We start from the raw sequence: 91,646 nt of genomic DNA, 5'->3' as shown, positions 1-91,646 counted from the left end.
GATGATGCGCCGCTTCAAACGCTCCTCCAGCGGCAGCGCCGCCAGCTCCTCGGCCTTGCCCGCCTTCAGCGACTTCGCGGTGGCGCCCTCGAACAGCTGCATCAGCTTCTGCAGCGGGTCATAGCCCTCGCCACGGCGGTCGTAGATCAGGTCGAGGGCCGTGGCGACCTCCTCCTCGCTGAACCGGGCGATCGGCAGGATCTTCGAGGCGTGCACGATCGCCGAGTCCAGCCCCGCCTTCACGCACTCGTCCAGGAACACGGAGTTCAGCAGGATGCGGGCGGCCGGGTTGAGGCCGAACGAGATGTTCGACAGACCAAGGGTGGTCTGCACGTCGGGGTGACGGCGCTTCAGCTCACGGATCGCCTCGATGGTGGCGATGCCGTCCTTGCGGGACTCCTCCTGACCGGTGCAGATGGTGAAGGTCAGGGTGTCGATGAGGATGTCCGACTCGTGGATGCCCCAGTTGCCCGTCAGGTCCTCGATCAGCCGTTCGGCGATCTCGACCTTCTTCTCCGGGGTGCGGGCCTGGCCCTCCTCGTCGATGGTGAGCGCGATCAGTGCGGCACCGTGCTCCCTGGCGAGCTTGGTGACCTTAGCGAAGCGGGACTCGGGGCCGTCACCGTCCTCGTAGTTGACGGAGTTGATGACCGCACGGCCGCCGAGCTTCTCCAGGCCCGCCTCGATGACGTCCACCTCGGTGGAGTCCAGCACGATCGGCAGGGTGGAGGCGGTGGCGAACCGGCCGGCGAGTTCCTGCATGTCGGCGACGCCGTCCCGGCCCACGTAGTCCACGCACAGGTCCAGCATGTGCGCCCCCTCACGGATCTGCTCCCGGGCCATCTCCACACAGTCGTCCCAGCGGCCCTCCAGCATGGCCTCACGGAACTTCTTGCTGCCGTTGGCGTTCGTCCGCTCCCCGATCGCCAGATACGACGTGTCCTGACGGAACGGCACCGACTGGTACAGGGAGGCGGCACCGGGCTCGGGCCGGGGATCGCGCGGTGCCGGCGTGAGTTCGCGCACCCGCTCCACGACCTGGCGCAGGTGCTCGGGGGTGGTGCCGCAGCAGCCGCCGACGAGGGAGAGGCCGTACTCGTTGACGAAGGTCTCCTGGGCGTCGGCGAGTTCGGGCGCCGTCAGCGGGTAGTGCGCGCCGTCCTTGCCGAGCACCGGGAGGCCGGCGTTGGGCATGCAGGACAGCGGGATGCGGGAGTGGCGGGCCAGATAGCGAAGGTGCTCGCTCATCTCGGCCGGGCCGGTGGCGCAGTTCAGGCCGATCATGTCGATGCCGAGCGGCTCCAGGGCCGTCAGGGCGGCGCCGATCTCGGAGCCGAGCAGCATCGTGCCGGTCGTCTCCACGGTCACCGACACGATCAGCGGCAGGTTCAGGCCGGAGTTCTCCAGGGCGCGGCGGGCGCCGAGCACGGCCGCCTTGGTCTGGAGCAGGTCCTGGGTGGTCTCCACCAGCAGCGCGTCGGCGCCGCCCGCGATCATGCCCTCGGCGTTCTGCTGGTAGGCGTCGCGCAGGGTCGTGTACGGGGCGTGGCCCAGCGTCGGCAGCTTGGTGCCGGGACCCATGGAGCCCAGTACCCAGCGCTGCTGCCCGGTCGACGCCGTGAACTCGTCGGCGACCTCGCGGGCGATGCGGGCGCCCGCCTCGGACAGTTCGTACACGCGCTCGGAGATGTCGTACTCGCCGAGGGCGGAGAAGTTCGCCCCGAAGGTGTTCGTCTCCACGCAGTCCACGCCCACCGCGAAGTACTCCGCGTGCACCGAGCGCACGATGTCGGGGCGGGTGAGGTTCAGGATCTCGTTGCAGCCCTCGAGGTTCTCGAAGTCCTCGAGCGTCGGTTCCTGGGCCTGGAGCATCGTGCCCATCGCGCCGTCGGCGACCACCACGCGGGTGGCCAGGGCATGACGGAGTGCGTCGGATCGGGTCCGGCTGTCGGAAGCGGCGGACGTAGGGGACGGGTTCGGCAACGAGGCCATGAAGGTGCTCCCTGGAGTGCGACGGCTGTCGGCTTTGCGCCTCCTCGCGGAAGACGCACCCGGCCAGGGTAGCCCGGAGCGGGTGCGCCCGGTCAGGGCGTCCACGGGACGGACGAACGTGGCGGCCCGCCGGGGCACGGGGGGCCCAGGCCGGCGGCGACCCCTGGGGCCCACACCCGCGTGGCTTGAACTGCTGCTCCTGGCCAGTGACGGGTCCGCACCGGCGTGAGGTGCCACCCCTGGCCCAGACCCTCGCGACCGAGCCCAACGCCTCCGCCAGAGGCGCGCTCAGGCCGGCGCTGCATGGACGCACGCCCGTCGCGACATGCCGAGCACACCCCCGCGACACGGATCCACCCTCGCGACACGCATCCACACCCGCCGCGACACGCAGGCCACGCCTTCGCCGCACGAACCCGCGCTCATTGCGACATGCGAGCCCAACCAGTGCCATATGCGCACACGACCGCCGCGACATGCGGTTTACTCCGACGGCGCGCGTGAACGTGCCGGGCCCGTCGGGGGGCGATCTGGCGAAAAGGTGGTGACCGCCATTAGCGGCGGATCGCGGGCGACAGGTAGTGTTCGACATTGCCGAACGGTGTCAGTGGAGCCGCGCACCGATGGCGCAGGGGACGGAGGCAGGACGGCGATGGCACGGAACATCCAGTCGCTCGAACGGGCGGCCGCGATGCTGCGGTTGCTCGCGGGCGGCGAGCGACGACTCGGCCTCTCGGACATCGCCTCGTCGCTGGGCCTCGCCAAGGGCACGGCCCACGGCATACTGCGCACCCTCCAGCAGGAGGGCTTCGTCGAGCAGGACGACGCCTCCGGGCGCTACCAGCTGGGCGCGGAACTGCTCCGCCTGGGCACGACATACCTCGACGTGCACGAGCTGCGGGCGCGTGCCCTGGTGTGGACCGACGACCTGGCCCGCTCCAGCGGGGAGAGCGTCTACCTCGGGGTGCTGCACCAGCAGGGCGTGCTGATCGTGCACCACGTCTTCCGGCCCGACGACAGCCGGCAGGTCCTGGAGATCGGGGCCATGCAGCCGCTGCACTCCACGGCACTGGGCAAGGTGCTCTCGGCGTACGACCCGGTGGCGCACAGCGAGGTCGTGGAGGGCCACCGGAAGGCTTTCACGGACCGGACGATCAGTGAACTGGGCGAGTTCGAGGCCGTCCTGGACATCACGCGCGCCCGTGGGTACGCGGCCGACATCGAGGAGACCTGGGAGGGCGTGGCGTCCATCGCCGCGCCCATCCACGACCGGCGCCGCATGCCGGTGGGCGCGGTCGGCATCACCGGCGCCGTGGAGCGGGTGTGCCGGGACGGCGAGGTGCGGCCGGAGCTGATCGCGGCGGTGCGGGATTGCGCCCGCGCGGTGTCCCGGGATCTGGGCGCGGCGCGGTTCTGACCGCGCGGGGCGTGCGTACGACACGGGCCGGGACGTCATGCGGACGTCCCGGCCCGTGTCGGTTCTGTCCGCGGTCGGCTGCGGGTTCACTGTGGCCGGTCGCGCCCACGCGGCGGAGCCGCGTATCAAACACAGCCCCCCTGAAAAGCACGGGCGCACCCGGCACCCCACCGCACCGCCCGCGCCGCGACCAGCGGAAGATCGTCAATCGCCGATGCCCCGTTCCGCGATCGATAACGATCGCGTTTTCGATAACGGACCCCTTGACGTGCAGGTGGAGCCGGAGCAAGACTCCCGTCCATCGGTCGGCATTGTCGAACACTAACCGGCAATACGCGCTAGAGTGTGGCAACGCCAAGGGCCGGCATCGCCCTCACCCGAGGGCGCGAACCACCGGAGGGACCCGGGGTTCGCCTTCCCCTGGACGAAGGACAAAGGAGTCGCGGGTGTCCAGCTCCGACATCTTCATCGGCGAGACCATCGGTACCGCCATACTCATCCTGCTCGGCGCGGGCGTCTGCGCCGCCGTCACGCTCAAGGCCTCCAAGGCCCGCAACGCCGGTTGGCTCGCCATCACCTTCGGGTGGGGTTTCGCCGTTCTGACGGCGGTCTACACCTCGGCGCCGCTGTCGGGTGCCCATCTGAACCCCGCCGTGACCCTCGCCATCGCGATCAAGGACGGCGACTGGAGCAACGTCCCGACCTATTGGGCGGGCCAGATGCTGGGCGCCATGATCGGTGCCGCGCTGGTCTGGGTCGCGTACTACGGACAGTTCCACGCGCACCTCACCGACAAGGAGATCGTGGGCGGTCCGGGCGCGCAGGCCACCAAGGCCAAGGCCGTGGAGGCGCGGGAGGCCGGCGCGGGTCCGGTGCTCGGCATCTTCTCCACCGGCCCCGAGATCCGGAACGTGGTGCAGAACCTGGCCACCGAGATCATCGGCACCGTGGTGCTCGTCCTCGCGGTGCTCACCCAGGGCCTGAACGACAGCGGCAAGGGCCTCGGCACGCTGGGCGCCCTGATCACCGCCCTCGTGGTCGTGTCCATCGGCCTCTCGCTCGGCGGCCCGACCGGATACGCGATCAACCCGGCCCGTGACCTCGGCCCCCGGATCACGCACGCCCTGCTGCCGCTGCCCAACAAGGGCGGCTCGGACTGGAGCTACGCCTGGATCCCCGTGGTCGGCCCGCTGATCGGCGGCGCGATCGCCGCAGGCATCTACAACGTCGCCTTCGCGTAACGGCACCACGCCCGCCGGATCGCTGACAGCATTCCGCGCGCAAGCCTTCCGCGTACAAGCGTTCCGCACCAAAGCGTTCCGCACATGAGCATCGCGCCGTACCGACCGCCGCTTGTCCACAGAATTCTCAGGAGCACACCGTGACCGACGCCCACGCCGGCCCGTTCATCGCCGCCATCGACCAGGGCACGACCTCGTCCCGTTGCATCGTCTTCGACCGTGACGGCCGCATCGTCTCCGTCGACCAGAAGGAGCACGAGCAGATCTTCCCCAAGCCGGGCTGGGTCGAGCACAACGCCACCGAGATCTGGACCAACGTCCAGGAGGTCGTCGCCGGGGCCATCGAGAAGGCCGGCATCACCCGTGACGACATCAAGGCCATCGGCATCACCAACCAGCGGGAGACCACTCTCCTGTGGGACAAGAACACCGGTGAGCCCGTCCACAACGCCATCGTCTGGCAGGACACCCGCACCGACGCGCTCTGCAAGGACCTCGGCCGCAACGTCGGCCAGGACCGCTTCCGCCGCGAGACCGGACTTCCCCTCGCGTCGTACTTCGCCGGCCCCAAGGCCCGCTGGCTGCTGGACAACGTCGAGGGCCTGCGCGAGCGCGCCGAGGCCGGGGACATCCTGTTCGGCACGATGGACAGCTGGGTCATCTGGAACCTGACGGGCGGTGTCAACGGCGGCCGTCACGTCACCGACGTCACCAACGCCTCCCGCACCCTGCTGATGAACCTCCACACCATGGAGTGGGACGACAAGATCTGCGCCTCCATCGGCGTGCCGCAGCAGATGCTGCCCGAGATCCGCTCCTCCGCGGAGGTGTACGGCGAGATCACCGGCGGCAAGCTCGGCGACCTGCTCGGTGGCATCCCGGTCGCCTCCGCGCTCGGCGACCAGCAGGCGGCCCTGTTCGGCCAGACCTGTTTCGCCGAGGGCGAGGCCAAGTCCACGTACGGCACCGGCACCTTCATGCTGATGAACACCGGTGAGAAGATCATCAACTCGTACAGCGGGCTGCTGACCACCGTGGGCTACCGGATCGGCGACGAGAAGCCGGTCTACGCCCTGGAGGGCTCGATCGCCGTCACCGGTTCGCTGGTGCAGTGGATGCGCGACCAGATGGGCCTGATCTCCACCGCCGCCGAGATCGAGACGCTGGCGCTCTCGGTCGAGGACAACGGCGGCGCGTACTTCGTACCGGCCTTCTCCGGCCTGTTCGCCCCGTACTGGCGCTCCGACGCCCGCGGTGTGATCGCCGGCCTGACCCGGTACGTCACCAAGGCGCACCTCGCGCGCGCCGTCCTGGAGGCCACCGCCTGGCAGACCCGTGAGATCACCGACGCCATGACGAAGGACTCCGGCGTCGAGCTCTCGGCGCTCAAGGTCGACGGCGGCATGACCTCCAACAACCTGCTGATGCAGACGCTCTCGGACTTCCTGGACGCCCCTGTGGTGCGCCCGATGGTCGCCGAGACCACCTGCCTCGGCGCGGCCTACGCCGCCGGTCTCGCCGTCGGCTTCTGGACGAGCACCGACGACCTGCGCCGCAACTGGCGCCGGGCCGCCGAGTGGACCCCCCGCATGGACGCGGAAATCCGCGACCGTGAGTACAAGAGCTGGCTCAAGGCCGTCGAGCGGACCATGGGCTGGCTCGAGGACGAGGAGTAAGAAACCGCATGACCAGTCAGTCCACCCTGCAGACCCTGCCCGCCCTGGGCACGCGCCCGGCCTCCGGCTCGAACCCGACCCGCGCCGAGGCCCGGGAGCAGCTCGCCAGGGCGTCGTACGACCTCCTCGTCATCGGCGGCGGCATCCTGGGCATCTCCACCGCCTGGCACGCCGCGCAGTCGGGGCTCAGGGTGGCGCTGGTCGACGCCGGTGACTTCGCCGGCGCCACCTCGTCCGCCTCCTCCAAGCTGCTCCACGGCGGTCTGCGCTACCTGCAGACCGGCGCGGTGAAGCTGGTGGCGGAGAACCACTTCGAGCGCCGTGCGGTCTCCCGTCAGGTGGCCCCCCATCTGGCGAACCCGCTCACGTTCTACCTCCCCGTGTACAAGGGCGGGCCGCACGGCGCGGCGAAGCTCGGGGCGGGCGTGTTCGCCTACTCCGCGCTGTCGGCGTTCGGTGACGGTGTCGGGCACCTGCTGTCGCCGGCGAAGGCCGCGCAGGACGTGCCCGAGCTGCGCACCGAGAACCTCAGGGCCGTGGCCGTGTACGGCGACGACCAGATGAACGACTCCCGGATGGCGCTGATGACGGTCCGCGCGGCCGTCGAGGCGGGCGCCGTCGTCCTCAACCATGCCGAGGTCACGGGACTGCGCTTCACCCGGGGCCGGGTCACGGGCGCGGAGCTCAGGGACCGTCTGTCGGGCGACGAGTTCGGCGTCAACGCCCGGCTGGTGCTGAACGCGACCGGTCCGTGGGTCGACCACCTGCGCCGGATGGAGAACCCGGACGCGGCGCCCTCCATCCGCCTGTCCAAGGGCGCGCACCTGGTCCTGAAGCGCACCTCCCCGTGGAAGGCCGCGCTGGCGACCCCCATCGACAAGTACCGCATCACCTTCGCCCTCCCCTGGGAGGACATGCTGCTGCTCGGCACCACGGACGAGGAGTACACGGGTGACCCGGCCGATGTCGCGGTCACCGAGAAGGACATCGCGCAGATACTCGACGAGGCCGCGTTCTCGGTCCGCGACCAGCAGCTCTCGCGTGATCTGATGACGTACGCCTTCGCCGGTCTGCGGGTGCTGCCGGGCGGTCCCGGTGACACGTCGAAGGCCAAGCGGGAGACAGTCGTGACGGAGGGCCGGGGCGGGATGCTCTCGGTCGCGGGCGGCAAGTGGACCACCTTCCGGCACATCGGCCGTACGGTCATGAAGAAGCTTCAGGCTCTGCCGGGGCGGCCGCTGGGCGAGGACTTCGAGCCCATCGCCTCGCTCCCGAAGAGGCTGCCGCTGCCGGGTGTCGCCAATCCGCGCGCGGTCGCCCACCGGCTCCTGGTCGACCGTCCGGCACCCGGCCCGCGCATGGCGCCCGACACGGCCCGGCACCTGGCCACGCACTACGGTTCGCTGGCCTTCGACATCGCCCGCCTCGCCAACGACGACCCCACGCTGGCCGAGCGGGTGCACCCGGACGCGCCGGAGATCTGGGCGCAGGTCGTCTACGCCCGGGACAACGAATGGGCCGAGACCGCGGACGACGTGCTGCGCCGCCGTACGACGCTGACGATCCGGGGCCTCGACTCGGACGACGTCCGCAGCAAGGTGCAGGACCTGCTGGACAAGAAGTAGGCGCGTGCGGTGTCGTGAGGGGCGGTTCCCGGTCGGGGCCGCCCCTCTTCGCGGGTAACGCCTCGTACGTACTGGTCCGTCGGTGCCGGCAAGTGGTCGCGCCTCACTGCGTGTTGGCGCCGGGCAGCAGTGCGCACCGAGAGGAATATCCCGTTCAGCCTGCTCAACGCGCATAATGTGCTGAGACATCGGATGTCTGAGCGACAGGGAGGCACGCCATGGCGGTCACCGACGAGGCGATCGAGAAGATCAAGGGAATGATCGTCTCCGGCGCGCTGCGCCCCGGCGACCGCCTGCCCAAGGAGAGCGAGCTCGCGTCAGAGCTCGGGCTGTCCCGCAACTCGCTGCGCGAGGCGGTGCGGGCCCTGTCGCTGATCCGCATCCTGGACGTACGGCAGGGCGACGGCACGTACGTCACGAGCCTGGACCCGCAGCTGCTGCTGGAGGCGCTGAGCTTCGTCGTCGACTTCCACCGCGACGACACGGTCCTGGAGTTCCTCGCGGTGCGGCGCATCCTGGAGCCGGCGGCCACGGCGATGGCGGCCTCCCGCATCAGTGAGCAGCAGCTGGACGCGCTGAGCGCCCAGTTGGACAAGCTGGGCGAGGCGCCGTCCGTGGAGGAGCTCGTGGCCTGCGACCTGGACTTCCACCGGGGCATCGTGCAGAGCTCCGGCAACTCGGTGCTCTGCTCCCTGCTGGACGGGCTCTCCGGTCCCACGACGCGGGCCCGTATCTGGCGCGGTCTCACCCAGGAGGACGCGGTCAGCCGCACCCTGCACGAGCACCGCATGATCCTCGCCGCGCTCCGTGACCGCGACGGGGAGGCGGCCCGCTCGTGGGCCACGGTCCACATCGCGTCGGTGGAGCAGTGGCTGCGCTCGACTCTGTGAACCGCCCCGTGAACCCCGGTCGACACTCGGCTGCCCGGCGGGTGTTTCCGGGTGGCGAACGGGGCAGTGATCCGTTCACTCCCCCGTGCAAGGGGGCTGCGGAGGCCCCCGCAGCACGCCGTAAGGTTGGGACGTAAGCGAGGGGCACGTCGGAAGGAGGCGCTGGGTGATCGAGCTCGAGGGGGTTCCCGAGCTGATCGACCCGGTCATGGTGGCCGCGTTCGAGGGCTGGAACGATGCCGGCGACGCCGCCTCCACCGCGGTCGCGCATCTGGACAAGGAGTGGAAGGGCGAGGTGTTCGCGGCGCTGGACGCCGAGGACTACTACGACTTCCAGGTCAACCGCCCCACGGTGTGGATGGACGCCGGCGTACGCAAGATCACTTGGCCGACGACCAGGCTGTCGGTGGTCCGGGTCGGCGGCCAGAAGCCCCGTGACCTGGTGCTGGTCCGCGGTATCGAACCGTCCATGCGGTGGCGCTCGTTCTGCAACGAACTGCTGGGCTTCGCCCATGAGCTGGGCGTGGAACTGGTGGTCATCCTGGGCGCCCTGCTCGGCGACACCCCGCACACGCGTCCGGTACCGGTCAGCGGGGTCACGTCGGACGCGGACCTGGCCCGGCGGATGGACCTGGAGGAGACCAAGTACGAGGGCCCCACGGGCATCGTCGGCATCCTCCAGGAGGCGTGCACGCACGCGGGCGTCCCCGCCGTGTCGCTGTGGGCGGCGGTCCCGCACTACGTGTCGCAGCCGCCGAACCCGAAGGCCACGCTGGCGCTCCTGAACCGTCTGGAGGACCTCATCGACGTGCGCATCCCGCTGGGCGAGCTGCCCGAGGACGCGCGCGCGTGGCAGGTGGGCGTGGATCAGCTGGCCGCCGAGGACAGCGAGGTCGCCGAGTACGTGCAGACGCTGGAGGAGGCCCGGGACACCGCCGAGCTGCCCGAGGCGTCCGGTGAGGCCATCGCCCGCGAGTTCGAACGCTATCTGCGCAGACGGGACGTCGGCGGGCCGGGACCGGCCGCGGGCGGACACGCCACTGCGGACGGCAGCGACAGCGGCTCGTACCTGCGGGACAACCCCGGCGGCCGGACCCGTCCCCCGAAGCCGCAGCGGCCGGGGCCAGACGACGACGAGTCGACGGACGACTGAGACACCTGAGACTGACGACTGAGACACCTGAGACTACTGAGTCACCCGAGTCACTGAGACGGCTGAGACACCTGAGACACCTGAGACACGGAACAGGGGCGGTGCGCACGGCGCACCGCCCCTGTTGTCTTCCGCGGGTGTTCTGCCCGGTGTTCGTGAGCTGCTGCGGATCAGGGCTTCACGGCGACGACGGCGTACGTCGTGTCCGGCGTCGGCGTGGTGGTGAACCGGGCGTTGGGCAGGTAGAGCGCCCCCTTGTAGGCGGCCACGGTGGTCGGCACGTCGAAGTCGGGGTCCGTGACGCGCTTGACGAAGACGCCGCTGGTGCCGTCCGCGGTCAGCGTGAACACGTCGATCGCGTTCTGGCGGTTCTGCACGACGTACAGGGTCCGCCCGATCAGCAGCAGCCCGTCGCCGTTGGTGAGCGGGGCCGCGTCGCCGAGGTCGACGCGCCGGGTCACGCCGGTCCTCGGGTCGACGCGGTGCAGGCCGCCGACCCCGGACTGCACGACGAGGAGCGCCTTGCCGTCGGGGGTGCGAGTGATGCCGTTGGCGTTGACGACCTCGCCGGGAACCTGGCTCCAGTCGCCGCTCAGGGCGATCGTCACGACCTGGTCCGGGCGCGGCAGCGCACCGCCCCGGCCGAGCGGCAGGGCGTACAGCGCGGGCTGGAAGGAGTCCGTGAACCAGGCCGTACGCGAAGTCAGGAACACGTCGTTGGCGAACGTCGGGGTCGCCGTGGTGAGCGTGTACGAGGCGAGGATCGCGCCCGTGCGCACGTCGACCACGCGGGCGCCCTGACCGCGCCCGGCGACGAACAGCCGCCCCCGGCCGTCGAGTTTGAGTCCGACCGACGGCGTACCGGGCCCGGTCGAGATGATGCGGCCCTCTCCGGTGCGCAGGTCGGCGCGGTATATCGATCCGTCGCCCAGCGAGCCGAGGTAGGCGTACGGCCCGTCGCCGGTCGTGATGCCCTCGGGACGGAAGCCGTTCGGCAGCGGGATCACGGAGGGGGTGGTCCGTGAGGGGTGCGGGGCCGCCTCGGCCGGCGATCCGAGGAGTACGGCTCCGGCGGTGGCCGCTCCGGCCGTGAGCAGTCCTCTCCGGCCGAGGTGGGGTGCGGGGGAAGAGTGCGGGGGTGCCACGGCGGTGTCCTTCCGCGTGGGGACCGGCAGTTGGCCGGTCGGGCGGTCAACTTCCTCTGTCACCCCATCACATGCCGTGTGCCCCCGCAGCAACTATCGGTCGTCCGACAGCCTCTCGACAGGTTCCGGGCGGCCCCGGCCGCCGTGCGGCAGAAAGGGGCGCCTCCCGACGCGGGGAAGCGCCCCTTGCCCTGCGGGGCCGTTACGTCACAGAGGCCCCGGGTTCACACGTGTCACAGCGTCACAGGGCCACGCCCAGCAACGCGTCGACCGCGCGCGAGACGATTCCGGGCGCGCCCTCGTCCGTACCGCCCCGCTCCTTCTGCAGGGCGGCCCAGCGGTCGACTGCGGCGAGCGCGGCCGGAGCGTCCAGGTCGTGTCCGAGGGCCTCGCGGATCTCCTCGACCAGCGCCTCGGCGGGCGGGCCGTCGGGCCGGGACACGGCGGCACGCCAGCGGTCGAGCCGCGCGACGGCGTCCTGGAGGACCTGGTCGGTCCACTCCCAGTCGGCTCGGTAGTGGTGGGCGTGCAGGGCGAGCCGTATGGCCGCGGGATCGACCCCGTCACGCCGCAGCTTGGAGACGAAGACGAGGTTGCCCTTCGACTTCGACATCTTCTCGCCGTCGAGGGCGACCATCCCGGCGTGGACGTACGCCTTGGCCATGGGGAACTCGCCGGTCAGCGCCTGGGCGTGCGAGGCGCCCATCTCGTGGTGCGGGAAGGCGAGATCCGATCCCCCGCCCTGGATGTCGAAGCCCATGCCGAGGTGGTCGAGGGCGATGGCGACGCACTCGATGTGCCAGCCGGGCCGGCCACGGCCGAGCGAGCCTCCGTCCCAGCTGGGCTCGCCGTCGCGGGCGGCCATCCACAGCATCGGGTCGAGCGGGTTCTTCTTGCCCGGCCGGTCCGGGTCGCCGCCGCGCTCGGCGGACAGCAGGCGCATCGCGGCGGCGTCCAGGTTGGACACCTTGCCGAAGTGCGGGTCGGACTCGACGGAGAAGTAGACGTCCCCTTCGAGCTCGTACGCGGCGCCGGCGTCGCGCAGCCGCTCGACGAGCGGGACGATCCCGGGTATGGCCTCGACGGCCCCGATGTAGTGCTGCGGGGGCAGCATGCGCAGGGCGGTCATGTCCTCGCGGAAGAGGGCGGTCTCCTGCTCGGCGAGGGACGCCCAGTCGACGCCGTCGCGCTGCGCTCGCTCCAGCAGCGGATCGTCGACGTCCGTGACGTTCTGCACGTACTGGACCTGCCGCTTGGTGTCGAGCCACACGCGCTGCACGAGGTCGAACGCGTTGTAGGTCGCCGCGTGACCCATGTGGGTCGCGTCGTAGGGAGTGATCCCGCAGACGTAGATACGGGCGACGGGGCCGGGGTCCAGGGTGACGGGACCACCGGTCGCGGTGTCGTGGATCCGGAGGTCGCGGCCCTTGCCAGGCAGGGCGGGGACATCGGAAGCGGGCCAGGCATGCATGTCATGAGCCTAACCGGACGGAAGTTCCGCATACGAACCGGACGGGGGTGGATGGCGGGGAAGGCGGTCTTGTGCGTTGGGTGCCGCCGTGCATGGTTGCTGTCTCGGGAGGTTCCTCGCCCCCGCCGCCCCTACCCGTCCCATCCCTGGGGGCTGCGCCCCGGACCCCCGCCATCGGCCTCCGTCCTCGTCCTCGAACGCCGGGCGGGCTGAAATATCAGCCCCTCCGGCGGCGAGAGACCGGGGACGGTGGACGTGGTCATACCGGTGGCCATGGAATGGCCGGCCAGTCCCCGGACGGCTCGGGATGCTTGCCGGTGGTGAGAAGCGCACCGACCCGGGCGCGGGTGGCGTCGAGCTCCGCGTCCGTGATCAGCCCGCCCAGCCGGCCGGCCAGCTCTCCCCCGTCCGCTAGTCCGTCCCGCAGCCGGCGGAGAACGTCGAGCGCCTCCGGTGTGAGCGGCTCCCCCGCCCACCCCCACAACAGCGTGCGCAGCTTGTTCTCGGTGTTGAAGGTGACGCCGTGGTCGATGCCGTACAGGCGGCCCTCGCCGGCAGGCAGCAGGTGGCCGCCCTTGCGGTCGGCGTTGTTGATGACCGCGTCGAGGACGGCGAGCCGCCGCAGCCGTTCGTCGTCGGCGTGCACCAGGAGGGCCGTCTTCCCGTCCCCCACCTCGGCGAAGCCGATCGCCTTCCAGCCCTCCCCGGGCTCCTCGCCGTCGACCAGGGCCAGGAGCTCGGCGCCCGGCTGTCCCTCGATCCACAGCTGGCACATGCCCTCGCCGTACGGCCCTTCGCGCAGCACGGTGGGCGGCACGAGGCCCCAGCCGGTCGCCTCGGAGACCTCGTACGCCGCGACCTCGCGCTGGGCGAGCGTCCCGTCGGGGAAGTCCCACAGGGGCCTCTCGCCGGCGACGGGCTTGTAGATGCAGGCGGCTTCCCGCCCCTCGTACGTCACCGTGCAGTACAGCGCCGCGTTGGACGCCTCACGGATGCGGCCGCGCACGGTCAGCTCGCCCTCGGCGAGCAGCTCGGCGGACGTCACTCTCCGCGACGGTATCCGTTCTGGCGCGGACATACGTGTCCCTCCGGGTCGAGCGGCAGGCTGCACAGCGGGCACGGCGGGCGTCCCGCGTTGACGACGTCGAGGGCGCGCTTGGCGAAGGCACGGGCCTGCGCGCCGGTGAGGCGGACACGGAGCATCGGCGGACCGTTCTCCTCGTCCTGGAGCAGCCTTTCCTCGGCCTCGGCCAGGTCCTCCTCGGAGTCGGCGTCCAGCTCCACGAGGGCCTGCGCCTCGACGATCATGCGCTGCTCGTCACCGTCCCAGGCCAGCGCCATGGTGCCGACCCGGAACTCCTCCTCGATCGGCGTCTCCAGGGGAGCCGTGTCGGAGATCTCGCTGGGGGCCACGGCCGGGACGGAGGCGCTGCCCCCACTGCGCCGCACCACCTCGTCGAGCAACTCGTCCATGCGCTCGGCGAGCGCCGCGACCTGGGTCTTCTCCAGGGCGACGCTGGTGACGCGCTGCCCTGACGAGGCCTGCAGGAAGAAGGTACGACGCCCGGGCAGCCCGACCGTACCGGCCACGAAGCGGTCCGGGGGGTCGTAGAGGAACACCTGACGGGACACGTCCTGTCTCCATTGGAATCGACGGTGGGACCGGCCGCGGCGGCTGGACGCTGACACGTGCTGTACCGCTGCGACCGCTTCACCCTACTGCGGTTGACGATCACGGTGCGCCCGCATCGCCCCCGACCGGAGCGTCAGGGCCCTGCGGCTCCTCCCGGGGGGCAAGGGACGCGAAATCCCCCGTGTCGCCGAGGCGAACGAGAAACGGCCGCAGGCGGGTGTAGCGGATCGCGGTGATGGAACACGGTTCCACGGAGATCCGCTGGAAGAGGTCGAGATGGAGTCCGAGCGCGTCCGCCACGAGGGACTTGATGATGTCGCCGTGCGAGCACATGACGTAGACGGCGTCGGCACCGTGATCGCGCTCCACGCGCGCGTTCCACTCGCGTACGGCCGCCACGGCCCGGTCCTGCATCGCCCGCATCGACTCGCCGCCGGGGAACGCGGCCGCCGACGGATGCGCCTGGACGACCTCCATGAGCGGCTCGTCCCCCAGCTCGGCGAGTTTGCGCCCGGACCAGTCGCCGTAGTGGGCCTCGCCGATCCGCTCGTCGGTGTGCGGGCTGAGTTCCGGGCGGGCGTCGAGGAGCGGCCGGATGGTCTCCTGGCAGCGCTGCAGCGGGCTGGTGACCACCTCGGAGATCGGCAGCCCGGCGAGGCGGCCGGGCAGCGCGGCGGCCTGCGCGGCTCCGCGTTCGTCCAGGGCGACGCCGGGCGTCCACCCGGCGAGCACCCCCGAGGTGTTGGCGGTGGACCGTCCGTGCCGGACAAGGATCAGCGTGGGCATGCCGCCCAGCCTAAACGGGTCGCCCGCGTACCCCTGGGGTGTTGTGGGCACCCGTGGTGCGCTCCCGGGCCGACGACGGAAGGACGTGCTCTGTGATCGTGGACTGTGCTGTCTACCGCGACGGGCGCCGTACCCAGGGCCCTGAGGACCTGTCCGACGCCCTCGCGGCCGCGCGGGCCGCGGACGGCTTCGTGTGGATCGGGCTGCACGAGCCGTCAGAGAACGAGTTCGACCTGGTGACCCAGGAGTTCGGGCTGCACCCGCTGGCGGTGGAGGACGCCCTGAAGGCGCATCAGCGGCCCAAGCTGGAGGTGTACGAGGACTCGCTGTTCCTGGTCCTGAAGCCGGTCGTGTACGAGCCGGCCGGGGACACCGTCTCCACCGGCGAGGTCATGGTCTTCCTCGGGGACGGGTTCGTGGTGACCGTACGGCACGGCGAGGGCTCTCCCCTCGGAGTCGTACGCCGCCGGCTGGAGGACGAGCCCGACATGCTCGGCAAGGGGCCCACGTCCGTGCTGTACGCGCTCATGGACGCCACGGTCGACCACTACCTGGATGTCGCGACCGAGTTGCAGACCGATCTGGAGGAGCTGGAGGCGGAGGTCTTCTCGCCGGACATCGGCAGCTCGCGGCACACCGCGTCCCGGATCTACGGGTTCAAGCGGCAGGTCCTGGAGTTCCGCCGGGCCACGGTCCCCCTCGCCCTCCCGCTGTCACGGCTCGCCGGCACGGGCCTGTCGAGCACGGCCGTGCCCTTCGTGGACGACCGGGCGCAGCCCTTCTTCCGTGACGTGAGCGACCATCTCACGCGCGTGAACGAGTCGGTGGAGGGTCTGGACCGGCTGGTCTCGGACGTCCTGTCGGCCCATCTCGCCCAGACGGGCGTCCGGCAGAACGACGACATGCGGAAGATCTCGTCGTGGGCGGCGATGGCCGCCGTTCCGACGATGCTCGCGGGGATCTACGGCATGAACTTCGAGCACATGCCGGAGCTGCGCTGGGCGTGGTTCTATCCGGCGCTGATCGCGGTGATGGCCGTGCTGGAGGTGCTGCTGTACGGGCTGTTCAAGCGGCGGGGCTGGTTGTAGCCGCCGGCCGTGAGGCCGGGGTGGTTGCTGCTGGGTACGCGCGCGTGGCCGTTTTTCGTGGTCCACGCGCGCGTGCCGGCCGGTTCGTTATGCGAACTCGGGTTCCGCGCCGGCCGGTCCGCCGAGGGCGTCGCGGCGTTCGGGCATCCTCAGGGAGACCATGCGGCGCCAGCCGCCGAGCCTCTCGTACAGGTAGACGGCGTGGATGCCGACGGCGAGGACGGCGGCCTTGGGCCTGGACCAGCCGAGGATGCGGCCCATGCCGGCCATCACGGCGAGGCTGACATCACGGTAGATACGGATCTCCGCGAGGGCGCACTCGCGCAGGGTCCGCTGGATCAGGCGGCCGTGGCCCGCCGCGGCGAAGCGCAGCAGTTCCTCGTGGCAGTAGGCGAGGTGGTTGTCCTCGTCGTTGGAGATCATCCTGACGGCGCGCCCGATGTCGGGGTGGTCGGCGAAGTGCTTGCGCAGGAGTTCCATCTCCTCGGAGGCGCGCTGTTCGGTGACCCTGCTGTGGGCGAGGTAGGTGACGATGTCCTGGACGGTGAGGGGCTGGTCGCTCCTCAGCTTCTCGTGGGGCAGACCGATGCCGTTGCGCTCCAGGATCATGGTGTAGTCGGTGGCGGGCGGGACCTCCACGGGTTCGAGGCCGCGCTTCTTCATGAGGGCGTTGAAGATGCGCCCGTGCTTGTCCTCGTCGGCGCCGTGGCGGGTGATCTTGGGTGCGAGGGCGCGCTCGCTCTGCGGGACGAGCGCGGCGATGCGGGCGTTCTCCCAGCCTCCCTGCGACTCCCCACTGGCGGCGATGGAGCAGAACAGCCGGAACGACTCGTCGTTGTCGAGGATCTCCTGGAACAGACTCTTGGCCGAAAGCATCTGAGGCACCTCTCTGCAGGGTTCCGCAAAGAACGAGTCAAATGCGGCAACAGGGGTGCGGCAACACCTGTGTCGGACTAATCCGCCGAACGGTGGACGAGAGGGGCCCGAGAGACACGCACAGTCGTTCGACCCGATGGTGGGTGACCGGCGCGCGATCATGGTGTTCGCCGGGCGGCGGCGCGTGGCCGAGCGGACCGTGGGCGCGTGGCCGAGCGGACCGTGGGCGCGTAACCAAGGGGTGCGGTGAGGCGTTGTGCCCGGCGACGGCCGTGGCGGGGAAGACCCCCGAGCCCCCACCACGGCCGCGGAAGAGCTCCCGTCCGTCACGCGAGCCCGGCGCGCTCCAGTGCCTCGGAGCCGGCCCGGAGCGAAGCGACCCTCTCCTCCAGCGTGAAGCCCGCGGGTGCCAGCGTGAGGGTGGTGACCCCGGCCTCCGCGTAGGCCTTCATGCGGTCGGCGATGCGGTCGACGGAGCCGAGGAGCGTGGTCTGGTCGATCAGCTCGTGCGGGATCGCCGCCGCGGCGCCCTGCTTGTCGCCGGACAGGTACTTGTCCTGGATCTCGGCGGCCTCCTTCTCGTAGCCCATGCGCTGGGCGAGCTGGTTGTAGAAGTTCTGCTTGCGGCTGCCCATGCCGCCGACGTACAGCGCGGTGTAGGGGCGGAAGGTGTCGGCGAGGGTGGCCACGTCCTTGTCGTCGCCGACGGCGAGGGGGAGTGTCGGGCAGATGTCGAATCCTTCGAGGGTCCTGCCGGCCTTCTCTCGCCCGGCCCTCAGGTACTTGATCGCGGTGTCCTCGAGGTGGGCGGCGGAGGGGAAGATGAGGAGCGCCCCGTCGGCGATCTCACCGGTCTGCTCGAGGTTCTTCGGGCCGATGGCGGCGATGTAGAGCGGGATGTGCTCGCGCTGGGGGTGCACGGTGAGCTTGATCGGCTTGCCGGGGCCGCCGGGCAGCGGGAGGGTCCAGTGCTCGCCCTCGTAGGAGAGCCGCTCGCGGGTCATCGCCTTGCGGATGATCTCGACGTACTCGCGGGTGCGGGCGAGGGGCTTGTCGAACTTGACCCCGTACCAGCCCTCGGAGACCTGGGGGCCCGAGACGCCGAGGCCGAGGCGGAAGCGGCCGCCGGAGAGCGAGTCGAGGGTGGCGGCCGTCATCGCGGTCATCGCGGGCTGGCGGGCCGGGATCTGGAAGATGGCCGAGCCGACGTCGATGCGGGTGGTCTGGGCGGCGACCCAGGTGAGTACGGTGGCCGCGTCCGAGCCGTAGGCCTCGGCGGCCCAGCACACGGCGTAGCCGAGCCTGTCGGCCTCCTGGGCCACGGCGAGATTGTCCGCGTCCATTCCGGCGCCCCAGTAGCCGAGGTTGATCCCGAGCTGCATGGCCTTCCCCTTACCGATCAGTAACGTGCGTTGTGGCGTCGACATTAGCGCGGGGGTGGGTTTTCTTCGCCCCCGCCGCCCCTACCCGTCCCATCCAGGGGCTCCGCCCCTTCGCCCCCGGCCAAGGGGCGGAGCCCCCTGGGGACGGGTTCGTCGGGGGGTGCGGCCCCCGGCCCGTCCTTTCGGGGCTCCGCCCCGAACGCCCGTTTCGGGGCCGGCCCCGAACCCCCGTCCTCGGGGGTGCGCCCCGGCCCCCGTCCTTTCGGGGCTCCGCCCCGAACCCCCGTTTCGGGGCCGGCCCCCGGACCCCCGTCCTCGGGGGTCCGCCCCGGACGCCCGTCCTTTCGGGGGTCCGCCCCGGACGCCGTTCGGGGGCCGGGCCCCCGGGCCCCCGATCCTCAAACTCCCCCGGCTACCGCTGGGAGGTGCCCCCAAGGGGCTGGATTTCCAGCCCGTCCGGCGTTTGAGGACGAGGCCGAAGGCCGACAGCGGGGGTCTGGGGGCGCAGCCCCCAGGGATGGGACGGGTAGGGGCGGCGGGGGCGAGGAAACCCCCGGCGGCGGGCCTGCGGGAATCGGTTGTCCACAGGCTTCCCACGCCGCCAGTTCCGGACAGTAGTGTCGCGTTCATGGAGCAGAGGCATCTCGGCCGTACCGGCCTGCGTGTGTCCCGGATCGGGCTCGGCACCCTGACCTGGGGACGTGACACGGACGAGCACGACGCCGCGGACATGCTGAAGGTGTTCTGGGAGGCGGGCGGCACCCTCGTCGACACGGCGGACGTGTACGGGGACGGCGAGTCCGAGTACCTGCTCGGACAGCTCATGGAAGGGCTCGTGCCACGCCGCGACCTGGTCATCTCGACCAAGGCGGGCAGCGTGCCGGACCCCGACCGACGCTTCGACGGCTCACGCGGCCATCTGCTCTCGGCGCTCGACGCCTCCCTGGCCCGCCTCGGCACGGACTACGTGGACCTGTGGCACGTCCACGCCTACGACACCGGCACCCCGCTGGAGGAGACGCTCCAGGCGCTCGATCTCGCGGTCAGCAGCGGGCGGGCGCGGTACGCGGGAGTGTCCAACTTCTGCGGCTGGCAGCTCGCCAAGGCCGCCACATGGCAGCTCGCGGCCCCGGGCACGCGCACCCGTCTGGCCAGTACGCAGATGGAGTACTCGCTGCTCCAGCGCGGCGTGGAGCGTGAGGTGCTCCCCGCGGCCCTGGACCTGGGCGTCGGCCTGCTGCCGTCCTCACCGCTCGGCCGCGGCGTCCTCACGGGCAAGTACCGCACCTCCACGCCCGCCGACTCGCGGGGTGCCTCGGAGCACCTGGCCCCCTTCGTCGCGCCGTACCTCGACGAGACGGCGAGCAGCATCGTGGACGCGGTGCAGACAGCCGCGGACGGTCTCGCCACGAGCCCGCTCCAGGTGGCCCTCGCCTGGGTCCGCGACCGCCCCGGTGTGGCCGCCCCGATCGTCGGCGCGCGCAACGCGCAGCAGCTCACGGCGGCGTTGTCAGTGGAGACCCTTACTCTTCCTGACGAGATCTGCCGGGCTCTCGACGACGTGTCGGCGCCCCTGCACCGCTATCCCGATCACGACTGGAGCACGCTGTGAGCACGGAGCCCGAGACCACGGAGACGCCCGAGCCGGGGCACCCGGGCGACGGGGACGCACCCGGGGGCGGCCCGGCTGCCGCCGCGAGCGGCACGGACGCGCCCGAGGCGGGCGCCGGGGCCGGAGAGGACACCGCGGCGCCCGATCGGTCCGAGGCCGAAGCCGAGTTGGCGGCTCAGCGGGTGGAGCGGGAGCGGATCGAGCGGCGCAAGGCCGAGAAGACGGCTCCGGTCGAGAGCGGGGCCAAACTCAGCGGCAAGGCGGCCGACCTCCTCGCGGCCGTGCGGGCCGTGGAGAGCGGCCAGAAACCCTCCCCGGTGTTCAGTGCGCCGGAGCCCGCACCGCGCGAGCCCGCCGCCGAGCCGGTGCGGCGCCCCCAGCCCGCACCACCCACGCCGCCCACGCCGCCCACGCCAGCCGCGGCCCCCGCGGGACCCGTGGCTCCCGCCCGCGAGACGGTCGAGGCCGTGCGCGCCGTGCTGACCGCGGGCGGTGCCCCGGAGAGCCTCGCACCGCACGCCGCCGCCGTGCTCGGCGAGGGCGCGGAGGGTGAACTGCGCGCGGACCCCTGGCAGTTGCTGCGGGTTCCCGGCGTGCGGCCCGAGCAGGCGGACGGCTTCGCACGGGCCCTGCTCGGCGCGGAGTGCGGCCCCGACGACGAGCGGCGGGCCCGTGCGGTCACCGTGTGGCTGCTGGAACAGGCGGCGCTCGCCGGGCACACGGCCCTGGATATGCCGACACTGACCGCCGCGCTCGCCCAGCGCTCGGTGCCGGACCCGGAGGCGGCGGTGCGGAGCACCATCGCGGAGGGCGAGGCCCTGGGCTTCCAGGACGCCCTCGACGACGCTCCCCCGGCCCGGCAGGCCGAGAGCGAGGACGAGGACGCGGAGGAACGCCCGGTCCGCGTGCTGCTCGGCCTGGAACGGTACGCCCTCGCGGAGGAGAGCCTCGCCGACGGACTGGCCCGGGTGATCAACTCGGTGCCCAAGGAGGACGGTTCGGCCGCCGACTGGGAGCGGGCCGCCTCGGCGGCCACGCGCTCCGCGGCGGAGCTGATCGGCGCGGTCGCCGGGCACGGTCTGGTCCTGCACACCGGCGGCGAGGCGTCCCGCGCGGAGCCCGCGGCCCTGGTCGCCGCCGGGCGCGCGCTCGGCCTGCGCGCGTACGCGGCCGCTCACACCCCGGACGGACGGCGCAGGTTCGCGGCGCTGCTCGCCGACGCGGCCGAGGAGGCCGCCCCTGAGGACGCCTTCTCGGCCGTGGTCACCCTGGCCGGCCTCCTGTCCGGTGCCGAAGGTCCGGGGCGGGACGTGGACGGGGCACTCGCTCTCGATCTCCTCGTGGTGCTCGACGCCCCGCAGCTCGACGTCGAGGCCGCGGCGGTGGTCGCCGAGTCGCTGCCGGACGGGGCGCGGCTGGTGCTCAGCGGCGATCCGGGGGTGCTGTGGTCCGCCGGACCGGGACGGGTCTTCGCGGATCTGCTCGCCTCCCGGGTGTGCCCCCAGGTCGCCTCGCGCACGCCCGACCCCGGCCCTCTCGGCGAGCTGGTCTCCGGGATCGGGATCGGCGAGCTGAACCAGGTGGACGCGCCCGGCAAGGAGGTCGTGATCGTGCCGGTGCGGGACGCCGGCGAGGCGGTGCACCGGACCGTGCAGCTCGTCGCGGACTCGGTGCCGCGGGCGATCGGGGTCCCGGCCGAGCAGACCCAGGTGATCACGCCGGGTCACGGCGGCGCGGCCGGTACCCGCGCGCTCAACGCGGCGCTGAAGGAGCGGCTGAACCCCGGCCCGGGCCGCTTCGGCGGTTTCGACCCCGGTGACCGCGTCGCCTACTCCCCCGCGCCGGGCCGTACGGTGCCGGGCCACGTCGTGAAGGCCGACGCCGACGGGCTGCACCTGGAGTGCGCGGGCGTCCCCGTCGTCGTACCGAAGGAGCGGGTGGAGCAGTCCGTGCGGCACGGGTGGGCGATGACCGCGCACCAGGCGGTGGGGCAGCGGTGGCCGGCCACGGTGGTCGTGCTGCCCGGTGACGCCGCCCAGGCGCTGACCCGGCCCTGGGTCTACACGGCCTTCGGCCGGGCCGAGCGCCACCTGTCCGTGGTGCACGGCGCGGAGCAGGCGCTCCCCCGGGCCGTTGCCGAGGTTCCCGCCAAGCCCCGTACGACCCGGCTGCCCGCCCTGCTCACGGCACAGGTCCCGGCGGCCGGTTGAGCGCCCACGAGGGCCCTCACCGCAGTGGGGCGGCGGTCACCCGATGCCGGGTGACCGTCGGCCCGTCGTGCTCATCGCCGTGGCCGGCAGGGCTCAGCGGTCGGCGTCCAGCGGCTCCAGGTCCTCGTCGTCGTCCAGGTCGGGTTCAGGGACGAGGTCGTCGTCCAGGTCGTCGTCGGCGTCCTCTTCGAAGCTGGTGCTGGCGTCGAAGCGGCAGATGACCCGGTCCTCGTCGGGCTGTTCGAAGGGGGCCTCCAGCCATTCGCCGGGCTCGGGCTGCGTGTCCAGAGCCGTCACCCAGAGCGTGGAGTCGCCCTCCTCCAGCCCGAACTCCTTGTGCCGCGAGGCGATCTCGTCGGCCTCGAACTCGCCGAAGATGATGTCCAGGGCATGGGCCGTGTCGAGGGAGTCGTCGGAATCGCCGACTCCGTTCCGGTCCTCCTCCACGGCTTCCACGCGCTGCGCCTGTGCCACCAGCCGCTGGGGTTCCACCACGGTGTAATCCCTGCGGATCAGTACGCTGATGGCGTCCGGCTCCGGCCCGGTGTAGGGCGGCACCGTGCCGGGGATCTCGAAGGGCGTGACCTCGTCGTAGCGGTCGTAGAGGAGTTCGTCGTACTCCTCGGCGGCCGCGGCCAGCTCGTTGAACGCCTCGTAGACGGCCGGGTCGTCCTCACCCGTCCTCCGCTCGACCGCGGCCAGGTGGCGGTCGAGCGCGGTCTTGACCGCCTCGGCGGCGGCGCGTACCTCGGCAGCGGTGGGCTGCGCAGCATCAGACATAGTGCAGACGCTATCCGTACAGGGCCTCTGCCCGCACAATAGATGCGATGCCGGAATACGAATTTGTCGACGTGTACGTACCGCGCGGGGTGTCCCGCAAGGACGCCACACGTCTGCTGACGGACCATGCCGAGTACGGTCACTGGGAGCTGGATCGCCTCAGCCTGCTGCGCGACGGCAGCCGCAGGGTGCGGTTGCGACGGCGGATCATCCGCCAGGTGCGCGCGACGTGGTGAGGACGGACGACTGAGCCGGAGCGGGCCCCGCCTCGGCGGGGCCCGCTCCGTTGGGGGCACACCGCAGGGGAAACGAGGCGTCCTCCTGCGGTGCGTGCGCTATGAGGTCGCCCGCGCCTTGCGGTAGAGCAGGGCACCGCCGATGATCGCGCCCGCGCCCATGGGCAGCGCGAGGCCGAGCGGCAGTTCACTGCCGGTCTGGGCGAGTTGGTCGACGCCCTGGGGCTGGGTGATGGTCTGCGTGCCCGGCTTGTTCTCGTGGCCGCCGCCCAGGTTCTCACCGCCCGGGGTCCCACCACCCGGGGTCCCACCACCCGGGGTCCCACCACCCGGGTTGCCGGGATTACCCGGGGTGTTGGGCTCGCCCGGCTTGCCAGGCTGCTCGGGGTTGCCCGGGTGTCCGGGGTTGCCCGGGTTCCCCGGCTTGCCGGGCGGGTTCCCGTGGCCGCCGCCCGGAGGCGTGTGGTGACCTCCGCCGCCCGAGCCGTTGCCGCAGTCGTTGCCCGTCGACGTGTTGCCGATGCCGATGACGTTCACGTTGTTGCCGCAGACGTTGACGGGCACGTGCACCGGTGCCTGGACGTTGTTGCCGGAGGCCACGCCGGGCGACCCGGTGGCGTCCCCGTCGGCGTGCGCCCCGCTGCCGGACCCGCTCTGCGAGCCGCCGCCGTGGCCGCCGCCGTTGTGCGAGCCGCTGCCGCCACCCTGGTTGGCGCACTTGTTGCCCACCGCCGGGTTGAGCGCCCCCACGACGTTCACCGTGTTGCCGCAGACGTTGACCGGGACGTGCACCGGCGCCTGTACCGAGTTGCCCGACAGCACGCCGGGCGAGTTGGTGGCGGAGCCCTGGGCTCCGGAGTGGGCGCTCGCGTAGCCGCCGGTCGCGGCGATGACGCCCGTCGCGGCGGCCACGGTCATCAGGCCCTTGCGGGTGACCTGTCGCATTGCTGAATTCCCTGCCTTCGACCTTGTCTTGTACCTTGCGGGAAGACCCGTCGGCCCCGGAGTGCATGGCTCGCACTCCGGGGCCGACGGACTCAACCCTCATGGGGTGAGGCGCCTCACGGGGTGAGGCCCAACGTCACTTGTTGATGCAGGTGTTGCCGAAGGCGGGGTTCAGCAGCCCGATCACCGAGATCGTGTTGCCGCACACGTTCACCGGGACGTGAACGGGCGCCTGGACGACGTTGCCCGACAGCACACCCGGGGAACCGATGGCGGCACCCTGGGCACCCGAGTCGGCAACCGCCATGCCCGCACCCGCGAGAACCAGACCGCCCGTGGCAGCGGCAGCAGCGACGACCTTCTTGATCATTATTCCTCCTTGTTGGCAAAGCGACTCCAAGTAGCGAGTCACATCACCTGTAACGAGGAGGATGTAATCGAGCTACGAGCTTATGGTCGCATTCACCCGTCCCGGTCGATCTCCGCACACGTTGGCGAATATCGGGTCAGGACGCGTCGATGAAACGGTCGAGCACGCGCACCCCGAACTTCAGTCCGTCCACGGGCACCCGCTCGTCGACGCCGTGGAACATGCCGGCGAAGTCCAGCTCCGGCGGCAGCTTCAGCGGAGCGAAGCCGAAGCAGCGGATGCCGAGGTCGTCGAAGGACTTGGCGTCGGTGCCACCGGAGAGCATGTAGGGCACCGCACGGGCGATGGGGTCCTCGGCGCCCAGCGCGCTCTGCATGGCGTCGACGAGCTTGCCGTCGAAGTCGGTCTCCAGGGCCTTGTCCGCGTGCACGTCCTCCCGCTTCACCCGCGGGCCGAGGATCCGGTCGAGGTCGGCGAGGAACTCCTCCTCGTGGCCGGGCAGGAAACGACCGTCGACGTGCGCGGTCGCCTGCCCCGGGATGACGTTGACCTTGTACCCGGCGCCGAGCATGGTGGGCGCGGCGGAGTTCCTGAGCGTGGCACCGACCATCTTGGCGATGCCGCCGAGCTTGGCGAGGGTCTCGTCCATGTTCTCGGGGTCGAGTTCGGTGCCGAGCGCGTCCGAGAGTTCGTCGAGGAACGACCGCACGGTCTTGGTGACCCGCACCGGCCAGGTGTGGCGGCCCAGCCGGCCGACGGCCTCGCACAGTTCGGTGATGGCGTTGTCGGTGTTGGTCATCGAGCCGTGTCCCGCCGTGCCGTCCACGGTGAGCCGCATCCAGTGCATGCCCTTCTGGGCCGTCTCCACCAGGTACAGGCGCAGCTTCTCGTTCACGGTGAAGGAGAAGCCGCCGACCTCGCCGATCGCCTCGGTCACGCCCTCGAAGAGGTCGGGGTGCTGCTGGACGAGGTGCTTGGCGCCGTACGTACCGCCCGCCTCCTCGTCGGCGAGGAACGCCAGCACGATGTCCCGCGGGGGCTTGCGCCCGCCGCGCAGCCGGTCGCGGACGACCGCCAGCGTCATGGCGTCCATGTCCTTCATGTCGACGGCGCCGCGCCCCCACACGCACCCGTCGGCGATCTCGCCGGAGAAGGGGTGGTGGGTCCAGTCGTCGGCGTTGGCCGGTACGACGTCGGTGTGGCCGTGGATGAGGAGCGCGGGCCGGGACGGGTCCTCGCCCTCGATGCGGGCGACCGTGGAGGCCCGGCCCGGGTGCGACTCGAAGATCTGCGGGTCGAGTCCCACCTCGGCGAGCTTCTCGGCCACGTACTCGGCGGCCTTGCGCTCACCCGGGCCCGAGTGGTCGCCGTAGTTGCTGGTGTCGATCTGGATCAGCTCTCGGCAGAGGTCCACGACCTCGTCCTCGCCGGTGACGTGCCTGGTCGTGTCCGTCTCGCTCACGCTGCTTCCTCCCGCTGTCACTGCCGGTCCACCTGCCGGTGTATCTGCCGGTGTATCTGCCTCATCCTCTCTCCGCGCCCCCGCCCGCCCCAAGACCGGGCCGCGCCCGACACACGCCGTTCACGCGGGGACGGCGTGTGATCAGGGGCCCTCCAAAGCCTGGTAATGTTTCTTCTGTCGCCGCGGGGAAACCCCGCACGACAGACACCTTGTCCGGGTGGCGGAATGGCAGACGCGCTAGCTTGAGGTGCTAGTGCCCTTTATCGGGCGTGGGGGTTCAAGTCCCCCCTCGGACACCACACAGGATGCGGGTCGGGAGTTCTCCCGGCCCGCATCGTGTTGCTCCCGGTGTACATCGCCCTCCCGCTCCGTCGCCGGCGGCGCCCGGCAAGACGGGTCGGCCGAACGCGCCACGCCAAGCGCCTCGATGGGCGGCCTATGCTTGCCACCATGAGCCGTTGGGAGGAGTTGACCGGAGGGACCTCCGGACAGGACTACGCCGCACGGTTCGCGGCGCTGGCCGGCAGCGGGAAGGACGTGCACGGCGAGGCGCGGTTCTGTGCGCGGCTCGTGCCTGCCGGCGCGCGGGTACTGGACGCCGGGTGCGGGACCGGGCGGGTCATGATCCGGCTCGCGGAGCTCGGGTACGACTGCGTCGGGGTGGATCTTGACGCGTCGATGCTCGCGGTGGCGCGGGAGCAGGCGCCGGGACTGCCGTGGTTCCAGGGTGATCTGGCCGCGTTCGACCCGGCCCGGTTCGGCATCGCCGCGGACTTCGATCTCGTGGTCGCGGCAGGCAACATCTTCCCGCTGCTCGCCGCCGGCACCGAGGCAGCGGTGGTCGAGCGCCTGGCCGCGGCCCTGCGCCCGGGCGGTCTGCTGGTCGCCGGCTTCGGCCTGGACGAGGCCCACCTGCCGGTGCCACCCGGCATCACCCTGCCGGAGTACGACGACTGCTGTGCCCTGGCCGGCCTCACCCTCGTCGACCGCTTCGCCACCTGGGACGCCGACCCTTACGACGGCGGGGGCTATGCCGTCAGCGTCCACCGCCGGTGAGGTCATGTGCCGGGCGCGAGCAAGCGTCCGATCAACTCGGGGTACGGGAGGCGGATCTCGTACAGGCGGTGTTGCAGCAGAATGGCACCCATGTCCCGACGCACCCCGCAGTCCCGGCGCAGGCACTCCCCGGCCACCGCGCACGATCCCTCCTGCCCTTGCGGTCTTGCGGAGACGTACGAGAAGTGCTGTGGCCGATTCCATGCGGGCGGGGTGGCGGCGCCCACCGCCGAGGCGCTGATGCGGTCCCGCTACAGCGCGTTCGTGAAGCGGGACGAGCGGTACCTGCTGCACACGTGGCATCCGCGAACACGGCCGGCGCGGGTGGACTTCGAGCCGGGGCTCAGCTGGACCGGCCTGGAGGTGCTGGGGACGACCGACGGCTCGGCGTTCCACTCGACGGGGACCGTGACCTTCCGCGCCTCCTACCGGGGCGGCGCGCTGCACGAGCGCAGCCGGTTCGAGCGGGTCGACGGGGCGTGGGTGTACGTGGACGGGGAGTTCATCCAGTAACGGAGAGTTCGTTCAGTAACGGAGAGTTCGTCCAGTAATAAGGGCTTCACCCGGTAACGGTCAGGGCCCCGCCGGCCGGCCGCCCGGTGCCAGGATGTCCAGTTCCTGGAGGGCGCCGATCGTGATCTCGCGGGTGAGTCGCTCGGCACGGTCCGCGTCGCCCTCGCGGACGGCCTCGGCGAGCCGCACGTGCAGGGTGACGGCCTCGGGGTCGGGATCCTCGAACATGACCTCGTGGTGGGTGCGCCCCGCGAGGACCTCCGCGACCACGTCGCCGAGGCGGGCGAACATCTCGTTGCCGGAGGCGTTGAGGATCACACGGTGGAAGGCCATGTCGTGGACGAGGTACTCCTCCAGCTTGTGGCCGCGCGAGTTGGCCACCATCCCGATGGCGCACTCGGTGAGTTCGGCGCACTGCTCGGCCGTGGCGTTCCGCGCGGCGAGCCCCGCGGCGACCGGTTCGATCGCTGAGCGCAGCACGGTGAGTGAGCGAAGCTGGCGCGGGCGGTCGGCGCCGGCCAGCCGCCAGCGGATGACCTGGGGGTCGTAGACGTTCCACTCGGCGGGCGGGCGGACCGTCACACCGACCCGGCGGCGGGACTCGACGAGATGCATCGACTCCAGGACGCGGACCGCCTCGCGCATCACCGAGCGCGACACCTCGAAGCGCTGGGCCAGCTCGTCGGTGCGCAGCACACTGCCGGGCGGGTACTCGCCCGCGGTGATCGCCGGGCCGAGGGTCTCCAGTACTCGGCCGTGCAGCCCCCGGCCCGGTGTGGTCATGGGGATCAGGGTACGAGGAGATCCGCCGCGACAAAAAGTCAGACTTATCTGTGACGGGCTCTTGAATTCGTCGTACCTAATGGGTTTCAGTGTGGTCGGCGCCAGGTGGCGTCGGACGACGTCGCGCGACCGCCGTAGGGCCTTCGCTCGCCGTCGGATGTCGATGAGGACAGTGAGGTAGAGATGCGTTCCCCCCACGTCGTCGTGGTCATGGGTGTGGCAGGAACCGGCAAGACCACGATCGGTCCCCTGCTCGCGGCCCGGCTCGGCGTCCCCTATGCCGAGGGCGACGACTTCCATCCCGAGGCCAACATCGCCAAGATGTCGGCCGGGGTCCCGCTGGACGACGGGGACCGGTGGCCGTGGCTGGACGCCATCGGCGCGTGGGCCGACGGACGCGCGGGGCTCGGCGGGGTGGTCAGCTGCTCGGCGCTGAAGCGGAGTTACCGGGACCGGCTGCGGGCGGCGGCACCCGGGCTGGTCTTCGTGCACCTCACCGGCGACCGTGAGCTCGTCGAAGAACGGATGACGCGTCGTCAGGGGCACTTCATGCCCACGGCGTTGCTGGACTCGCAGTTCGCCACGCTCCAGCCGCTCGGTCCGGACGAGGCGGGTGTCGCGGTCGACGTCTCGGGCACTCCCGAGGAGATCACCGAGCGGGCCGCGTCCGCGCTCGGGGAACTCGACGGTCCGTCCGCTTAAGCCCAACCGTCCTGCCGGGCGGGCCACTTGTTCTCCGGAGCACGCTGCCCGTCGTCCCGGGCGCGCCCGCCCGCCCGTCCCGAGCAGTCCCACCTGTCCTTTCCTCCGCGGGGGACCACCCGGTCCCCGAACAGTGGACCCACGCGCCCACCCCTCCCCCAACTCCCCCTCCACACAAGGGATTCACCGTGACCAGACTCAGCGTCGAGATGCTGGCGGCGGACGCCCCCGAACCGATCACCTCGGCGGGCCACGCGCAACTGGGCATAGCCGTGCTGGCGGGCATCGCCGTCATCGTCGTGCTCATCACCAAGTTCAAGCTGCACGCCTTCCTGTCCCTGACCATCGGCTCACTGGCGCTCGGCGCCTTCGCCGGGGCACCGCTGGACAAGGTCATCACCAGCTTCAGTGCCGGCCTCGGCTCCACGGTCGCGGGCGTGGGCGTCCTCATCGCCCTCGGCGCGATCCTCGGCAAGCTGCTCGCCGACTCGGGCGGCGCCGATCAGGTCGTCGACACGATCCTGGAGAAGGCCGGTGGCCGCTCGATGCCCTGGGCGATGGTGCTGATCGCCTCGGTGATCGGTCTGCCGCTGTTCTTCGAGGTCGGCATCGTGCTGCTGATCCCCGTCGTCCTGATGGTCGCCAAGCGCGGCAACTACTCCCTGATGCGGATCGGCATCCCGGCGCTCGCGGGCCTGTCCGTGATGCACGGTCTGGTACCGCCGCACCCCGGCCCGCTGGTGGCCATCGACGCGGTCAAGGCCGACCTCGGCGTGACCCTCGCCCTCGGTGTGCTGGTGGCGATACCCACGGTGGTCATAGCCGGCCCGCTGTTCTCGCGGTACGCGGCCCGCTGGGTGGACGTGCCGGTCCCCGAGCGGATGCTGCCGCCCCGCGCCTCCGAAGACCTCAAGCGCCGTCCGGGCTTCGGCGCGACGCTCGTCACCGTGCTGCTGCCGGTCGTGCTGATGCTGGCCAAGGCCCTCGTGGACATCGTCGTCGACGACCCGGAGAACGGCGTCCAGCGCGTCTTCGACGTCATCGGCTCCCCGCTGATCGCGATGCTCGCGGCCGTCCTCGTGGGCATCTTCACGCTGGGCCGCCCGGCCGGGTTCACCAAGGGCCGCCTGACGGAGGTCGTCGAGAAGTCACTGGCCCCGATCGCGGGCATCCTCCTCATCGTCGGCGCGGGCGGCGGCTTCAAGCAGACCCTGATCGACTGCGGTGTCGGCCGGATGATCCTGGAGATCTCCGAGGACTGGTCGATCCCCGCCCTCCTGCTGGCCTGGCTGATCGCGGTCGCGATCCGGCTGGCGACCGGCTCGGCGACCGTGGCCACGGTCTCGGCGGCCGGCCTCGTCGCCCCGCTCGCAGCCGACATGTCGACGACCCACGCCGCCCTGCTGGTCCTCGCCATCGGCGCCGGCTCGCTGTTCTTCAGTCACGTCAACGACGCCGGTTTCTGGCTGGTCAAGGAGTACTTCGGCCTGAGCGTCGGCCAGACCGTCAAGACGTGGTCCGTCATGGAGACGATCATCTCGGTGGTCGCGGGAGCCGTGGTGCTGCTGTTGTCCCTCGTGCTCTAGACACACGGCGACACACACGGCGATACACGGCGATGACGCCGCCGAGGCCGTCATGGAGGTTGGCCGAAACCCCAACTCATGACTCCTGAAACACTGTTGTCGCCTCTTCTCCCTGGTTGGCAGACTCGCCCCGCCGACGGCAAGACCCACGTCGGCGACGGGCACACCAACTGCCGAGGGGGAACATCCATGAAACTCAGCACGCCCAGACGCGTCCTGGCCAGGGCCACGGCGATCCTCGCCCTGGCCCTGGCCATGGCCACGGGGTCGACCGGCCTCCTGCCGGACGCCGAGGCGCACGCCCTGCCTGTCAGCGAGGGCTCCTTCAGCTTCAGCGGCGACGAGGGCGACTGGGTCAGCGGCGGCCGGTCCTACGCCTACTCGACCGCGTCCGACGACCGCATGAACATCTCCGCCGCCAACGACGGCAACGTGATCTCCTTCTCGGTCGACGGGGTGAACGGTGACTGGTGGTCCCTGGACCTCGCGGCTCCGTCCGGGAAGACCCTCGCGCCGGGGACGTACACCGGAGCCACCCGCCATCCGTTCAACGAGCCGACCGAGCCGGGTCTGTCGCTCAGCGGCAACGGGCGCGGCTGCAACACGCTCACCGGCGAGTTCACCATCTCCGCGGTGGAGTTCGGCCCCCAGGGATACGTGAAGAAGCTCGACGCCTCCTTCGTGCAGCACTGTGAGGGCGGCAGCACCGCCGCACGCGGTGAGGTCCACATCACCAACCCCGCCCCGCCGGCCGAGCTCGGCCTCGACCTCGACGTGGCGCTGGAGGGGACCGCGAGCGCACTGAACGGAAAGGCCACCTTCCACGGGACGGTGACCTGCAACAAGCCGGTGCGCGTCGAGGTGTGGGGCGACGTCACGCAGGTGAAGAACCAGAACCTCATCCGGGGCTCCTTCACCACGTCGGTGTCCTGCGTCCCGGGCGCGCCCGCGGCGTGGACGGGAACAGCGGTGCCCACCGGATCCGTCCCCTTCCAGCGCGGTCTCGTCGAGGTCGAGGGCCACGCCTCCGCGACAGACCCCGACTACGCCCAGCCGGTGACCGTCAACGAGACGGTGCCGGTGCGCCTGCGCCGGGCCTGAACCGCACAGGTACACGTGGCACGTCGTGCGGCCCTGCCCGGGGCGACCGGGCAGGGCCTCACGGCCGCCACAGCGGGTGCTCCCGCTCCGCCCACTCCCGGCTCACCGCCCCCGTCCTCAGACCCTTCCGCGCCTCCGGGTCCCCGAGGGCCATGCCGATGTGGCCGGCCAGGACGACGCCGATCGTCAGCGCCAGCCAGTCGTGGACGAAGGTCGCGCTGGTGCGCCACACCAGCGGGGTCAGGTGGGTGAACCACATCATCAGGCCCGTGCCGAGCATCACGAGGGTGGCGCCGGCGATCCAGGCCGCGTACAGCTTCTGGCCCGCGTTGAACTTGGCCGCGGGCCTGCGGCCGGGAACGCGGCGGACGGCCTTGCGGAGCCAGACGCGGTCGTGCGGGCCCCAGCGGTTGAGGTGGGTCAGGTCCGACCGGAAGGCACGGGAGGCGAGCCCCGCCAGCACGGGGAGCGGCAGCAGCAGACCCGACCACTCGTGCACCGTGACCACGAGGGCGCGGCGCCCCACGAGTTCGGCGAGCTGCGGGACGTACAGGCAGGCCGCGGTCACCACGCACACGCCCATCAGGGCGGCCGTGCCCCAGTGCACCCAGCGCTCGGCGCGGCTGAAGCGGCGTACCCGGGCGGAGGGGGCCGACTCGACCGCCGGGGTGTCAACTCGTGGGTTCATCGTCCCGCCCGTTCGACCTGCCGACCCACGCGTCGATGTCGTAGCCCCGCTCCTCCCAGTACCCCGGCTTCACCTTCCGGGTGACCGTGATGCCGGAGAGCCACTTGGCCGACTTGTAGAAGTACATGGGGGCGACGTAGAGGCGGACCGGGCCGCCGTGGTGGTGGCTCAGGTCCTTGTCCTGCATGCGCAGGGCGACCAGGACGTCCGCGCGGCGGGCCTGGTCGAGTGTCAGGCTCTCGGTGTACGCGCCGTCGAAGCAGGTGAAGCGGACCGCCCCGGCCGTCGGGCGCACGCCCGCCATGTCCAGCAGCCGGGACAGGCGTACGCCTTCGAAGGGGGTGTCGGGCACCCGCCAGCCCGTGACGCACTGGACGTCGCGCACCATCCGCGTCTGGGGCAGGGCTCTGAGGTCGTCGAGGGTGTACGACGCCGGGCGGTCGACCAGGCCGTCGACGGTGAGGCGGTAGTCCGACGCGTTCTTGCGCGGGACCGACGACGTCACCGAGTAGTAGCGGAAGCCGCCACCGTTGGGGAGCAGACCGGTCAGGCCCGTGGGGTCCTTGTCGGCGGCCTCACCCAGGAAGGACTCCAGGCCCCGCTGGAGCACGGGCGCGGCGACCAGTCCGAGCGCGCCGAGCCCGAGCGTGCCCAGGACGATCCGGCGGCCCACGGGTGCGCCCCGCTCCTGGGGCTGTTCCTCTGGGGGCTGTTCAGTGGTCACGTACTGATTCGAACACCCGCCACCCCGATGAGGCCAGCGGCGGCGGGTGTCCGTATGGATCCGTCAGGGTTCCGTAATCACCAGGACCCGCCGGGTTCTCAGCCCACCGCCTTCGCCGCCGCCCGCCCCGCGGTGCGCCCCGAGAACAGGCACCCGCCGAGGAACGTGCCCTCCAGCGACCGGTAGCCGTGGACGCCGCCCCCGCCGAAGCCGGCGGCCTCGCCCGCCGCGTACACGCCCTCCAGCGGGTCGCCGCCCTCGGTCAGCACGCGGGACGACAGGTCGGTCTCCAGGCCGCCGAGGGTCTTGCGGGTGAGGATGTTGAGGCGGACGGCGATGAGCGGGCCCGCCTTGGGGTCGAGGATGCGGTGCGGGGTGGCGGTGCGGATCAGCCGGTCGCCGAGGTAGTTGCGGGCGCCCCGGATCGACATGACCTGGAGGTCCTTGGTGAAGGGGTTCACGATCTCGCGGTCACGGGCCACGATCTCGCGGCGCAGCGCGGCCTCGTCGATGAGCGGCTCCTTGGTGAGGGCGTTCATACCGCGGACGAGAGAGCCGAGGTCCTTCTCGACGACGAAGTCGGCGCCGTTGTCCATGAAGGCCTTGACGGGGCCGGGTACGTCCGCGCGGGCCCGCCCGATGACGTCCTTGACGGACTTGCCGGTCAGGTCGGGGTTCTGCTCCGAGCCGGAGAGCGCGAACTCCTTGCCGATGATCTTCTGGTCGAGCACGAACCACGTGTAGTCGTACCCGGTCCTCATGATGTGCTCGAGCGTGCCGAGGGTGTCGAAGCCGGGGAAGAGCGGGACCGGGAGCCGCTTGCCGCGTGCGTCCAGCCACAGCGAGGAGGGGCCGGGCAGGATGCGGATGCCGTGGTTCTCCCAGATGGGGTTCCAGTTCTGGATGCCCTCGGTGTAGTGCCACATGCGGTCGCGGTTGATGAGGCGGGCACCCGCTTCCTCGGCGATGGCGAGCATCTTGCCGTCGACGTGCGCGGGCACCCCGGAGACCATCCGCTCGGGCGCCTTGCCGAGGCGCTCGGGCCAGTTGGCGCGGACGAGGTCGTGGTTGCCGCCGATGCCGCCCGAAGTGACGATCACCGCCTGGGCCTTGAACTCGAAGGCGCCCGTGACCGTGCGGCTGCTGGCCTGGCCGCGCTGGATGCCGGAGGGCTCCAGGATCTCGCCGCTGACGGTGTCGACGGCGCCCGCGCTGCGGGACAGCCCGGTGACGCGGTGCCGGAACTTCAGCTGGACCAGGCCGCGGGCCGCCCCGGCCCGCACCCGCCGCTCGAACGGCTCGACGAGTCCGGGCCCTGTCCCCCAGGTGATGTGGAAGCGGGGTACGGAGTTGCCGTGCCCGGTGGCGTCGTAGCCGCCGCGCTCGGCCCAGCCGACCACCGGGAAGAAGCGCACGCCCTGCCGGTACAGCCAGGCGCGCTTCTCGCCGGAGGCGAAGTCGACGTACGCCTCGGCCCACTTGCGCGGCCAGTTGTCCTCGGGACGGTCGAAGGCGGCCGTCCCCATCCAGTCCTGGAGGGCGAGGGCGTGGCTGTCCTTGATGCGCAGCCGGCGCTGCTCGGGCGAGTTCACGAAGAAGAGCCCGCCGAAGGACCAGAAGGCCTGCCCGCCCATCGACTGCTCGGGCTCCTGGTCGAGGAGGATCACCGTGCGGCCGGCGTCGACGAGCTCCGCGGTCGCCGCGAGGCCGGCGAGGCCCGCCCCGATCACGATCACATCTGCGTCGTACGACATGGGGCCGTCCTCTCGAGAACAACGTCAAAGTGAGCCGGTGCAAGGTCAGGGGCAGCGCCGGGCCGTTTGTTACCGGCCGGTCGGCAGCTTGGCACCAGATCCTTCGGCAGAAGCGGTGACCGAGTCAACTGCCGGGATGTGTCCGCTCCCACGGACATCACCCCGGGGCGAGCCGGGATCGTCGGCGGCACCGTGCTGCTCGGGCGAGCCGTACGTCCCCGGAAGGCGGTCTACTGGTCCCCGTACCGGCCTGCTTGGATGGGCCCATGAGCGCCGCCGACGAGATCCTCGACATCGTGGACGAGAACGACCGCGTCATCGGGCAGTTGCCCCGAGGTGAGGCGCTGGCGCGCGGCCTGCGCAACCGCTGCTCCTTCATCCTCGTGCGCGACTTGGAGGACCGGATCTTCGTCCACCGCCGCACCCCGACGAAGCTGGTCTTCCCCTCCCTGTACGACATGTGGGTCGGCGGGGTCGTGGGCGCGGGCGAGTCCTACGACGACGCGGCGCTGCGCGAGGCCGAGGAGGAACTCGGCGTCACGGGCCTCCCCCAGCCCCAGTACCTCTTCAAGTTCCTGTACGACCAGGGCTCCGGCCCGTCCTGGTGGTCCGCCGTGTACGAGGTCCGCTGCGACCTCCCGGTGAATCCGCAGGTGGAGGAAGTCGCCTGGCACGGCTTCCTGCCGGAGGACGAACTGGAGCGGCGGCTGACGGAATGGGAGTGGGTCCCGGACGGCCTGGCCGCGTACGAGCGCTTCAAGGCGTACCGGTCCATGGGCTGACCGGCTCTCTCCTCCCGCTCCCGGGGGCGGGGGCGGCGCCCGATAGGGTCGCGAACGTGAGCGAATTCGTGCGGAACATCCGGTTGTGGTTCGCACCCCAGGAGATCCGGGAGGAGGGCGGCACTCCCGACTACCGGTTCTCGCTGGCGAACGAGCGGACGTTCCTGGCCTGGCTGCGCACCGCGCTCGCGCTGATCGGCGGGGGGTTCGCGGTGGACCAGTTCCTGCCGGACCTGCGGTGGGGGTGGCGGGTGGGGCTCGCGCTCGCGCTGCTCGGGGCCGGTGTGCTGTGCTCACTGCGGGCCGTGAACCACTGGATGCGGTGCGAGCGGGCGATGCGGCGCGGCGAGGACCTGCCCGTGTCACGGTTCCCGGCGCTGCTCAGCGTCGTGGTGGCCGTGGTCGCGGTCGCCATGGTCGCCGTGGTGCTGCTGGGGTGGGAGGGATGAGCGAGGAGCGGGATCCGGGGCTCCAGCCGGAGCGTACGCGGCTGGCGTGGCGGCGTACGACGCTGTCGAGCACCGTTGCGGCCGTGCTCGCCGCGAAGGCGGTGCTGCATGACGGTCCGTCCGTGGTGGGGGTGCTGGTGTGCGCGCTGTGCGTGGCCCTCTGGCTGGGTTTCCTGGGGCTCGCCCACCTCCGCATCCGCGCCCTCGCCGCGCCCCGTCCCCCGGTGATCGCCACGTCTCACGCCACGGCGGCGACCTTCTGCACGGTGGCCCTCGCGGTGTGTGCGGCGGCGCTGGTGGTGTGACGCGGCCGGGAGGGTTGGCCCGGCTTGGTTTCGCCCCCGCCGCCCCTACCCGTCCCATCACTGGGGGCTGCGCCCCCAGACCCGCTGTCGGCCTTCGGCCTCGTCCTCAAACGCCGGACGGGCTGAAAGATTCAGCCCCTTGGGGGCACCTCCCAGCGGTAGCTGGGGGAGTTTGAGGAGCGGGGGTCCGGGGCGGAGCCCCGACAACGGGGCCTGGGGCGTAGCCCCGGCGGGGTCGAAGGGGCGGAGCCCCTGGGGATGGGACGGGTAGGGGCGGCGGGGGCGAAACCGACTGGGCACCCCGGACACCGGCGGCTCGGCACCGGCTGGCAGGCTCTGTGCACCAGTTGGCATCGATCCCAGGGGGTCCCCATGACCGCAGGCGAGCCGTACACGGTCGAGCTGGCCGAGGACGTGTACGCGTACGTCCAACCGGACGGCGGATGGTGCCTGAACAACTCCGGCTTCGTGAGCGACGGCACGACCACCCTCCTCGTGGACACCGCGGCCACCGAGCGCCGCACCCTCGCGCTGTCCGCCGCACTCGAGACCACGGGTGTCCCGGCCCCGCGGCTCCTGGTCAACACGCACCACCACGGGGACCACACCTACGGCAACGGCCACTTCATGCCCACGGCCACGCTCGTCTCGCACGCCGCCTGCCGCCGTGAGGCCCTGGCCAGTGGACAGCACCTGCACCTGCTCTGGCCGCAGACCGACTTCGGGCACGTCCCGATCATGGGCGCGGACGTGACGTTCACGGACCGCACGACGCTGCACGTGGGCGACATCGAGGCCGAGGTGATCCACCCGGGCGTCTCGCACACCGTGGGCGACTCCTTCGTCTGGCTGCCGCACCGCCGGATCGTGTTCACCGGGGACCTGGTGTTCGAGGGCGGGACGCCGTTCTTCCTGATGGGGTCGCTGACCGGTTCGCTGCGCGCACTTCGGATGCTGCGCGCACTGGGCGCCGAGACCGTCGTACCGGGGCACGGGCCGGTCACCGACCCGTCGGCGTTCGACCGGGCCGAGCGGTACATCCGTTTCGTGGCCGAGGTGGCCGAGAAGGCGCACGCGGCGGGGCTCACCCCGCTGGAGGCGGCCCGGCAGACCGATCTCGGGGAGTACGCCGGGCTGCCGGAGAGCGAGCGGCTCGTGGCGAACCTGCGCCGCGCCTACGCCGAGCTGGACGGACACCCCGAGGGCGAGGGCGTCGACCCGTTCGCCGGCTTCATGGACATGGCGGCGATCAACGGCGGCGAGATGATGACCTGCCACGCGTAGCCCCCGGCCACCGGGCCGCCGTGGCCGCGGGCGGCGAACGGGTCGAGACACCGATCACTTTCACCGGCCACTTTCGCCCTGCCCACTGGACGCCATACCGACCGGTCGGCATCATGAACTCCAGTGAATGACGACCCCCGTCCCGTTCATCCGCATGTAGGAGCGACGATGAGCCCTGATCATCCACCCGGTCTCGACCCCGACCGGCTGCGCGGCCTGCTCGACGCCGAGCGCCCCGGCCTGGTGAGCGGCCCCCTGACCGGCCGGCTGATCGAGGGCGGACGGTCGAACCTCACGTACGAGGTCACGGACGGCACGTCGAGGTGGGTGGTACGGCGCCCTCCGCTCGGCCATGTGCTGGCGACCGCGCACGACATGAAGCGCGAGCACCGGGTCATCAGCGCGCTGCACCCGACGGACGTACCCGTGCCGCGTCCCGTGCTGCTGTGCGAGGACGAGCAGGTGCTCGGCGCCCCCTTCTACGTCATGGACTTCGTGGAGGGCACGCCCTACCGCACCGCGGAGGAGCTCGCCCCGCTCGGCCCGCGGCGCACCCGGGACGCCGTGCTGGGCCTGGTCGACACGCTCGTCGAGCTGCACGCGGTGGACCCCGCCGAGGTGGGCCTCGCCGACTTCGGGCGGCCGGAGGGCTTCCTGGACCGCCAGCTGCGGCGCTGGGGCAAGCAGCTGGACGCCTCCCGCAACCGCGACCTGGCCGGGATCGACGAGCTGCACGCCGCCCTGGGCCGCGCCCTCCCTCACTCCCCCGCGCCCGCGGTCGTGCACGGCGACTACCGGCTGGACAACGTCCTGCTGGACGAGCAGGACCGGATCAGGGCCATCCTCGACTGGGAGATGTCCACGCTCGGCGACCCGCTGACGGATCTGGGCCTGCTGGTGATGTACAGCGTGCCGCTCGGGCTGCCGGACTCCCCCGTCTCCACCACGGCCACGGCCCCCGGCCACCCGGACCCGTCGGAGATCGTCGAGCGGTACGCCGCGCGCTCGGGGCGCGACGTGTCCGAGGTCGACTGGTACACGGCGTTCGCGTGGTTCAAGCTCGCCGTGATCCTGGAGGGCATCCACTACCGGTACACGCTGGGCCAGACGGTGGGCCGCGGCTTCGACCGCATCGGCGACCTGGTCCCCGTCTTCATCGAGCACGGCCTGACGACTCTCCGACACGGCTCCGGGAAGGGCTGATCCACCATGGACTTCGCATACGACGCCCGTACGGAGGAGCTGCGGGGCAAGCTCCTCGCCTTCATGGACGAGTACGTCTACCCGGCCGAGACGGTCGCCCACGAGCAGCGTGCGCGGCTCGCCTCGCCGTGGGACACCCCGGCCGTGGTGGAGGAGCTGAAGGCCGAGGCCCGCAGGCAGGGCCTGTGGAACCTCTTCCTGCCGGATCCGGAGTACGGCGCGGGCCTGACCAACCTCCAGTACGCTCCGCTCGCCGAGATCACCGGCCGCTCGCCGCAGCTGGCTCCTACGGCGCTGAACTGCGCGGCGCCCGACACGGGCAACATGGAGGTGCTCGCGCAGTTCGGTGACGAGCAGCAGCGCAAGCAGTGGCTGGAGCCCCTGCTGGCGGGCGAGATCCGCTCGGCGTTCGCGATGACGGAACCGGACGTGGCCTCGTCGGACGCCACGAACATCACCACGCACATCGAGCGCGAGGGCGACGAGTACGTCATCACCGGGCGCAAGTGGTACATCTCGGGGGCGATGAACCCGGACTGCAGGATCTTCATCGTGATGGGCAAGACGGACCCGGACGGTGCCGACATCCGCCGCCAGCAGTCCATGGTCCTGGTCCCGCGCGACACCCCGGGCGTCACCGTGCGGCGCGCCATGCAGGTGTTCGGCTACGAGGACCATTACCACGGCGGGCACGCGGAGGTGATCTTCGACGGCGCGCGCGTTCCGGTGTCGAACCTGATCGGCGAGGAGGGCGGCGGCTTCGCCATCGCCCAGGCGCGGCTCGGTCCCGGTCGCATCCACCACTGCATGCGGCTGATCGGCATGGCGGAGCGGGCGATCGAGCTGATGTGCCGGCGAGCGGTGTCCCGCACCGCCTTCGGCAAGGCGCTGGCCCAGCAGGGCGTGGTGCACAACTGGATCGCGGACGCGCGGGTGACGGTGGAGCAGCTGCGGCTGCTCGTACTGAAGACGGCCTGGCTGATGGACACGGTCGGCAACAGGGGCGCGCACACGGAGATCCAGTCCATCAAGATCGCGACGCCGCGTGCGGTCGTCGACATCATCGACCGGGCGATCCAGCTGCACGGTGCGGGGGGTGTCAGCCAGGACTTCCCCCTGGCCGAGCTCTACGCGGGCGCGCGGACCCTGATGATCGCCGACGGGCCCGACGAGGTGCATCAGCGGTCGCTGGCTCGGCGGGAGTTGAAGCGGTACGCCTGACCCCTGGGCGGCCGGGGGTTTCCTCGCTCCCGCCGCCCCTACCCGTCCCGTCCCCGGGGCTCCGCCCCGGACCCCGTTCGGGGGCCGGCCCCCGGACCCCCGCTCCTCAAACGCCGGAGGGGGCTGGACTTTTCGCCGGCGGAGCTTGGATTTCCGGCCGAGGACAGGCAAATGCAGCCCGTCCGGCGTTCGAGGACGAGGCCGCAAGGCCGACAAGCGGGGGTCTGGAGGCGCAGCCCCCAGGGATGGGGCGGGTAGGGGCGGCGGGGGCGAAAACCCCTTACGCCCTACGGCCGCAGCGCCCTCAGCAACAAGTCCGCCAAGTGGTCCGCGACCTCCTGGGGGCTCATCGGGCCGTCCGGGCGGTACCACGTCGACAGGTGGTGCACGGAACCGAAGTGGTAGTCCACCACCAGGTCCGCCGGAGTCGCCGTGGAGAAGACGCCCGCCTGCTGCCCCTCCTCGATCAGCGCGCGGAAGCGCTCGTGGTAACGACGCCGCTCCGCCCTCACCTGCTTGTTCTTCTCGGGGCTGAGATGGTGCATCGACCGGAAGAAGATCATCGCGTCGTCGAGGTTCTCGATCGTTGTGACGACGACATCGGCCGCGGCGTCCCGCACACGTCTCTCGATCGGCTCGTCCGCACCCGCGAAGGCGTCGAGACGCTCCTGCTGGACGCGCAGCACCCGCGCGTACACCTCGTGCAGAAGATCGTCCTTGGAGCCGAAGTAGTGGTACAGCGCGCCCTTGGTGACGCCCGCCGCCTCGACGATCTCCTGCACCGACGTACGGTCGTAGCCCTGCTCGGCGAAGAGCCGGGTGGCGGCGGCCAGCAGCCGCTGCGGGACGGGCGTGCCGTCTCCGTCCGTCGTCCTGGGCACCTGCCGCCACCTGCCTTCCGAGATTTTCCCTGCTGGTCGTCCGCCGGACGTCCACTCGTCCTATCGTCGCCGATCCGACGGGCTGTCGTCCCGACGGGAGGATCTTTCCACCTGCCGGGTTCCGCACGTCGGGCAGGTCCGTCGGAGACCGGTCGGGACCGGTCCGTCAGGGATGGGCCTCCCACTTCTGCTGGACGCGGTTCATGCTCGTCAGCCAGCGGTCCGGGTCGGCGGCCCGAGCCTGGTAGAACCCGGCGACCTCGGGGTGCGGCAGGATCAGGAACCGGTCCTCCTCGATGCCCTTGAGCAGCGCGTCCGCCACGTCCTCGGGGTCGATCGCGGTCGGCGCGAGCACGAGCTCGCCCGCGCTTCCCGACGCGGTCAGCATGTCGGTGCGTACGCCCTGCGGGCAGATCGCGTGGACCTTCAGCCCACGGTGCCGGTACGTCAGCGACAGCCACTCGGCGAAGGCGTACGCGCCGTGCTTGGTCACGCTGTAGGGCGCGGCGCCGATCATGGTGAGCAACCCGGCGGCCGAGACGGTGGAGACGAACCGGCCGCTGCCGCGCTCCAGCCAGGCGGGCAGGAGCGCGTGCGCCGCGCGGACGTGTGCCATCACGTTGACGTCCCAGGCGAGCTCCCAGACCTCCTCGTCGGCCGCCTCCGTGCCACCGGAGCCGACGCCCGCGTTGGCGCAGTAGACGTCGACCGTGCCGCCGAGCGCGTCCCGGGCCTCGGCGACGATCAGGGACGCGTCACCCGGCACCGCGATGCCGCCGATCTCGTCGGCCACGGCCTCGGCCCTGCCGGCGTCCAGGTCGTTCACCACCACCCGCGCCCCCTCGGCCGCGAAACGGCGGGCCAGCGCCGCCCCGATGCCACCCCCCGCTCCGGTGACCACCACTCCAGCACCTTGCACGGCTCCCACCATCGGCTCCTTCAGACGCGACGCCACGGCCCTGCCTTGAGCCGCTCGCGGGTGAGACTAACCGGTCGGTATGTGTCAACGGAAGGGTGGCTGTGCGCCCCTTCAGGGGCTCGGGGCTGTGTCGATGCGCGGCTTCGGCCGCGTGGGCGCGACCAGCCACGAACAACCCGCGGCCAACACACCACCGCACCCGTTCCGGCTCACCCGGCGGAGCAATACCGTGGCCCCGGCAGTTCCGTCGATGTCGATCACGGAGGTCACGACCATGCGGGTGTCCAGACGACGACTGCTCGCCACCGCAACAGCCACCACCGCGCTGGCGGTGGGCCCGGCCGGAGCCGCCGGAGCCGCAGGCGGCCGCGCACTCCGTACCGGATTCGAACGGCTCGCCGCCGACGGCTACACGCTGCTCGACGGCGAGCGCGTCGGCGTCGTCACCAATCCGACGGGCGTCACCCGCGACGTGCGGCACATCGTGGACGTGATGCACGCCGACGACCGCGTGAACCTCGTCGCCGTCTTCGGCCCCGAGCACGGTTTCCGCGGCACGGCCCAGGCGGGTGGCTCGGAGGGCCGTTACGACGACCCGGCGACCGGACTGCCCGTCTACGACACGTACCAGAAGAGCGGCCGGCCGCTCGCCGACATCTTCACCGCCTCCGGAGTCGACACGGTCGTGTTCGACATCCAGGACGTGGGCGCGCGCTTCTACACGTACATCTGGACGCTGTACGACTGCATGGAGGCGGCCCGGATCGCGGGCAAGCGGTTCGTGGTCCTCGACCGGCCCAACCCGGTGACCGGGCGCTCCGCCCAGGGGCCCGTGCTGCACAGGGAGTTCGCCACGTTCGTCGGCAGGCAGCCGATCTCGCAGGCGCACGGGATGACGGTGGCGGAGCTGGCGCGGCTGTTCAACAAGGAGTTCCTGACCGCGCCGGTGCCGCTGGACACCGTCCTGATGTCGGGCTGGAGGCGCTCGGCGTTCTACGACTCCTCCGGGCTGCCCTGGGTGCCGCCGAGTCCGAACATGCCGACGCCAGACACCGCCCTCGTGTACGCGGGGACGTGTCTCTTCGAGGGGACGAACCTGTCGGAGGGACGGGGCAGCACCCGGCCGTTCGAACTGCTCGGCGCGGAGGGGATCGACCGGCGCTGGGCCGAGGCCGTGAACCGGCTCCGGCTGCCCGGTGCCCACTTCAGGGAGGCGTACTTCACGCCCACGTTCTCCAAGTTCCAGGGGAAGACCGTCGGGGGCGTGCAGATCCACGTCCACGACCGGGCCGCGTACGACCCGGTGCGCACCGGCATCGCCCTCCTCGTGACCGCGAAGCAGGTCTGGAGCGGCTTCGCCTGGCGTCCCGACCACTGGATCGACAAGCTGACCGGCTCCGCGCGGGTGCGCACGATGATCGACGCGGGGGCGGACACGGACGAGGTGGTGGCCGGCTGGCAGGAGGAGCTGGAGGCGTTCCGCGAGGTGCGCCGGGAGTACCTGCTGTATCGCTGACCGCCCGTATCACTGACTGCCCATATCGCTGGCCGTCCGCATCACCGACACCTCCACTGGCACATCAGTTCGGGTACATCCGGGCCCTGCGTGACATATGGCCAACTGCCGCCACCAGCGGGACGATGCGCGCAGAGCGCACGGAGCGCGGGACCGACGGGGGCCGAAGGGGGCCGGCATGGCGGATCCGGATATCGGCGTGACTCCCTACTGGGAGCTGACCTTCGACGCGGACGGTGACGTCGACGGGCGGCAACGGGATCGGCTCCTGGCGGAGGCCGGACAGCGCGGGGTGCGGAACCTGGTCGTCTTCGCGCACGGCTGGAACAACGACCGCTCGGGCGCGACGCGGCTCTACAGCCGCTTCTTCGAGCCGTTCCCCGCGCTGGCGCCCCGGGCTCGCCTCGGCTACGTGGGCGTGCTGTGGCCCTCGATGCGGTTCTCGGACGAGCCGATCCCCGACCTGCCGCGTTCGGTGGCCCCCGAGGTCCGGGCGACCGCGCGTCCCGTACTGGACAAGGGCACCCGGCACGCTCTCCTGGAGGTGTTCCCGGGGCGGGCGACGGTCGTGGAGCAGCTGGCGCGGCTGCTGGACCAGCAGCCGGACGAAAACGCCTCGCTGGAGGAGTTCGGGCGGCTCGTACGGCTCCTGGTGGAGGTGCGGCCGCAGGGTCCGCAGGCCTCGTTCGCGGCGGACACCCTGGCCGGCGGGATGCCGGAGAGCGACCCCGAGATGCTGTCCGGGGACACGGTGGCGGTGTGCGGGCAGTTCGCGGCGGCGCTGGCGGAGATGGAGTCGGCGGCGGGTGCCCAGGCCGTCCCGACGCGGCCGCGGTTGTGGGACGGCGGCAAGGAACTGCTGCGCCACGCCACGTACTTCGCGATGAAGCGGCGTGCCGGCACGGTGGGCGAGCGCGGGCTCGGGAGGGTCGTCGGGCAGCTCGCGGAGACGGAGCCCGACGTGCGGGTGCACCTCGTGGGGCACAGTTTCGGGGGGCGGCTGGTGTCGTTCGCGCTGCGCGGGCTGCCCGAGGACGTGCGCACGGTGAAGTCGGTGACGCTGCTCCAGGCCGCCTTCTCGCACTACGCGTTCGCGCCCCGCCTCCCCCACGACACACAGGCGAGCGGGGCCCTGAACGGCCTGCAGAAGCGCGTCGACGGCCCGCTGGTGTGCTGCCACTCCCGTCACGACTCGGCGCTCGGCACGATCTACCCGCTGGCCTCCCGCATGGCGGGCGACTCCCGCTCGGTCGCGGGCTTCGGCATCGGCAGTGTCCTGGGCACCAAGTGGGGCGCGCTGGGCTACGACGGCGTGCAGGCCGTGAAGGGCACCCGCTCGTACCTGCTGGCCGACGCGCTCAAGGCGCGACTGCCCACGTCCGGTTGCGTGAACATCGACGCGGCGGCCGTGGTGAGGCGCGGCGGTCCGCCGTCAGGTGCCCACAGCGACATCTGCCACGAGGAGCTGGCACGCATGGTGCTGGCGGCGGGCCGTATCGCCTGACCCGCCGCCGCGCACCGCGCTCTCGCGCCTACCGGTGCGACGTGAACTCGACCACCTGCTGGAAGGTCGGCCGGTTCTGCCAGCTGATCTTGTTGTGCTTGATGCCGCCGAGGGTGCGCTGGATGATCGAGTCGGCGCACCACTGATCACCGGCCGAGCAGTTGTCGTCGCCCGGGTAGACCTGGGCCGCGGTCTTCCCCGCCGCCTCCTTCAGCGTGCTGATCAGGACGTTCCGGCAGCCACCGAGGGTGCCGCCGCCGCAGTACTTCCGCGCGAGGCCGCCCTGCACCGACTCACCGAGCACGGCCCGGATGTCCTTGTCGACGTAGGACCACCAGCCGTACTGGAAGGAGCTGCCCGCGTGTGAGCCGGTGGGCCCGTGGGCGGCCGAGGGGGACTCGTCGATGGGCAGGTTGTCGTTCATGGCGGCGTACAGGCCGCTGCCGAGGCCCGGTTCGAACTCGGCCTTGACCAGCAGGGGCCACCAGGCGTCGAGGATGCGGATCGCCTCGGCGTTGGCGTACGTCTTCGAACCGGCCGAGGTCTCGGTGCGCCTGGCTCCCGCCGACACCCACGCCTGCAGCTTGTCGACCGCCGCCTTGGCCGCGGAGTCCGTGACCGTCGAGGAGTTGATCACCCTCAGCAGCTTCGGCAGGACGTCCTCGGCACGCAGGTCGGCGAGCCCCGCGTCCGCCATCGCCTTCACGAGCTGGGCCCTGGTCACACCGCCCGCCGCCACGAGCTTCTTGACGCGGTCGTCGAGCAGGTTGCCGCGGTGGACGGAGCCGTTGCCCCAGGGGGCGGTGGTGTAGTCCTTGGCCTGCTTGTTGTTCCAGGAGATGTAGTAGTCCTGGTCGATGGAGTTCGGGTGGGCGGACGGGGGCGTGTAGTCGGCGGTGTTCGTCGACGGGTCCCAGCCCTGCCACTCGTACGCCTGCCGCGCCCACACCGGGAACTCGGCGTCCACCCCGCTGGCGCGCACCGGGTTGTCGCCGCTGTTGTAGTACGCGGTGTGCCGGGAGTCGGCGTAGAACCAGTTGAAGGTGTAGTTGATGTGCTGCGTGGCCTTCTGGAAGTCCTGCGGGCCCTTGACGTAGTCGGGGTCGTTCAGCATCTGGAAGCCGATGATCGAGTCGGCCTCGTGCAGGTAGGAGGAGCGCAGGGTGGTGTAGGCGACCTTCTTGCCGCCGACCGTCGCGCGGTGCGTGACCGGGCCGTACTTGGTGCGCCAGACCTGCATCCGGTAGGAGCCCGCCGGGGTGTCGTCGGCCGTGGTCGGCTTCCAGGAGTTGGTCTTCTCGACCTTCTCCATGGCGGTGCAGGTGCCGCGGTACAGGTAGTGGTGGTCGTCCTGGCACAGTTCGACGGCGTACGTGTCGATGATGTCCTGGCCGGAGGTCGTGGCGCTCCATGAGTAGTCCTGACCGCGGCCGAGCTCCACGTACATGCTCAGGCCGGCGAAGGAGGCGCCGCGGGCGCTGATGCCCGGGCCCTGGATCTCCTGCAGCAGGAGCAGCTGCGGGGCGAAGTAGCCGGTCTGGGGGCCGAACACCGCGATCGGGTTTCCGCTCGCGGTGTGCTCGCCGCTCACCACTAGGGCGTTGGACATGCCGCGCTTGGCCGAGGTGAGGGCGTTCTGGGCGGCCGTGGCCGAGGCGCTGGTGGCGCTGGAGGCGGCCGCGCTGCCGGTGCGGTCGTAGACGAGCGGCTCCTCGGTCACCGAGCCGGCGTCGGGCAGGGCGGTGCCCTGCGGGTCGTCGGGCTTGGTCGCGTAGGGGAAGCTGCCGTCGTGGACGGTGAGCACGGCCTCCGGGTCGTTGCGCTCGCGGAAGGACTCCCAGACCCTGGTGCCCTCGGCGACGCCGTACTTCTCCTGTGCGGCGAGCAGGGAGATCGCGTTGTTGACCTCGCCGCCGCCCCCGGAGCCGAAGAGGGCACCGATGACGGAGCCCAGCGCGACGAGGTCGGTGAGTTTGAACTTCTCGATGGTGCCGGCGTTGGTGACTGAGTCCTTGTGCCCGGTCAGTACGTACTCACCGGGGAAGTAACGGCCACTGTCGGAGGCTGCGATGTAGGCGTTGATTCCGTCGAGGTAGGCGTTCGCGTCGGCGAGGGCCAGCTTGCCGCGCTCGCCGTTCGTCGCGACCGCGTTGTCGATCTGGGCCTGGAGATCGGCCTCGGTGTAGGGCGCGTGGCGCCAGAACTCCTGCTCCAGGCCCTGGTTGGAGGGGTCGCCGCCGGCGAACGGGGTCAGCTGGCCGCGGCCGACGTGGCGGAAGACATCCATCAGCCACAGCCGGTCCTGGGCGGCCGCATAGCCCGCTCCGAACTCCGTGCCGTATCGCGTGGTACCGGTGATGTGCGGCACACCCGTCTTCTTGTCGCGGACGATCGTGACGTCCGTGCGGCCGGCGGGCCTGAGTGTGGAGGCGACCTGGTCGGAGGGGACCCCGAAGGAGGCGTCGTTGAAGAAGGTGTTGATCTTGTCGTTCGTCAGCGAGGAGTAGCCGGTGGCCAGGTTGGCGTACGGCCCCAGCTGATTGGAGGCGTTCTCGGGCTGGGTGCCGAAGGCCTGGTTGAGGAGGATCTGGGCGAGGGTGGCGTTGCCGTTCTGACCGGGAGGAAGGATGTCGGAGCACTGGCCGCCGCAGTAGTCGTTGGCGGCGGCCGCCGCGTCGACGGCGGCCGTTTCCGCGGCGGCCGCCGGGGAAAGCGGCGACAAAAGACCGGCAATGAGGATGCATATGGATGCGCCCTTGAGGAACTCCGTGAATCTGCCGGGAGTTCTCACTGCGTCGAGCGTGGTGCGTGGGATACGCCAGGGCATGGCAACTCCTCCTGACGGGGGGTGGGGCCAGAGGTTACCGCCGGTATCCCCGAGTTTGAAGATGAGCAAGCGTCAACTTTTTCTCATCGCCACGGCCGCCGGCCGCCCGACACGGGCCGACGGCAGGGCAGAAACGGGCCGAGAACCGCTCGGCGGATGGCTTATGGGGGGCCATCCGAAATCGGATGGAGCCGAATCGCGTGTCGATACGTCTATTCGGCGACGTCCGAACGGACGACGCCGAAGTGACCGAAGTGCAGGTGCAGGTGTGACGGAGGTGCAGGGCGATGGCCGGCTTCAGGAGTCTGGCGAGACAGGTGCGCGATCCGAGGTGCGACTTGGCACTGCGGCGTTATTCGCTGCGCAAGTGCCTTGAGAGGTTCGCTCCGTACGGACATCGGGCGACCTGGGACCATTTGTGCTCCCGGGCCGGGTTCGGTCCCGAGGACCGTTCCCCGGATCCAGCGCGGCTCGTGGCCGCACTGGACGAGCTGGAGGAGGCCCGCTCCGTCTGGCTCGCCTACGAGGGGGAGTTCGCGCGGCGCCGCAAGAAGGAGAAGCACGACGGGCTGCGCAGGCCGGGCAGCGTGGACGACTGGCACCGGCTGACCTGGGGTGGATTCGGCGTGGCCTGGTGCGACGATCCACATGTCCACCCCCATGAACCACTGGCCGAGGTGCTGCGCCGGCTCATCGCCGCACTGGAGCGCGAACCGGGCTCGGTGTGTCCGGTGTGCGAGGGCGAGCACCTCACGTGGAAGTACGACCTGGCCCATGAACCGTCGTCGGGCCCGGTCTGCACGGAGTGCGGGATCGTGGTGCCGCGGCCCGTGCTGACACGCGAGGCCCTGGCGCACGCCAGGCGCACACGGGCGCGGCTGCTCGTATCGGCGTAGCCGAGCGGGCGCACGGGTGTCGAGAGGCATGGGGGACCCCTGCTGCCTGAGGGAGCACGCAGGCCCGCAGGGGGTGAGCACGGTCGGTCTCTCGACACCGGCTGGGGCGCCTTCAGGCGCCCTGGTGCGACCGTGCGCGGCGGGGTGCGCCCGGGGATGCCGCACCCTCGCGTGATGAGCGCGCGGCCCTTGCCCCTCGACCGGTCACGGGGTCGCGACGTCGGTGTGGATCGCGAGCTTGAACTCGGCGAGCGTGATCGCTGTCCTGATCCTCGCGTCTCTCAGTCCGCGCGCCGACACCTTCAGACCGAGGGGTGTCCCCTTGCGCACGAACATCTGCCACAGGTAGGTGCGGTACTGGCCGCCCCGGGTGATCGTGCTGTCGCTGGTGGCCGTCGAGTCGTACCCGTCCTTGGCCGAGTTCAGCGGGTCGCGGACGAACCGTGCCCGGTACTCGACGGCGCGGGGGTCCGCCGCCCAGAACACCATCGCGGAGAGCACGCCCCAGCCGTCATGGCTGGGCCAGATCAACCCGGAGCGCTCATCCGGGTACGCCGAGGGCTCGTCGCCACCGTGCGCCGGGTCGTGCATCTTCCAGGGGTCGTACGACTCGCCCTCGTCCTCGTACGGGAAGCGCACGAGGTGGTAGCCGTCCTTGTCGTACGTGATCTTCTGTGCCCCCGACCGCGCGGCATCCCACTTCAACGAGCTGACGACGACGCTCATCGGTACTCCTGTTCTACTCCGGGGCCTCCTCGGACCTCGGTGCGTTGTCAGTGGCGCCTGGCACCATCGGGGGCATGCTGCAGGTCTGCCTGAACGGCGCCCGGGGATCGGGCGATGGTGCGGTGGTGCCTCTGTCCCCGGGGTCGATGGCCGACTCCGCGGCCGAGGCCGTGGCGGTCGGGGCGTCCGACGTGCACGTCCACCCCAAGTCCCCTTGTGGGCATGACACATTGGCGGAGCAAGCGGTTGCGGCGACGGTTGTGGAGATACGGTCGAGAGTGCGTGTGCCGATCGGGGTGACCACGGGCGCCTGGGCCGAGCCCGACCCGGCGGCCCGGGTGAAGCGCGTGCTCTCCTGGACCGTCCTACCCGACCACGCCTCCGTCAACTGGCACGAACCGGGCGCGGAGGAGGTCGCGGCGGCGCTCATGGAGCGCGGCATAGGCGTGGAGGCCGGCATCTGGTCCGGCACGGACGGAGCCGCGCGGTTCGCCGCGTCCCCCCTGGGCCCTCGGGTCCTGCGCGTCCTCGCCGAGGTCACGGACCCCTCGGCGCACACGGCGGAGCAGTCGGCCCACGCACTCCTCACCGAACTCGGCGCCGCCCACGGCCGTCCCGTCCTGCTGCACGGCGAGGAGGACGGTGCCTGGCCGGTGCTGCGCCTGGCGGGTCGGCTCGGCCTCGCCACCCGGACAGGCCTGGAGGACACGCTCGTCCTGCCGGACGGGGAAAGGGCGCGGTCGAACGCTCAGCTGGTGGCGGAGGGGCTGGCTCAGTACGGGCGGTCCCAGCGCTCCTCGTAGGGCAGGGCGAGGAGTTCGGCGTGAGTGGCGAGGTCGGCCGCCCCCAGGGCACGCAGCCGTCCGGAGCCGTGCCGGACGAGCCAGTCCCCCAGTTCGGCGGCCGCCGCGTCCTCGCCCTCCCCGAGCCACCAGCCGAATGGGGTGGCGTCACCGATCAGGTTGTAGAGCCAGTCGTCGGCACACCGCACGAGGTGGGCATCCGCGACCGGTGTCCGAGGCCAGTTGTCGAGCCACGGCTTCACCGACCGGCTGATCGTGACGCAGGTGTCGAAGATCTCCTCGATCCGGTACGGCGGCTCCCGCTGCGTCAGGGCGTCCTGCCACCAGGCGTGCAGGAAGGCCTCGACGGCGTGGGCCTGCTCGGCGGGCCAGGACCGCCAGTCGGTGCGGATCAGGCCGTGGTAGCCGTCCCCGATCCGGTTCAACGTGCCGTCCGCCATGGCCCGCGCACACTGCGGCAGGAGCCGCCGCATCACGGCGGCGTGGTCGTCGAAGTGGTCGGCGGCCTTGAAGACGAAGCCGTTCAGGACGTCGAGCGGCACACGGCGGTCGGGAGCGCGCAGGTACTCGGTCTCGCCGGACGGGAAGCAGCAGCCGCAGCCCGTCTCGGTGGGACTGGCGAAGCCGTCGAAGACCGTGTCGATCGCCGCGAGCGCGGCGTCGAGGCCGGGTGAGCGCATGGGCGTCGGTCCCGTCAGGACTCCGTGCCGGGCGGGTCACCGCCGGCCGAAGAGCGCGACCCTACCAGCCGCAAATCCGCTCGCTCCATTCCTTTCCCCCATGGACAGTTGTGCGCGAGGGCGGGACCGCGTACCAGTGACTCCCCACGGGGTCGGGGGACTCGTGGGGCCGGGAAGCCCGGGGCCGCTCAGCAGCGGTTCCCGGGCTCCTCCCGCGGCTCGGGCCTCCGACGCGGCTGCCGCCGTACACCGGGGGTCTTGTGCTCCACCATGAGGCGGGAGCCGCTCGCCCGCTCTCCGAAGGCGTCGTCGGGGTTGGACAGGACGCAGCTCTCCAGCGACAGGCAGCCGCAGCCGATGCAGTCGGTGAGGTGGTCGCGGAGCCGGTTGAGCTGCTTGATGCGCTCGTCCAGCTCCGACCGCCAGGCCTCGGACAGGCGCGCCCAGTCCTCGCGGGTGGGGGTGCGCTCCTCGGGCAGTTCGGCGAGGGCCTCGCGGATGGTGGCGAGCGGGATGCCGACGCGCTGGGCGGCCCGGACGAAAGCCACCCGGCGCAGCGCGTCACGGCTGTAGCGGCGCTGGTTGCCGGAGGTGCGGCGGCTGGTGATCAGCCCCTTGGACTCGTAGAAGTGCAGGGCGGATACCGCGGCGCCGCTGCGGGCCGACAGCTGGCCGACGGTCAACTCGTGGATCTTCTCCGGAATCTGAGGCACCCCTCAGAGCCTACCGACCCAGTCACCCGGCCGGGCCGTTGACAGGTGTCCCGACCCCGACCATGCTAAGCAGTTGCTTAGAGTGATGTCCGAAACGAGTGGCGCAGCGAGCGGCGCAGGCACACGGGATACGGGAGGCCGAAGCATGGCAGAACCGAGGACGTTCACGTCCGCCGACGAGCTCAAGGCGGCGGTCGGCGAGCAGCTGGGGTACAGCGACTGGCTGGAGATCGACCAGAAGCGGATCGACCTGTTCGCGGACGCCACGGGCGACCACCAGTGGATCCATGTGGATCCGGAGAAGGCCGCGGCGGGCCCCTTCGGGACGACCATCGCGCACGGGTACCTCACCCTGTCGCTGCTGCCACTGCTGGTGCCGCAGGTGCTGAAGGTCGACAACATCAAGATGGGTGTCAACTACGGCACGAACAAGGTGCGGTTCCCGGCCCCCGTGCCGGTGGGTTCACGGTTGCGCGCCACGGCGGTCCTGAAGGAGGTCACCGAGGCGGGCGGTGGCGTACAGGTCACGGCCGCGGTCACGGTCGAGCGCGACGGCGGGGACAAGCCGGTGTGCGTGGCCGAGTCGGTGTCCCGGTACTACTTCTGACCCCTCTCACCCTTGGCTCCCACCATCCGCAGCACGAGGTCGGCGTACAGCGCGCCGACCTCGTCGGGTGTCCTGGGGCCGTTCACGTTGAACCAGCGGGCGACGTCGATGCACAGCGACAGGACGGCGATCGTGGTGCCCTTCACGTCGGGGACGTCGAAGTCGCCCGCCGCGACGCCGTCCTCGATGATGCCGCGCACGGCCGCGTCGTTCTGCCGCCGCAGGGCCACGATCTCGGCTCGTGCGTCGGGACCGAGGGCGTCCAGCTCGTACTGCACGACCCTGGCGACGGTGTGCTGCCCGGCGTGCCACCGCACGAAGGACCGTACGGCCTCGGCGAGCCGCTCGGCCGGGCCGCCCTCGCTCGCGGCGGCCGTCCGCAGCACCTCGAGCGCCTTCTCGTGCCCGATGCGGCTGATCCGGTGGAGCAGCTCTTCCTTGGTCTTGTAGTGGATGTAGAGCGCGGCCGGGCTCATGCCCGCGCGGCCCGCGATGTCACGGGTCGTCGTCGCGTGGTATCCGCGCTCGGCGAAGGCCTCCACCGCGGCGACGAGCAGCCGCCGGGCCGCGTCCGGGGTGACCTCACCCCATGGCTGCGCCTCACTGCCGGCCGTCTCCTCCGCCGTACTCATCGCTCGTTCGCCCCTTCCCATGGCAGGGTCAACACCATACCTCCGAAGGTGAGCGCTCGCTTAGAGTGCCCGTTCAGGGCGGTACGAAACGCGGTCGGAGCCGGGGGAAGGGCGGTCAGAGCTGAGGAAGTGGCGGTCAGAGCTTGGCGAGCGGGTCGTGCTCGGCGAGCAGCTTCTCCAGCCTCGCCTGGTCGACGCGGCTGACGATCTGCCCGGCCTCCTGCTTGTCCCGGATCACCTTGGCCAGGGTGAAGGCCGACGTGACCAGGTACAGGACGGCGATGCCGAGGAAGGCGCGCACCCAGGCGTCGGCCTCCAGCTGGAAGATGCCGATCGCCGTGGCCACCATGGCGACGACGAAGGAGGCGACGGCCTGACCGAAGTAGGCGGCGGTGGACTGCTGCTTGACGGGTGTCTCGCTCATGCGGACAAGGATCGGCGAGCGTGACGGGCGCCACATCCGTCGGGATACTCACCCGCGTACTCAGACGGTGAGCACGCGCGGGCTCCGCTCAGAAGGCCGAAACCCCGGTCAGCGCGCGTCCGATGACCAGCTTCTGTATCTGGCTGGTGCCCTCGTACAGGGTCATCACGCGCGCGTCCCGCAGCAGTTTGCCGACCGGGTACTCGTCGATGTAGCCGTACCCGCCGAAGACCTGCAGGGCGTTGTTGGCGGCGCGTACGGCGGCCTCGGAGGCGAAGAGCTTGGCCTTGCTGGACTCGGTGGCGAAGGGCAGCCCGCGGTCGACGAGGTCGGCGACGCGCCAGGCGAGCAGCCGCGCCGCGTCGACGTCCACGGCGATGTCGCTGATCAGCTCCTGTACCAGCTGGTGGTGGGCGATGGTCTTCCCGAACTGCTCGCGCTCGGTCGCGTACGTCACGGCGGCGTCCAGCGCGGCCTGGGCGATGCCGACACAGCCCGCGGCCACCGACATCCGCCCCTTGGCCAGCGCGGACATGGCCACGGTGAACCCCTTGCCCTCGGGGCCCAGCATGGCGCTCGCGGGCACCCGTACGCCGTCGAGCACCAGCTCGGCGGTGGCCTGGCCCCGCAGACCGAGCTTGCCGTGAACGGTCCGGCGGGTCAGTCCGGGCGAGTCCGCGGGCACGAGGAAGGCGGAGACGCCCCGGTGCCCCGGGGCGTCGGTGGACCGCGCGAAGAGCAGCACCACGTCGGCCCAGGTCCCGTTGGTGATGAACATCTTGGAGCCGCTGATGACGTAGTCGTCGCCGTCCCGCACCGCCCGGGTGGCCAGACTGCCCGCGTCGGACCCCGTACCGGGCTCGGTGAGCCCGAAGCAGCCCAGCCGCTCCCCCGACGTGAGCCCCGGCAGCCACTGCCGCTTCTGCTCCTCGCTCCCCCAGTGCGCGACGGTCTTGGCGACGAGCCCGAGCGAGACGGAGACGATGCCGCGCACGGAGGAGTCCCCCCGCCCCAGCTCCTCGGTGACCAGGCAGTACGCGAGATGGTCGCCGCCGGAGCCGCCGTACTCCTCGTCGACGGTGAGCCCGAGGAAGCCGACCTCGCCGAGCCGCTTCACAATCCCGCGGTCGACGGCCTCGGCGCGGTCCCACTCGGTGACGTACGGAGCGATCTCGCGGGCCACGAAGTCCCTGGCGAGCTGCCGGACCGCGACGTGCTCCTCACCGAGCTCCAGGTTCACCACAGGCCCCCTCAGGAGTTCAGGACAAGGGCCTCGGCCCTTTAATTACCACTGCTAGTTTAATGCCCGCGGCCCTACTATGTGCGCCATGGCCAGACCGCGCAAGCCCCTCCTGAGCACCGACCGGATCGTCGCCACGGCACGGACGCTGGTGGACGCGGAGGGCCTCGCGGCGGTGTCCACCCGACGGCTCGCCGCCGAGCTGGGCGTGAGCGGCCCTTCGCTCTACAACCATTTCCGCACCAAGGACCAGATCCTGGAGGCCGTGGCGGACTCGGTGAGCGCGCAGGTCGACCTGTCGATGTTCGAGGACGGGCGTGACTGGCGCACCGCCCTGCACGACTGGGCCGTCTCCTACCGGGCCGCTCTGCGCGACCACCCGAACATCGTCCCCGTCCTCGCCCGTGGCCCCGGCCGGCGTCCGGCCGGACTCCGGCTGGCCGACGCGGTCTTCGGCGCGATGGTGAGGGCGGGCTGGCCTCCGGCCCAGGCCACGTCCATCGGCGCCCTCATGCGCTACTTCGTCATGGGCTCCGCCCTCGGGTCGTTCGCCGGCGGTTTCGTCGACGACGAGGCGGCGTACGACCCGGCCGCCTATCCGCACCTCGGCCAGGCCCACCTGCTCGCCGACCAGCAGGAAAAGATCGACGACCGGGCCTTCGAGACGGGGCTGACGGCGCTGCTGGACGGCCTGACCGCCCAGTTCGAACGGCTCCCTCCGGGGGTGTGAGCGTTCGGTGTCGTCCGCCGCGCTCCTGCGCGACCAGCCACGACGCCCCGCAACCACCCCTCAACCACCGGAGGCACCCGCCACCCCGTATCGCACACTTCGGCCGCCACCGAAACGTCCGTGACGCATGCTGGTGGACATGACCCGCAGGAGCTCCGATCACCCGCGATCCCGCGGCAGCGGCGCCGCCGAACTGGCCGCGTTCGCCGGGCTGATCGCCGACGAGACGCGCGCCGCGTGCCTCCTCGCCCTGTTGGACGGCCGCGCCTGGACCGCCGGTGAACTCGCCCGGCACGCGGACGTCGCCCCCTCCACCACCAGCGAGCATCTCGGCAAGCTCGTGGCCGGCGGCCTGCTCGCCGAAGAGCGCCAGGGCCGGCACCGATACGTCCGGCTGGCCGGTCCCCGCATCGCCCAACTCGTGGAGGACCTCGCCTCCCACACCCGCCCCCTCTCCCCCGCCCAGCGCCCCGGCACCCTCCGCGCCGCCACCACCCGGTCCGCGATGGCCCGCGGCCGCACCTGCTACGACCACCTCGCCGGCCGCCTCGGCATCACCGTCACCGACGCCCTGACCCACCACGGACTCCTCCGCCAGGACACCGGTTTCGCCCTCACGGACACCGGCCTGGCGTGGTTCGCCGACGCAGGCATCGACCTGGTGCGTACGGGCCGCCGCCCCCTCGCGCGCGCCTGCCTCGACTGGACCGAACGCCGCCCCCACCTCGCGGGCGTCGCGGGCGCCGCCCTGTGCCGCCACGCGCTGACCACCGCTTGGTGCGTACGCGTCGGCTCCCAGCGGGCGGTGAAGGTCACCCCGGAGGGCGAGCGGGCCTTCGCGGAGCTGCTGGGCATCGAGCCGGGATCGTTTCGCTGAACCGCGCCGAACAGCTCCCGGCTGCCCCTACCGGCTCCGGCCACCCTGACTTGGCCTGCTCTTCTCCCACCCCACTCGCCCTCGCCGCGGCGCCGCCCCGCACCGCCCCGTCCGAAATCCGCGAGCCCCGACTCCCCTGCCCCGCCTAGCCTCAGGAGCATGATGACCACCGCGTCCGCCGACCGTGCCGCCCCGGCCACCTCGTCCACCCGCCGTTCCGAACTGCTCGCCGCGGCCGCCGCCACGGTCACCGTCGTGTTATGGGCGTCCGCGTTCGTGTCGATCCGCAGTGCCGGCACCGCGTACTCGCCGGGCGCGCTGGCACTCGGGCGGCTGCTGGCGGGGGCGGTGGCGCTCGGGATCATCTGCCTGGTGCGCAGGGAGGGGTGGCCGCCGCGCGCCGCGTGGCCGGGGATCCTGATATCCGGGCTGTTGTGGTTCGGCTTCTACATGGTGGCTCTCAACTGGGGCGAGCAACAGGTCGACGCCGGCACGGCGGCCCTGGTCGTCAACATCGGCCCGATTCTCATCGCCCTGCTCGGTTCCCGCCTGCTGGGCGACCGGATGCCGCCTCGGCTGCTCGCGGGCATGGCGGTGTCGTTCGCGGGCGCGGTCACCGTGGGACTGTCGATGTCCGGTGGGGGCGGATCATCGGTCCTGGGCGTCGTTCTGTGCCTGCTGGCGGCCGTCGGGTACGCGGGTGGCGTCGTCGCGCAGAAGCCGGCGCTCGGGCGGGCGAGCGCGCTGCAGGTGACGACGTTCGGCTGCCTCGTCGGTGCGGTGGTGTGCCTGCCGTTCGCGGGGCAGCTGGTGACGGAAGCGGGCGACGCGCCGCTCTCCGCGACTCTCAACATGGTCTACCTGGGTGTGTTCCCGACCGCGCTGGCCTTCACGACGTGGGCGTACGCCCTGGCCCGTACGACCGCCAGCCGGATGGGCGCGACCACGTACGCGGTGCCCGCGCTGGTGGTGCTGATGTCGTGGCTGGCACTGGACGAGGTGCCGGGGCTGCTCACCCTGGCGGGTGGTGTGCTGTGTCTGGCCGGGGTGGCCGTCTCCAGGTCCCGCGCCCGTACGACGCGTGGAGCCGCGACCCCGGAGAAACTCCCGGCGTCGCGGCCGGAGCCGGAACGGACCTGATTCCCGCCGCGGCGAGCCGGTGGGACCGGCGGCCCGCGGCGGGGGCGGGGAAACACCTGGGCCGCGCCCCCGGGCTAGAACACCACCAACGCCCGCCCGCCCTTCCCCGCCACCATGTTCTCGAACGCCCCCGCGACCCCGTCCAGCCCGATCCGTTCCGTGACCAGCGCCCCCAGGTCCAGTTCACCCGCGCGCACGAGCTCGGCCAGGACCGGCAGGTCCCGCGCCGGGTTGGAGTTGCCGTACACGCAGCCCGAAAGGGTGCGGCCCCAGTGGAAGATCTCCAGGGCGTTGAAGGTGACCTGCTGGTCGTTGCCGCCGATACCGACGACCGTGGTGCGGCCACCGCGCCGCGTGGAGTCCCAGGCCGCACGGATGGTGGCCGCACGGCCGACACACTCCACGGCCACGTCCACTCCCTGCCTGCCGGTGAGCGCGCGGATCTCACGCGCCGTGTTCTCGGACGCGAGGACGAAGTCCGTCGCGCCCGCCGACCGGGCCAGTTCCTCCTTGGCCGGGGAGACGTCCACGGCGATCAGCCGCTCGGCACCCGCGATCCGCGCCGACTGGAGCGTGGCCAGCCCGACGCCCCCGGCGCCGAACACCGCCACGGTCTCGCCCGGCCTCACCTTCGCCGAGTGGTGGACGGCCCCGTACCCGGTGAGCACGGCGCAGCCGAGCAGGGCCGCGTCGGTGAGCGGGACACCGTCCGGTACGGGGAGGACACAGCCGGCGGAGACCACCGTCTCCTCCGCGAACGCGGCCACGTTCAGGCCGGGATGGAGGTCGGCCCCATCGGGCACCCGCCTCGCGTACACGTCCCCGGCACCGGTCAGCGCGTTCGCGCACAGCCACACCTCGCCAAGCCCGCAGGCGTGGCAACTGCCGCAGGAAGGCGCCCAGTTGAGGACGACCCCGTCGCCGACCGCGACATGGGTGACGTCGGAACCGACGGCCACGACCGTGCCCGCGCCCTCGTGGCCGAGCACGGCGGGCACCGGCACCCGCATGGTGCCGTCGGAGAGGGACAGGTCGGAGTGACAGACCCCGGCGGCGGCCAGCCGGACCCGTACCTGCCCGGGGCCGGGCGGCGGCAGTTCGATCCGGGTGATCTCCAGCGGAGCCCCGACGGCGGGAAGGACGGCGGCCCGGACGACGGTACCGGCCACGGCATTCGCGGTGTTCACGGCGTTCGCGGTGTTCACGGCGTTCACGGCGTTCACGGCGTTCACGGCGTTCACGGCGTACGGCTCCCCGCGCTCAGAACTGGAGGGACTTGGTCTGGAGGTACTCGGCCAGCCCGTGCGCGCCGAGTTCGCGCCCCACGCCCGACTGCTTGTATCCGCCGAAGGGGGCGAGGGGGTTGAAGCGGCCGCCGTTGATGTCCACCTGGCCGGTGTCGAGCCGGCGCGCGAGGGCCACGGCCTCCGCCTCCTCGCCCGCCCATACGGCGCCCGCGAGCCCGTACGCCGTGCCGTTGGCGATCCGTACGGCGTCGTCCTCGTCCTCGTAGCGGAGGATCGAGAGCACCGGGCCGAAGATCTCCTCCTGCGCGATGGTCATCTCGGGCGTCACGTCCGCGAAGACGGTGGGGCTGACGAAGTAGCCCTGTTCCCGCGGGGATTCCGCGCCGCCCGCGACCAGCCGCGCGCCCTCCGCGACGCCCTTCTCGATGTACCCGCGCACCCGTTCCCGCTGCTTGGCGCTGACCAGCGGTCCGATGCGGTCGCCGTACTTCCCGGCGGCCTCGGCGGCCAGCTCGACCGCCCGCTCGTACTGCGAGGTGTGGACGAGCATGCGGGTCCAGGCGCTGCACGTCTGGCCGGAGTTGGACATGACGTTGGCCACGCCGGTGGCCACGGCGCGGTCGAGGTCGGCGCTCGGCAGGATGACGTTGGCGGACTTGCCGCCGAGTTCCAGCGCCACCTTCTTGATCGCCGCTCCGGCGGTCGCGGCGATCCGCCGGCCGACCGCCGTGGAGCCCGTGAAGGACACCAGGTCCACTCCCTCGTGCTCGGCGAGCGCCTGGCCGGCGACCGGGCCGAGCCCGGTGACGAGGTTGAAGACGCCGGCCGGGATGCCCGCCTCGTCCACCGCCTCCGCGAAGAGCTGGGCGGTCAGCGGGGTGTCCTCGGCCGGCTTCAGCACGACCGTGCAGCCCGCGGCCAGAGCCGGGGCGACCTTGGCGACGATCTGGTGGAGCGGGTAGTTCCAGGGCGTGATGGCGCCGACGACACCGACGGGCTCGTGATGGACGGTCGAGTTCCCGACCTTCTCCTCGAAGGCGTACGTGGCGGCGAGTTCGGCGTACGAGCCGGCGACCGTGATCGGCAGCCCCGCCTGCACCCTCTGCGCGAACGGCGGCGGGGACCCCAGCTCGGCCGTGACGGTCTCGGCTATCTCGTCCTGGCGCGCGGCGAGGACGTCCCGGAGGGCGCCGATCAGGGCGCCCCGCTCGGCGGGCGGGGTGGCGGCCCAGCGCGGGAGGGCGGCGCGCGCGGCGCGTACGGCGGCGTCGACGTCCTCGGCCGTGCCCGCGGGGACCTGGCCGATCTCCCGCTCGTCGGCCGGGTTCACGACCGCGATCGTGTCCGTACCGACGGCGGGGCGCCAGGCGCCGTCGATGTACATGCCGTCGTGTGCCTTCATCGCGTTCCTCCAGGCCGGTCCTCGTCCTCGGACCCTAAACTAGCGACGTTAGTTTTCCGTCACCAGGGTCCCCGGAGGATCCCACACCCGTGAGGACCAGAAGTCGACCCGCTTCCGGTCGTCGGCCTGAGGGCCACGGACTCCCGCGCGAGAGCCTCGCGCGGTCGCCGCGGGTCTCCCTCGCTCAGGTGGAGCCCGTCGGCCCCTTCGTGGACGTGAGGTGGGCGAAGACCACGATGTTGCTCGCGTAGCCGGTCCTCCGGTCGTACCGGCCGCCGCACGTGATCAGGCGCAGCTCCGGGCGGTACCGGGGCCCGTAGACCTCCCGGTCGGGGAAGTGCGCCTTCTCGTAGGTCCGCGTGGCGTACACGGTGTAGACGGCGGTGAGTCCGTCCGCGCGCCGGACGCCCACGAGGCGGCCGGTCGGGAGCTTGTGGAGTGCGGCGAAGACGGCGGGTCCCGTCTTCGTGTCGCGGTGGCCGACGACCACGACCGTGCCGGATCCACCGGGCGCGGGGCCGCCCTCGTACCAGCCGGCCGCCTTCGGATCGTCCACCGGTGGCGCCGTCAGCCTGCCCCGGCGGTCGAGGCCGAGGGCGACCAGGGGGGCCTCGATGCCGAGGTAGGGGATGGTGATGAGCGTCGCGCGCGACCGCGGAAGCGGCTGGGTGCTCAGCTCGGAGTGCGTCCGCCGGGGCTCCGGCGCGCGCGATGCCCCGACACCGCGCGCGTCGGTCCGGGCCCCGGCGGGGTCGGCGGGCTCGTCCTGAGCCCACCGGACGCCGCCCACCACCAGCGAGACGGTCACCACGATCGTCCGCGTCAGGCGGTAGGCGCGCGTCCGGTACCAGGGCCTCGGAGTGCCCCTACGCCGCGCCATCGGAGCGACGGCGGCGCAGCCCGAAGTACGCGGCTCCGGCGACCGCGACGAGGCCCGCGGCCGCCGCGGCCGCGACCGGCGCGAACTCCTGCTCCTGGGCGAGACCGCCGCCGCCCGCCGGGGGAGCGCCGTTCGGCTCGGTGTTCACCTCGCTCCTGCGTTCGCCGTTCGCCTCACCGGCGGCTTCGGGCTTCGACGCGCTGTTCCGCTCGGCCTCGGACGCGGCGTTGCGCTCGGCGTTGCGCTCCGCCTCGGGCGCGGCGTTGCGCTCCGCCTCGGACGCGGCGTTGCGCTCGGCCTCACGCGCGGCGTTGCGCTCCGCCTCGGGCGCGGCCGCCGTCCCGGGCGCGGCATTGACGCCGCTGCCGGTCTCGGCGTCCGTCCCGGGCGCGGCGTTCGGGCCGCTGTGGGGCTCGGCGGCCGCCTCGTTGCCGGGTACGGCGTTCGGCACACCGCCCCGCGCGGCGTGCCGCTCACCGTTCGGCCCGTCGTTGGGGGCCGCCTCGGGGGCGCCGCCCGGCGCGTGGGCGCTGGCCGGCGCCTCGCGGGTGCAGTCGACCTTGAAGGCCTTCTGCTTCCCGGCGCCCGTGCCGCCGTCCACCCGCCAGGTGATCTTGTACTGCGCCTCGGGAAGCGCCAGGTTGTCGTCCGTCCGCCCCGCACCGTCGGTGAGCAGGACGCGGCCCGAGAGCTGGGCGGTGCCTGGCTTCGCCGGCTGCCGTTCGATGGCCCACGACAGACCCTGGGCCGAATCGAAGTTGACGGCCTCCAGGTAGAACTCGCAGACCTTCGGCCGGCCGGCCTGGGGGAGGGCGTCGGTTTCCGTCATGCGGATCTTGATGTCGCCGCGGTCGCCGGGAGCCGCGGCGGCGGTCGGCGCGACGAAGAACGCGGTTCCCGCCACGGTGAGCGCCGCGAGGGCCGCGACACCCGGGCGTGCGCCCGCGCGGCGTGTGAGGGACGACGAGGTGGGCATGCGAGACCTCCGAGAGTCAGGCGATAGTCACATAAATCGGGCTTCCGACTGACTCTTTGTCACACCCGCGACGCCCGGTGTCGGCGCCGCGCTTCACTGCCCGTCAGATTTCGCTCTTCCGGCCCAGGGACGCCCCGCGCTCCCGGGCACTGCCGGCTGTGTCCCCGTCCGGCCCGTTCCCGGGCCTCGCGGGGGAGCGCAAGGCTATCCCCGAGGACAGCAGCAACAGCGCACCCAGCATCACGAACGGCGCGGCGACCCCGGCGACACCGGCGACCAGACCCGCGGCGCCGGGGGCGGCGACCTGACCGAGCCGGTTGCCGGTCAGCCGCAGCGCGAGGGCGGTGGAGCGGGCGCCGTCCGGGGCGGCCTGCACGACCGTCGTCATGGACAGCGGCTGGCCGACGCCGAGGCAGAACCCGAGGGCGGCGAGCATCGCGGCGAGCGCCCACACCGGCACGGGCAGCGCGATCCCGGCGCACAGCAGGGCGCCCACGAGGCAGGTCACGGTGAGCAGCGTGGTCCTGCCGAGCAGTCGCAGCATGGGCGTCATCACGAGCCGGCAGGCGATGGTGGCCGCCGCGCGCAGGCTGAGCAGCAGGCCGATCACGGACGGCGCGATACCGCGCTCCTCGCCGACCACCGGCAGGTACGCGGTGAGGACGTCGGTCGCGGACAGCACGGAAAGGCTGATGAGGATGCCCGCGGGCACGCCCCGGGTGCGCAGGATGCGGTGGACGGGAACCCGGTCGCCCTGTCTCGTACGGGACTTGGGGGCCCTACGGTGCTCGATGCGCCACAGCGAGGTGCACGCCACCGCGGCTCCCCCGCCCGCCACGAGCAGGGCGAGCGCGCTCGTGCCCGCCCTGTCCGGGCCGCCGATCAGGGCGCCGGCGGCGATCGGCCCGGCCAGCTGGCCGAGGGAGGCGCCGATGGTGAAGTGGCCGAAGTTGCGGTCCTGTTCCTGCGGCGCGGACTGCCGGGCGACGATCGACTGGGCGCCGATGACGAAGGACAGGTGCCCGAGGCCCATCACCCCGCTCCAGGCGGCCATCGCGAGCAGCGAGTCGGCGAGGCCGCTGAACACACAGCCACCGGAGATGAGGACGACGCCGGCGGGCAGCAGCGGCGCACACCGCCCGTGGTCGGTGCGGCGGCCCAGCGGTACGGCGGCGAACAACGGGAGCAGGGCGTAGACCCCCGCGATCACGCCGACCGCGCGCTCGTCGGCGCCCAGCGCGAGGGCCCGGTAGGACACGGCGGGCCGGGCCATCGACACCGCCCCCTGCGCGAAGCTGAAGGCGACGACAAGGCGGATCAGCCAGCCGCGGTTCCCACCGGACCTCACGACACGGTCCTCCTCAGGAGTTCTCTCTGTCTCAACTGCCCCACGGGGCTCAGATGATGCCGAACACGATGCCCGCGCCGAGGATGATCAGTGAGGTGATCGCGGCCCACTTGACCACGAACCTCGTGTGGTCGCCGAACTCGACCCTGGCCATGCCGACGAGCACGTACACGGCCGGGACCAGCGGGCTGGACATGTGCAGGGGCTGGCCGACGAGCGAGGCGCGGGCGATCTCCAGCGGCGACACCCCGTGCGCGGCGCCGGCCTCGGCGAGCACCGGCAGGACACCGAAGTAGAAGCCGTCGTTGGACATGAAGTACGTGAGCGGCAGGCTCAGGAAGCCGGTGACGAGCGCCATGTGCGGGCCCATGCCGCCCGGGATGCTGTCGACGATCCACTTGGCCATGGAGTCGACCATGCCGGTGCCCTGCAGGACGCCGGTGAAGACGGCGGCGGCGAAGACCATGCCGGAGACGTTGAGGACGTTGTCGGCGTGGGCGGCGAGCCGGGCCTTCTGGTCCGCGATGCGCGGGAAGTTGACGGTCAGCGCGAGCGCGGCTCCGAGGATGAACAGCACCGGGATCGGCAGCCACTCCATGATCATCGCGGTGAGCAGGGCCACCGTGAGCAGCGCGTTGAACCAGTACAGCTTCGGGCGCAGCGTCGGGCGGTTGGGGTCCAGGCCCTGCAGCCGGACGTCCTCGTGGTCGTCGGCCGAGTCCTCGGCGGAGTCGGCGTCCGCGTCGGTGCCGGAACCCGCGCCACCGGTGGTCTTCCGGCCCTTGTCGCCGTCCTTGCCGCCGGAGACACCCGCGCCGACGAGTACCGTCTCGGCCGTCTCCTGCTTCTCGCCCTCGCCGTCCTTGACGATCTTCTCCTGCTCCAGGACGTCGTCCAGGCTCAGCACACCGAGGCGCTTGCGCTCGCGCAGCCCCAGGAAGTACGACAGGACGAAGACGAAGAGCAGGCCGACGAGGAGCGCCGGGATCATCGGGACGAAGATGTCGGCGGCGTCGAGCTTGAGCGCGGTGGCGGCGCGGGCCGTCGGGCCGCCCCAGGGCAGCGTGTTCATCACGCCGTTGGCGGTGGCGGCGACACCGGTCATCACGACCAGGCTCATCTTCAGGCGCTTGTACAGCGGGTACATCGCCGAGACCGTGATCATGAAGGTGGTCGAACCGTCACCGTCGAGCGACACGATCGCGGCGAGCACGGCCGTTCCGACGACGATGCGCAGCGGGTCGGCCTTGCAGAACTTCAGGATCCCCCGGACGATCGGGTCGAAGAGGCCGACGTCGATCATGAGGCCGAAGTAGACGATGGCGAACATCAGCATCGCGGCGGTGGGCGCGAGCTGGCCCACCCCCTCGATGACGTAGTCGCCGAGCTTGGCACCCTTTCCGACGAAGACGCAGAAGAGCGCGGGGATCAGTACGAGTGCCGCGATCGGCGACATCTTCTTCATCATGATCAGGACCAGGAAGGTCGCGATCATGGCGAAGCCGAGGATGGTGAGCATAAGTGGATACCTAACGTTCGCCCTTGAACAGCCACCAGGGCCGGCGGTTGGAGCGACGTTAGGTCCCGTCGACAAGCGTTAACAAGACGTTGACATGCGAGCAATAAGCGCAAAACTCCAGGTCACAGCGTTGTGCCTGCTCGTGCGATGTCCACGGGTAGGCCGTTGAGGACCGCGTTGCCCGACAGCGGGTCGAGCTGGGAGCCGTCGAGGAGCTGGTTCACGTTGACGCCCGGGTCGAGCGCGGCGTGGCTCATGCGGGTACCGGGACGGTCGTGTCCCCAGCCGTGCGGGAGGCTGACGACACCGCGCCGGATGCCGTCGGTGACCTCGGCCGGAGCGGTGACCTCTCCCCCGGCGCCCTTGATCCGTACGGCGTCCCCGTCGGCGATCCCGAGGCGTTCGGCGTCGTCGGGGTGGAGGTGCAGCGTGCAGCGGTTCGTGCCGCCGGTGAGGGCGGGCACGTTGTGCAGCCAGCTGTTGTTGGACCGCAGGAGCCGGCGCCCGACGAGGACGAGCCCGTCCTGGCGCGCGCGCAGCGCCTGCCGCAGCCGGGGCAGGTCGTCGGCGATGGGCCGCGGCAGCAACTCGACCTTTCCGCTCGGGGTCTTGAGCGGCTGCGGCAACCGCGGCCGGAGCGGCCCGAGGTCGATGCCGTGCGGATGGGCGAGCAGCCTGGCCAGGTTCAGCCCGTCGGGTCGTGCGCCGAAGCCGTCGCCGTACGGGCCGAGGCGCAGCATCATGTCGAGCCGCCGCTCGGGTCCGGTGTCCCCGGTAAGCGCGGCGGCGAGTTCCCGCGGGTCGCGCCCGTGCACGGGCGAGTGGGCCTCCTTGACGGCCTTGCCCAGCGTCTGGTCGATGACCATCGCGTCCACGGCGACGGGATCGGCGCCGTGCATGCCGGTCGCGGCGAGGACGAGCCGTGCCAGGATCTCGGTCTCGGGCATCCTGCCGTCCTCCAGGGGGACGGCGGCCGGGCTGTAGCGGGCCTGGTTGCGCACGGCGAAGGCGTTGAACGCGAAGTCGAAGTGCGGGGCCTGCGAGGGCGGCGGCGGGGGCAGGATCACGTGCGCGTGCCGCGAGGTCTCGTTCAGGTACGGGTCGACGCTGACCATGAAGTCCAGCGAGCCGAGGGCCTTGTCGAGCCGGTCGCCGTCGGGGGCGGACAGGACCGGGTTGGCGGCGACGGCTATGACGGCGCGTACGGGCGTGCCCTCGTCGGTCGCGGTGTCGATCTCCTCGGCGAGGGCGGACAGCGGCAACTCGCCCTTGGCCTCCGGGTGTCCGCTCACCCGGCTGTGCCAGCGCCCGAGTTGGAACCCGCGGCCGGGTCCGGCCGGCCGGGGTGTCCTGTCGGTGGCGGACAGCGGGAAGAGGGCCCCGCCGGGCCGGTCGAGGTTGCCGGTCAGGATGTTCAGCACGTCCACGAGCCAGCTGGCGAGGGTGCCGTGCGGGACGGTGCAGCTGCCGATGCGCCCGTAGACGGCGGCAGTGGGCGCGGCGGCCAGCTCCCGGGCGAGGGCACGGATGGTGTCCGCGTCCACGTCGCACGCCTCGGCGACTGCCTCGGGCGCGAAGTCCCTGATTACCGCCGCGAGTTCGTCGGCGCCCAGCACGTGCGGGGCAAGCTCCCCGAGGTCGGCGAGCTTCTCCTCGAAGAGGACGTACGCCATCGCCGCGAGCAGCAGCGCGTCCGTGCCGGGCCGGATGGCGACGTGCCGGTCGGCGAGCCGCGCGGTGCGGGTGCGGCGGGGGTCGACGACGGTGAGGGTGCCCCCGCGCGCCCTGAGGGCCTTCAGCTTGCCGGGGAAGTCGGGGGCCGTGCACAGACTGCCGTTGGACTCCAGGGGGTTGGCGCCGAGGAGCAGCAGGTGGTCGGTGCGGTCGAGGTCGGGTACGGGGATGGCGTTCGCGTCGCCGTACAGCAGTCCGCTGGAGACGTGCTTGGGCATCTGGTCGACCGTGGAGGCCGTGAAGAGGCTCCGGGTGCCGAGGCCCGCGAGGAGGACGGCCGGGTAGAGGGCGCCGGCCATGGTGTGCACGTTGGGGTTGCCGAGGACGATACCGACGGCGTGGGGCCCGTGCGCCTCGACGACCGGCCGCAGCCCCGCGGCGACAGCGTCGAACGCCTCCTCCCAGGTGGCCTCGCGCAGCTCCCCGTCCTCGCGGACCAGTGGCGTGCGCAGCCGGTCCGGGTCTGCGTCGGCCTGCCCGAAGGAGGCTCCCTTGGGGCAGATGAAGCCCTTGCTGAACACATCGTCCCGGTCCCCGCGCGCCCGGGTCACCCGGGTGCCCTCGATGGTGAGGGTCAGGCCGCAGGTGGCCTCGCAGAGGGGGCATATCCGCAGGGCGGTGCGGGAGTCTGCGGTGGTGTCGGCGGTACGGGGCATGTCGTCTCCCGGAGACGTGGGCGCGCGGGCAGGTTGAGCATACCGACCGGTATGCACCTCGGGGAGTCCCCTTTCCCGGCGGGTTCCGTCCTCTCGCCACCCCGCTCAGTCCAGCACCCGTCCCAGATAGGCCCGCAGCAGCTCGCGCGCCTCCTGGATGATCCCCTCGTCGCCCTCCGGGGAGACACGGAAGGCGAGGTGGACGAGGGTGTCCGCGGTTTCCACGGCGACCAGGAAGGTGCGGCGCAGGTCCTCGTCGGGCGCGCGGTCGATGTAGCCGGAGAGAAGCTCGCTGAGGCGGTCCGCGACGCGCGTGTTGGGCTCGGCCTGGCGGGCACCGACGGGGATCTGGTTGCCGAAGTCGACGAGGGCGAACCCGGGGGCGGTGCGCTTCATGTCGAGGTACTCGTCGAGGACGGTGTCCATGGCCGTGCGCCAGCCCGCCTCCCCGTCCGTGTGGCGCAACCGCTCGGTGACGCGCTCGGTGAAGCGGTCGAGGTTGCGCTCGGCGAGGGCGTCGGCCATCGCCCTCTTGTTGCCGAAGAAGCGGTAGACCGAGCCGATGGGCACGCCGGCGCGCAGGGCGACGGCGCGGGTGCTCAGGGCGTCGTACCCCACCTCGTCGAGCAGGTCGGCGCAGGCGTCGAGGATCCTGGTCAGTCGTTCGGCGCTGCGGCGCTGCACGGGGGCGCGGCGCAGCGAGGTCGCTGGGGACACGGGCTTCATGGTGCCTTTCCGGAGGAGTGCGGCGAGCGACCCGTACAGGTACGCCCTTCGGTACGGGCTGGGGCTCCGTCCCCGCTCACCCCGGCCTCCGGGCCGCCGGCGGCCTGTCCTGGACCCGGCTCCGACGCCGTGATGTCCGCCGTGCTCTCGACGGGCTCGCCGTCGACGGACCACACGGTGTGGTCGTCGGCGTACAGGCGGGCGGTCAGGGGGTGCGTGCCGCGGGGGACGAGGTCGCCGGGGAGGCGGTACTCGGTGGTGCGCAGACGGGCCAGCGTGCAGCCGTCCAGGTAGAGGACGGCGACGCCACGGCCGGCCACGGCCACCGGCTTCGTACCGGCGGGCGAGAAACGGAAGTTGCGGACGGTCAGCCGTACGTCCCAGCCGCCGCCGGTGTCCGGCTGGACCTCGATGCCGACCTCCGGCGCGCCCTTCTCGTCGATCTCACGGTAGTGCCGTCCCTTCTCGTCCGTGTCGTTCAGCACTGTGCCCACGGGTGAGGCCGCCACCCCTGCCCCCCGCTCCCGCGCGCCACCGTCGCCACAGGCCGCCACGAGGCCGAGCAGAGCACAGAGCGCGAGAGCGGCGAGACCTCCGCGCGTCCACGACATGCGGGGAGACTAGAGCACCCCTCTGACAGCCGGATCCTTCTGAAGTCGGGTTCTTGAGTACTACGGCGGTCTTGGCCGGTCTTCGACGGGCGCCCGCGGCTTTCGCGCCATGGCCGCCGGGATCCCACCCGCCCGGGCCAGTGGCGGCGACCTCCTCTTGCGCGCCACCGCGCCGAATCCTACGGTGAAGCATAGGAATAAAAGGCGCGAGGGAGCGATCATGAGCGGGGACGCACGGAAGACCGCCGAGCGACTGACCTATCTCTCCGGCTTCGGGAACGAGCACAGCTCGGAGGCGGTCACGGGCGCGCTGCCCGTCGGCCGCAACTCGCCCCAGCGCGCCCCACTGGGGCTGTACGCGGAGCAGCTCAGCGGCACGGCGTTCACCGAGCCGAGGGCGCACAACCGGCGCTCCTGGCTGTACCGGATCCGCCCGTCCGCCGCGCACCCCGCCTTCACGCGCGCGGACAACGGCACGATCCGCACGGCCCCCTTCACCGGGACGGCGCCCGACCCGAACCGGCTGCGCTGGGACCCGCTGCCCGGGCCGCCCCCGGGCACGGACTTCCTCGCCGGCCTGTGGACCCTCGGCGGCAACGGCGACGCGACGCAGCGCACCGGCATGGCGGTGCACCTCTATCACGCCGATTCCTCCATGGACCGCGTCTTCAGCGACGCCGACGGCGAGCTGCTGATCGTCCCCGAGCGCGGCGGACTGCTGCTGCACACCGAATTCGGCCAACTTCATGTGGAGCCCGCCCACGTCGCGTTGATCCCTCGTGGGGTGCGCTTCCGTGTGGAGCTGCTGGACGGCTCCGCCCGCGGCTATGTGTGCGAGAACTATGGGGCCCCGTTCCGCCTCCCCGACCTGGGCCCCATCGGCGCCAACGGCCTCGCCAACGCACGGGACTTCCAGGCACCCGTCGCCGCTTACGAGGAGGTGGAAGGCCCGGTGGAGGTGGTGAACAAGTTCTGCGGGAACCTCTGGACGGCCACGTACGACCACTCGCCCCTCGACGTGGTGGCCTGGCACGGCAACTATGTGCCGTACGTCTACGACCTGCGCCGTTTCAATGTGATCGGCACCATCAGCTATGACCACCCGGACCCGTCGATCTTCACCGTGCTCACGTCCCCGTCCGACACTCCCGGGCTGGCCGGCGTCGACTTCGTCGTCTTCGCGCCGCGCTGGCTGGTGGGCGAGGACACGTTCCGCCCGCCGTACTTCCACCGGAACGTGATGAGCGAGTACATGGGGCTCATCGAGGGCGCGTACGACGCCAAGAATTCCGGTCCAGGGGGCTTCGTACCGGGCGGCGGTTCGCTGCACAACATGATGTCGGCGCACGGCCCGGACCGGGAGACGTTCGACCGGGCGAGCGCCGCGGAGCTGCGGCCGCAGAAGATGGACGACGGGCTGGCGTTCATGTTCGAGACCCGCTGGCCGGTGACCACCACGGACCAGGCAGCGCGGGCCGGACACCTGCAGCGGGCGTACGACGACGTGTGGTCGGGCCTCGAACGTCACTTCCGGGCGGCCGGCTGACCCCGCCGCCCGTTGCACGCCGGCGCCCTCGACCGGTACGGATACCGTCGTGACCTCCTTCGCCCCGGACTCGATCGTCCTGAACCGCAAACTGCCGCTCTGGTACCAGGTTTCGCAGTCGCTGCGCGCCTCGATCCTCGGCCGTTCGCCCCAGGACCCGCTGCGCCTGCCGACCGAGGAACAGCTCGCCGGGCACTACGGCGTGAGCGTGCTGACCATGCGGCAGGCGCTGAAGGAGCTGGAGGACGAGGGGCTGATCACCCGGCACCGCCGGCGCGGCACGTTCATCGAGGCGAGCGCCATGCGCGGTGCTCCCGTACGGCTGCTCGGCTCGGTGGACGCGATCGTGGCGCAGCAGTCGGGTATGACGACGGAGGTGCTGGACCACGGGAAGTCGCCGGTTCCGCCCGAACTGGCCGAGTACTTCCCCGATCTGACGGAGGTGGCGACGTACCACCGCCTGCGCGGCGACGAGGTGACGGGCGAGCCGACGAACCACGCCCGCAACCACGTCCGCCCCGAACTCGCCGAACGCATCGACCACGACGACCTGGTCCGCTGGCCCATGACGAAGGTGCTCCGGGACGTCGTGGGCGCGGACATCGCCCGTATCACCGACACCGTGGAGGCCCGGCTGGCCGACCCCGAGACGGCGCGCCTGCTCCACGTGCCGCTGCTCAGCCCGATCCTGCACTACACGGGCGTGACCTACGACGGTGACGGCCGGGTGCTGGACGTGGCGGTGATCCACTACCGCGGTGACCGCTTCTCCTTCACGGTCACTCTCGACGCCCACTGACGAGGTCGTACGATGCCCAGCGTGACGCACGACGACGCTCCGCTGCTGGCGGACCTCATGCCGTGGTCCGTCGCCCCGCCTCGGCTGGGCCGGAGGTGGCCGGCGGCCCCCGACGCGGCCTCCCTGAAAGCCCGCTGGGACACCCTCGTGAAGGCCGGGGGACCCGACCGCGAGGCCCTGTTCGAGCCCACCCGCTCCCGCACCCTGCACTCGGCCGTGGCCCAGTTGCCGGGCCGGGCCGGCGGCACGGGGCGGCTGGCCCGGGAGTCCGGACCGTGCCCGGACCCCGTACGGGTCCTCCTCGCGCCCTTCGACGAGCAGTGGCTCATCCCGGACAACCGGCTGATCGACTCCGCGCGGCCGGAGTTGTGGCGGGTGGCGGACGAGCAGCAGGTGTTCACCATCGAACAGACCGTCACGCCCGAGTCCATGGGCCCGGCCCTCGTGGTCTCCTCCGTGGTGCCGCTGCACCCCCCGCACGGCCCGCGCCCCGGCCGCGTCCGCCCCCTGTACCGGCGGCCGGGCGGCCAGGAACCCAACCTGGCCCCCGGCCTGCGGGACCACCTCGCCGGCCACCTGGGCCACTCCCCCGCGCCCGCGGACGTCCTCGCCTGGATCCTGACCGCCGCTCGCCCCGGGGCGAGCGGCATCGAGGTCCCGCTCACGGCCGACCCCGAAGCCTGGGCGCGGGGCGTCGAGCTGGGGCGCCGGGCCCTGTGGCTGATGCGGCGGGACGGCGAACGCCCCAAGCTCCCGGGCGGCCGCCGCCCGTACGTCCGCGCCCCGCTCCCCGCCCTCCCCCTCGAACTCCTCTACGACCGCGAGGAGGAGGCGCTGCTGATCGGCGAGGGCCGCGTCTCCCCCGTACCCGCCGAGGCCTGGGACTTCCACGTCGGCGGGGTCAGGGTTCTGGAGGCATGGTTCACCCGCCGCACGGAACCGGCTCAGCCGGGCACACTGGAGGCGGTACGCCCCACGTCGTGGCCCCAGCCGTGGACGTCGGAGCTGCTGGAGCTGGTGACGGTGCTGGCGCTGCTGGCGGAACTGGGGGCGGGGCGGGCGGAGTTGTCGACGGCGGACCCGGTCACCACGGCGGAGCTGCGGAAGGCGAACGTGCTGCCGGTACCGGACACGGCCCGCAGGCCCGCGTCCGTCCTGGACCACAACGAAGAGGGACCCGAGGGTCAGTTCACACTGATCTGACGGATGCGAGTGAGGGTCCTTACTGACAAAGCCCCTGGCCGGCGGACATGATCCCTCCCATGGACCGTCTCCCGCTGCCCCTGGAGGGCATCACCGTCGTCGCCGTCGAGCAGGCCGTCGCCGCCCCCTTCGCCACCCGGCAGCTCGCCGACCTCGGCGCCCGCGTCATCAAGGTCGAGCGGGTGGACGGCGGGGACTTCGCACGCGGCTACGACACGGCGGCGGGCGGGCTCGCCTCGCACTTCGTGTGGTGCAACCGCGGCAAGGAGTCCATCGCCCTTGACCTGAAGGACCCGCGGGGGCTTCAGGTCGTGCGGCGGCTCGTGGCGGACGCGGACGTCTTCGTGCAGAACCTCGCGCAGGGCGCGGCGGCTCGGCTCGGCCTGGACGCGGCCACCCTGTGCGCCGCGCACCCGCGGCTGGTCGCGGTGGACATCTCGGGGTACGGGGCGTCGGGGCCCTACGCGGACAAGCGGGCGTACGACATGCTCGTGCAGTGCGAGGCGGGGCTGGTGTCGGTGACGGGGACGCCTCAGCAGCCGGTGAAGGCGGGAATCCCGGCGGCGGACATCGCGGCGGCCATGTACGCGTTCTCGGGGGTACTCGCGGCGCTCGTGCGGCGCGGGACGACCGGGCGGGGCGGTCCGGTGGAGGTGTCGATGCTGGAGGCGCTCGCCGAGTGGATGGGTCATCCGCTGCACCACACGATGCACGGCGGGACTCCCCCGGCGCGCACGGGCCTCGGTCACGCCGTCATCGCCCCGTACGACGCCTACACCACGGCGGACGGCGGGCGGGTGCTGCTGTCGGTGCAGAACGACCGGGAGTGGCGGCGGCTGGCCGCACAGGTGCTCCGGCGGCCGGAGCTCGGGACCGATCCGGCGTTCGCCACGAACGCGGCGCGGGTCGAGCGCCGCGAACGGACGGACGAGCTGGTCGCGAAGGCCCTGGGCGCGCTCGGCACCGACGAGGCGGTGGCCAGGCTGGAGGCGGCCGGGATCGCCTGCGCGCGCCTGAGGGATCTGCACGAGGTGGCGGAGCATCCGCAGCTGGCGGCCCGTGAGCGGTGGCGGGAGGTGGGAACGCCGGCCGGGCCGCTGAAGGCGCTGCTGCCCCCGATCACGCTGCCGGGCGGGGACACGGCACGGATGGGGGCCGTGCCCGCGCTCGGGGAACACACCGTGTCGCTGCTGCGTGCCGCGGGGATGACGGACGACGAGATCGCAGCGCTACGCCGGGACGGTGTGGCCGCCTGAGCGCGGGCCTTGCGGTGAGCCCTGATGAGCGGGGCTCCGTGCGGTCAGCCTTGGTGCGCGGGCTCCTCGCGGTGAGCCAGTGGTGCTCAGCGGCCGCCGAACAGCGTGCGGCGCAGCCGGCGCAGCGGCGCGAAGAGGGACACCCGGCCCATGCGGTGGCCCTTGCCGCTCCGCTCGTGCGGCTCGCGTGCGGTGATCTCGCGCATCAGCGACGTCGCCTCGGCCGCCTCACGCTGTGGCACGGCAGGGCCGGCCAGCACCGAGAGATGGCGGTCGAGGCGCGAACTGCTCGCGCTGCTCCCGCAGGTGATCGCAGGGACTCGCGCCCTGCGCGCTGTTATCTGTTCCATGTCACTCCCCACCCGTACGAGTCCACCCGGCCCGGGCAGGGTAACCCTATCGCCCTCTGGGGGCACGCGTGTATCTCGGTCACAGGATTCACCTACCCCGTAAGGACGTTGACGATCACTCTCCGAATCCAACAGATTCCAGGGCGAGTTGGGCAATCGGCTGCGTGGTGGGCCGGGCCGATCCGCCGTCCGGTTCGACGGTTACGGCGAGTGACGTCGCGTCATCGTTCATTCCACTCGTGACCAAGGGCGTGTCGCCCTGGAACAGGCCCAGGGAGCGGGGTTGCTCGTCGGGGCGCATGAGCCAGAGCTGGTGCACCCGGCCGCTCGGCAGATCGCCGAGTCCGCTCAGGGTGACGACGGCGCGCCCCTCCTTGACGGAAGCGACCACTCCGATCCCTCTTCCCCGCGCGTCCTGTTCGCTGGTCGCACGGGCGTCGGGGGCGGCGAGAATGTTGGCGATCTCACGTGACTGGGCCCGCGCCGCGTCCAGTTGGTCCTGTGTGCGCGTCGCCTGCACCGCGAAGAGCGAGGCCACGACGAGTGCCGCGGCGGCCGTGGCGGTGGCCAGCGGAGCGAAGAGGGGGCGCCTGCGGGCCGCCCGGTGCGGGGGCGGCTCGATGCCCCACACGTGGGCCGGCAGATGAGTGGGGCGCGCGGGGGCCTGGCCCTGGGACGGGGCCTCCTGCGGCGTGGTGCGTACGGCGGCGAGAACCCGGTCGCGCATCGCGAGCGGAGCCGGGGCCGCCGTCGACCACGCGAGGCGCACCGCGTCCTCGGACAGCGCCCGCACCTCGGCGGCGCACCGGTCGCAGTCCCTGAGGTGCTTCTCGAACCGCACGCGTTCGCCGGGCTCCAGCGCGTCGAGCGCGTAGGGCGCGGCGAGCGTGTGCAGGTCCCGCTTGGACTGCCTGCCGAACAGACTCATGCCACACCTCCCAGGCACTCGCGCAGCCGGGTCAGGCCGTCACGCATACGGGTCTTGACCGTGCCGAGCGGCAGGGACAGCTGTTCGGCGACTTCACGATAGGTGTACCCGTCGTAGTAGGCGAGCGTGACCGACTGGCGCTGCAGACTGGTGAGCCGGTCCAGGCAGTGGCGTACCCACTCGCGCTCGAGGCCGGCCTCCACCTCCTCGGCGACCTGGTCGAACGCGGGGTGATGGGCCCTCATGCCCTCGCGCTGCTCGCGTTCGGTGGCCGCGCGGGCGCTGCGCACCCGGTCGACGGCGCGGCGGTGCGCGAGCGTGAGGATCCAGGACAGGGCGCTGCCCCGGCCGGGGTCGAACCGGGCCGCGGAGCGCCACAGTTCCAGCAGCACCTCCTGCGCCACCTCCTCCGACTGGGCCGGGTCGCGCACGACCCTGCGCACCAACCCGAACACGGGCCCGGACACCAGGCCGTACAGCTCCTCGAATGCCTTCTGGTCACCTCCGGCCACACGGACCAGAAGTTCGTCCGCCTCCACTCGCTCCCCCTCTGCTCCGGCCGCGCCGCACGGCCATCCCCTCGCATAAGGCATTCGCAACGAACCCACCTCCGGATGGGGTTACGGACCAGGCTCTCCGAAAACTCGGTCGCCAACCGGTGAAACAAGATTTCCAACGCTCCGTAAGAACGTTTGAGATTCGACCAATCCGCCCTGCCGACCGCTCCGAATGGCGTTCGTCAGGCAAGTTGGGACAGAGGACGGACGGCATGACGGACGGCATGACAAGTACTTCCAGGAGCGGCGCGGGGCGCAGGAGCATCGCGACCCTCGTATGTGGCGCGCTGGCCGCCGGAGGGCTCACAGCCGCCGGTGTGGCCGCGCTGGCCCCCGGGGCGGCCTCCGCCTCCAGTCACCGGGAGGCCCCCCTCATCTCGGGGCAGCCCCAGTTCGACAACACGGACCTGTACGCGTTCGTCAGCCCGGACAAGCCGGACACGACGACGATCGTGGCGAACTGGATCCCGATGGAGGAGCCCGCGGGCGGCCCGAACTTCTACCAGTTCGCCGAGGACGCCCAGTACGACCTCCGCGTCGACAAGGACGGCGACGCGCAGGAGGACCTGATCTTCCGCTACACCTTCGAGACGAAGACGAAGAACGACAAGAGCTTCCTGTACAACACGGGCGTCGTCGAGAGCCTCGACGACCCCGACCTGAACATCACGCAGACGTACGACATCGAGCTCATCCAGCTGAAGAACCGGCGCGCGGTGAAGAAGACGCAGCTCGCGGACGACGTGTGGGTGGCGCCGTCGAACGTCGGCAAGGCGTCGATGCCGGACTTCAAGAAGCTGCGCGACGAGGCCGTCTACGAGACCGCGAGCGGCGTGACGACGTACGCCGGGCAGGCCGACGACCCGTTCTTCGCGGACCTGCGCGTCTTCGACCTGCTGTACGGCGGTGACCTCTCCGAGGTCGGCCGGGACACGCTCAAGCAGTACAACGTCAACACGATCGCCCTGCAGGTGCCCAGTGAGGCGATCATCGAGTCGCACGACCAGCCGGTCACCGGCATCTGGTCGACGACCCAGCGCAAGGGCGCCGACGGCCAGTTCCACCAGGTCTCGCGCCTCGGTATGCCGCTGGTCAACGAGGTCGTCAACCCGATCAAGGACAAGGACACGTTCAACGCGTCCTCGCCCGTGGACGACGCCCAGTTCCTGAACAACGTCACCGAGCCGGAGCTGCCGAAGCTCATCGAGGCGATCTTCAAGATCCCGGCGCCCGACGAGCCGCGCAACGACCTGGTCGACGTCTTCCTCAAGGGCGTCAAGGACCTCAACCAGCCGCCGCACGTCACCCCGTCGGAGCAGCTGCGTCTCAACACCTCCATCAAGCCCACCGCGAAGCCGAAGCGGCTCGGTGTGCTCGACGGTGACACCCAGGGCTTCCCGAACGGGCGCCGGCTCACCGACGACGTGATCGACATCGCGCTGCAGGTCGTCGAGGGCGAGCTGCTGGGTGCCAAGAACGACCTGGGTGACGCGGTCGACAAGAACGACAAGAAGTTCGGCAAGTCCTTCCCGTACGTGGGTCTGCCGACGGCCGGCTCGCGGGGCAAGACCGTCGAGGGCAACACCACGGACAGCGTGCGCGCCGGGATCGGTGACGGTGTGAACGCGGCGAGCGGCAGCCAGGACAACACCGTGCTGATCGCCTCTTCGGCGGCGGGCGGCGCGGGCGGCTTCCTGCTCATCGCCACCGGCCTGTTCTGGTGGCGCCGCCGGCAGAACGAGCGGGCGTACTACTGACCCGCCCTGGACCGGGCCGGTGAACGGCCCGGTCCCGCACCGGACCCGCTGAACGGTCCGGACCCCGAACTGGCGCGGCCCGCACGTATCCATCCCCCACGGCGCGGGCCGCGCCGCCCTTCGGCCACCGCGAACCTTCGCGTCACGGTACTGAGCCACGGAACTGAGTCACGGAACTGAGGAGAGGTCATGTCCCCGCGTACGAACGAGAGCGCGCCGGAGGGCGACCGCCGGGACGAGGACGCGGATGCCCTCAGCCCCGCTGCGGGGGACGCACCTGGTTCCGGTGGCGCGCCCGGTGCCGGTGGCACACCCCATGCCGCGCACGCACCCGATGCCGGTAGCGCACCCGATGCCGGTAGCGCACCCGACACCCGGCGGGAGCCGGAATCCGGTGGCGAACGCGACGTCGCCGACGGGTCCGAGGCCACCCGCGGGTCCGACGACGGCGGCCGCCCCGAAGCCGCCCAGCTGACCGACGAGGGCCGGCGGCTCGTTGCCGGCGCGGCCAGGCGCAGGCCGGATGAGCCGAGAGGGCGTCGTGTGCTGCGGCTCGCCGCGTGTGCGGCGGCGTTGGCCGTGGGCATCACGTCGGGGGCCATCGCGCTGGGCCATCGCGAGGAGCAGCAGCCGGTGAGCACGTCGAACTCCTCCGCTCTCACGGCGCAGATGCTCGCCGGCGGGGACCTGGACGCGAACGTCGCCACCCTGCAGAGCCATCTCCGCGCCCAGCCGAAGGACTACGTCTCCTGGGCCACGCTGGGCCTCGCCTACGTGGAACAGGCCCGCACCAAGGGCGACCCGGCCCGTTACCCGCAGGCCGAGAAGGCCCTGAAGCGCTCACTCGACCTGCGTCCGGACAACGACCCGGCGCTCGCGGGACAGGCCGCGCTCGCCGCGGCGCGCCACGACTTCGCGGGCGCCCTGCGCCACGCCGACGACGCGCTGGAGCAGAACCCGTACAGCGAACGGGCGCTGGCCACACGGATCGACGCCCTGGTGGAGCTCGGCCGCTACGACGACGCCTCCAAGGCCGCCGACCTGGCCGACGACCGGCGCCCCGGCATCCCCGTCTTCACGCGGTACGCGTACGTGCACGAGCTGCGCGGCGACACGAAGACCGCCGAGCGGGTCCTCAGGCAGGCCCTCAACTCCGCGATGGGACGCGGCGACATCGCGTACGTGGCCACACAGCTCGGACAACTCGCCTGGAAACAGGGCGACTACAAGGGGGCGCTCAACCACTACGCGCGCGCCCTCGCCGCCGACGACGAGTACGTCCCCGCCCTGGAGGGCCGCGCCCGCGCCGAGGCCGCGAGCGGCGACCGGGACGGTGCGATCCGGACCCTGGAGCAGGTCGTCGCCAGGTACCCGCTGCCTGGACCGCTCGTCGAACTCGGCGAGCTGTACGAGGTGAAGGGCGACAAGGCGAAGGCCCGCGACCAGTACACCCTGGTGAACGCCTGGACCTCGATCGCCCGCTCCAACGGTGTCAACGCCGACCTCGACACCGCCCTCGCGGACGCCGACCACGGCGACCGTAAGGCGGCCCTGCGCGCGGCCCGGGCCGAGTGGAAGCTCCGGCAGACCGTCCACACGGCGGACGCGCTCGCCTGGGCGCTGCACGTCAACGGCCGCAGCGACGAGGCGCTGCCCTACGCGCGCCGCGCGGCGGTCACCGGGTACAGGGACGCGACGTTCCTCTACCACCGCGGGATGATCGAGCGGGCCACCGGCGACGACGAGGCGGCCCGGCGTTCCCTCACGGGGGCGCTCGACCTCAACTCCGGTTTCTCCCCGCTGGGCGCCGAGAAGGCCCGTAAGGCGCTCAAGGCTCTGGAGGCCGACAAGTGACGCTCCGCCGGCGTGTGTCCGCCTCCTGCACGGCTCTCTTCCTGGCCGTCTGCGCGCTCGTCCTGCTTCCCGCCGGGACCGCGAGCGCGCACCCCCTCGGCAACTTCACCGTCAACCGGTACGACGGCCTCGTCGCCGCCTCCGGCACGCTGCGCGTCCTCCACGTCGAGGACCTGGCGGAGATCCCGGCGACCCAGGCCGAACCCGCCCTCAAGAAGCAGGGCGGGGAGAAGTGGGCCGAGGCACGGTGCGCGACGGCCGCCCGGGGCAGCGAGGTCACGGTCGGCGGCGAGAACGTGGCGCTGACCGTGCGGTCGAGCAGTGCGCAGGAGCGGCCCGGACAGGCCGGGCTCAAGACCCTGCGCGTGGAGTGCCGGTTCACCGCTCCCCTTCCCGACCGGACGACCTCGGTGCGTTTCCGCGCCGCCGTGGACTCCGGTCCGGGCTGGCGGGAGGTGACCGCCCGGGGCGACCGGATGACGCTGACGGCGTCGGACGTGCCCGAGAAGTCCGTGTCCCGGGAACTGACCAGCTATCCGGAGGAGTTGCTGTCATCGCCGGAGGACACCGCCTCGGCGTCCCTGACGGTGCGCCCGGGCGGGCCGGCGCTGGCCGCGGACGAGGACGACGCGCCGGGCGCCTCGATCCTCCCGCGCGGGGCGGACCGCTGGACGAAGGCACTCGACGACCTGGTGGCCCGTCAGGACCTGACCATCGGCTTCGCGACGCTGGCCCTGGGCATCGCCGTGTTCCTCGGGGCGATGCACGCGATGGCTCCCGGTCACGGCAAGACGATCATGGCAGCGACGGCCGCGGCGCGCGGGAACGCGACGTTCCGCGACGTCCTGCCCATGATCGTCTCGGTGACGATCACCCACACACTCGGCGTGGTCGCCCTCGGCCTGCTGATCGCCGCCGGGTCGTCCGCCGCGCCGTCCGTGATCACGTGGCTCGGCGTCGCGAGCGGTCTCCTCGTGATGGCGGCGGGCGTGAGCCTCGTACGCCGTGCACTGCTCAACCGCAAGCTCATGCGGCAGCACGCGCACGACCACGACCACCACGGGCACACGCACGACCACGACCACCACGGGCACACGCACGACCACGACCACCACGGGCACACGCACGACCACGAGCATGACCACGGGCACGGGCACACCCACGACCACGAGCACGGACACGGAAAGGGGCACACGCACGAGCACGCCCCCGAGCCGGAGCGCGCGCTGGTCCTCGCCCACGCACACGCCCACACGGACGCCCACGCGAACGGCGAGAGCCACATCCACGAGCACACCCCGCCCGAGCCCCGCGCGCTCGCGCACTCCCACGCGCCGGGTCACGCACACGCCACGGCCCACCGTCACGACCACGACCACGGCCACGCCCACACGCACGGCAAGGGCCACGACGGCGACCACCAGCACGACCACGACCACGAAACCAAGCGCACCCTCTTCGGCGGCACCATCACCCACACCCACGGCGGCTTCACCCACAGCCACCCCGTGGCCCCCACCGTGCGCGGCACGATCCTGCTCGGTTTCGCGGGTGGTCTCGTGCCCAGCCCCTCGGCGGTGGTCGTGCTCGTGGGCGCCGCGGCGCTGGGGAAGGCATGGTTCGGGCTGACGCTCGTGCTGGCGTTCGGCGTCGGGCTTGCGCTCACGCTGACGGGGGTCGGGTTCGCCGTCGTCCGGGCGGGCGACGGGATGACGCGGCTGCTGGACCGGCGGCCCCGGCTGGCCGGCGGCCCGGCCGTCGCGCTGGTCCGCAGGACCCTGCCCCTGGTGTCGGCGCTCGTCGTCGTCGCCCTGGGGGCCGGATTGGTGCTCAAGGGGGCGGCATCCGTACTCGGCTGAGCTACTTTTGGGCAGGTACAACGCGGAGTGGAGCGATCGCACTGATGCGATGGGGGGACACCCGTGTCCGAAGAACCCGGCACTGAGCGTCTGGTCGCGGGCCGCTACCGGCTCCTGTCCCCTCTCGGCGAGGGCGGCATGGGGACCGTGTGGCGGGCCCGCGACGAGGTGCTGCACCGCGAGGTGGCCGTCAAGGAGGTGCGCGCCCCGGCCGGGCTCCCGGCCCCCGAGGTGGAGCGGATGTACGCCCGCCTGGAGCGGGAGGCCTGGGCCGCGGCCCGGGTGGCGAACCGGAACGTGGTGACGGTCTACGACGTGGCCATGGAGGAGGGCCGCCCCTGGATCGTCATGGAGCTGGTCCGCGGACTCTCGCTCGCCGACGTGCTGGACACCGAGGGCCCGCTCTCCCCGCAGCGCGCCGCGCACATCGGCGCCGAGGTCCTCGCCGCGCTCCGCGCCGCCCACGATGCGGGGGTCCTGCACCGTGACGTGAAGCCGGGCAACGTGCTGATGGCGAACGACGGGCGCGTCGTCCTGACCGACTTCGGCATCGCCATGGTCGAGGGCAGCTCCGCGCTCACCATGACCGGAGAGGTCATCGGCTCTCCCGAGTTCCTCGCCCCCGAACGGGCGCTGGGCCGCAGACCCGGCCCCGAGTCGGACCTGTGGTCGCTGGGCGTGCTGCTGTACGCGGCGGTCGAGGGCAGCTCGCCGTTCCGCCAGGACACCCCGCTGAGCACCCTGCGGGCGGTCGTCGACGAGGAGTTGCCCCCGCCGCGCCGGGCCGGTCCGCTGACCCCGGTCATCGAGGGGCTGTTGCGCAAGGAGCCGGCGGAGCGCGTTCCGGCCGAGCGGGCGGAGGAGGACCTGCGGGCGATCGCGTCCGGCGCCACTCCGCGCGCCGACACGGCCCCCACGACCCCGTACACCCCGACCGTCGCGGCCTTCCCGAGCCCGGATACGCCTCCTCCGTACCAGGCCCCCACGGCCGCGACCCAGCCCTCGGCCGCGACGCGGCCCCCGGCCCCGTCGGCGCCCGCGCGCCCCGACCGCAACCGTCGCGCCGCCGCCTTCGTGATCGCGGGCATGGCGGTCCTCGCGCTGGCGCTGGGCGGGCTGACGTACGCCCTGCTGAACCAGGGCGACGGCGGCGGGGACGGCGACAACACCACGAACAGCGGGAGCGGCTCCGGCGACGGGAGCGACAACGGCGGTTCGAGCGGCGGCAACGACCCCACGGGCGACGACGGCACCGGTGATGGTGACAGCACCCCGCCCGACGAGACCACGCCCGACGACACTCCGGGGACCACTGAGCCGGCCCACTCCGTGAAGGTGACGCTTCGGGGCGACAACACCGAGTACGAGGGCACCTGCCCGCCGCCGGACGGCCGGGCGCCCGTCTTCACGGCCACGTTCACCGTGGGCAGTGTGCCGGTGGAGGTCCAGTACCGCTGGGTGGCCGGGAGCGGCAACGTCTCGGACCCGGGCTGGAAGACGCTGTCGTTCCCGGCCGGCGGCGGGAAGACCAAGCAGGACTCCGTCACGGCGACGACGGAGTCCGAAGAGGGAAGGTTCGATGACGAGATCAGCGTCGAGGTCCGCGGCCCCGTGAAGACCGCGTCCAACTCGGTGCCCTTCTCGGTGACGTGCGAGAAGGAGACCCCGACGGACGGGGCCTCCCCTTCCCTGTCGGACTGAGCGTTCAGGCGGCGTTCCTGAACACGGGCAGATAGCCGCCCGACTGGCCGGCAGCCTTCGGGTGGTACGACTCGCCGATGTTCAGCCAGTTGACGCTGAGCAGCCAGGAGTCGCCGGAGCAGAGCTCGTGGCCGGTGAAGGCGGGACGGACGTCGCCGAAGGTGAAGCCGTGGTCGGCGGCGCGCTTGGCGATGGCGGTGTTGAGGTAGTCGGAGGCGTTGTTGATCGCGGACCGTTTGGTCTCGGAGAGGCCGGCACACGCCTGGCCCAGCTTGTAGAACCGCGGGTAGCCGAGCACGACGACGTGGGCCGCGGGCGCCTTGGCCCGGATGGCCGAGTACACGCTGTCGAGCCGTCCCGGCAGCGTGGAGTCGACGTACGCCTTGGCCGTGTTGATGCGCGAGACGCAGGCGCTGTCGGACGAGGTGACGCAGGTCGTCATGACGTCGGCGAAGCCCGCGTCGTTGCCTCCGACGGTGATCGACACCAGGCCGGTGCCGGAGTTCAGCGCGCCCAGCTGACTGGCCGTGACATCACTCGTTCGGGCGCCCGAGCATGCCGCGAAGTTGAACGACGAGGGTGAGTTTGCGGCTGCCCACAGGTACGGGAACGCCTTCGTGGAGCGCTTGCAGTCGCCGCTGGAACCGATGTAGCTGCCGGCTCCGACACCCGAGGAGTAGGAGTCGCCGAGGGCCACGTAGCCGGTGGCTGCGGCCTGTTGGGATGCCTGCGCCGTCGTAACCCCGGTGAGGGCGGTGACGGCGGCGAGGAGGAGCGAGGTCGCGTATGCCGTAAGTCGGGAACGTCTCATGGAACCTCCCTTTAGCAGGATCTCTGCCTCAACCGTGGTAGCAGTTACACGTGTTGACTGGAAGTGTCCATGCCAATACTTTCCATCCCGTACACGGACTCACACCGTCCGTTCACCGGACGGTTTGTTACATGCCCATGACAGACCCGTGACAAGGGCTCAACTCTCTTGAGCTACACCCGTAGATCACCCAGTCTTTACCCAGCCCTGGAGTGGAACGCGACGCTCCAGGGCTGTGCGTGCGAAGACGCGCGCACCCCCCACAGTCGTGCGCCCTACCCCGGCGCGCGCTGCCTAGAGGAGGACCCCCTCGTAATGGCACAGCTGCGTACCCACAAGATCCGGATCGCCGCCCTCACCACCGTGACGACGGCCGCCCTCCTGGGCGGGCTCACGGCACTTCCCGCCCAGGCCGCCCCGGCCGAGGGCAAGGTGCTGGCAGCCGACTCCCCCACCGCGATCAAGGGCAGCTACATCGTCACGCTCAAGAAGGGCGCCACGGGCCTGAAGGCCTCGTCCAGCCAGGGCAAGGGCCTGATCAAGACGTACGGCGGCACGGTGAAGAAGACGTTCACCCACGCGCTGAACGGCTACTCCGCCAACCTCTCGGCGACCGAGGCGAAGAGACTCGCGGCCGACCCGGCGGTGGCCTCCGTCGAGCAGAACCAGACGGTCACGGCCGACGCCACGCAGTCCAACGCCCCCTGGGGCCTGGACCGCATCGACCAGACGTCGCTGCCGCTCTCCGGCACGTACACCTACCCGGACTCGGCGGGCAGCGGCGTGACGGCGTACGTCATCGACACCGGCGTCCGCATCACGCACCAGCAGATCGCCGGCCGGGCCACCAACGGCTACGACGCGGTCGACGGCGACAACGTCGCCCAGGACGGCAACGGCCACGGCACCCACGTCGCCACCACCATCGCGGGTTCGACCTACGGCGTCGCCAAGGCCGCGAAGATCGTGGCGGTCCGCGTGCTGAACAACAGCGGTTCCGGCACCACGGCGGGCGTGGTAGCGGGCATCGACTGGGTGACCGCGAACCACAGCGGCCCCTCGGTCGCCAACATGTCCCTCGGCGGCGGAGCCTCCACCGCCCTGGACACGGCGGTCCGCAACTCCATAGCCAGCGGCGTGACCTACGCGCTCGCCGCCGGCAACAGCAACACCAACGCCTCCTCCACCTCCCCGGCTCGCGTCGCCGAGGGGATCACGGTCGGCGCCACGACGAACACGGACGCCAGGGCCAGCTACTCGAACTACGGCTCGGGCCTGGACATCTTCGCGCCCGGCTCCTCGATCACGGCGGGCTGGCACACCAGCGACACCGCGACGAACACCATCTCGGGCACCTCGATGGCCACCCCGCACGTCGCGGGCGCCGCGGCGGTCTACCTCGCCGGACACACCTCGGCCACCCCGGCCCAGGTCGCCACGGCCCTGACGGGCGGCGCCACCTCGGGCAAGGTCACCAGCCCGGGCACCGGCTCCCCGAACCGCCTCCTGAAGGTCGTCCAGTAACAGCGCCCCGTAAGGGGCGCGAGGAGCGGCGCGACCGGCCGAGGACGGCCCGCGGTTTGGTCACCGCGCACCAGCAACTCGGTTGACCAGGAAGGCAGTTCCCCGGAGGCGCCACGCCTCCGGGGAACTGCCTCATACGTCCACTCGTTCCCGGCGAGGGCACCGCCCCCGTACCGCGTCGCCGCGCTCCCCGTCTTGACGCCCCCGAGTCCGCTGAGCGACATTGAAGCCCGGCATCCGGCGCTTCGGGGGGCAAAGTCGCCCATGCAGACCATACGTATCAAGCCATCCTCATCGGAGCCGCCCTTACCGGGGGGTGCGGGGCGGCCGCGGCAGGGTCCGGAGGGGAACCTGACGCCGCTGCTCGCGGGTATGGCCGCCGTCGTCGCGACGACCGGCGCCCTGCTCGCGCTCGCCGACGCGGACTCCCCGCTGCGCGGCCCGTTCACGCTGTTCTTCCTCCTCGCCGTGCCGGGGGCGGCCGTCTGGGTCGCGCTGCGCGGTCTTGGGCCCCCTGGCCGCGCCGTCGCGTCGATCGCGGGGGCGGTCGCGCTGAACCTCCTGGTCGCACAAGGAATGCTGGCGACCCACTCCTGGTCGGTCCGCGGCGGCGTCGTGGCCGTTGCCGCCACCAGCTCGCTCGTCCTCCTGCCGACCCTGGTGCGCCGCCTGCGCGGCCTTACGGAGAGAAGGCGGACATCCTGACGTGGACATCAGCGTGTACCGCCCCGGCGAACTGACCGCCGCCGACCGGGCCGCCTGGACGGCCCTGCAGTCGAAGGCGCACCTGAACGGCTCGCCCCAGCTGGCGAACCCGTTCCTGTCCCCCGAGTTCACCCTGGCGGTGGGCAGTTGCCGGCGCGGAGTGCGGATCGCGGTCGTACGGGAGGACGGGGAGGCCGCCGCGTTCTTCCCGTTCCAGAGAACCGCCCTCGGCGTCGGGCGGGCCATCGGGCTCGGCCTCTCGGACTGCCAGGGCCTGGTGCACCGGCCCGGCTTCACGTGGGACGCCCGGGAGCTGCTGCGGGCCTGCGGGCTCGCGGTGTGGGAGTTCGACCACCTGGCCGGGGGCCAGACACCCTTCGGCGTCCACGCCACCGGCACCTTCCCCTCCCCGGTCATGGACCTGGAGGACGGCTACGAGGCGTATCTGGCCCGACTGCGCGCCAGGTCACCGAAGTTCGTGCGGTCGACGTTCGCCAAGGAGCGGCGGCTCGGCCGGGCGGCGGGTGACGTCCACTACGTGCACGACGAGCGCGACCCGGCCGCGTTGCGGACGCTGATGGCCTGGAAGTCCGCGCAGTACCGCAGGACCGGCCGGATGGACCGCTTCGCGCACCCCTGGATCAGCCGGCTGGTGCGCCGTCTCTTCCACACCCGCTCCGAGTCCTTCGCGGGGAACCTGTCCGTGCTGTACGCGGACGGCAAGCCGATCGCCGCGCACTTCGGACTGCGCTCCGAGCGGATACTGACCGACTGGTTCCCGGCGTACGACCCGGCGTACGGGAGGTTCTCCCCGGGTCTGCTGCTGCATCTGCACATGGCCGAGGCGGCCGCCGCCGACGGCATCGCCCATCTGGACCTGGGCCGGGGCCAGAAGCAGTACAAGGACTCCCTGAAGACGCGCGAGATCCCCGTGGCCGAGGGCTGGGTGACCCGCCGTCACCCCGTGGCCCTGGGACACCGGGCTCGCCGAGCTCCGGTCCGGGCGCTGCGGAACGCGGTGGTGGCCCGGCCGGAGCTCCTCGAGCCGGCCGACAGGCTCCTCAAACGGATGGGCGAAATCCGTTCGAGGAGTCAGGAATAGGACACAACTCCAAAAACGTGAGACCTCGGTGTAGGTCTTGCCATATCGTCTCAATCATCAATACCGTCATACATCAACCCGCATCGGTCCATCATTCAGCGGCTCCAGGGGAGGGCTCAGGTCCGCGATGGTCCCGGCGCGGGGCGCGGTAGGGGGGTGCCGTGCTCGGTGACCGCACGTTCAGCCGAGCACTGCCGCGCGACCGGCTGCCCGAATTCGGCAGCCGGCAAGCTGTGCCGACTTACCAGGCATGCGCGAAGAGTCAGTTCGTCATGCCCGGGTGAGAAACAAACCCCCCTTTCGAACCGGAACACATGCCGGGCCGCCCAGGGGCGGGCGGTCCACCGGACGAGAGGGATCCAGACTCATGAGCTCAGTTCTGCGCCCGGCGATACCCGATGGCACGGGCGAGGAGCAGGGGGAGGCCGGCCGGTACCGGCCCATCTCCACCCACTTGGCCATCGCGCCACCGGTGAGTGTGGTGATACCCGCCATGAACGAGGCGGAGAACCTTCCGTACGTCTTCAAGACGCTGCCGGCGTGGATCCACGAGGTGGTCCTCGTCGACGGCGACTCCACCGACAACACCGTCGAGGTGGCCCGCGAGCTGTGGCCGGACCTGAAGGTCGTGCCGCAGCGTGGGACGGGCAAGGGGGACGCCCTGATCACCGGGTTCGAGGCGTGCACCGGCGACATCATCGTGATGGTCGACGCCGACGGCTCGGCCGACGGCAACGAGATCGTCAGCTACGTCTCCGCGCTGGTGTCCGGGGCCGACTTCGCCAAGGGCTCACGGTTCGCCAACGGCGGCGGCACGGACGACATGACACTGATCCGCATGCTCGGCAACCGGGCGCTGTGCGCGGTCGTCAACCGCAAGTTCGGCGCCCGCTACACCGACCTCTGCTACGGCTACAACGCGTTCTGGCGGCACTGCCTCGACAAGATCGACCTGGACTGCACCGGCTTCGAGGTCGAGACCCTGATGAACATCCGGGTGGTCAAGGCCGGTCTGAAAGTGCAGGAGATCCCGAGCCACGAGTACCTCCGCATCCACGGCGCGAGCAATCTGCGGGCCGTGCGGGACGGGCTCCGGGTCCTGAAGGTGATCCTCAAGGAACGCTCCAACCGGCGTGCTTTACGCCGCCGTTCGCACTCCCCCGTCCTCATCGCCGGCCAGGGAGAGGCGTCTTGAACGAGCCGCGCGTCTCGGTCGTGATCTGCGTGTACACCGAGGACCGCTGGGAGGACATCCTCGCGGCGGTCGCCTCGGTGCGCGCGCAGTCCCGGCCGGCCCTGGAGACCCTCCTGGTCGTCGACCACAACGGGGCGCTCCTGGACCGGCTGGCGAAGGAGTACCAGGAAGCCGGGGAGGTGCGGGTGCTCGCCAACGCGGGCCCCCGCGGCCTGTCCGCCGGCCGCAACACCGGGATCGCCGCCTCGTCCGGCGAGATCATCGCGTTCCTCGACGACGACGCCGTGGCCGAGCGCGACTGGCTCCGGTACTTCACCGAGGGGTACGCGGACCCTCGGGTCATGGCCGTCGGCGGCCGTACGGTGCCCGTGTGGGCGTCCGGCCGCCGTCCGGCGTGGTTCCCGGAGGAGTTCGACTGGGTGGTGGGCTGTGCCTACAAGGGCCTGCCCCCCGGCCGCGCCCGGGTGCGCAACGTGCTCGGCGGCAACGCCTCGTTCCGCCGCGCCGCGTTCGACGCGGCCGGCGGCTTCGCGACCGGCATCGGCCGCGACGACGGCGAACGGCCGCTCGGCTGCGAGGAGACCGAGCTGTGCATCCGGCTCACCCGTGCGCGACCCGACGCGGTCCTGCTGCTGGACGACCGCGCCGTGATCCACCACCGGGTGCCCGAGGCGCGCGAGCACTTCCGCTACTTCCGCACGCGCACCTACGCCGAGGGCCTGTCGAAGGCGCTCGTGGCGCGGAGCGTCGGCGCGGACAGGGGACTGGAGTCGGAGCGCCGGTACGCGACCCGTGTCCTGCCCGCGGGGGTCGCCCGCGGACTGCGCGACGCGCTGCTGGCTCGCCCGGGGGGCGCGGGGCGCGCGGGCGCGATCGTCGCCGGAGTGCTTGCGGCGGCCGGCGGGTATGCCGTCGGGAGCGTCCGGGGACGGCGGGGCGGAGCCACGTTCCGCGTGGTCCCGGCTGGGGAGATCGACGGGCGGCAACGGGACGCCGGGGGGCCGGGACATGGCTGACGCGCCCGTACCGATCCTGATGTACCACGCGGTCGCGAGCGCGCCCAGCGACGCCACCCGTGCCCTGTCCGTCGCCCCCGAGGCGTTCGCCGAGCAGATGGCCCTGCTCGGGGACCGCGGCTTCACCCCGGTGAGCACGGCCGAACTGGGCACGAGCTGGCGCACGGGCCGCCCGCTGCCCGCCCGTCCCGTCCTCGTCACCTTCGACGACGGGTACGAGGGCGTGCACCGGCACAGCCTGCCCGTCCTCGCCGGGCACGGCTTCGCGGCCACGCTGTTCGTCTCCACGGGCTGGCTCAGGGGCGCGTACGACACGGGGGCCGCCCTCGACACGATGCTCGACTGGGGGCAGGTGCGCGAACTCGCCGACGCGGGCGTGGAGATCGGCGGCCACAGCCACACGCATCCGCAGCTCGACATGCTCGACGACGCCGCGCTCCGGTTCGAGCTGACCCGCTGCCGCGACATCGTCGCCGGTGAACTGGGCACCGTGCCCGCCTCGTTCGCCTACCCGTACGGCTACTCCAGCCGCCGGGTGCGCCGGGCGGTGCGCGAGGCCGGGTTCGCGCAGGCGCTCGCCGTGGGCAACGGCCTCGCGCGGCGCAGGCAGGGGCCGTACGCGCTGCGGCGCGTCACCGTGCGGCGCGGCACCGGCATCGAGGAGTTCGAGCGGCTCGTCGAGGGCCGCGCGATCGCCCGCGACTTCATCAGGGACCGTGCCCTCACCAAGGGGTACGCCATGGTCCGCAGAGCACGACAGGTCCGGAAGGCCATCCGTTCCCGTGTCTGACACGACCACTACAGCCGAGTCCCACGACGCTGCCGAGAAAGGTGCGCCCGAGCGGGAGTCCGGCCGCCGGCTGCGGCTGCCCGGATGGGGCAGGGGGGCGGGTGGCAGCCAGTTGTTCCGCAATGCCTACGCCCTGATGCTCAACACCGGTGTCTCCGCCGTGCTGGGGCTCGGCTTCTGGCTCGCCGCCGCCCGCTACTACTCCGAGTCGTCCGTCGGCCAGGGCTCGGCCGCGATCGCCGCGATGAAGTTCCTCGCGGGACTCGCCGCGCTGACCCTGACGGGTGCCCTGGCCCGCTTCATCCCGATCGCGGGCCGGTCCACGGGGCGGCTCATCTTCCGTACGTACGCGGGAAGTTCGGTGGCAGTCGCGCTCGCCGCACTGGTGTTCATCCTGACGCTGAACGTGTGGGGGCCCTCGTACCGCTTCCTGCGCGACCCGCTCAGCGGGCTGTTCTTCGTCCTCGCCGTGGTGGCGTGGTCGCTGCTCACCCTCCAGGACGGGGTGCTGACCGGGTTGCGCAGCGCGGTCTGGGTGCCGGTGGGCAACACCGTGTTCTCGGCGGTCAAGCTGGTCCTGCTGGTCGCCTTCGCCGCCTCGATCCCCGCCCTGGGTGTGTTCGTGTCGTGGGTCGCGGCCATCGCGGTGTCCGTGCTGCCGCTGGGCTGGCTGGTGTTCCGGCGCCTGGTGCCGCGGCATGTGGAGGCGACGCAGGACCACGCGCGTCCGCCGTCGATGAGGGAGATCGGCCGTTTCCTGGCGGGCGACTACACGGGCTCGTTGTTCTCGCTCGCCGTGGTCTACCTCGTTCCGGTGATCGTCGCCGCGCAGGTCAGCTCCGCGGACAACGCGTACTTCTACATCACCACCACGATCGGCGGCACGGTCAACCTGCTCGCCATCAACATGGGCGCCTCCCTGACCGTCGAGGGCTCGCACGATCCGGGGCGGCTCGCGGCGAACACCCGGGCGGCGCTGAAGCGGATGGCCCGGATCATGCTGCCGGTGTGCGGGGCGCTGTTCGTGGGGGCGCCCTGGATCCTCGGCGTCTTCGGCTCCGGGTACGCGGACGCGGCGACACCACTGCTGCGCTGGTTCGCCGTCGGCGCGCTGCTGCGGGTCGTGACGGAGACGTACTTCGCGGTGCTGCGCGCGCAGAGCCGCACCGCCGGACTGGCCCTGCTGCAGGGCCTGTTGTGCGTGCTCGTGCTCGGTCTGACGCTGCTGCTCCTGCCCCGGACGGGCCTGGTCGGCGCGGGTGTCGCCGAGATCTCCAGCCTCGCGGTGATCGTGCTGCTCGCCGCGCCGAAGCTGTACGCCATCCTGCGCGCCGCGCCGTCCGACGCCGTGCCCGAGGACACCCCGCCGGACGGCGACCTCGCCGACCTCGGCCCCGTGGCCAGGAAGCCCGGCTCCGCCTGGGCGCGCCCACTGGACTCGGACACGCTCGCGCTCGGCATCCACGTCGACTTCGACCACCAAGAGCGCCGTCCGGACGTCCGCCCGGGCCCGGGCACCCCGCCCGCGGGCACACTCCCGGTACGACGCGACCACCGGCCGACCTGGGCACTGAGGATCCCGCTGCCGGAGCAACGGGGGAGCCTGCCGGTCGAGAACGTACAGACTCCGGAGAACGTACAGCCCCCGGAGAACGGAGAGGAGGAAGGCGCGGGCGGTTCGGGCGCTGGACGGAGGGCCGGCCGGTCCGCGGTCGAGCGAGCGGGACCGGAGCCGGGAAGCCGGCCGATGCCGTCCCTACGGCCAAGGATCGAGTCGTTGCCCGTGCGGCAGATCGCCACGCCCGCACCGGACGCCGCCGAGCCCCCTCCCCGCTCCCTCCGCGAGCGGCTGCCGCACCCCACCAGGTCCGGTGTGGTGCTGGGTTGTCTGCTGCTCTCCGCGCTGCTGCTGTACTGGGTGCCCGCGCTGGCGCTCGACGACGCGGCGCTGGACGGGATGGGCGGGCTCGGCCTGGTCTCCGTGCTGCCGATGCCGACACTGATCGGCGCCGGACTGCTGGCCGTCGTCTTCGGCTCGCTGCTGTGGACGAACCACGAACACAGGGCACTGCTGCTCATCACCCTCGTGGCCACCGTGGTGTCGCTGCACGCCCTGCCCGCGGTGATCGAGACCGAGCCGCGTTTCCCGACGGCCTGGCAGCATCTCGGCTTCATCGACTACATCGACCGCACCGGCTCCGCGGTTCCCGACCTGGACGCGCGCTGGAGCTGGCCGGGCTTCTTCGCGGCGGCCGCGTTCGTGGCGAAGGCCTGCGGCGTCAGCGACTTCACCGAGGTGATCCGCTGGTGGCCGACGACCATGCAACTGCTGTACCTG

General features: G+C 71.7%; 82 protein-coding genes and 1 tRNA gene (1 of these 83 cut by a window edge). 45 read left to right on the top strand and 38 right to left on the bottom strand.

Translation table 11 applies throughout. The features are described 5' to 3' along the window. Positions 1 to 1,992: homocysteine S-methyltransferase family protein (locus ACZ49J_RS31210; RefSeq protein WP_467453702.1), on the bottom strand; the 1,992-nt coding region annotated here is incomplete at its 3' end. Positions 1,993 to 2,644: 652 nt separating this feature from the next. Here ACZ49J_RS31210 and ACZ49J_RS31205 point away from each other — a divergent pair. From ACZ49J_RS31205 to ACZ49J_RS31180, 6 genes are all read left to right on the top strand, one after another. Continuing rightward, positions 2,645 to 3,409, top strand: a complete 765-nt coding sequence (locus ACZ49J_RS31205; RefSeq protein ID WP_467453704.1) for an IclR family transcriptional regulator — start codon at positions 2,645 to 2,647, stop codon at positions 3,407 to 3,409. Positions 3,410 to 3,855: 446 nt separating this feature from the next. Beyond that, positions 3,856 to 4,650 carry an MIP/aquaporin family protein gene (locus tag ACZ49J_RS31200; protein WP_467453705.1) on the top strand — a complete coding sequence of 265 codons (795 nt, stop codon included), beginning with the start codon at positions 3,856 to 3,858 and terminating at the stop codon, positions 4,648 to 4,650. Between the two features lie 140 nt (positions 4,651 to 4,790). Further along, entirely contained in the window at positions 4,791 to 6,326 is a 1,536-nt protein-coding gene (gene glpK, locus ACZ49J_RS31195) for a glycerol kinase GlpK (RefSeq protein ID WP_467453706.1), read from the top strand. A gap of 8 nt (positions 6,327 to 6,334) precedes the next feature. Next, positions 6,335 to 7,951 carry a glycerol-3-phosphate dehydrogenase/oxidase gene (locus tag ACZ49J_RS31190; protein ID WP_467453707.1) on the top strand — a complete coding sequence of 539 codons (1,617 nt, stop codon included), beginning with the start codon at positions 6,335 to 6,337 and terminating at the stop codon, positions 7,949 to 7,951. Between the two features lie 218 nt (positions 7,952 to 8,169). Beyond that, on the top strand, positions 8,170 to 8,841 hold the full coding sequence (locus ACZ49J_RS31185; RefSeq protein WP_467453709.1) for a FadR/GntR family transcriptional regulator: 672 nt from the start codon (positions 8,170 to 8,172) through the stop codon (positions 8,839 to 8,841). Positions 8,842 to 9,007: 166 nt separating this feature from the next. Next, positions 9,008 to 9,994 carry a PAC2 family protein gene (locus tag ACZ49J_RS31180; RefSeq protein ID WP_467453710.1) on the top strand — a complete coding sequence of 329 codons (987 nt, stop codon included), beginning with the start codon at positions 9,008 to 9,010 and terminating at the stop codon, positions 9,992 to 9,994. Between the two features lie 170 nt (positions 9,995 to 10,164). On the opposite strand, the gene ACZ49J_RS31175 is transcribed toward ACZ49J_RS31180, so the two are convergent. The 5 genes from ACZ49J_RS31175 to ACZ49J_RS31155 form a co-directional block, all read right to left on the bottom strand. Beyond that, complete coding sequence (locus tag ACZ49J_RS31175) at positions 10,165 to 11,139, bottom strand: SMP-30/gluconolactonase/LRE family protein (protein ID WP_467453886.1); 975 nt, start codon at positions 11,137 to 11,139, stop codon at positions 10,165 to 10,167. Positions 11,140 to 11,380: 241 nt separating this feature from the next. Next, complete coding sequence (gene mshC, locus ACZ49J_RS31170) at positions 11,381 to 12,610, bottom strand: cysteine--1-D-myo-inosityl 2-amino-2-deoxy-alpha-D-glucopyranoside ligase (RefSeq protein WP_467453712.1); 1,230 nt, start codon at positions 12,608 to 12,610, stop codon at positions 11,381 to 11,383. A 259-nt stretch (positions 12,611 to 12,869) separates the two neighbouring features. Further along, positions 12,870 to 13,688, bottom strand: a complete 819-nt coding sequence (locus ACZ49J_RS31165) for an SCO1664 family protein (RefSeq protein ID WP_467453713.1) — start codon at positions 13,686 to 13,688, stop codon at positions 12,870 to 12,872. Next, positions 13,652 to 14,242 carry a DUF3090 domain-containing protein gene (locus ACZ49J_RS31160; RefSeq protein WP_467453715.1) on the bottom strand — a complete coding sequence of 197 codons (591 nt, stop codon included), beginning with the start codon at positions 14,240 to 14,242 and terminating at the stop codon, positions 13,652 to 13,654. The genes ACZ49J_RS31165 and ACZ49J_RS31160 overlap by 37 nt, the downstream gene beginning before the upstream one ends. Positions 14,243 to 14,342: 100 nt before the next feature. After that, positions 14,343 to 15,029 carry a histidine phosphatase family protein gene (locus tag ACZ49J_RS31155; protein ID WP_467453716.1) on the bottom strand — a complete coding sequence of 229 codons (687 nt, stop codon included), beginning with the start codon at positions 15,027 to 15,029 and terminating at the stop codon, positions 14,343 to 14,345. A 92-nt stretch (positions 15,030 to 15,121) separates the two neighbouring features. On the opposite strand from ACZ49J_RS31155, the gene corA reads away from it, so the two are divergent. Next, positions 15,122 to 16,117 carry a magnesium/cobalt transporter CorA gene (gene corA / locus ACZ49J_RS31150; protein ID WP_467453717.1) on the top strand — a complete coding sequence of 332 codons (996 nt, stop codon included), beginning with the start codon at positions 15,122 to 15,124 and terminating at the stop codon, positions 16,115 to 16,117. Positions 16,118 to 16,204: 87 nt separating this feature from the next. Here the strand turns inward: corA and ACZ49J_RS31145 are convergent, their stop codons facing one another. Next, on the bottom strand, positions 16,205 to 16,993 hold the full coding sequence (locus ACZ49J_RS31145; RefSeq protein ID WP_467453718.1) for a ferritin-like domain-containing protein: 789 nt from the start codon (positions 16,991 to 16,993) through the stop codon (positions 16,205 to 16,207). 326 nt (positions 16,994 to 17,319) lie between these two features. Further along, positions 17,320 to 18,375 carry an LLM class F420-dependent oxidoreductase gene (locus ACZ49J_RS31140; RefSeq protein WP_467453719.1) on the bottom strand — a complete coding sequence of 352 codons (1,056 nt, stop codon included), beginning with the start codon at positions 18,373 to 18,375 and terminating at the stop codon, positions 17,320 to 17,322. A 628-nt stretch (positions 18,376 to 19,003) separates the two neighbouring features. Here ACZ49J_RS31140 and ACZ49J_RS31135 point away from each other — a divergent pair. Together ACZ49J_RS31135 and ACZ49J_RS31130 are read left to right on the top strand one after the other, a co-directional pair. Next, positions 19,004 to 19,987 (top strand): aldo/keto reductase, encoded by a 984-nt coding sequence (locus ACZ49J_RS31135; protein WP_467453720.1) that lies wholly within the window; start codon positions 19,004 to 19,006, stop codon positions 19,985 to 19,987. After that, on the top strand, positions 19,984 to 22,197 hold the full coding sequence (locus ACZ49J_RS31130; RefSeq protein WP_467453721.1) for a helix-hairpin-helix domain-containing protein: 2,214 nt from the start codon (positions 19,984 to 19,986) through the stop codon (positions 22,195 to 22,197). Before ACZ49J_RS31135 ends, ACZ49J_RS31130 begins: the two co-directional genes overlap by 4 nt. 93 nt (positions 22,198 to 22,290) lie before the next feature. Here the strand turns inward: ACZ49J_RS31130 and ACZ49J_RS31125 are convergent, their stop codons facing one another. Beyond that, positions 22,291 to 22,977 carry a hypothetical protein gene (locus tag ACZ49J_RS31125; RefSeq protein ID WP_467453722.1) on the bottom strand — a complete coding sequence of 229 codons (687 nt, stop codon included), beginning with the start codon at positions 22,975 to 22,977 and terminating at the stop codon, positions 22,291 to 22,293. A gap of 47 nt (positions 22,978 to 23,024) precedes the next feature. On the opposite strand from ACZ49J_RS31125, the gene ACZ49J_RS31120 reads away from it, so the two are divergent. Then, positions 23,025 to 23,213 (top strand): DUF5703 family protein, encoded by a 189-nt coding sequence (locus tag ACZ49J_RS31120; protein WP_005485166.1) that lies wholly within the window; start codon positions 23,025 to 23,027, stop codon positions 23,211 to 23,213. Between the two features lie 99 nt (positions 23,214 to 23,312). Here ACZ49J_RS31120 and ACZ49J_RS31115 read toward each other — a convergent pair whose 3' ends face one another. From ACZ49J_RS31115 to ACZ49J_RS31105, 3 genes are all read right to left on the bottom strand, one after another. Continuing rightward, positions 23,313 to 24,158 (bottom strand): chaplin family protein, encoded by an 846-nt coding sequence (locus tag ACZ49J_RS31115; RefSeq protein WP_467453723.1) that lies wholly within the window; start codon positions 24,156 to 24,158, stop codon positions 23,313 to 23,315. A 136-nt stretch (positions 24,159 to 24,294) separates the two neighbouring features. Continuing rightward, positions 24,295 to 24,528, bottom strand: coding sequence for a chaplin ChpH (gene chpH, locus ACZ49J_RS31110; protein WP_467453724.1), 234 nt, complete (start codon positions 24,526 to 24,528; stop codon positions 24,295 to 24,297). Between the two features lie 136 nt (positions 24,529 to 24,664). Then, positions 24,665 to 25,990, bottom strand: coding sequence for a M20/M25/M40 family metallo-hydrolase (locus ACZ49J_RS31105; protein ID WP_467453725.1), 1,326 nt, complete (start codon positions 25,988 to 25,990; stop codon positions 24,665 to 24,667). 211 nt (positions 25,991 to 26,201) lie between these two features. On the opposite strand from ACZ49J_RS31105, the gene ACZ49J_RS31100 reads away from it, so the two are divergent. From ACZ49J_RS31100 to ACZ49J_RS31090, 3 genes are all read left to right on the top strand, one after another. After that, positions 26,202 to 26,289, top strand: a tRNA-Leu gene (locus ACZ49J_RS31100). 151 nt (positions 26,290 to 26,440) lie between these two features. Next, positions 26,441 to 27,046: a class I SAM-dependent methyltransferase gene (locus ACZ49J_RS31095; RefSeq protein WP_467453727.1), complete on the top strand. Its 606-nt coding sequence runs from the start codon at positions 26,441 to 26,443 to the stop codon at positions 27,044 to 27,046. A 90-nt stretch (positions 27,047 to 27,136) separates the two neighbouring features. Beyond that, positions 27,137 to 27,559, top strand: coding sequence for a YchJ family protein (locus tag ACZ49J_RS31090; protein WP_467453728.1), 423 nt, complete (start codon positions 27,137 to 27,139; stop codon positions 27,557 to 27,559). A gap of 60 nt (positions 27,560 to 27,619) precedes the next feature. On the opposite strand, the gene ACZ49J_RS31085 is transcribed toward ACZ49J_RS31090, so the two are convergent. Next, the gene (locus tag ACZ49J_RS31085) at positions 27,620 to 28,342 is read right to left on the bottom strand and encodes a FadR/GntR family transcriptional regulator (RefSeq protein WP_467453729.1); all 723 of its coding nucleotides are present in this window, start codon (positions 28,340 to 28,342) and stop codon (positions 27,620 to 27,622) included. Positions 28,343 to 28,525: 183 nt separating this feature from the next. On the opposite strand from ACZ49J_RS31085, the gene ACZ49J_RS31080 reads away from it, so the two are divergent. The 3 genes from ACZ49J_RS31080 to ACZ49J_RS31070 all read left to right on the top strand — a co-directional run bounded on the left by ACZ49J_RS31080 (position 28,526) and on the right by ACZ49J_RS31070 (position 31,731). Continuing rightward, positions 28,526 to 29,044, top strand: a complete 519-nt coding sequence (locus ACZ49J_RS31080; RefSeq protein ID WP_467453730.1) for a gluconokinase — start codon at positions 28,526 to 28,528, stop codon at positions 29,042 to 29,044. Positions 29,045 to 29,232: 188 nt separating this feature from the next. Then, positions 29,233 to 30,630, top strand: coding sequence for a GntP family permease (locus tag ACZ49J_RS31075; protein ID WP_467453732.1), 1,398 nt, complete (start codon positions 29,233 to 29,235; stop codon positions 30,628 to 30,630). A gap of 189 nt (positions 30,631 to 30,819) precedes the next feature. Next, positions 30,820 to 31,731 carry a hypothetical protein gene (locus ACZ49J_RS31070; protein WP_467453733.1) on the top strand — a complete coding sequence of 304 codons (912 nt, stop codon included), beginning with the start codon at positions 30,820 to 30,822 and terminating at the stop codon, positions 31,729 to 31,731. 58 nt (positions 31,732 to 31,789) lie between these two features. On the opposite strand, the gene ACZ49J_RS31065 is transcribed toward ACZ49J_RS31070, so the two are convergent. From ACZ49J_RS31065 to ACZ49J_RS31055, 3 genes are all read right to left on the bottom strand, one after another. After that, positions 31,790 to 32,419, bottom strand: a complete 630-nt coding sequence (locus ACZ49J_RS31065; protein ID WP_467453734.1) for a cytochrome b/b6 domain-containing protein — start codon at positions 32,417 to 32,419, stop codon at positions 31,790 to 31,792. Then, positions 32,403 to 33,143: a molybdopterin-dependent oxidoreductase gene (locus ACZ49J_RS31060; RefSeq protein WP_467453735.1), complete on the bottom strand. Its 741-nt coding sequence runs from the start codon at positions 33,141 to 33,143 to the stop codon at positions 32,403 to 32,405. Before ACZ49J_RS31060 ends, ACZ49J_RS31065 begins: the two co-directional genes overlap by 17 nt. Before the next feature lie 98 nt (positions 33,144 to 33,241). Further along, the gene (locus tag ACZ49J_RS31055) at positions 33,242 to 34,897 is read right to left on the bottom strand and encodes an FAD-binding dehydrogenase (RefSeq protein WP_467453736.1); all 1,656 of its coding nucleotides are present in this window, start codon (positions 34,895 to 34,897) and stop codon (positions 33,242 to 33,244) included. Between the two features lie 266 nt (positions 34,898 to 35,163). Between ACZ49J_RS31055 and ACZ49J_RS31050 the strand changes: the two genes are divergently transcribed. From ACZ49J_RS31050 to ACZ49J_RS31025, 6 genes are all read left to right on the top strand, one after another. Further along, the gene (locus tag ACZ49J_RS31050) at positions 35,164 to 35,679 is read left to right on the top strand and encodes an NUDIX hydrolase (protein WP_467453737.1); all 516 of its coding nucleotides are present in this window, start codon (positions 35,164 to 35,166) and stop codon (positions 35,677 to 35,679) included. A gap of 56 nt (positions 35,680 to 35,735) precedes the next feature. Further along, positions 35,736 to 36,128 (top strand): YidH family protein, encoded by a 393-nt coding sequence (locus ACZ49J_RS31045; RefSeq protein WP_467453738.1) that lies wholly within the window; start codon positions 35,736 to 35,738, stop codon positions 36,126 to 36,128. Further along, complete coding sequence (locus ACZ49J_RS31040; RefSeq protein WP_467453739.1) at positions 36,125 to 36,433, top strand: DUF202 domain-containing protein; 309 nt, start codon at positions 36,125 to 36,127, stop codon at positions 36,431 to 36,433. The genes ACZ49J_RS31045 and ACZ49J_RS31040 overlap by 4 nt, the downstream gene beginning before the upstream one ends. Positions 36,434 to 36,805: 372 nt before the next feature. Continuing rightward, positions 36,806 to 37,717 carry an MBL fold metallo-hydrolase gene (locus ACZ49J_RS31035; RefSeq protein WP_467453740.1) on the top strand — a complete coding sequence of 304 codons (912 nt, stop codon included), beginning with the start codon at positions 36,806 to 36,808 and terminating at the stop codon, positions 37,715 to 37,717. A gap of 168 nt (positions 37,718 to 37,885) precedes the next feature. After that, entirely contained in the window at positions 37,886 to 38,920 is a 1,035-nt protein-coding gene (locus tag ACZ49J_RS31030; RefSeq protein WP_467453741.1) for a phosphotransferase family protein, read from the top strand. Positions 38,921 to 38,926: 6 nt separating this feature from the next. Then, positions 38,927 to 40,141 carry an acyl-CoA dehydrogenase family protein gene (locus tag ACZ49J_RS31025; protein WP_467453742.1) on the top strand — a complete coding sequence of 405 codons (1,215 nt, stop codon included), beginning with the start codon at positions 38,927 to 38,929 and terminating at the stop codon, positions 40,139 to 40,141. Between the two features lie 287 nt (positions 40,142 to 40,428). On the opposite strand, the gene ACZ49J_RS31020 is transcribed toward ACZ49J_RS31025, so the two are convergent. Both ACZ49J_RS31020 and ACZ49J_RS31015 read right to left on the bottom strand, forming a co-directional pair. Next, positions 40,429 to 41,022, bottom strand: a complete 594-nt coding sequence (locus ACZ49J_RS31020; RefSeq protein WP_467453743.1) for a TetR/AcrR family transcriptional regulator — start codon at positions 41,020 to 41,022, stop codon at positions 40,429 to 40,431. A 166-nt stretch (positions 41,023 to 41,188) separates the two neighbouring features. Further along, positions 41,189 to 41,953, bottom strand: coding sequence for an SDR family oxidoreductase (locus tag ACZ49J_RS31015; RefSeq protein WP_467453887.1), 765 nt, complete (start codon positions 41,951 to 41,953; stop codon positions 41,189 to 41,191). 262 nt (positions 41,954 to 42,215) lie between these two features. Here ACZ49J_RS31015 and ACZ49J_RS31010 point away from each other — a divergent pair, with 262 nt between their 5' ends. After that, a complete protein-coding gene (locus ACZ49J_RS31010; RefSeq protein WP_467453888.1) occupies positions 42,216 to 43,457 on the top strand; it encodes an exo-beta-N-acetylmuramidase NamZ family protein in 1,242 nt (413 codons plus the stop codon). A gap of 178 nt (positions 43,458 to 43,635) precedes the next feature. Continuing rightward, on the top strand, positions 43,636 to 44,961 hold the full coding sequence (locus ACZ49J_RS31005; protein ID WP_467453744.1) for a serine-threonine protein kinase: 1,326 nt from the start codon (positions 43,636 to 43,638) through the stop codon (positions 44,959 to 44,961). A gap of 28 nt (positions 44,962 to 44,989) precedes the next feature. Here the strand turns inward: ACZ49J_RS31005 and ACZ49J_RS31000 are convergent, their stop codons facing one another. Next, positions 44,990 to 47,788 carry a penicillin acylase family protein gene (locus tag ACZ49J_RS31000; protein ID WP_467453745.1) on the bottom strand — a complete coding sequence of 933 codons (2,799 nt, stop codon included), beginning with the start codon at positions 47,786 to 47,788 and terminating at the stop codon, positions 44,990 to 44,992. Positions 47,789 to 48,075: 287 nt separating this feature from the next. On the opposite strand from ACZ49J_RS31000, the gene ACZ49J_RS30995 reads away from it, so the two are divergent. Beyond that, positions 48,076 to 48,684 carry a hypothetical protein gene (locus tag ACZ49J_RS30995; protein ID WP_467453746.1) on the top strand — a complete coding sequence of 203 codons (609 nt, stop codon included), beginning with the start codon at positions 48,076 to 48,078 and terminating at the stop codon, positions 48,682 to 48,684. A gap of 204 nt (positions 48,685 to 48,888) precedes the next feature. On the opposite strand, the gene ACZ49J_RS30990 is transcribed toward ACZ49J_RS30995, so the two are convergent. Next, complete coding sequence (locus tag ACZ49J_RS30990) at positions 48,889 to 49,410, bottom strand: hypothetical protein (RefSeq protein WP_467453747.1); 522 nt, start codon at positions 49,408 to 49,410, stop codon at positions 48,889 to 48,891. A gap of 74 nt (positions 49,411 to 49,484) precedes the next feature. Between ACZ49J_RS30990 and ACZ49J_RS30985 the strand changes: the two genes are divergently transcribed. Further along, positions 49,485 to 50,213 (top strand): 3-keto-5-aminohexanoate cleavage protein, encoded by a 729-nt coding sequence (locus tag ACZ49J_RS30985; protein WP_467453749.1) that lies wholly within the window; start codon positions 49,485 to 49,487, stop codon positions 50,211 to 50,213. Here the strand turns inward: ACZ49J_RS30985 and ACZ49J_RS30980 are convergent. Both ACZ49J_RS30980 and soxR read right to left on the bottom strand, forming a co-directional pair. After that, positions 50,183 to 50,893, bottom strand: coding sequence for a hypothetical protein (locus ACZ49J_RS30980; RefSeq protein WP_467453751.1), 711 nt, complete (start codon positions 50,891 to 50,893; stop codon positions 50,183 to 50,185). The genes ACZ49J_RS30985 and ACZ49J_RS30980 overlap by 31 nt on opposite strands. 188 nt (positions 50,894 to 51,081) lie before the next feature. Beyond that, positions 51,082 to 51,606, bottom strand: coding sequence for a redox-sensitive transcriptional activator SoxR (gene soxR, locus ACZ49J_RS30975; protein WP_467453752.1), 525 nt, complete (start codon positions 51,604 to 51,606; stop codon positions 51,082 to 51,084). Positions 51,607 to 51,751: 145 nt separating this feature from the next. Between soxR and ACZ49J_RS30970 the strand changes: the two genes are divergently transcribed. After that, positions 51,752 to 52,213 (top strand): MaoC family dehydratase, encoded by a 462-nt coding sequence (locus ACZ49J_RS30970; RefSeq protein ID WP_467453753.1) that lies wholly within the window; start codon positions 51,752 to 51,754, stop codon positions 52,211 to 52,213. Here the strand turns inward: ACZ49J_RS30970 and ACZ49J_RS30965 are convergent. From ACZ49J_RS30965 to ACZ49J_RS30955, 3 genes are all read right to left on the bottom strand, one after another. Continuing rightward, on the bottom strand, positions 52,204 to 52,845 hold the full coding sequence (locus tag ACZ49J_RS30965) for a TetR/AcrR family transcriptional regulator (protein WP_467453755.1): 642 nt from the start codon (positions 52,843 to 52,845) through the stop codon (positions 52,204 to 52,206). The two genes, ACZ49J_RS30970 and ACZ49J_RS30965, sit on opposite strands and share 10 nt — an antisense overlap. Positions 52,846 to 52,981: 136 nt before the next feature. Continuing rightward, entirely contained in the window at positions 52,982 to 53,269 is a 288-nt protein-coding gene (locus ACZ49J_RS30960; RefSeq protein WP_467453757.1) for a YiaA/YiaB family inner membrane protein, read from the bottom strand. An 88-nt stretch (positions 53,270 to 53,357) separates the two neighbouring features. Then, the gene (locus ACZ49J_RS30955) at positions 53,358 to 54,509 is read right to left on the bottom strand and encodes an acyl-CoA dehydrogenase family protein (RefSeq protein WP_467453759.1); all 1,152 of its coding nucleotides are present in this window, start codon (positions 54,507 to 54,509) and stop codon (positions 53,358 to 53,360) included. Positions 54,510 to 54,597: 88 nt separating this feature from the next. Between ACZ49J_RS30955 and ACZ49J_RS30950 the strand changes: the two genes are divergently transcribed. The 3 genes from ACZ49J_RS30950 (at position 54,598) to ACZ49J_RS30940 (ending at position 57,256) form a co-directional block, all read left to right on the top strand. Further along, the gene (locus ACZ49J_RS30950) at positions 54,598 to 55,239 is read left to right on the top strand and encodes a TetR/AcrR family transcriptional regulator (RefSeq protein ID WP_467453760.1); all 642 of its coding nucleotides are present in this window, start codon (positions 54,598 to 54,600) and stop codon (positions 55,237 to 55,239) included. A gap of 139 nt (positions 55,240 to 55,378) precedes the next feature. After that, positions 55,379 to 56,116: an ArsR/SmtB family transcription factor gene (locus ACZ49J_RS30945; protein WP_467453761.1), complete on the top strand. Its 738-nt coding sequence runs from the start codon at positions 55,379 to 55,381 to the stop codon at positions 56,114 to 56,116. 159 nt (positions 56,117 to 56,275) lie between these two features. Then, entirely contained in the window at positions 56,276 to 57,256 is a 981-nt protein-coding gene (locus ACZ49J_RS30940; RefSeq protein WP_467453762.1) for a DMT family transporter, read from the top strand. A gap of 74 nt (positions 57,257 to 57,330) precedes the next feature. On the opposite strand, the gene ACZ49J_RS30935 is transcribed toward ACZ49J_RS30940, so the two are convergent. From ACZ49J_RS30935 to ACZ49J_RS30895, 9 genes are all read right to left on the bottom strand, one after another. Further along, entirely contained in the window at positions 57,331 to 58,425 is a 1,095-nt protein-coding gene (locus ACZ49J_RS30935; protein WP_467453890.1) for a Zn-dependent alcohol dehydrogenase, read from the bottom strand. 91 nt (positions 58,426 to 58,516) lie between these two features. Next, a complete protein-coding gene (locus ACZ49J_RS30930; protein WP_467453763.1) occupies positions 58,517 to 59,905 on the bottom strand; it encodes an aldehyde dehydrogenase family protein in 1,389 nt (462 codons plus the stop codon). Positions 59,906 to 60,089: 184 nt separating this feature from the next. Next, a complete protein-coding gene (locus tag ACZ49J_RS30925) occupies positions 60,090 to 60,785 on the bottom strand; it encodes a class F sortase (RefSeq protein WP_467453764.1) in 696 nt (231 codons plus the stop codon). Then, positions 60,772 to 61,761: a hypothetical protein gene (locus ACZ49J_RS30920; protein ID WP_467453765.1), complete on the bottom strand. Its 990-nt coding sequence runs from the start codon at positions 61,759 to 61,761 to the stop codon at positions 60,772 to 60,774. The genes ACZ49J_RS30925 and ACZ49J_RS30920 overlap by 14 nt, the downstream gene beginning before the upstream one ends. A gap of 103 nt (positions 61,762 to 61,864) precedes the next feature. Then, positions 61,865 to 63,109 carry an MFS transporter gene (locus ACZ49J_RS30915; RefSeq protein ID WP_467453766.1) on the bottom strand — a complete coding sequence of 415 codons (1,245 nt, stop codon included), beginning with the start codon at positions 63,107 to 63,109 and terminating at the stop codon, positions 61,865 to 61,867. 49 nt (positions 63,110 to 63,158) lie between these two features. Beyond that, positions 63,159 to 64,628, bottom strand: coding sequence for a CitMHS family transporter (locus tag ACZ49J_RS30910; RefSeq protein WP_467453767.1), 1,470 nt, complete (start codon positions 64,626 to 64,628; stop codon positions 63,159 to 63,161). A gap of 122 nt (positions 64,629 to 64,750) precedes the next feature. After that, positions 64,751 to 67,018, bottom strand: a complete 2,268-nt coding sequence (locus ACZ49J_RS30905; protein ID WP_467453768.1) for a molybdopterin oxidoreductase family protein — start codon at positions 67,016 to 67,018, stop codon at positions 64,751 to 64,753. A 105-nt stretch (positions 67,019 to 67,123) separates the two neighbouring features. Then, on the bottom strand, positions 67,124 to 67,744 hold the full coding sequence (locus tag ACZ49J_RS30900) for a TetR/AcrR family transcriptional regulator (RefSeq protein WP_467453769.1): 621 nt from the start codon (positions 67,742 to 67,744) through the stop codon (positions 67,124 to 67,126). Beyond that, the gene (locus tag ACZ49J_RS30895) at positions 67,741 to 68,355 is read right to left on the bottom strand and encodes a nuclear transport factor 2 family protein (RefSeq protein WP_467453770.1); all 615 of its coding nucleotides are present in this window, start codon (positions 68,353 to 68,355) and stop codon (positions 67,741 to 67,743) included. The genes ACZ49J_RS30900 and ACZ49J_RS30895 overlap by 4 nt, the downstream gene beginning before the upstream one ends. 220 nt (positions 68,356 to 68,575) lie before the next feature. Here ACZ49J_RS30895 and hmgA point away from each other — a divergent pair, with 220 nt between their 5' ends. The 4 genes from hmgA to ACZ49J_RS30875 are packed head-to-tail and all read left to right on the top strand — an operon-like array spanning position 68,576 to position 73,159. Beyond that, the gene (hmgA, locus tag ACZ49J_RS30890) at positions 68,576 to 69,901 is read left to right on the top strand and encodes a homogentisate 1,2-dioxygenase (RefSeq protein ID WP_467453772.1); all 1,326 of its coding nucleotides are present in this window, start codon (positions 68,576 to 68,578) and stop codon (positions 69,899 to 69,901) included. Positions 69,902 to 69,950: 49 nt separating this feature from the next. After that, positions 69,951 to 70,700 (top strand): GntR family transcriptional regulator, encoded by a 750-nt coding sequence (locus ACZ49J_RS30885; RefSeq protein ID WP_467453773.1) that lies wholly within the window; start codon positions 69,951 to 69,953, stop codon positions 70,698 to 70,700. Positions 70,701 to 70,712: 12 nt separating this feature from the next. Further along, the gene (locus ACZ49J_RS30880; RefSeq protein ID WP_467453774.1) at positions 70,713 to 71,903 is read left to right on the top strand and encodes a type ISP restriction/modification enzyme; all 1,191 of its coding nucleotides are present in this window, start codon (positions 70,713 to 70,715) and stop codon (positions 71,901 to 71,903) included. Between the two features lie 59 nt (positions 71,904 to 71,962). Continuing rightward, on the top strand, positions 71,963 to 73,159 hold the full coding sequence (locus ACZ49J_RS30875; RefSeq protein WP_467453775.1) for a CaiB/BaiF CoA transferase family protein: 1,197 nt from the start codon (positions 71,963 to 71,965) through the stop codon (positions 73,157 to 73,159). An 86-nt stretch (positions 73,160 to 73,245) separates the two neighbouring features. Here the strand turns inward: ACZ49J_RS30875 and ACZ49J_RS30870 are convergent, their stop codons facing one another. From ACZ49J_RS30870 to ACZ49J_RS30860, 3 genes are all read right to left on the bottom strand, one after another. After that, positions 73,246 to 73,509, bottom strand: a complete 264-nt coding sequence (locus ACZ49J_RS30870) for a hypothetical protein (RefSeq protein ID WP_467453777.1) — start codon at positions 73,507 to 73,509, stop codon at positions 73,246 to 73,248. Between the two features lie 115 nt (positions 73,510 to 73,624). Continuing rightward, positions 73,625 to 74,437, bottom strand: a complete 813-nt coding sequence (locus ACZ49J_RS30865; RefSeq protein ID WP_467453779.1) for an anti-sigma factor — start codon at positions 74,435 to 74,437, stop codon at positions 73,625 to 73,627. Then, positions 74,434 to 74,976, bottom strand: a complete 543-nt coding sequence (locus ACZ49J_RS30860; RefSeq protein WP_467453780.1) for a sigma-70 family RNA polymerase sigma factor — start codon at positions 74,974 to 74,976, stop codon at positions 74,434 to 74,436. The genes ACZ49J_RS30865 and ACZ49J_RS30860 overlap by 4 nt, the downstream gene beginning before the upstream one ends. 242 nt (positions 74,977 to 75,218) lie before the next feature. Between ACZ49J_RS30860 and ACZ49J_RS30855 the strand changes: the two genes are divergently transcribed. The 4 genes from ACZ49J_RS30855 (at position 75,219) to ACZ49J_RS30840 (ending at position 82,165) form a co-directional block, all read left to right on the top strand. Beyond that, positions 75,219 to 76,751: a DUF4331 domain-containing protein gene (locus tag ACZ49J_RS30855; protein ID WP_467453781.1), complete on the top strand. Its 1,533-nt coding sequence runs from the start codon at positions 75,219 to 75,221 to the stop codon at positions 76,749 to 76,751. Between the two features lie 189 nt (positions 76,752 to 76,940). Further along, positions 76,941 to 78,605, top strand: coding sequence for a tetratricopeptide repeat protein (locus tag ACZ49J_RS30850; RefSeq protein ID WP_467453782.1), 1,665 nt, complete (start codon positions 76,941 to 76,943; stop codon positions 78,603 to 78,605). Continuing rightward, a complete protein-coding gene (locus ACZ49J_RS30845) occupies positions 78,602 to 80,464 on the top strand; it encodes a nickel transporter (RefSeq protein ID WP_467453784.1) in 1,863 nt (620 codons plus the stop codon). Before ACZ49J_RS30850 ends, ACZ49J_RS30845 begins: the two co-directional genes overlap by 4 nt. 63 nt (positions 80,465 to 80,527) lie before the next feature. Then, positions 80,528 to 82,165 (top strand): serine/threonine-protein kinase, encoded by a 1,638-nt coding sequence (locus ACZ49J_RS30840; protein WP_467453785.1) that lies wholly within the window; start codon positions 80,528 to 80,530, stop codon positions 82,163 to 82,165. 4 nt (positions 82,166 to 82,169) lie between these two features. On the opposite strand, the gene ACZ49J_RS30835 is transcribed toward ACZ49J_RS30840, so the two are convergent. Beyond that, positions 82,170 to 82,976, bottom strand: coding sequence for an SGNH/GDSL hydrolase family protein (locus ACZ49J_RS30835; protein ID WP_467453787.1), 807 nt, complete (start codon positions 82,974 to 82,976; stop codon positions 82,170 to 82,172). Between the two features lie 315 nt (positions 82,977 to 83,291). Between ACZ49J_RS30835 and ACZ49J_RS30830 the strand changes: the two genes are divergently transcribed. From ACZ49J_RS30830 to ACZ49J_RS30800, 7 genes are all read left to right on the top strand, one after another. Beyond that, entirely contained in the window at positions 83,292 to 84,500 is a 1,209-nt protein-coding gene (locus tag ACZ49J_RS30830; RefSeq protein WP_467453788.1) for a S8 family peptidase, read from the top strand. Positions 84,501 to 84,872: 372 nt separating this feature from the next. Next, the gene (locus ACZ49J_RS30825; RefSeq protein WP_467453790.1) at positions 84,873 to 85,205 is read left to right on the top strand and encodes a hypothetical protein; all 333 of its coding nucleotides are present in this window, start codon (positions 84,873 to 84,875) and stop codon (positions 85,203 to 85,205) included. A 1-nt stretch (position 85,206) separates the two neighbouring features. Beyond that, the gene (locus ACZ49J_RS30820; protein ID WP_467453792.1) at positions 85,207 to 86,307 is read left to right on the top strand and encodes a GNAT family N-acetyltransferase; all 1,101 of its coding nucleotides are present in this window, start codon (positions 85,207 to 85,209) and stop codon (positions 86,305 to 86,307) included. Between the two features lie 367 nt (positions 86,308 to 86,674). Further along, positions 86,675 to 87,502 carry a glycosyltransferase family 2 protein gene (locus ACZ49J_RS30815; protein WP_467453793.1) on the top strand — a complete coding sequence of 276 codons (828 nt, stop codon included), beginning with the start codon at positions 86,675 to 86,677 and terminating at the stop codon, positions 87,500 to 87,502. Next, positions 87,499 to 88,518 carry a glycosyltransferase family 2 protein gene (locus ACZ49J_RS30810; RefSeq protein WP_467453794.1) on the top strand — a complete coding sequence of 340 codons (1,020 nt, stop codon included), beginning with the start codon at positions 87,499 to 87,501 and terminating at the stop codon, positions 88,516 to 88,518. Before ACZ49J_RS30815 ends, ACZ49J_RS30810 begins: the two co-directional genes overlap by 4 nt. Then, complete coding sequence (locus ACZ49J_RS30805) at positions 88,511 to 89,308, top strand: polysaccharide deacetylase family protein (protein ID WP_467453795.1); 798 nt, start codon at positions 88,511 to 88,513, stop codon at positions 89,306 to 89,308. The genes ACZ49J_RS30810 and ACZ49J_RS30805 overlap by 8 nt, the downstream gene beginning before the upstream one ends. Further along, positions 89,301 to 91,646, top strand: the 5' portion of a protein-coding gene (locus ACZ49J_RS30800) for a lipopolysaccharide biosynthesis protein (protein ID WP_467453796.1). Its footprint extends 1,536 nt past the window's final position; only the first 2,346 of its 3,882 coding nucleotides appear in the window; its start codon is at positions 89,301 to 89,303; the stop codon falls past the right edge of the window. Before ACZ49J_RS30805 ends, ACZ49J_RS30800 begins: the two co-directional genes overlap by 8 nt.

This window comes from Streptomyces sp. NPDC030840 (genome assembly GCF_055572015.1).
Note: the sequence above shows the minus strand (reverse complement) of the source record. Positions and strands in the feature narration are given on the sequence as shown.

Coding starts and splice junctions, on each gene's coding strand:
- ACZ49J_RS31205 (WP_467453704.1), top strand. CDS start 2,645: ATGGCACGGAACATCCAGTCGCTCGAACGGGCGGCCGCGATGCTGCGG.
- ACZ49J_RS31190 (WP_467453707.1), top strand. CDS start 6,335: ATGACCAGTCAGTCCACCCTGCAGACCCTGCCCGCCCTGGGCACGCGC.
- ACZ49J_RS31185 (WP_467453709.1), top strand. CDS start 8,170: ATGGCGGTCACCGACGAGGCGATCGAGAAGATCAAGGGAATGATCGTC.
- mshC (WP_467453712.1), bottom strand. CDS start 12,610: ATGCATGCCTGGCCCGCTTCCGATGTCCCCGCCCTGCCTGGCAAGGGC.
- ACZ49J_RS31165 (WP_467453713.1), bottom strand. CDS start 13,688: ATGTCCGCGCCAGAACGGATACCGTCGCGGAGAGTGACGTCCGCCGAG.
- ACZ49J_RS31155 (WP_467453716.1), bottom strand. CDS start 15,029: ATGCCCACGCTGATCCTTGTCCGGCACGGACGGTCCACCGCCAACACC.
- ACZ49J_RS31145 (WP_467453718.1), bottom strand. CDS start 16,993: ATGCTTTCGGCCAAGAGTCTGTTCCAGGAGATCCTCGACAACGACGAG.
- ACZ49J_RS31140 (WP_467453719.1), bottom strand. CDS start 18,375: ATGCAGCTCGGGATCAACCTCGGCTACTGGGGCGCCGGAATGGACGCG.
- ACZ49J_RS31135 (WP_467453720.1), top strand. CDS start 19,004: ATGGAGCAGAGGCATCTCGGCCGTACCGGCCTGCGTGTGTCCCGGATC.
- ACZ49J_RS31125 (WP_467453722.1), bottom strand. CDS start 22,977: ATGTCTGATGCTGCGCAGCCCACCGCTGCCGAGGTACGCGCCGCCGCC.
- ACZ49J_RS31120 (WP_005485166.1), top strand. CDS start 23,025: ATGCCGGAATACGAATTTGTCGACGTGTACGTACCGCGCGGGGTGTCC.
- ACZ49J_RS31115 (WP_467453723.1), bottom strand. CDS start 24,158: ATGCGACAGGTCACCCGCAAGGGCCTGATGACCGTGGCCGCCGCGACG.
- chpH (WP_467453724.1), bottom strand. CDS start 24,528: ATGATCAAGAAGGTCGTCGCTGCTGCCGCTGCCACGGGCGGTCTGGTT.
- ACZ49J_RS31095 (WP_467453727.1), top strand. CDS start 26,441: ATGAGCCGTTGGGAGGAGTTGACCGGAGGGACCTCCGGACAGGACTAC.
- ACZ49J_RS31090 (WP_467453728.1), top strand. CDS start 27,137: ATGTCCCGACGCACCCCGCAGTCCCGGCGCAGGCACTCCCCGGCCACC.
- ACZ49J_RS31085 (WP_467453729.1), bottom strand. CDS start 28,342: ATGACCACACCGGGCCGGGGGCTGCACGGCCGAGTACTGGAGACCCTC.
- ACZ49J_RS31080 (WP_467453730.1), top strand. CDS start 28,526: ATGCGTTCCCCCCACGTCGTCGTGGTCATGGGTGTGGCAGGAACCGGC.
- ACZ49J_RS31070 (WP_467453733.1), top strand. CDS start 30,820: ATGAAACTCAGCACGCCCAGACGCGTCCTGGCCAGGGCCACGGCGATC.
- ACZ49J_RS31065 (WP_467453734.1), bottom strand. CDS start 32,419: ATGAACCCACGAGTTGACACCCCGGCGGTCGAGTCGGCCCCCTCCGCC.
- ACZ49J_RS31055 (WP_467453736.1), bottom strand. CDS start 34,897: ATGTCGTACGACGCAGATGTGATCGTGATCGGGGCGGGCCTCGCCGGC.
- ACZ49J_RS31050 (WP_467453737.1), top strand. CDS start 35,164: ATGAGCGCCGCCGACGAGATCCTCGACATCGTGGACGAGAACGACCGC.
- ACZ49J_RS31040 (WP_467453739.1), top strand. CDS start 36,125: ATGAGCGAGGAGCGGGATCCGGGGCTCCAGCCGGAGCGTACGCGGCTG.
- ACZ49J_RS31035 (WP_467453740.1), top strand. CDS start 36,806: ATGACCGCAGGCGAGCCGTACACGGTCGAGCTGGCCGAGGACGTGTAC.
- ACZ49J_RS31030 (WP_467453741.1), top strand. CDS start 37,886: ATGAGCCCTGATCATCCACCCGGTCTCGACCCCGACCGGCTGCGCGGC.
- ACZ49J_RS31025 (WP_467453742.1), top strand. CDS start 38,927: ATGGACTTCGCATACGACGCCCGTACGGAGGAGCTGCGGGGCAAGCTC.
- ACZ49J_RS31015 (WP_467453887.1), bottom strand. CDS start 41,953: ATGGTGGGAGCCGTGCAAGGTGCTGGAGTGGTGGTCACCGGAGCGGGG.
- ACZ49J_RS31010 (WP_467453888.1), top strand. CDS start 42,216: ATGCGGGTGTCCAGACGACGACTGCTCGCCACCGCAACAGCCACCACC.
- ACZ49J_RS31005 (WP_467453744.1), top strand. CDS start 43,636: ATGGCGGATCCGGATATCGGCGTGACTCCCTACTGGGAGCTGACCTTC.
- ACZ49J_RS31000 (WP_467453745.1), bottom strand. CDS start 47,788: ATGCCCTGGCGTATCCCACGCACCACGCTCGACGCAGTGAGAACTCCC.
- ACZ49J_RS30995 (WP_467453746.1), top strand. CDS start 48,076: ATGGCCGGCTTCAGGAGTCTGGCGAGACAGGTGCGCGATCCGAGGTGC.
- ACZ49J_RS30990 (WP_467453747.1), bottom strand. CDS start 49,410: ATGAGCGTCGTCGTCAGCTCGTTGAAGTGGGATGCCGCGCGGTCGGGG.
- ACZ49J_RS30985 (WP_467453749.1), top strand. CDS start 49,485: ATGCTGCAGGTCTGCCTGAACGGCGCCCGGGGATCGGGCGATGGTGCG.
- ACZ49J_RS30980 (WP_467453751.1), bottom strand. CDS start 50,893: ATGCGCTCACCCGGCCTCGACGCCGCGCTCGCGGCGATCGACACGGTC.
- ACZ49J_RS30970 (WP_467453753.1), top strand. CDS start 51,752: ATGGCAGAACCGAGGACGTTCACGTCCGCCGACGAGCTCAAGGCGGCG.
- ACZ49J_RS30965 (WP_467453755.1), bottom strand. CDS start 52,845: ATGAGTACGGCGGAGGAGACGGCCGGCAGTGAGGCGCAGCCATGGGGT.
- ACZ49J_RS30960 (WP_467453757.1), bottom strand. CDS start 53,269: ATGAGCGAGACACCCGTCAAGCAGCAGTCCACCGCCGCCTACTTCGGT.
- ACZ49J_RS30950 (WP_467453760.1), top strand. CDS start 54,598: ATGGCCAGACCGCGCAAGCCCCTCCTGAGCACCGACCGGATCGTCGCC.
- ACZ49J_RS30945 (WP_467453761.1), top strand. CDS start 55,379: ATGACCCGCAGGAGCTCCGATCACCCGCGATCCCGCGGCAGCGGCGCC.
- ACZ49J_RS30940 (WP_467453762.1), top strand. CDS start 56,276: ATGATGACCACCGCGTCCGCCGACCGTGCCGCCCCGGCCACCTCGTCC.
- ACZ49J_RS30930 (WP_467453763.1), bottom strand. CDS start 59,905: ATGAAGGCACACGACGGCATGTACATCGACGGCGCCTGGCGCCCCGCC.
- ACZ49J_RS30925 (WP_467453764.1), bottom strand. CDS start 60,785: ATGGCGCGGCGTAGGGGCACTCCGAGGCCCTGGTACCGGACGCGCGCC.
- ACZ49J_RS30920 (WP_467453765.1), bottom strand. CDS start 61,761: ATGCCCACCTCGTCGTCCCTCACACGCCGCGCGGGCGCACGCCCGGGT.
- ACZ49J_RS30910 (WP_467453767.1), bottom strand. CDS start 64,628: ATGCTCACCATCCTCGGCTTCGCCATGATCGCGACCTTCCTGGTCCTG.
- ACZ49J_RS30905 (WP_467453768.1), bottom strand. CDS start 67,018: ATGCCCCGTACCGCCGACACCACCGCAGACTCCCGCACCGCCCTGCGG.
- ACZ49J_RS30900 (WP_467453769.1), bottom strand. CDS start 67,744: ATGAAGCCCGTGTCCCCAGCGACCTCGCTGCGCCGCGCCCCCGTGCAG.
- ACZ49J_RS30895 (WP_467453770.1), bottom strand. CDS start 68,355: ATGTCGTGGACGCGCGGAGGTCTCGCCGCTCTCGCGCTCTGTGCTCTG.
- hmgA (WP_467453772.1), top strand. CDS start 68,576: ATGAGCGGGGACGCACGGAAGACCGCCGAGCGACTGACCTATCTCTCC.
- ACZ49J_RS30880 (WP_467453774.1), top strand. CDS start 70,713: ATGCCCAGCGTGACGCACGACGACGCTCCGCTGCTGGCGGACCTCATG.
- ACZ49J_RS30875 (WP_467453775.1), top strand. CDS start 71,963: ATGGACCGTCTCCCGCTGCCCCTGGAGGGCATCACCGTCGTCGCCGTC.
- ACZ49J_RS30870 (WP_467453777.1), bottom strand. CDS start 73,509: ATGGAACAGATAACAGCGCGCAGGGCGCGAGTCCCTGCGATCACCTGC.
- ACZ49J_RS30865 (WP_467453779.1), bottom strand. CDS start 74,437: ATGAGTCTGTTCGGCAGGCAGTCCAAGCGGGACCTGCACACGCTCGCC.
- ACZ49J_RS30855 (WP_467453781.1), top strand. CDS start 75,219: ATGACAAGTACTTCCAGGAGCGGCGCGGGGCGCAGGAGCATCGCGACC.
- ACZ49J_RS30850 (WP_467453782.1), top strand. CDS start 76,941: ATGTCCCCGCGTACGAACGAGAGCGCGCCGGAGGGCGACCGCCGGGAC.
- ACZ49J_RS30835 (WP_467453787.1), bottom strand. CDS start 82,976: ATGAGACGTTCCCGACTTACGGCATACGCGACCTCGCTCCTCCTCGCC.
- ACZ49J_RS30830 (WP_467453788.1), top strand. CDS start 83,292: ATGGCACAGCTGCGTACCCACAAGATCCGGATCGCCGCCCTCACCACC.
- ACZ49J_RS30825 (WP_467453790.1), top strand. CDS start 84,873: ATGGCCGCCGTCGTCGCGACGACCGGCGCCCTGCTCGCGCTCGCCGAC.
- ACZ49J_RS30815 (WP_467453793.1), top strand. CDS start 86,675: ATGAGCTCAGTTCTGCGCCCGGCGATACCCGATGGCACGGGCGAGGAG.
- ACZ49J_RS30805 (WP_467453795.1), top strand. CDS start 88,511: ATGGCTGACGCGCCCGTACCGATCCTGATGTACCACGCGGTCGCGAGC.